The following is a 115,343-nucleotide window of genomic DNA, read 5'->3' as shown; positions in this document are numbered from 1 at the left end:
CTTCGCAGCGGCCGCCGGTGCCTGCTTCTCGGTGTCGATGCGCAGGCGCGCGCCACCGATGGTGTAACCCTCTTCGTACAGCAGGCCGCGGATCTGGCGGATCACCAGCACGTCGGCACGCTGGTAGTAGCGGCGGTTGCCGCGGCGCTTCACCGGCTTCAGCGTCGGGAATTCGGTTTCCCAATAACGCAGCACGTGCGGCTTGACGTCGCAGAGCTCCGCCACTTCACCGATGGTGAAGTAGCGCTTCGCCGGGATCGGCGGCAGCTCGCGATTACTTCCCGGGTCCAGCATAGGCGTCCACGCGCTCCTTCAGCTTCTGGCCCGGGCGGAACGTCACGACCGTCCGCGCAAGAATCGGGATTTCCTCACCGGTCTTCGGGTTGCGACCCGGCCGCTCGTTCTTGCGGCGTAGGTCGAAATTACCGAAACCGGACAGCTTCACCTGCTTGCCCTGCTCAAGCGACAGCCGAAGGACGTCGAAGAATGCGTCGACGAACTCCTTGGCCTCACGCTTGTTGAGGCCCACGTCCTCGAACAGTCGCTCCGCCATTTCGGCCTTGGTCAGTGCCACGTCGCCCCCTCAGGTCATCGCAGGCGGGCGCCACAGTCACGTTCCAGAGCCGCCAACGCGGCCTGGACCGCCTTATCGACGTCCGAGTCGGTGAGAGTGCGGGAAACATCCTGCAGAATCAATCCCATAGCGAGGCTTTTGACCCCCGTTTCGAGGCCCTTGCCGGCATAACGGTCGAAGACTTTCACCTCCCGCAGCAAGCCACCGAGCGACTGACGGAGGCTGGCCTCGAGGTCGGCCCAAGGCCGATCCTCGGACACCAGCACGGCCAGGTCGCGCCGGACGGAGGGGAATCGCGACAGCTCGCCGGCCTTCGGCACGGCGCGGGCTTCGAGGCGGCCCAGATCCAGCTCCGCCACGACCACTTCGCCATCGAGGTCGAGGGCCTTGGCCAGGGCCGGATGCAGGTGGCCGACGAACCCGAGAGCCACGCCATCCAGCGTCACCGCGGCGCTGCGACCGGGGTGCAGCCACGGCGTGCCCGCGGCCGGCGCGAAAGCCAGCGCGTCGGCGGCCGGCCCGGCGAGGGCCTCGAGGTCGCCCTTGAGGTCGTAGAAGTCGACCGGACGGGCCGCGCTGCTCCACTGCTCCGGCTTCGCGGCGCCGACGGCCGCGAACGCGATACGGCGGGTTTCGACCGGAGCAGCACCGGCGATGGCCGGGGCATGGAACACGCGACCGATCTCGAACAGGCGGACGCGGGCCTGCTGGCGGGTGAGGTTGCGGCGGATCGCCTCGACGAGCCCCGGCAGCAAGCCGGTGCGCATGGTGCCGAGGTCGGAGGCCAGCGGGTTCAGCAGCGCGATGGCACCGGCCTCGAGGCCCCAGCGCTGCAGCAGCGCCGCGTCGACGAAGGCGAAGTTGATCGCCTCATGGAAACCACGCGCGGCGAGCTGGCGGCGCAGGAAGGCCTCCGGCGCACGCGTCTCGGTGTGGTCGGCCAGCGGGATCTCGCCGGCCGGCAGCGCCGCGGGCACGGCGTCGTAGCCGTGGATGCGGGCCACTTCCTCGACCAGGTCTTCTTCGATGGCGATGTCGAAGCGGCGGGCCGGCGGCGTGATGCGCCAACCGTCGGCCGTCGCTTCGACGCCCATGCCCAGCGCCACGAAGATGCGCGCCACTTCGGCGTCATCAATGCGCTGGCCGAGCACGCGCGCGAGGCGATCGCGGCGCAGCGCGACAGGCACGCGCACCGGCAGGTCGGCTTCGCGGACGGCCTCGACCACGGGGCCGGCGCTGCCGCCCATGATGTCCATCACGAGCTTGGTCGCGTACTCCAGCGCCACGCGCGGCAGCGCCGGATCGACGCCACGCTCGAAGCGGTGCGAGGCATCCGTGTGCAGGCCGAGCTTGCGGGCACGACCGATGATCGCCGAAGGCGCGAAGTGCGCCGATTCGAGGAAGACGCGGGTCGTGGCGTCGGTCACGCGGGTGTCGAAACCGCCCATCACGCCCGCCAGCGCCACCGGCCGGTCGGCGTCGGTGATCACGAGGAAGCCGGCGTCGATCGCCGCCTCGCGCTCGTCGAGCAGTTTCACCGCCTCACCGGCGCGGCCATGACGCACGCCGATCGGGCCTTTCAGCGTGTCGGCATCGAAGGCGTGCATCGGCTGGCCGAGCTCGAGCATCACGAGGTTGGTGATGTCGACCAGCGGGCTGATCGGGCGCAGGCCGCAGCGCTTCAGCTTCTCGGTCAGCCACGACGGCGACGTCGCGTTCGGGTTCAGGCCTTCGATCACGCGGCCGCAATAGCGCGGGGCATCGGCACCGGCATGGAGTTCGACAGGCAGCGTGGCCGTCGCGGTCGCGGCGACCGGCGCGGCGTCGAACGGACGCACCTGCGCGCCGAGCGCAGCGGCCACGTCGAAGGCGATGCCACGGATCGAAAAGCAGTCGGCGCGGTTCGGCGTGAGCTTCAGCTCGATGCGCGCGTCCGGCAGGCCGAGGTAGGCGCTGAGCGCCGTGCCCACGGGTGCGTCGGCCGGCAGTTCGAGCAAGCCGGAGGCATCCGGATCGATGCCCAGTTCCTTGGCCGAACACAGCATGCCGAAGCTCTCGACGCCGCGGAGCTTCGCCGCCTTGATGTTGAGGCCACCCGGCAGCACCGCGCCGACGGTCGCCAGCGGCGCCTTCAGGCCCGCGCGTGCATTCGGCGCGCCACAGACGATCTGCACATGCTCGCCGTTGCCGATGGCGACCTTGCACACCTGCAGGCGGTCGGCCTCCGGATGGCGGACGGCCTCGACGATCTCCGCGACGATGACGCCCGGCAGCTCGCCGCCGATCGGCTCGACGCCTTCCACTTCCAGGCCGATGGCGGTGAGGGCCGCGCACAGCGCGTCGCGGTCGGCCTCGACGGCCACGTGCTCGCGCAGCCAGCTTTCGTTGAACTTCATGCGAACTGCCCCAGGAAGCGGACGTCGTTGTCGAAGAAGCTGCGCAGGTCGTTGACGCCGTAGCGCAGCATGGCGAAGCGCTCGACGCCGAGGCCAAACGCGAAGCCGGTGCATTTCTCGGGGTCGATGCCGCAGCTGCGCAGCACGTTCGGATGCACCATGCCGCAGCCCAGCACCTCCAGCCAACGCGTGCTGCCGTCCGGCTGCTGCCAGGCGATGTCGACCTCGGCCGAGGGCTCGGTGAACGGGAAGTAGCTCGGGCGGAAGCGCATCTCGAAGTCGCGCTCGAAGAACGCGCGAACCAGCGCCTTCAGCGTGCCCTTCAGCTCGGCGAAGCTGACGTTTTCGCCGACGACGAAACCCTCGATCTGGTGAAACATCGGGGTGTGCGTCTGGTCGCTGTCGCTGCGGTAGACCTTGCCGGCAGCGATCACGCGCAGCGGCGGCGTCTGGCCCTTCATCGCGCGCACCTGCACCGGCGAGGTGTGCGTGCGCAGCAGGCGGCCGTCGCCGAAGTAGAAGGTGTCGTGCATGGCGCGCGCCGGATGGTGCGGCGGGAAATTCAGCGCCTCGAAGTTGTGCCAGTCGTCCTCGATCTCGGGGCCATCGGCGAGGTCGTAACCGAGGCCGCGCAGGATGCCGGTGAGTCGCTCGATGGTCCGCGAAACAGGGTGCACCACGCCCATCTCGCCGTCGCGTCCCGGCAGCGTCACGTCGATGCGCTCCGATGCGAGGCGCGCATCAAGCGCGGCCTGCTCCAGCACGGCCTTGCGGGCGGCGAGCGCCTCGCCAATGGCGTCTCGCGCCTTGTTGATGCCTTCGCCGACGGCCTTGCGCTCGTCCGGCGGCAAGGCGCCCAAAGCCTTCAGCTGCGCGGTGATGCTGCCCGACTTGCCGAACAGCGCGACGCGAAGCGCCTCGAGCGCCTCCAGCGTCGTCGCGGCGGCGATGTCGGCCAACGCGGTGGTGGTGAGGGTTTGCACGTCGCTCATGCGAGGCGGACCTGTCGATTCATGTCGTGGGCCGGATCACGCTTCCGGGGCCCGGAAAAAACAAAAGGGAAGGACTTGCGCCCTTCCCTTTCGCGTTCGCTTGCCGCATCAGGCCACGCCGAGGCGTCGCCGATGCAGTGTCCGCTTTACGCCGCGAGAGCGCGCTTGGCCTGCTCGGCAACCGCGGTAAACGCGGCGGCGTCGTGGATGGCCAGGTCGGCCAGGGCCTTGCGGTCCAGCGTGACGTTGGCCTTCTTGAGGCCGTTCATCAGGCGGCTGTAGCTCAGGCCGTTCAGGCGGGCCGCCGCATTGATGCGGACGATCCACAGCGAACGGAAATCGCGCTTCTTGCGCTTACGGCCGATGTACGCGTACTGCTGGGCCTTGGTGACGGCCTGCTTGGCGACGCGGAACACCTTGCGGCGGGCGTTGTAGTAGCCCTTCGCAGCGGCAATGACTTTCTTGTGACGGCGGCGCGCCGTGACACCACGCTTGACTCGTGCCATGGGTCAGTCCTCCTCAGAGATACGGCAGCATGCGGTCCAGACGGCCAGCGTCCTCGGCACGAACATGGTTCGTCTGCCGCAGGTTGCGCTTCCGCTTGGTCGCTTTCTTGGTGAGGATGTGGCTACGGTTGGCGTGGCCGCACTTGTACTTACCGGAGGCCGTCTTGCGGAAACGCTTGGCGGCAGCCCGGTTGGTCTTGATCTTGGGCATAACGGGTCCTTTCGGAGTGCTTTTACTGGCCGGGCGACGGCGTGAACCGTGCTTTCCTTCCTGCCCGAACCGGCGGTAACCGGGCCTCGCTCATCACGGGGCTCCGGGGATCCTCTCCCGCAATGCGGGAACCATGAATTATGAAACAGAAACGCCCGCCATGGCAAGGCGGGCGCTCCGGGGTTCAGAAAGCGTCGGGGAACCCGGCAGGGGCCGGAACCCCTCGGCCGGAATCCGGCCTCAGACCTTCTTCTTCGGCGCCAGCATCATCACCATCTGGCGGCCCTCGAGGCGCGGACGCGACTCGACGATGATCTCATCGGCCAGGTCGGCTTCGATCTTGGCCGCCATCGCGATGCCGAGCTCCTGGTGGCTCATCTCGCGACCGCGGAAGCGGATGTTGATCTTGACCTTGTCGCCTTCCTCGAGGAAGCGGCGGATGTTGCGAAGCTTGACGTCGTAGTCGCCGACGTCCGTGGTCGGGCGGAACTTCAGCTCCTTGATCTCAACCTGCTTCTGCTTCTTCTTGGCCGCCGAGGCCTTCTTCTGCATCTCGAAGCGGAACTTGCCGAAATCCATGATCCGGCACACCGGCGGATCGACGTTCGGCTGGATCTCGACGAGATCGAGGCCGAGATCTTCCGCCATGCGCAGCGCTTCATCGCGCGACAGGACACCGACGTTCTCGCCTTCCGCGCCAATCACGCGCACGCGCGGGACGCGGATCTCGAGGTTCTTGCGATTGGGTTTTTCAGTACTGATGGGGCAGTCTCCAGGGGTGCTTCAACCCGACGCTCAGGCGGCGGGACCGTTCTCAGCTGCCAGCTTCGCGGCGAACTCCGCAACCGGCATCGACCCGAGGTCGACACCTTCGCGGGTACGCACCGCGACCATGCCGGTTTCCTTCTCGCGGTCGCCCACGACCAGGAGGTACGGCACCTTTTGCAGCGTGTGCTCGCGGATCTTATAGCCGATCTTTTCGTTCCGCAAATCGGATTCGACCCGGAAGCCTTGATTCATAAGGGTTTTCCGCACATAGGCCACGTAATCGGCCTGCGCATCGGTGATGTTCATCACGACGGCCTGGATCGGCGCCAGCCAGGCGGGGAAGGCGCCGGCGTGGTTTTCGATCAGGATGCCGATGAAACGCTCCATCGAGCCGACGATCGCCCGGTGCAGCATGACCGGGTGCCGGCGGGCGCTGTGCTCGTCGACGTACTCGGCGCCGAGGCGCTGCGGCATCATGAAGTCGACCTGCATGGTGCCGACCTGCCAGCCGCGGCCGATCGAATCGCGCATGTGGTACTCGATCTTCGGGCCATAGAAGGCGCCCTCGCCCGGCAACTCCTCCCACTCGACCCCGGCAGCACGCAGGGCGGCGCGGAGGGCGTTCTCAGCCTTGTCCCAGGTGGCGTCGTCGCCCAGGCGCGATTCCGGGCGCAGCGCGATCTTCATGGCGATCTCGCTGAAGCCGAAGTCGCTGTAGACCTTCATGGCCTGCTGGTGGAAGGCGGTGACCTCGGCCTCGATCTGGTCTTCGGTGCAGAAGATATGCCCGTCGTCCTGGGTGAAGCCGCGCACGCGCATGATCCCGTGCAGCGCGCCCGAGGGCTCGTTGCGGTGGCAGGCGCCGAACTCGCCGTAGCGGATCGGCAGATCGCGGTAGCTGTGCAGGCCCTGGTTGAAGACCTGCACGTGGCCCGGGCAGTTCATCGGCTTCAGCGCGTAGGTGCGCTTCTCCGACTCGGTGAAGAACATGTTGTTCTGGTAGTTGTCCCAGTGGCCGGACTTCTTCCACAGCGACACGTCGAGCACCTGCGGGCAGCGCACTTCCTGGTAGCCGGAATCGCGGTAGACGCGGCGCATGTACTGCTCGACGACCTGCCACAGGCGCCAGCCCTTGGGGTGCCAGAAGACCAGGCCGGGGCCCTCCTCCTGCACGTGGAAGAGGCTCTGCGCCTTGCCGATCTTGCGGTGGTCGCGCTTCTCGGCCTCCTCGAGCTGGGTCAGGTAGGCCTTCAGGTCCTTGTCGTTCAGCCAGGCCGTGCCGTAAATGCGGCTCAGCATCTGGTTGTTCGAATCACCGCGCCAGTAGGCGCCGGCGACCTTCATCAGCTTGAAGGCGCGCAGCTTGCCGGTGTTCGGCACGTGCGGGCCGCGGCAGAGATCGGTGAACTCGCCCTGCGAGTAGAGCGAGAGGTCCTCGGTGGCCGGGATCGACTCGATGATCTCCGCCTTGTAGTGCTCGCCGAGGCCCTTGAAGAAGGCCACGGCCTCGTCGCGCGACTTCAGCGAACGCGCGACGGGCAACTGCTCGGCGACGACCTTCGCCATCTCGGCTTCGATCTTCGGCAGGTCGTCCGGGGTGAAGGCACGCTCGTAGGCGAAGTCGTAGTAGAAGCCGTTATCGATGACCGGGCCGATCGTGACCTGCGCGCCGGGGTACAGGCGCTGCACGGCCTGGGCCAGCAGGTGGGCGGTGGAGTGGCGCAGCACGTCGAGGGCGTCGGCGTGCTTCTCGGTGACGATCTCCAGCGAGGCGTCGGCCTGCAGCGGGAAACTGGCATCAACCAGCTTGCCGTCGACCTTGCCGGCCAGCGTGGCCTTGGCGAGGCCTGCGCCGATGCTGGCGGCGACGTCGGCAACCGTGGTGCCGGGCTCGTACTGGCGCTGCGAACCGTCGGGAAGCGTGATGGCGATCATGGGCGGCGGGGCTCGGAATTCGGGGAATCGGAAAAGAAAAAAGGGCGCACAGGCGCCCTTTCAAGGATCCAGAGGGACTGCGCGGGATTCAGCGATGGATTCCGTTGCGCGTCATGGTGATCGTGTTCGTTCGAACTACGTCTCTCTGGTCGACATGTTGTGGTGGGCGGTACAGGGTTCGAACCTGTGACCCCTACCATGTCAAGGTAGTGCTCTACCGCTGAGCTAACCGCCCGAGCAGGAACCCGAGGGCTCCGCCGAGTCGCGCACTATACCGGGGGCGGCGCAGCCGGGCAAGCCCGTGGAGGCCCGGCCGGCGCGAGGGCTCAGGACCCGATAATCCGCGCCTTCAGCTTGTGGATCTGGTCGCGCACCTCGGCCGCCTGTTCGAACTCGAGGTCCTGCGCGTGCTTGAACATGCGCGACTCGAGCTCCGCGATGCGCTTGGCCGCGACGTCCGGATCGACGTAACCCATGGCCTCCTCGGCCACCGCCAGCGCCCCGGGTGCCGCTCCCCTGCCCTTGCCGCGCCCACGCGCCTTGGGCGCATCGGCCTCGGCCCGCGCGCCTTCCATGATGTCGCGGATCTCCTTGCGGATGGATTTCGGCTCGATGCCATTGACGCGGTTGAACTCGGCCTGCTTCTCGCGGCGGCGCGCGGTCTCGTCCATCGCCGCACGCATCGAGGGCGTGATCTTGTCGGCGTAGAGAATCGCCTTGCCGCGAAGGTTGCGGGCCGCGCGCCCGATGGTCTGGATCAGGCTGCGCTCCGCGCGGAGGAAGCCCTCCTTGTCGGCGTCGAGGATGGCCACCAGCGACACCTCGGGCATGTCGAGGCCCTCGCGCAGCAGGTTGATGCCGACCAGCACGTCGAAGGTGCCGAGGCGGAGGTCGCGGATGATCTCGACGCGTTCGACCGTCTCCACGTCGGAATGCAGGTAGCGCACCTTGATGCCGTGCTCGCCGAGGTAGTCGGTGAGGTTCTCGGCCATCTTCTTGGTGAGCGTGGTGATCAGCACGCGGTCGCCCCAGGACACGCGCTCGCGGATCTCCGACAGCACGTCGTCCACCTGCGTGGCGACGGGGCGCACCTCGACCTCGGGGTCGAGCAAGCCGGTGGGGCGGACGACCAGCTCGACGATCTCGCCTTCCGACTTCTCCATCTCGTACTTGCCCGGCGTGGCCGAAACGTAGATCGACCGCGGCGAACGGCGCTCCCACTCCTCGAAGCGCAGCGGCCGGTTGTCGAGCGCCGACGGCAGTCGAAAACCGAAGTTGACGAGCGTTTCCTTGCGCGCGCGATCGCCCTTGTACATGCCGCCGATCTGCGGAATCGTGACGTGCGACTCGTCGACGACGAGCAGCGCGTCGGGCGGCAGGTAGTCGAACAGGCAGGGCGGCGGCTCGTCCGGCATGTGGCCGGTCAGGTGACGGCTGTAGTTCTCGATGCCCTTGCAGAAGCCGATCTCGGCCAGCATCTCGAGGTCGAACTGCGTGCGCTGCTGCAGCCGCTGCGCCTCGACGAGCTTGTTCTGCGCGTAGAACCACTGCAGGCGGTCCTGCAGCTCTGGCTTGATGGTCTCGATGGCGTCCAGGATCGTCCGTCGCGTGGTGACGTAATGCGACTTCGGGTACAGCGTGAAGCGCGGCAAGTCACACTGCACGGCGCCGGTCAGGGGGTCGAACAGCGACAGGCGCTCGACCTCGCCATCGAACAGCTCGATGCGCAGGCATTCGTCCTCGACTTCGGCCGGATGCACGTCGATGGTCTCGCCGCGCACGCGGTAGTTGCCGCGCCGCAGCTCCATGTCGTTGCGCGTGTACTGCATCTCGGTGAGGCGGCGGATCAGCTCGCGCTGGTCGATGCGGTCGCCGCGCACGAGGTGCAGCACCATCCGGAAATACTCGTTCGGGTCGCCCAGGCCGTAGATGGCCGACACCGAAGCGACGATCAGCGCGTCGCGGCGCTCCAGCAGGGCCTTCGTCGCCGAGAGGCGCATCTGCTCGATGTGCTCGTTCACCGCGCTGTCCTTCTCGATGAAGGTGTCGGTGGACGGCACGTAGGCTTCCGGCTGGTAGTAGTCGTAGTAGCTGACGAAGTACTCGACCGCGTTTTCCGGGAAAAACGACTTGAATTCGCCGTAAAGCTGCGCGGCCAGCGTCTTGTTCGGCGCGAGCACGAGGGTCGGTTTCTGGATTCGTTCGACGACGTTCGCGATCGTGTAGGTCTTGCCCGACCCGGTGACGCCCAGCAGGGTCTGCGCCGCGATGCCCGCCTCGAAAGCCGCCGACAGGCGCTCGATGGCCTGCGGCTGGTCGCCGGCGGGGCGGTATTCGGAGTGCAGCTTGAAGCGCTGGGTCATCGGCGGGGGCGGATTGGGCAACACGCCAGTATAGGTGCCGCGTACGAGCAGACCGCGTGGAATTCCTACAGCACCCGAGTCCCGCGGATGACAGCCCGGAGGGCTCGCCCCGGGGAGGATGGCCTCGCCCTCTTCGCATTCCCCCCACGGACCACAAGGACGTCCCGATGCGCGCACAGCAAGGCCTCACTCTCCCCGAACTGCTCATCGGCGTCGCCCTGATCGGCGTGCTCGCCGGGCTGGCGATTCCCGCCTTCCAAGGCGTGATCGAACGGACCAAGGCGCGGACGGTCGCCGACCGCTTCCAGACCGAACTGGCCTTCGCCCGCAGCGAAGCGGTATTCCGCCGGAAGCAGGTCGTCATCTGCCGAACCCGAGACTTCGCGCGTTGCCTCGACTGGGGCGCTTGGTCGGCGGGCGCGATGACCTTCGAGGACCGGAACTACGACCGCGACCTTTCCCCCGGCGAAAAAGTGCTTCGCGTGCAGCAGGAAAAGGACTTCAACGGCCTGCACATGGTCGGCAGCGCGAACCGCCCGGTCATCGGCTTCCGCCCGGACGGGCGCTCCGCCGGCAGCAACACGACCCTGCGCATCTGCGCCAAATCGCTGGACGCCTTGCGGCTGCTGGTAATCAACACCGGCGGGCGGACGCGTACCGCACCCGCGGGGCGCGATACCCCCGCCTGCGGGACGGACTGAAAGACAGCTGGGGCTTGACGTCCCCGGCCCGGGAAACGAGAATACGCGCCCTGCCCGAATAGCTCAGCCGGTTAGAGCACTTGACTGTTAATCAGGGGGTCGTTGGTTCGAGTCCAACTTCGGGCGCCAAAACATGTAAACAAAAAGCCCGCGAAAGCGGGCTTTTTGTTTCTGCGTGGCATCAGTAGAGAAGGCGGAGCGGGATCACCAGCAGTCGGCTTGCGTACCAAGCGCCCCGAAGCGTTTCACTCCCGACTGATTCAACTCGAGCGTGCCGCATTTCTGCTTGTCTTGGCCCCCAGCGGTCTGGGGGACGGCCCGCAGATTGAATTCCGTGCGCGTAGTCGCCGGGTTGAATTCGATCTGGTAGTACGGCGTACCGTTCCTCGGCGATGTCGAGAATGGCAACGCGCAACCCTGGTAGCTGTTGTTCGAGGCGAAGCAACGCTCCATGAACTGCGAGAGCTCAAGCAGATCAGCCTGAGCTTGTCCCATCCTGCCTTTCCTCACCTGTGCCTGATACGACGGATAGGCCACGGCGGCGAGGATGGCGATGACCGTCACAACGATCATCAGTTCGATCAGGGTGAAGCCGGTTTCCTTGCGCACGCTCATGACGCCCTCGTTGCTGCGGTAAGGGGCGGAAAAACCGCCCCGAGTCTGTAGGTTGGTGGATAACGGCCGTCAGCGGACCTGTCGCCAGGACTGGCGACCGCAAACCTGCGGCTCGCCGCCGAAATCCTGGGTGCCGATCGGGTTGCTGATCGAGCACACCAGTGCCTCGTTGCCGCCCGCCGTCGCGGTGTCGACACAGGTGTCGTAGTCAGGGTTGAACGTGCCGTCCGCCGGATTCGGGCTGCCGCACGTCGCCGCAATGACCGCGGGATCGGCGATCGCCGGGCACTCCGGATCGATACCACGACGGCAGGGCCGCTGCGGCTGGACCACGGAGCTGCCCGTCACCGGGGCACCGCTGGCCTGAACGAGCAAGCCACCGCAACCCGTCGTCGGACAGACCGCATTGCCCCCCGGACGCTCCATGCGATTCAGCACGGGGCCACCGGAGAAGAGGTCGAGGCGATAGCCCCAGCTGCGAAGGCCGGGGGCGCACTGCGTGTCGCCGGACGGTTCGGAGGTCGGGATGGTGATCGTCTGCCCGATGACGCGCGGATCACCGATCATCCGCTCGCCGTTCGGCGTCGTGCTGCCCACGCGCAGGTCGAGGTACCAGCCATTCTGGGTCGCGTAGTCCACCCGGTTGTTCGTGAGTGTCCGCCCGAGGTTACTGCCGGTGCCGAACTGGGTGAGGATCTGCTGCTGCCGCAGCGAGTCGCGGGTGATGCCGCTGACGGTACCGCGGTCCCATACGCCGTAGAACGAATGCAACTGCTGGGTACCACCGGCCACCGCGTCCGTATCCGTAAGGTAGCGGCCGGTGCCGAAGCTGACCATCACGCCGCCCGACGGGCCGCGAGCCACGGTGACGCCGCCCGTGATGGGCTGCGGATCTCCATTGATATCGCGCGCACGGGCCAAGGGATTGCCGGCCAAGCCCACGCCCCAGCTGCTGTTCGACGTCGACGAAAGGTCGAACTTCCAAAGGTTGCCCTGGAAGTCGCCGCCGTAGACGGCATCCACGCGACCATTGCCGTTCACATCCGCCAAGGCGATTCGCGTGAGGCCATTGGTGAGGTTGCCACCGTCATCGGCGGTGATACGGCGGGTGACCACGCCCGTGGACAGATTCACGAGGTACAGCACCGGGTTGGCGTTGGTGCTGTTAAGCCCATTGCCAAACACCGCATACCAAGCACCATCCTCGCCATACATCACCTCGACGCGACCAAGGCCCAGACCAAGGTCGTTGTCGTCCGTCGGAAGCTCCCACATCACTTTGCCGGCATCGACAGATGTCGGGTCGGTGACGTTGATAGCGAAGACCGAGCGGCCACCACGACCCATGTTGCCGAGCAGCACCGTGCCCCAGTTGCCATTGATCACGGCATCCGTGACGTTGATCTGGCCGTCGACGAAGTAACGATGCTGGTAGTTGCGAGCCAGCAGCAGGCCCATCTGGCCGATGGCGCCATTGGGGATGTACGAGAAGAGCTCGGCACCGGTGTCGGCATTGAACGCATGCAACATGCCGGCATTCGCGCCGACGTAAACGGAGTTGGTGAACGAAGCCAGCTTGGTCTCCCGGTAGGCTCGATACGCGGACCCCTCGGCACCGGGCAGCGCGTCAAAAGCCGGGTAGAAACTGCGCTTGGTCTCGACTTCCGCCGACGAATTGACGATGTCACCCAGACGGCCCGACCGCGACCGGAAGCCCAGGGGGACCGTGTTCGTCTGCTCGCGCGACTGGTCGCCGCGCAGGTAGTTGAACGCATCCGTCATCGTCGAGCCGGCGGTGTAGTTCGCCGTGAACGAAGAGAGGCTGACGCCGATCGCTGTGGCACGCTCGGATTCGGTCGTTCCGAAGTTGGTCGCCAGGAAGGGCACCACGCTCCGCGTGGCCGTCGGCCCCGGGGTGCGCATGGCGAGGATGTTGCGCGAGCTTGCCGATGGCAGGAGCGGTTCTGCGCTCCACAGCTGGGTGCCGATCGAGCCGTCCGCATTGATGCGGAACGCCTGCAGGCTACCCACCCAATCGCGCGCATTGTTACGGACGGCGAAACCCGTCTGGTAGGTCGCCGAATCGGTACCGACACGGGCCCCCGCCACCGGCGGGGTGCCCACGGGCTGGGTCGAATCCAGCACCGCGTTGACGACGTCGTTCATGGCCTGCGAGATGGCCTGGGGCGACGTCGCGTTGATGTAGCGGCCACGTCCGATCAGCGTTGCCTGCCACAATTCATCGACGGCCTGGAGGCAGTCGTCGCAGCGACCCGGCCATGCTGGCGGATTCGCATACGGATCGGCAGTGGCCGCGGCATTGACGCCGTAGACCGTGCCGATGGCGCCAAGCGTCACGCCGTAGAAGTTCATGTGCGGATCGGTACGGCAATCCAGACGCGGATCCGGATTGGCCGTGGCGCAAGCCGGAGGAACACGCACAAGCCCAGCCGGAAGGTCCGAACGGATGTTCTGCATGTAGTGCCGCGCGACGATGTCGCCCTTCTTGTTGTCGAACGTATCGGCGAACGGGGGCCCCAGGCCGCCGTCGAGGTTGCCGATGCCGACGGTCGGGCCGCCGCCGTTCGAATAGCCGTCGGTGAACAGCATGCCCGCGTTCATCTGGCAGGCGAGCTGCACCGGCGCCCCCGCCCCGGTGCGGCGGAACTGGTTGCCCAAGTGGTCGACGGCGAAGCGGTTGGGCGTGCCGCTGTTGCCGTTGAAGGCCGTGACAAGCGTGTAGAACGCGTTCCGGTCCGCCTGCACGCCCATGTCGTACATGGTCACGGTGTTGCGGTTGTTGATCGTGAACGCGCCGACGCGCATGAAGTCGATATCGACAAAGGCCTTGGTGACGGCCGCGATGATCGACAGGTTGCGATTTCGGTAGTACGAGAAGTAGTTCGCGAAGTTCTGGATCGCCGCCTCGTACGCCTCAGCCGTCATGTTGCCGGGCCGGATCTCATAGCGGTAGAGCGTGGTGTTGGGCGGACCGCCGACCGGATTGACGATCTGGAGCGGAGTCGCGGTGTACCCGGGGAAGGTTGGCGACGTCAGGTAGAAGGTGGCCGGGTAGTAGCGCACGCCAGAGCGGCAGCTGACAGTTACCGTCGTGTTGGCATCGACGGTCCACCAGCCCGTGGTTCCGATCTGGGTGCCACCAAAGTTGCAGTTGTTGCCCGCGTTTCGGGAATACACCGTGCCCGCCGGAATGCGCATGCCCACTCGGAAGTCGAAGAGCCATTCCGTGTTGTTGTCGAGCTGACGATCCGCCGTCACATCGAAAGCGACGCCTCCGGCGTTCCGGGGGTCGACGAGGGCCGCCGTTCGGGTCGCGTTGGGCCAGAGCGAGCGGTCCGCCTTCGCCCAAGGCTCATAGACGTTGTAGGGGTTGAAGGCGGCGGGATTGAATTCGTGGGATCGTGCGAAGCCGAAATTCGGCAGCGGGGGGAAGGTCTGGCGAGGCGTGCCTCGACCGGTGAACGGGAACAGTTCAAGGAAGTCGCTTTGCCCGTTTCCGTTGCCGGTCTCCGTATTGCGGTAGGGCCGCGGCTGACCGTTCGGCGCCAGCTCCGTCGGGTGGTAGAAGGAATTCTGGGCGCCATTCCACGTCGCGCGACCGTCCTGCGTGGGAAACAGGGCCTCCCACTGCATCGAACCCGAATCGTCGATGGCCATGATGAAGGCCGGCTTGATGCGGTTGGTGATGTACAGCGGCTCCTGCGAGATCGAGAGAGCGGCCGCTTGGGCATTCGCGGGCGAGGAAAAACCGGCCGACAGCGTCAGCAGCGCCGTGGCGATCAGCGTGGGGGTACGGGCGGCGATGCTCATGGCGTCCTCGCTTGCGGGGGAACGACGTAAACGGTCTCGATCACGACGACCGATGTGGGGAAGGCGGTGGGATCACGATCCGCGGCCGCGGCGATCAGCTGGTAATCGAGTTCGCCAGGAGCCGGCACACCGCCCTCGGCGGTGGGATCGATGGGGCGTGCCCCGGGGCATGCGCCGCCGTAAATCTTGCGCACTTCGGCGGCCGGGACGGCTTCAGGCTCGATGGTATTCGCCCAGTTCGTGGCGTCGCCGAGGCAGTACGTCTCGGCACGCAGGACCCCGGTGTCGAAGGAGCGCTGCAGCTCGAACTCGCCCTGCCGCAACACACCTTCGGCCCGCTGGAAAGCCAAAGAGAAGTCATTGAAGTTGGTCGCCATGCGTTGCTGAAGCGAGGCGACCTGCATGGCCGCCACGCCGATCAGCGTGAGCAAGAGCAACATGATCATCGCGACGTACAGCGCGGCACCGCGCTGGATTGTCGCCCTGGCGAATGAGGGGATGGTCGGTCGGGTCATGTCTCAGTTACCGAAAAGTCGATTGCGCAGGGCGATCGTGGTTTCGTAGGGGCGCCGAAGGATGGCTTCATTCGGGCTGCTATTCACGGTCACGCCGATGACCTGCACGGCACCGTTCGTGCCCACGTCCCGATCGGGCGTGCCGGCACGCTCCGGGCTGCGCAACACGAGACCCAGTTCGACGCTCGCAACCTGGCGCCAGCGATTGGCGATGTCGTTGTAGGCGGTGACGCCGGCGACCACTTCGTCGGCACGCACATAGCCTTCGACAGAGCCATTGCCGTCGGTGTCGCGGCCATACATCAACTGCAGGGTGTCGACGCCCTCGACCAGCTCCTCGCTCGCGCCCCAAGCCCCATTGGCGAAGCGCGCGCGGAACAGCGAGGGCATGCCATCCGCACCACGCAGGCCCACGTAGTAGACGAACGCATCGGCACGGAACACCTGCGTGGTATTGGCGGTGAAGTCGGAAACCGGAGGCCCGTCGCCCCCCTGCGAGGTATTGAAGCCGGTCGCGAGGTTGCTACCCCCGACAGCGACGGAGAACACGCCGCCGGCCGCTGTCGACCTCGCCTGCAATATCGCCGCCCGGTCGCAGGACGCGAGCCCGTAGTAGCGCCCCGCCTCGATCAACGCGTTGCTCGCGGGTGCAATGGACACCGAACCCGGCTGCGAAATGGCCGGCTGGATGCCGACGGCCAAGGGCGCGCCGTCGCCAGTGAAAATTCGAAGCACCAGGATATCGGAGCCCGGACGCGGCGCCGGACTCAGGCCACTGCCACCGGTGAGCGACGGATCCAGCGCCGGGGTCCAGCCGCCGGTCGGCGCCGACACGTTCACGGCACCGCCGCGTCCTGTGCCAGCCGCCTCATAGCCCTGGATCGGCACATCGAACCGGAGCGGGAACGGTGCCACCGCGTAATTGCCGACATCGCGATTGGCATTGGACAGGAAGAAGCTGTCGATGAAGGCGTTGGGCTGGCGGGCGTTGCGCGCACGATCGTTCGAGCAGCCCATGTGGCCGGCCATGCGGATGTCGCGCTGCAGGAAATCGGTGGCGAAGCGGCTGCCTTCCTGTACACGGGCGAGGCCCGTCGTGGTCTGGTAGGCCAGCCGCGAGGCGCCGAAGACCTGGATCAGTCCGAGTAGCAGGAAAGCCGACAGCGCGACGGCAATCATCAACTCGACGAGGGTGACGCCCGACTGGGTGTGGCGGAGATTCATTCCTTCGTCCTCACAGGCCGCTGCGGGCGACGATGACATTGGTGGTGCCGGTGCAACCCACGGTGAAGAGCGGGGCGAATTCCGGCGTACCGCTCATGGCGCCGCCGCGCGGATCGCACCACTCGAGGCGGACTTCGATGGTTGCCGGCGTGGCGGCGCCGGGGCCAACAGGGACCACCGCACCGGTGACCGTCACGCGACCACGGGCGTCGGGGATGGCGCGGCGGACGGCGCAGACCCAGTCGCTCCGGTCGGGGGGCCCCCGCGGGGGGGGCGGGGCGGGGACACACGCCCACAAACCAACCCGGCCGGGCCCCAACCAAACGGTGTGGCGGCGCAGGCGGGGGTTGGGGGGGGGGCGGGGGGCGGCCCCGACCGCGGGGGTCGGGTGGGCGCCCCCGCGCGGGCCCGGCGCTGCGGCACCAACGGCACAGAAACCATCGCGGCCGTTACCGAAGAACAGGTTCTCGCGGATCAGGCCGTATTGGCTGGCCTGCCGGCGATTGGTGCGGACCATGTCCATCATCTCGTAGACGAGCATCGTGGCCTGGCTGCGCTCGTTGGTGGTCTGCGCGGCGCGCAGCGACGTGGACTGCAGCAGGGCCATGCCGAGCAGGCCGACGCTGAGGATGACCACGGCGATCATCACTTCGAGCAGCGTGAAACCGGATTGCGCGCCCGATGCACGGGACGAACGGGAATGGCGGGGCATCACGCGCAGTTCCCCTTCGAGATGCGGACCATGCCGCCGCCGAGGACTTCCAAAGTGCGGCGGAAGGGCTGGCTGGTGGTGCAACCCACCGGCTGCACGACAACGCTGGCGGCGCCGGAGGCGACGGTGCCGCGCGGTGAGAAGCGAATGGGGGTATTGCCCGGCGCCGTCTGCTTGTCAAGCGACTGCTGGCGGCGCAGGACCGGCTCGGCCGGATCCTCGCGCGTGCCGTTGGCGTTCTGGTCGGCCCAGACGATCCAGCCGTCGGCCCAGGTACCGCCACAGGACGAGCCGTCCGTGCTGGGGCACATCACGGCGCCGCGGTTGTTGCGCATCGCTTCCGAGCGCGCGTAGGCCACCGAGGCCATGAACTCGTTGCTGGTCGTCGCCACGCGGTTCGACTGCAGGGCGCTGCTGAAGCTCGGCAGGGCAATCGACCCGAGGATGGCGATGATCGCGACGGTGATCATCAATTCCAGCAGGGTGACGCCTTGCGAGGCCTGGAAGGGGATGCGGGACATGGACGCCTTCTCGTTTTTCACGGGGGCACCATAGCAACGCCCTCAGGCACTGTCCCTGCCGGCCCGACGACCGGTGATCCGGGGGGGACGAGCGTCGCGGCAGCGCAGCAAACCGGGACGGTGGGCACGGTCCGCCCCCCTGCCTTGCCGGCCTCCGGCGTTACCCCGGCGCCTTCACGCCAGGGTGCCAGCCCCGCCTCTCCGCCTCAGGCCACCACGCGATAACAGGGCTTGTACTCGCCCGACATCTTCATGCGGCGCTGCTCGACGAAGGCGCGCAGCAGGTCGTCGAGGCTGGCCATGATGGCCTTGTCGCCGTGGATCTCGAACGGGCCGTGCTGCTCGATGCGGCGCATGCCCGGCTCTTTCACATTGCCGGCGACGATGCCGGAGAAGGCGCGGCGCAAGTCGGCGGCGAGTTCATGCACAGGTCGACCGAAGTGCAGGTCGAGGGCGGACATCGCGGCGTGGTCGGGTTCGAAAGGCTGCTGGAATGCGAACGGGATCTTCAGCGTCCAGTTGAAGAAGAAGGCGTCGCGGTTGGCGATGCGGTGCTCGCGCACCTGCTTCATGCCGTCCTTCATCGCCTTGGCCACGGCCACCGGGTCTTCCACGATGATCTTGTAGCGCGTCGCCGCCTCGTCGCCGAGCGTGAGGCGGATGAAGCGGTCGATCTGCTCGAAGTACGCCGCCGAGGCCTTCGGGCCGGTGAACACCAGCGGGAACGGCACGCCGGCGTTGTCGGGGTGCAGCAGGATGCCGAGCAGGTAGAGGATCTCCTCGGCGGTGCCGACGCCGCCCGGGAACACGATGATGCCGTGCCCGAGGCGCACGAAGCCTTCGAGGCGCTTCTCGATGTCCGGCATGATCACCAGCTGGTTGACGATCGGGTTCGGCGATTCCGCCGCGATGATCCCCGGCTCGGTCATGCCGATGTAGCGCGGATTGCGCTGGCGCTGTTTGGCGTGGGCGATCGTCGCGCCCTTCATCGGGCCCTTCATCGCGCCCGGGCCGCAGCCGGTGCAGATGTCGAGGCCGCGCAGGCCCAACTCGTAGCCGACCTTCTTGGTGTACAGGTACTCCTCGCGGCCGATCGAGTGGCCGCCCCAGCAGACCACGAGGTTCGGGTCCTGGTGCGGGCGCATGGCGCGGGCGTTGCGCAGGATCTCGAACACGGCGCTGGTGAGGCCCTCGGAGGTCTCGAAGTCGAACTGCCCGCTCTGCACCTCGATGGCCGTGTAGGCGATGTCACGTACGACGGCGAACAGCAGGTCGGCGACGCCGCGGATCAGCTCGCCGTCCACGAAGGCCAGCGCCGGCGCGTTCTTCAGCTCGAGGCGGATGCCGCGGTCCATCTGCTGGACCTCGATCTGGAAGTCGGGGTAGCGCGCGGAAGCAGCGCGCGGATCGTCGGAATCGGAGCCGACCGTGAGCACGGCCAGCGCGCAGCGGCGCAGGGTCTCGCTGAGGCCGCTGCCCTGCGTGGCATCGGTCAGGCGCGCGATCTCGGCGCGCGACAGGATGTCGAGGCCGCCGCGCGGGCTGATGCGGGCGTTGACGGTGGGCAGGGGGGCGTAGGTGTCGCTCATCGGGTGGTCTGTCGAGTTCATTGGACCGCCGACTCTAGCAGCCCTCGGGGAACGGGGAGGCATACCGGAAACGGGGCTAGCGGAAGCTGCGGTGCTCGACCACCAGCGGCTTGCCGTCGAGCGTGGCGAGCAGGTCGTCCAAGGGCTCCACGTGCTCGACGATCAGATGCGTGACGCCCTCGTGCGCCTCCCAACGCCCGCGCGCCCCGAGCAGCTGCGATTCGACGATGGCGCGACGGTAGCGCTCGACCACGGCGCGCCAGCAGATCAGGTTGGTGAGGCCGTGCTCGTCTTCTAATGTCAGGAACCATGTGCCGTTCGCGGTCTGCGGCCGCTGGCGCAGGGTGACGAGGCCGGCGGTGCGCGTGCGGCGTGGCGCGACGAGGCGGTGCAGGGCGCGATGGTCGAGGTAGCCGCGGGCCCGCAGCTGCGAGCGCAACAGCGCCATGGGATGCGCGTTGAGCGTGAGCCCGGTGCTGGCGTAATCGGCGAGCGTGGTCTCGCTGGCCGTGGGCGGACGGATCACCAGCCGCCCCTCGTCGGTCGCAGGCAATTCGGCGAACAGCGGCAGCGTGCCCTCCTCCACGCCGGCCATGGCCCAGCGCGCCCGATGGCGGTGGCCGCTGAGCCCGCGCAGCGCATCGGCCTCGGCGAGTGCGGCGCGGGCGCGCTCGTCGAGTTCGGCACGCCGGCAGAGGTCCTCGATGTCGTGGAACGGCGCATGGGCACGGGCCACGACCACGCGCTCGGCGGCCTCGCGCGGCAGCGAACCCACCTCGCGGAGGCCAAGGCGGATCGCGGGTTGGGAGGCAGCCCCGGAACGCGCCGCCCGTGACATCGGAGACGATGCCCCCGCCTCCGGCGCCAGGCTGGATTCCACCCCGCTGTAGCGCACATCGACGGGATGCACCGCGATGCCGTGGCGCCGCGCGTCCTGCACGATCTGCGCGGTGGTGTAGAAGCCCAGCGGCTGCGCGTTCAGCAGCGCGCAGGCGAAGGCCGCGGGCTCGTGGCATTTCAGCCAGCAGCTCGCGTAGGTGAGCAGGGCGAAACTGGCGGCGTGCGATTCCGGGAAACCGTAGCTGCCGAAGCCCTTCACCTGCTCGAAGATCTGTTCGGCGAAATCCGGCGGGTAGCCGCGCTCGGCCATGCCCGCGAGCAGGCGCTGGCGATGGTGCTCGAGGCCGCCGCGGCGCTTCCATGCCGCCATCGAGCGGCGCAGCTCATCGGCCTCGCCGGCCGTGTAGCCGGCCGCCACCATCGCGATCTCCATCACCTGCTCCTGGAACAGCGGCACGCCAAGGGTCCGGCCGAGCACCGTTTCCAGCGCCTTCGACGGGTAGAGCACCGGGTCGATGCCCTGCCGACGCCGCAGGTAGGGGTGCACCATGCCGCCCTGGATGGGGCCGGGCCGGACGATGGCCACTTCGATGACGAGGTCGTAGAAGGTGCGTGGCTTCAGGCGCGGCAGCATGGTCATCTGCGCGCGCGATTCGATCTGGAACACGCCCAGCGTGTCGGCCCGCTGGATCATCCGGTACGTCTCGGCGTCTTCCGCCGGGATCGTCGCCAGCTCGAGGTGCCGCCGGCCGTTCGCACGCAGCAGGTCGAGGCAGCGGCGGATCGCGCTCAGCATGCCCAGCGCCAGCACGTCGACCTTCAACAGGCCGAGCGTCTCGAGGTCGTCCTTGTCCCACTGGATGATGGTGCGCTCGGGCATCGCGGCGTTCTCGACCGGCACCAGCTTCGACAGCGGCGCATCGCTGATGACGAAGCCGCCGACGTGCTGCGACAGGTGCCGCGGGTGGCCGAGCAGCTCGTGCGCCAGCAGCAGCACCTTGGCCAGCAGCCGGCCGTCCGGGTCGAGCCCGCGCTCGCGACAGCGCGCCTTCCACACGTCGAAATCCTCGGCGTGGCCGACCGCGGCGGAGAGCTCGGCGAGCTGGTCCTCGGGCAGGCCCATCACCCGGCCGACGTCGCGCAGCGCGCTCTTCGGCCCGTAGGTGATAACCGTCGCGGCCAGCGCCGCGCGCTCGCGGCCGTACTTGGCGTAGACGTACTGGATGACCTCCTCGCGGCGCTCGTGCTCGAAGTCGACGTCGATGTCGGGCGGCTCGTCGCGCTCCTTCGAGAGGAAACGGCCGAACAGCAGGTTGGCGCGCGCGGGATCGACGGCGGTGATGCCGAGCGCGTAGCAGACCGCCGAATTCGCCGCCGAGCCGCGCCCCTGGCAGAGGATGCCGCGCGAGCGCGCGAACACCACGAGGTCGTGCACGGTGAGGAAGAAGGCTTCGTACTTCAGCGCCTTGATCAGCGTGAGCTCGGCCTCGATCTGCGTGCGCACTTTCTCCGGCAGGCCGTCAGGCCAACGCAGCGCGGCACCGTCCCAAGTGAGCGTGGCCAGCCAGCTCGATGGCGTCTCGCCCTCGGGCACCAGTTCGCAGGGGTAGTCGTACTTCAGGTCGCGCAAGCGGAACCGGCAGCGCGCGGCGATGGCCGTGCTTTCCTCCAGCCACGCCCTCGGGAAGATCGCCGCCAGCGCCTGCCGGGTGCGCAGGTGGCGCTCGCCGTTGGCGAACAGGCGACGCCCGGTCTCGCGCAGCGTGGCGCGGTGGCGCAGCGCGCACAGCACGTCCTGCAGGCCGCGGCGGCGGCGCACGTGCATGTGCACGTCGCCACAGGCGACGACGGGGAGGCCACAGTGGGCGGCCAGCGTGGCGATCGCTTCGCGGCGCGCGTCGTCGTCGGCGCCGCGATGCAGCTGTGCGCCCAGCCAGAGGCGATCGGGGAACAGGCCGCGCAGCCACGCGGCGGTGTCGATGGAACGGCCAACGCCCAGCGCCTCCGCCGTCGGCAGCCACAGCGCGAACACGCCGTGATCGCCCTCCTCCCCGCCCTCGCCGAACGCGGCCTCGAGATCGGCGCGATGCAGCGCGTAGCTGCCCTTCGCCGCGCGCCGCCGTGCGGTGGTGATCAGCGCGGAAAGCCGCTCGTAACCGCGCGTGGATTCGACCAGCAGCACCAGCGTCGGCCCATCGACGAGCTGCACTTCGGTGCCGCAGACCAGCGGCAGGCCCGTGGCCTCGCTGGCCTCCAAGCCGCGCACGAGGCCGGCGAAACTGCATTCGTCGGTGATCGCCAACGCGCGATAGCCCAGCACCTTCGCGCGCTCGAACAGTTCCAGTGCCGTGGACGCGCCGCGCTGGAACGAGAACGCCGACAGGCAGTGCAGCTCGGCGTACTCCGGGAGCGCGGCCTTCGTCGCGCGCCCCTCAGGCGAACCAGCCATGCAGCCACCACGGCCCGCCCTCGCCGCCCACCGGCCGGAAGGCCCAGGCCTCCTGGCCGCTGCGGGTGCGAAGGCGGTAGTAATCACGACGCACGGGTTCGTCGTCCCACCACGCGGTTTCGATGCGCTCGGGGCCGGCAAGCACGTCCGCCACCGCCTCGCGCAGCACGATGGGCGGGTCGATGAGCCATAGCGGCCGCGGCCCCTCGGCCAGCGCCGGCAGGCGCGTGCGCGGCGTGTCGACCCAGCACCACGCGGCTTCCGGGCGATGCGTGTCGACCACGGCCAGGCCCTGCACGGCCGCATCGCCGAGCCGCGCGCGCAGGCGGCTGTCGAGCAGGCCGGCATCGCCACCGCGCGTTCGTGCCTCGAACAGATCGCGATGCTCGGGATGGAAACCGGGCAGTTCGTCCGCCTCCAAGCCGAGGCTGACTGCCGGCGCTGGCAGGCGCGCGCTGTCCAGCTTCAGGCGCGCGAGGTCGAACAGCCGCGCGGCATCGCGCTCCGGCGCGGCCAGGCGAACCTCGAGACGCGTCGGGGCGACGCCGTCCTCGTGGCCGAACACCAGCCGGAAGCCGGGCACGCCGCCGTCGCGCTGCACGAGGAACAGCGCGAACTCCTGCAGCAGCCGCCGCAACGGAAACACCAGCACCGTCGCGTCGGCGAGCGGATGGTCGAAATCGAGACGGGCGGCGTAGCGCGTGGGAGGCTCGTACAGGGGCAGCGGATCGGGCGCGCGGCCGATGAGGCGGTCGAGCCGGTCGAGCACCGTCGGACCGATGCGCTTCGCCAGCGCGGCACGCGGCAGGGCCAGCACGTCGCCGAGGCGCTTGAAGCCGCTGCGTTCGAGCAGGCGCAGCGCGTCATCGGGCAGGCCGGCCAAACCCAGCGGCAGGCGCGCCAGCAGACGTTGGAGCTGGGTGGCGTCGGCCACGGCGAGGCCATCGTGCGCCCGCGCCAGCCCGCGCGCGGCCAGCGGCGTGGGGGCGCAGGCGATCCGCACCTGCACGCCGCAGCCGGCGAGTTCGTCGCGCAGGCGCTGCTGCCAGCGCGGCCACGGCCCGAACAGGCCGAGCGAGCGTCCGGCTTCGAACAGCACGGTGTCGGGTTCGCGCAGGCTCACTTCGGCCGAGAAGCCGTAGGCGTAAGCGGCCAGCCACTCGCGCAGCGCGGCGTCGCGCACCGGTTGGTGGGCGGCCAGCGCGAGCCCCGGGCACAGCAGTTGCGCGCTGGCCACCGCTTGCCCGGCGTGCACGCCTTGCGCGCGGGCAGTGGCATTCGCGGCATGGACGCGCCGCTGCTGCGGCCCATCGGTCAGCGCCCAAGGCGACTCGTCATCAAAAGCCTGCAGCGCGCGGCGATGGCGTGCTTCGGCATCCAGCGCGAGTTGCGGCAGGTGCAAGGCGCACCACCACGGCGAGGCGGGACGGAAGGACGGCGGGCTCGTGGGCATGGGAGCGCCGGAACCTCAGTGCACGGCGCGCAGCGCGACGCGTGGTGACGGGCTCGACGCATCGACCATTGCGCGCGTCGGCACGTCCGATGTGGCGCCCCACGCCACCGCTGCGGCCGGCACGGCCCCGCCGCGGCACTTGTGCAGGTGCACGCGATCGCCGGGCATCAATTCCATCCGCAGGGCCGCCGGCGAGGGCTGTTGCAGGGCGCGCAGGGGCCGGAAGGCGAAACCCAGGGCATCGCCCTGCTCGGCCGCCACCGAGAGCCGGCGCAAGGCGCGATCATCCGCGCCCTGCGGCCAACACAGCACCGCGCCGCAGGCCCCGGAGCGCAAGCCCTGCTCGGCAGCCCACAGCGCATCGCGGCCCTCGGCCCGCACCACGCGCAGTCGCGCCAGATCGAGCCCGGCCGCGGCCAGTGCCGGCGCATACGGCAGGTAGGGCGGCGCCACCATCAGCAGGCTGCGGCCCTGCCGCGCCAGCCGCACCAGGGTGGGCAGCAGCAGGCGCAGTTCACCCACGCCATCCATCGGCAGCAGCAGCTCGAGCAGCGACGCGCCGGGCCAGCCACCGCCCGGCAGCGCGGCGTCGAGCGGGGCATGGCCGGTGGGCTCCCCCGGCCGCCCGGCCGCCTGCCCCGCGGCCGGCCAGAGGCGGCGCTCGTGGATCAAGGTATCGAGGGAAGCAAGGGCGGCAGGCATGGCAGGTCACCGATCCGGCAGAGGAAAGTACCACACAAAAATGTGGCTATCGTGAAGCCGGCGGGCCGGCGTCTGCCGATGGGAATCGATGCCTGTCTCAGGGTTCGCGACCGGCCCGTCACGGGTGCCGCCGGCTATACTCCGCGGGCTCTTGCTCGCGGCGGGAGAAGCGGTGGCACCGGGCCTCGATCCCCGGCGCCCACGCTGCCGAAGGCGCAACGCCCGTAATCGCTCAGGCCCCCGTACCGTCGCGCGCGAGCAACTCTGGAGAGACCGGTCGAACCCGGCGCCGAAGGTGCACGCGAAGCGCGATTCCGGCTTCGCAAACTCTCAGGCAAAAGGACAGAGGGGCACCACCGCGCCTTCCGCGCGGCCCCTCCATCACGTCCGGACATCGCCATGACCACGCCTTCGCTTCGCGCCCTCGAGCACCACGACGCTTTCCTGGAGCGCCATATCGGCCCGAACGCGGCCGAGATCGCCCACATGCTGAAGGTGGTCGGCCAGCCCTCGCTCGAGGCGATGACCGACGCCATCGTGCCGGCCTCGATCCGCTCGACGCAGCCGCTCGCCCTGCCCGCCCCGGTCACGGAAGTCGAAGCCCTCGCGAAGATCCGCGCGATCGCGAACAAGAACCAGGTGTTCCGCAGCTTCATTGGCCAGGGCTACTACGGCACCCACACGCCGAACGTCATCCTGCGCAACATCCTCGAGAACCCCGCCTGGTACACGGCCTACACGCCCTACCAGGCCGAGATCTCGCAGGGCCGCATGGAGGCGCTGATCAACTTCCAGACCATGGTGACCGACCTCACCGGCATGGAGATCAGCAATGCCTCGCTGCTCGACGAAGCCACCGCCGCCGCCGAGGCGATGACGCTGGCCAAGCGCTCGGCCAAGTCGAAGTCGAACCGCTTCTTCGTCTCGAAGCACGTGCACCCACAGACCCTCGCCCTGCTGCACACCCGCGCCGACGGCATCGGCATCGAGGTGGTCGTCGGTGACGAAGCCGACGCCGCCGGCGCCGACGTCTTCGGCGTGCTGCTGCAGTACCCGAACACGGTCGGCCAGATCCACGACTACGCCGCGCTGGCCGACGCCATCCACGCCAAGGGCGGCCTGGTCGCCGTCGCCACCGACCTGCTGGCGCTGACGCTGATCAAGGCCCCCGGCGAATGGGGCGCCGACATCGTGGTCGGCAACACCCAGCGCTTCGGCGTGCCCTTCGGCTTCGGCGGCCCGCACGCCGCCTTCCTCGCCTGCAAGGACGCCTTCAAGCGCTCGATGCCGGGCCGCCTGATCGGCGTCTCGGTCGATGCCCAAGGCAACGCGGCTTATCGCCTCACCCTGCAGACCCGCGAGCAGCACATCCGCCGCGAGAAGGCCACCTCGAACATCTGCACCGCGCAGGTGCTGCTGGCGGTGATGGCCTCGATGTACGCCGTCTACCACGGTCCGGAAGGCCTCACCCGCATCGCCACGCGCGTGCACCGCCTCGCCGCGATTCTTGCATCCGCGCTTCGCAGGACGGGCGTCACCGTCGGCACCGACTTCTTCGACACCCTGCACGTGGTCGGCGTCGATGCCGCCGCGCTGCACGCCAAGGCCAAGGCCGCGCGCATCAACCTGCGCGCGATCGACGCCACGAGCGTCGGCATCAGCCTCGACGAGATCACCACCCGCGAGGACATCGCTGCGCTCGCCGCGCTGTTCGGCGCGACCGTGGCCGACATCGACGCCGCCGACGCCAGCACCCCGGACGCCCTGCCCGCCGGCCTGCGCCGCACCTCGGCCTTCATGCAGCACCCGGTGTTCAACACGCACCACAGCGAGCACGAACTGCTGCGCTACCTGCGCACACTGGCGGACCGCGACCTCGCCATGGACCGCACGATGATCCCGCTGGGCTCGTGCACGATGAAGCTCAACGCCACGGCCGAGATGATCCCGGTCACCTGGCCGGAGTTCGCCAACATCCACCCGCTGTCCCCGGCCGAGCAGGCCGAGGGCTACCGCGAGCTCATCACCACGCTCGAAGCGATGATCGTGGAGTGCACCGGCTACGACGCCGTCAGCCTGCAGCCGAACTCCGGCGCGCAGGGCGAGTACGCCGGCCTGCTGGCCATCCGCGGCTACCACCGCGCCCGCGGCGAGGGCCACCGCCACATCTGCCTGATCCCCGAGTCGGCGCACGGCACCAACCCGGCTTCGGCGCAGATGGTGGGCATGGACGTGGTGGTCGTGGCCTGCGACAAGGACGGCAACGTCGACGTCGCCGACCTACGCGCCAAGGCCGAGAAGCATTCGGCGAACCTCGCCGCGCTGATGGTCACCTACCCGTCCACGCACGGCGTGTTCGAGGAGGCCATCGTCGAGATCTGCGAGATCATCCACGCCCACGGCGGTCAGGTGTACACCGACGGCGCCAACATGAACGCCATCGTCGGCGTGGCCAAGCCCGGCAAGTGGGGCTCGGACGTCTCGCACCTCAACCTGCACAAGACCTTCTGCATCCCGCACGGCGGCGGTGGCCCCGGTGTCGGCCCCTGCGCGGTGAAGGCGCACCTCGCGCCTTACCTGCCGGGCGCGCTGACGACCGACGGCTTCCGCACCGCCGGCGTCGGCGACGGCCCGATGGTCTCGGCTGCCAGCTTCGGTTCGGCCAGCATCCTGCCGATCAGCTGGATGTACATCGTGATGATGGGCGCCGAAGGCCTGCGCCGCGCCACCCAGGTCGCCCTGCTCAACGCCAACTACGTGGCCAAGCGCCTCGAGCCGCACTTCCCGACGCTGTACTCGGGCAGCAACGGCCTCGTCGCGCACGAGTGCATCCTCGACCTGCGCCCGATCAAGGACAGCACGGGCATCAGCGCCGAGGACGTCGCGAAGCGCCTGATCGACTTCGGCTTCCACGCGCCCACGCTGAGCTTCCCCGTCGCCGGCACGCTGATGGTCGAGCCGACCGAGTCGGAATCGCTGCACGAGCTCGACCGCTTCATCGACGCGATGATCCAGATCCGCGACGAGATCCGCGCCATCGAGGACGGCCACCTGGACCGCGAGGACAACCCGCTGAAGCATGCCCCGCACACGGCCATGGTCGTGACGGCCAGCGAGTGGACCCGCGGCTACCCGCGCGAACTGGCGGCCTTCCCGCTGCCGTCGCTGAAGCAGACGAAGTACTGGCCGCCGGTGGCCCGCGTCGACAACGTCTACGGCGACCGCAACATCATGTGCGCCTGCATCCCGGTGGAAGCCTTCAAGGACGCCGAGGAACCGGCGGCGGGTTGATCCATGCCCCTTGAGCGCATCAGCTCCGCCACGCCCTACGCCGCCCTCGCCCTCATGCAGGCGGCGACGGCGAACGCGCCCCGGCTGGAATCGCCTCGCGCGATGCCGGCCATGGCCTCCGTCTCGGTGGATGTGAATGCGCTGGCGAACCGCGTGAATGGTGGGGCCGCCAATGGCATGGCGGCCCTTCCGGCCGCACTGCAGGGGCGTGACGACCGCCTCGGCCAGCGCTTCGACGCCCGCGCCTGAGCCTTCGCACCGCCCCGTGGGGGCGGACGCCACGGTCCCGAATCCCCGTGCGCCTTCACGGTTTCCGGGCGCAGGAGGCGTAGGCTTCCGGACACTTCCCCGAGGGTCGCGCCAATGATCAACGGCATTTCCTCCAACGCCTCGCAGTCCGGCATGGCCGTCGCGCTGCAGCGCGTCGACGCCGCCGCGAGCAACACCGCGAACCGCCAGACCGAAGGCGCCCAGCGCCTGCGCGTCGAGCAGTCCGAGGCCCCGAACGGTGGCGTGCAGGCGCGCACCGTGCGCACCACCGAAGCCAACAACACCGACCAGGCGGCGATCAGCGACGCCATCGACGCCCGCGTGGGGCAGCGCGATTTCGAAGCGAATGCCGCGGCCTTCCGCGCACGCGAGGACGCCATCGGCAGCCTGTTCAACGAGCGCGCCTAAGCCGCATCGCCGCACAGCGGCATCGCTCAACGCCCCGCGTCGGGCTCCGAAGGCGGCGCCACCAGGGGCAGGCGCAGTTCGAATCGCGTGCCCTCGCCCGGCCGGCTCTCGACGCTGATGCTCCCAGCGAGCAGCTGGCCCACCAGGTTGTAGACGATGTTCAGGCCGAGGCCGGTGCCGCCGCGGCCCATCTTCGTCGTGAAGAACGGCTCGAACACCTTCCGCCGCACGGCCTCGTCCATGCCGCGCCCATCGTCGGCGAAGGACAGCACCACCTCGGTGCCCTCGGCCTTGCCGATCCGCACCGCCTCGATGCGCAGCGTGCCTTCGGCGTCCTCGTCGAAGGCGTGCATCGCCGCGTTGTTCACCATGTTGCCGACGATCTGGCTGATGGCGCCCGGATAGCTGTCCATCACGATGCCGTCGGGCACGTGCAGCGCCACGCGGAAGCGGGCATGGCGAAGGATCGGCCCTTCCATCTCCAGCGCCTCGCGGACGACGGTGCCGAGATCGAAGCGCCGGCGCTTGCTGCCCGATCGATCCACCGCGACCTGCTTGAAGCTCGACACCAGCTCATGCGCGCGGCCGATGCTCCGCACCACGAGCTGGCTGCCCTCGCCCAGCACGCGCAGGAAGCTGTCGAGATCACTGCGCTTCAAGCGCCCTTCCTCGGCAGCGCGGGCGACACCCTGCGCCTGCCCGTGCAGGGTCGAGCTGACGACCAGCGCGTTGCCGAGCGGCGTGTTCAGTTCGTGCGCCACGCCCGCCACCATCTGGCCGAGCGACGCCATCTTCTCCGCCTCGACGAGCTTGCCCTGCGTGCCACGCAATTCCTGCAGCGCCGCTTCGGCATCGTCACGGGCCTGCACCAGCTCGACGGTGCGCAAGTCCACGAGCGCCTGCAGCCGGAGTGCGCGCTTGGCCGCGAGGGCTTCGCGCCAACGGAGCAGGCCGGCGATCGCCAGCAGCAGGAGCAGCAGGCCCGCGAGCAGGAAGGCCGGCGTCTGCCAGAACCTCGCTTCGACCCTCAGCGGCAGCACCAGCGCGTGCGGGCTCCAGTCGCCGACGCGGTTGGTGGCCTCCACCACCAGCACGTAATCGCCTGGCCACAGGCCGCCAAACGTCGCCGTGGGCTGGCTCGCATCGGCCGCGATCCAGCCGCCGGATTGCCCTTCGAGCCGATAGCGGTAGCGCACGGCGGCCGGGTCGGAGTAATCGAGACCGCTGAAACCGATGGCCAGTCGCCGCGTTCCGGCGGGCACCCGCCAGCCCCACGGCTCGCGGGGCAGCGCGACACCATCGGCCTCGACGGTGCCCAGCACCACCTGAGGATTGAACGCCCAAGGGCGGAATCGCGAGGGATCGAGCAACACCAAACCCGTGCTGGTGCCGAACACGATCTGGCCATCGCCCATCGCCAGGCTGGCTCCCCAGACCTGGTTGGCGACGTCGAGGCCATCCGCCGGGCCGAGGGCCTGCCAACGCCGGGCGCGCGGATCGAAGCGCACGCGCCCCGTCCAGACGATGCCATCGCGATCCACCACGAGCTGGTCGCCCAGGCCCTGCGGCACGGCCGTCGCCTCGATCTGGCGCTCGAACTCGACACCGTCCGTCGAGGGCTGAAGGCGGTACAGCCCGTCGCGCGCCAGCATCCAGAGCGTGCCGTCGGGCCCTTGCTCGAGGCGCAGCACACCGGACTCGGCCCCTGCCCGCGCCGCGGGCATGGCCGCGGACGCCAGCGTCCGCGCTGGACGCAGGCCACCGCCCGACGCCGGCCGCCACCAAAGCCCCAGCGGCGTCCCGACCCAGAGCCGCGCGGCATCGTCCTCGAGCACGGCCCACACGAGTTCATCGAAGGGCTGACCATCCTCCCGAAGCACCGGAGGGGCGGCCTCGCCGTCGGCGCCGATGCGCCGCAGACCACGCTCCAAGCCCGCCCAGACACCACCCCCGACCGCCACGCCCAGGGTGCGGGCGCAACGCTCGGGCCAATCCTCGGCCACGGGTTCGAAGCGGCCGGCATCGTCGGCCGCGCGCCACACGCCGCCTTCCTGCATGGCGGTCCAGAACTGGCCATCCGGCGTCCACAGCAGGCTCCGCACCGTGCCATCGGCCAATGCCTCGCCGACGGAAATCGCGCGCCGAACGCGCAAGCTGCGGGTGTCCACTTCATCGATGCCAAGGTCGCCGACGGCCAGCCACAGGCGTCCGTCCGGCAGCGGCGCGGACGCGTTGATGGTGGGATGCCGCAGCCCCCCGGGGCCGGACGGCAGGTAGCGGAGGGCCTGCAGCCCGGAGGGCAGGCGCTGTAGGCCGCCGCCCCAGGTGGCGACCCACAGCTGGTCGGCGCGGTCCACGAGGATCGACTGGATGCGGTCGACCCCCAGGCTGCCGACGCGGCCCGGCGACTGTCGCAAGCGCTCGATCAGCGCGCCGCTGGCGGCGTCACGCACCTCGAGCCCGCCACCGAAGGTCGACAACCACATCCGCCCTTCGCCCCAGTCGACGAACCCGTCCACCCAGGGATGCCCCACGCCGCCAGGCGCCGGCGCCAAGGGCAAGTGGCGCACCGAGCCATCACGTTCGACAACGGAGGCGCCATGCGCCTGCGTCCCGACCCACAGCCGCCCGTCGCGCGCCTCGTGAATCGCGTAGACATATCGCCCTTCGAAGCCCGGCACAGGCTCGGACATGGTCTCACCCGCCCCGAGGCGCATCAGGCCGCCGCGGTGGCCCAGCCAGAGCGTGCCTTGGCGATCGACAAGCACCGTGCGCACCGATTCGCCGGGCATCAGGTGCACCCCGTCCACCCAACGTCCCTCGGCGTCGATTCGCCGAGCGCCGTCGCGCGCATCGGCGATCCATGCCCCGCGCTCACCGTCCGAGGTGATGGCGAGGGGCGTCAGCCCGCTGTCCCGATGGGTCGACGGGGTGTCGAGAGGGGGCAGGCGCACGAAGGCCCCGGTCGCCGGGTCGCGCCACCACACGCCGAAGCCCTGGAGGCCCACCCACAGACGGCCGTCGGCCGAGGCGTGCAGGCTCTGCACGTACGCCCTTGGCAAGGCCGGCGAGCGGTCGGACTCATGGAGTACCCGCTGTCCGTCGAAGCGCAGCAGGCCATTCGTCGACCCCACCCAGATCAGGCCGTCACTGTCCTCAGCCAGCGCGGTGATGACCCCGTTCGGCACGGCCCGCGCATCGGCGATGGTCTGGAAGACCGGCGGCGTGGGCGACAGGCCCGTGGCCGACGCGAGCGCGGCCTGGACGCACGACAGAACGACAAAGGCGGAAATCGCCACGACCCGGGACAGTCGCCGCCCGCCTTGGGCCGCGGCCGAAGCCGGTATCGCGCTGGCTCCCTGCCTCGCTTCCGCCATGCCGCCGTGCTCCCCGTCGAAGGTGCCCGCCGATCATGGCAGACACTGCGAGGGGGCACATGTGGCGGCGCGCCATGGCGCCGCCCTTGCGATCAGGCGAACGGATCCTGCAGCACGATGGTCGACTCGCGGCCCGGGCCGGTCGAAACGATCGACAGCGGGCAGCCCGCCAGTTCCTCGAGCGCGCGCAGGTAGGCGCGTGCCGCCGGGGGCAGCTTCTCCCACTCGGTGACGCCGGCGGTGCTTTCGCTCCAGCCCGGGAACTCGAGGTAGACCGGCGTGCACTCTTCCCAGCCCGCCGCGTCGAGCGGCGCGTACTCGGTGCGCTTGCCGCGGTATTCGTAGGCGATGCAGATCTTCAGCTTCTCCATCCCGTCGAGGATGTCGAGCTTGGTGATGCACAGGCCGGTGATGCCGTTGATGGCCACGGCGCGCTTCAGCGCAACGATGTCCATCCAGCCACAGCGGCGCGGGCGGCCGGTGGTGGCGCCGTATTCCTGGCCGCGGTCGCGGATACCCTGGCCGATCTCGTCATTGAGTTCGGTCGGGAACGGGCCGCCACCGACGCGCGTGGCGTAGGCCTTGGCGATGCCGAGCACGTAGTCGATGGCGTCCGCGCCGACGCCGGTGCCGGCCATCGCGCCACCCACCGTCGTATTCGACGAGGTGACGTACGGATAGGTGCCGTGGTCGATATCGAGCAGCGAACCCTGCGCGCCTTCGAACATCACGCGCTTCCCCTGCTTGCGCAGGTCGTGGAGGATGCCGGCCACGTCGGCCTTCATCGGATCGACGTACGCACCGAACGCCAGCGCCTCGTCGAGCGTCTTCTGGTAGTCCACCGCCTCGACGCCGAGGTACTTCGTCAGCACGAAGTTGTGGTAGTCCATCGTGGTGCGGAGCTTCTCGGCCAGCTCCTTCGGATAGGCGAGGTCGGCCACGCGGATGCCGCGGCGCGCCACCTTGTCCTCGTAGGCCGGGCCGATGCCGCGGCCGGTGGTGCCGATGGCCTTGCCGCCGGCCGCCTTCTCGCGGGCCTGATCCAGCGCGATGTGGTACGGCATGATCAGCGGCGTGGCCGGGCTGATCTTCAGCCGCGAACGCACCTCGACGCCGCTCTCCTCGAGCTGGGTGATCTCTTTCTGCAGCGCCGCCGGCGACAGCACCACGCCGTTGCCGATCAGGCACAGCGCGCCCTCGCGCAGGATGCCGGAGGGGATCAGGTGCAGCACCGTCTTCTTGCCGTTGATGACCAGCGTGTGGCCGGCGTTGTGGCCGCCCTGGAAGCGTACGACGGCGCCGATCTCCTCGGTGAGGAGGTCGACGATCTTGCCCTTGCCCTCGTCGCCCCACTGGGCGCCCAACACCACAACCGACTGACCCATGGCCGAAGCCCTCTCTTCAATGGAATGCGGGCCCTTTCGGGCGGGCCTTGGCCGGGCGGGAGCGGCGCCGCGGGGCGCCGGGCATTCCTTGGCCCCAGACAAGACAAAAGCCGGTGGCGCTTGAGGCGCCCCGGCTTTGCGAAATTATCCGCCCTTTTTCCGCCCCCCGCCACCCCGAAGGGCGGCGGGCGGCCACGGCTCAGCGCCGGGCCTGCTCGAAGTACTCGAAGAACTCCGAATCCGGATCCAGGACGAGCGTGGTCTTGCCGTCGGCGAGCGCGCCGCGGTAGGCCTCGAGGCTGCGGTGGAAGGCGTAGAACTCCGCGTCCTTGCCGTAGGCGCCGGCATAGATCTCCGCGGCCTTGGCATCGCCTTCGCCGCGGATCTTGGCGGCATCGCGCTCGGCGTTGGCGAGGATCACCTGGGCCTGCTGGTCGGCTTCGGCGCGGATCTTCTCGGCGCGCTCGTTGCCTTCCGCACGGGTGCGGGTGGCGACTTCCTCTCGGTCGGCGCGCATGCGGTTGAACACGCGATCCAGCACCGACTCGGTGCCCGACGCGCCGTCATCCGGCAGGTCGATGCGCTTGATGCGGACGTCGGCCACCTGGATGCCGAGCGTGGCGGCGCCCTTGTTGATCTCGTCGATCAGGCCCGCGGTGGAATCCCGACGGCCGGCTTCGGCGAGCTGGCGCAGCGTGCTGCGGTTGATCAGGCTGCGCAGGGCGCCCTCGACGATCGGCGACAGGCGGGTAATGGCCTGGCTCTCGATGCCGCCGCCGGCAGCGCGGTAGTACTGCGCCACGTTCTCGATGCGCCACGCCACGAAGTAATCGACCTGCACGTCCTGCTGCTCGGAGGTGAGGTAGCGCTTGTTGTCGGCGGTCATCGTCAGCAGGCGGCGATCGAAGGTGCGCACCGTCTCGATGAGCGGCACCTTGAAGCGCAGGCCGGGTTGGACGTCCTCGCGCACGACTTCGCCGAGGCGCAGCACGATGGCCGTGTCGGTCTGGTCGACGGTGAAAACGGATCCCATCAGCAGGAGGATGGCGAGCGCAGCGGCGATGAGGATATTGGGGAGCTGGCGCATGTCAGCGGCTTCCTTCGCGGAGTTCACGGTCCGTCGGTCGGGCCGGACGGGCGGATTCACTGGCTTCGACGGCGGCAGCCTGCACTTCCGGCCGCGACAGCAGCGGCGGTGTCGCCCCGTTGTCGCCCGCAGCCGCAGCGCCACCCTGCACGGTCGGCTGCAGCAGCAGCGTGTTGCCGCTAGCCCCCGCGATGATGCGCGGATTGGTCGACAGCACCTGCTGCACGGTCTCGAGGTAGAGGCGCTTGCGCGTCACTTCGGGGGCCTTGCGGTACTCGGCCAGCAGCAGTTCGAAACGCTGGGCCTCACCCTCGGCACGGGCGACGACCGCTTCGCGGTAGCCGTTGGCGGCAGCGAGCGTCCGCGAGGCCTGGCCGCGGGCGCGGGGCACGACCTGGCCCTCGTACGCCTGCGCCACGTTCTGGAAGCGCTGGGCGTCCTGTTCGGCGGCGATCACGTCGTCGAAGGCGGCCTTCACCGCGGCCGGCGGCGCCGCCACGGGCAGCACGAGCTGGTTGATCGTCAGGCCGGTGCGGTACTTGTCGAGCGAGTCCTGCACGACCTTCTGGACCCGGGCCGTCAGGTCGTCGCGTTTGTTCAGCGCGGTCTCGAGGTCGGCGTTGCCGATGGCCTCGCGCACCGCGCTTTCCGTGAACTGCTGCAGCAGGTCGCGCGGCGTGCGCGTGCCGAACAGGAAGTCTTCCGGGTTGGTGATCGTGTACTGGACGTTGTAGCCGATCTCGACGAGGTTCTCGTCGCGCGTCAGCGCCAGCATCTGCTCCTCGACCGCGCCGACGTCCTGCGCCTGGACCACGATCACGCGCTCGATCGGCCACGGCAGCTTGAAGTTCGCGCCCGGCTCCATCATCCGGCTGTACTCGCCGAAGCGCAGCACGACGCCGCGATCACGCTCGTCGATCAGCTTGAAGGAGTTGAAGACCAGCCAGACGAGCAGCAGGCCGCCGATCAGGTACAGCGGGTTGAAGCCGTCGGCACCGCCGCGGCCACTGCCGGCGCCACCGCCGCCAAACATGCCACGCAGCTTGTCGACGAACGCCTGCACCTCGCGGTTCGGGTCTTTCCCGCGCCAGGGGTCGTTGTTGCGGTTTCCGGGTTGGTTCCAGGCCATGGGGGCTCCGTGCGGACACCCGCAGGCCGCGGGCGTCGATCAGTTCACGATTCTAGGTAGGGGTGGCAGGGGCAACAAGCAAGAGCCCGTGAAGCGGATGGCCTCCCGGCGCCGCCGCAAGCCGCTCGGCCGTGCTGCGCGGCAGCCGGACCTCGAGCTGCCAGCCGGGCTCGTCGACCGTCTCGGCACGCACCGCCCCCATCGCGTGGAGCTGGGCCCGGAGCCGGCCGTCGGCGGCGCCGAGCACGAGGCGCCCCACCAGCAGGTCGGCGGCGAAATGGGTGCCCAGGGCCTCCAGCAGGGCGTCCAAGCCGGCACCGGCGCGTGCCGACACCCAGGCCTGCGTCGCCTCGCCGTCGCGGATGTCGATCCGCGGCTCCAGGCCCTCGATGCGGTCGATCTTGTTGAAGACCGTCCATTGCGGCACGTCGCCGGCGCCGATCTCCTCGAGCACTTCGTTCACCGCGGCGATGCGCGCGTCGCGCTCGGGATCGGCGGCGTCGACGAGGTGCAGCAGCAGGTCGGCCTCCCGCGCTTCGGCGAGGGTCGAGCGGAAGGCCGCCACGAGGTCGTGCGGCAGGTCGCGGACGAAGCCCACGGTGTCGGAGAGCAGCAACGGTCCGCAGGCGAGGCCGTCGATGCGGCGGACGGTCGGGTCCAGCGTCGCGAACAGCTGGTCCGCCGCGTACACGCCGCTACCCGTCAGCGCATTGAACAGCGTCGACTTGCCCGCATTGGTGTAGCCGACGATGGCGACCCGCGGAAGCTCGTTGCGCGCCCGCGCACGGCGCATCTGCGCGCGCTGCACATCGATGCGCGAGAGGCGCTTCTCGAGGGCATCGATGCGCGCGCGGATCAGTCGCCGGTCGGTCTCCAGGGCGGTTTCGCCGGGGCCGCGCAGGCCGATCGAACCGCCGCGCTGCGAGTCCATCGACTTGCCCTTGCCGGTGAGGCGGGTGGCCGAATGCTTCAACTGCGCGAGCTCGACCTGCAGCTTGCCGTCGGCGCTCGCGGCGCGCAGCGCGAAGATGTCGAGGATCAGGCCGACGCGATCGATGACGCGCCGCCCGAGGTCGTCGCTCAGGTTGCGTTCCTGCACCGGGCTCAGGGTGGCGTTCACCAGCACGACGTCGACGTCGGCGGCCTCGCAGTAGCCCTTGAGCTCCTCGACCTTGCCGCTGCCGAGGTAGTGGCTGGCGCTGGGGCGCTCGAGGCGGGCATCGATCACGGCGACCACCTCGGCACCGGCCGAGCGCGCCAGGTCGGCGAACTCCTCGGCGATGGCGGGGTCGCGTTTTCCGGGCGCCGCAGGCTGGACCAGCAGGGCGCGCTCTCGGCGGGGGCTGTTCATTGGTACGGGCGGCGAAGAACGCGCCGCGCGAAGGTCACTCGTTGCCTTCGTCGGGCAGCTCGTCGCCACCCTCGCCGCCATCGCCGGCTGAATTCACCTGGCCGCCGCCGGGCCCCACGCGCACGTTGCGCGATGGCACCACGGTCGAGATGGCGTGCTTGTAGACCATCTGGCTGACGGTGTTGCGCAGCAGGACGACGAACTGGTCGAAGCTCTCGATCGTGCCCTGCAGCTTGATGCCGTTGACGAGGTAGATCGACACCGGGATCCGTTCGCGACGAAGCGCGTTCAGAAACGGGTCTTGAAGGCTTTGGCCTTTCGACATGGGGAATCCGGCGTGGTTGTTCTTCTCGGGACAGGCATCGTAGCCCGCGGGCCGGTCACGTGCGAGTGAGCGCAGGCCGCGGCACCCGAGCGGCGCAGCCGCGATTCAGGCATCGGGGCCGAGGAAGGCCCGCATCGCCTGGTCCAGCGGCGCGCGCGCGGTCGAGGGGTCGAACCACAGCGCATCGTGTTCGCCGCGCAGCCACGTGAGCTGGCGCTTGGCGAGATGGCGCGTGGCGGCGATGCCCTGCTCGACGAAGGTCGCGGTGTCGGTGGCGCCGTCGAGGTGCTGCCAGGCCTGCCGGTAGCCGACGGCACGCATCGCCGGGAGGTCGGGATGGAGGCGCGGGTCGGCCTTCAGCGCACGCACCTCGTCGAGGAACCCGGCGGCCAGCATCGCGTGGAAGCGGCGCGCGATGCGCTCATGCAACACCGTGCGGTCGGTGGGCGCCAACACGAGCTTGAGCACGCGGAACGGAAACGGCGCACGCGGTCCCCGGCTGCGGGCCTGCCACTCGCTGATCGGCACCCCGCTCAGGCGGAACACCTCGAGGGCACGCAGCGTGCGTTGCGTGTCGCCCGGCTTGATGCGCGTGGCGGCGACCGGATCGACCCGCTGCAGTTCGGCATGCAAGGCCGGCAGGCCGCGCTCGAGGAGTTCGCCCTGCAGTGCCTCGCGCATTCCCGGATCCGATTCGGGCAGGTCGGAGAGCCCCTCCAGCAATGCCTTGAAATAGAGACCGGTGCCGCCGACCAGCAGCGGCAGTCGCCCCTGCGCGGTAAGCGACTGCATTTCGCGCAGGGCATCGCGCGCGAAGTCGGCGGCGGAATAGGGTTCGTGCGGCTCGCGGAGGTCGATCAGCCGATGCGGTGCACGTGCGAGCGTCGCGGCATCGGGCTTCGCGCTGCCGATGTCCAAGCGTCGGTAGACGAGGGCGGAATCGACGCTGATGACCTCGGTACCGAGGCGTTGGGCCCAGTCGGCGGCGAAATCGGTCTTGCCCGACGCGGTCGGACCCATCACCGCCACGGCCCGCGGACGGTGGTCGGCGCGTGGATCGACGGCTTGGGAAGAGCGGGAGTCGAAGGAAGCGGTCGGCATCGGCGCGCAGCATAGCCGCAGGACAGCCGGGTGCGTCCCGCGCCGTTGTGCGGGCCCGGTGCGGGGCGTAGATTCGAGGCCGATTCCCGCTGCGCCGCCCTACGGAGCCCCGTCCATGTCGCGCCTGAAGGCTTTCGGATTCCTGCTCGTCTTCCTGATCCCGGCCACCCTACCCTTCGCGGCGTGGTTGGCGTCGCAAGGACTGGCGCCCGGCGCGGCGGCCTGGTTCCCACTGGTGGCGCTGTTCGTGCTGCTGCCACTCGCCGACTACACGCTGGGCCACGACAGCCTGAACGTGCCGGTCGAGCAGGAACGTGCCTTCGCCCACTCGCGATGGTTCCGTGGCCTCACCGTGCTGGCGCTGCCGGTGCACCTCGGCGTCCTGGCGTGGAGCGGATGGTGGTTCGTCGGCGCCGACCTCTCCCCGCTGGCGATGGCCGGCTGGCTGCTGTCGCAGGGCGTGGTCGGCGGCGTGCTCGCGATCAACACCGCCCACGAACTGATCCACAAGGACAGCCGGTTCGAGCAGACCGTCGGCGGCCTGCTGCTGGCCTCGGTCGGCTACCACGGTTTCAAGGTCGAACACATCCGTGGCCACCACGTGCACGTGTCGACGCCGGAGGACGCGTCGAGCGCGCGCTACGGCCAGAGCCTGTGGCACTTCCTCCCGCGCGCACTCCTCAACAACACGCGCAATGCCTGGGCCTTGGAGGCCGTGCGCCTGCGCAAACTCGGCCTGCCGGCGCTGCACTGGCGCAACGAGCTGGTGGGCTGGACGGTGGCGTGGCTGGCGATGGCCGCGGCGATGACGGCGTGGCTCGGCCTGGTCGGCCTCGGCTTCTTCCTGCTGCAGGGCCTGTTCGCCGCGAGCTCGCTGGAAATCATCAATTACATCGAGCACTACGGCCTCGAGCGCCGGAAGCTGCCCGACGGCCGCTACGAGCGGACGACGCACCTGCACAGCTGGAACAGCGACTACCGCCTCTCGAACCTGATGCTGTTCCAGCTGCAGCGGCACAGCGACCACCACGCCTTCCCGAAGCGGCCTTACGCCATCCTGCGCCACCACGCCGACAGCCCGCAGTTGCCCGGCGGTTACGCATCGATGTTCGTGCTGGCGCTTGTGCCGCCGCTGTGGTTCCGCGTGATCCACCCGCGTGTCGAGGCCTTCCGAGCCCGCGTCGCGCCGGCTTGATCGCCCGCTGCCTCCCCCCGACAAAGGATTCCTGATGCTCCGCAACGCCGCCGCACAGGGCGCCATGCTCGCCGCCGCCTTGGTGATCGCTCCCCTCGCCCAAGCCGGCGTGCTCGCCACCGAGCTGCTGCCGATGCCGCTGGCGCCGGAGATGGAAAGCTCCACCCAGCTCCACCTTCCGGACGCTTTCGATCCGAAACAACCCACGTGGGTGTCGTACAAGCTGATCGCGGTGTCGCCCACGAAGGATCCGGAAGGCCAGGTCGTGGTCACCGGCATGTTCGAGCGCGAGCCGACCTCGCCGACCGCGGGCACCGTGCTGTTCGAACCGCGTGACCTGCGTGTCACCCAGTCCGCCGGGACCATCCAGCAGCAGTTCGAGCAGAACTTCGGCAAGCGCAGCGAATCGGGGCTCCGCGCGATCTGGGGCGACGCCATGTACGACGCCTACGTCGCGGTGAATGCCGGCACCGGCCGCATGCTCGACGGCACGGCGGTGCGCGAGCTGCCGCCGCTGTCGCAGGGCGATCCGATCCTGCTGGTCAGCGTCGAGAACGCGAAGGGCATCCAGCCGGCCGGACTGCTCATCACCGTCGGCCAAGGCGAGATCCCCGCGGCGCACCAACCGAACGTCGAATCCACTGGCGCCTTCAAGCTCGGCCTGGGGCTCGGGAAGATGCTGCCGATCCTGCTGCTGCTCGGCATCGGCTACGTCGTCTACCGCGTCATCCAGTCGCGGCGCGAAGGCTGAGCGACGCGCCGCTTACTCGTCGTCAGACCAGCGGATCGACGGCGCCGCCGGCTTGCCCCGCGGCGTCGGCACGGTGGCCACGGCCGCCCACACCTTCAGTGCGTCGACGGTCGCCGCCACTTCATGCACGCGCACCAGCATCGCGCCGTTCTGCACGGCGATCAGGTGCGCGGCCACCGAAGCGGCCAAGCGATCCCCGACCTCACGCCCGGTGATCTGGCCGAGGCTCGACTTCCGCGACAGCCCCGCCAGCACCGGCACGCCGATCTCGGTGAAGCGCCGGAGCTGCGCCAGCAGCGCGAGGTTGTGTTCGAGCGCCTTGCCGAAACCGAAACCGGGATCGATGACGATGCGCCGCTTGTCGATGCCCGACATCTCGCAGGCGAACACGCGTTCGGCCAGGAAGCGGTGCACGTCGCCGACCACGTCGTCGTAGGCCGGTGCCTGTTGCATCGTCCGCGGCTCGCCGGCCATGTGCATCAGCACGACGGCGGCTTTCGACGCCGCCACCGCCTCGATCGCGCCTTCCGCGCGAAGCGCCATCACGTCGTTCACCATGCCGGCGCCCGCGGCCAGCGCTGCACGCATCACGCCGGGCTTCGTGGTGTCGATGGAAATCGGTACGTCCGTCTTCGCCACCAGCGCCTCCACCACGGGCAGGACGCGGGCGAGCTCGGCGGCTTCGTCGACCGGCTCGGCCCCGGGCCGCGTCGATTCGCCGCCCACATCGAGCACGTCGGCACCCTCGTCCACCAGCCGAAGCCCGTGCGCGACGGCGGCCTCGACGGTCGCGTGGCGGCCCCCGTCGGAGAACGAGTCAGGGGTGACGTTGACGATGCCCATCACCCGGGGGCGATCCAGCCGCAGCACACGGCCGGCGCAATCGATGGTGGGGACGGTGTCGATGCCGAACATCATGGATTCCCCTCGGGTGGGATCAGCCGCGGGTGCGCTCGAGCAGCAGGGTCATGAAGATGCCCTGCAGGACGGCATCGCGCGCCTCACCGTCCAATGCCGCGTGCTCGTCGATGCGATAGCGGCCTTCCATCAGCGCGGGCACCTTCTGCACGCGCATCACCAAGGTGCCGTTGCGGTCCTTGAGCAGGTAGGCCGGGTGGAACCAATAGCCGGCGAACAGCCCGATGATCGGCAGGTCGGAGACGAGTCCATCCAGCACCTTCACCCACGGATTCTCCTCGCTGACGGTCAGCAGCAGGCCGTCGGCGGCCTGGATCTCGTAGTGGGCGCGCCACAGCGAGCGCATGCCGTGCCGACGCACGACGCCGATCGGCTTGCCCGAGGCGTCGGCGATGCGATAGGCCGCGTTGAAATCGAGCATGCGGTCGGCGCGGATCTCGAAGAGCCGGCGCGTCTGCGCCTCGTCGGCGAAGACGGTGACGCTCTCCTTCAACTTGAAGAGCTTCTGCTTGACGTAATGGGTGAGGGTGCCGCGCGCGTCGTTGACGCGGATCTGCGGCGAGAGCGCGATGCGCTTGAAGGCGATGTGCAAGGGAAATTGCATCGGACAAGCTCAAGGAACGGAGCGCCATGCTCGCCGCTGCGCCCGGCATCCACAAGCCCGTAGCTAATCGCCGATCTTCAGGATCAACCAGCTACCGAGGATGGCCATGGGCAGGCCCAGGAGCAGGCCTGCCCACACCAACAACGCCGGCTTGCCCAGCCAAAGGTTCAATCCCGAGACCGCGAGGGCGGCGAAGCCGCTGCCCACCAAGCCACCGCCCACCGCGCCGCGGAGGCGATTGCGCCGCGATACGCGCAGCACCGCCGCGGCGTCGACCAACGGCGGTGAGCGGTCGGAGGCGATCAAGCCTGCGGAGCCGCCGGGCCCAGCGGGGCCCCCGCCGAGGGGCCGTCGTTGTCCTTGACGGGCGCATTGCCGGCCTTGCCCCAATCCGCCGGCGGGCCCGGACGACGGCCCTCCATGATGGCGTCGATCTGCTGCGCGTCGATGGTCTCGTAGGTCAGCAGCGCCTCGGCCATGACATGGAGCTTGTCCATGTTGTCGGTGAGGATCTGCTTCGAGCGGGCATAGGCCCGGTCGAGGATGCCGCGCACGACCTCGTCGATCCGGCGGGCGGTCTCGTCCGAGACGTTCTTCGTCTGCGAGACGCTGCGACCCAGGAACACCTCGCCTTCGTCCTCGGCGTACGCGATCGGACCGAGCTCGTCCGAAAGGCCCCACTTGGTGACCATGTTGCGGGCCATCTTGGTGGCGCGCTCGATGTCGTTGGACGCGCCCGTGGTGACCTTGTCCGCGCCGAAGATCAGCTCTTCGGCCACGCGGCCGCCATACAGCGAGCACAGCATCGACTCGATGTGGACCTTGTTGTAGCTGTAGCGGTCGCCCTCGGGCAGGTACATCGTGACGCCCAGCGCGCGGCCGCGCGGGATGATCGTCACTTTGTAGACCGGGTCGTGGTCGGGCACGACGCGCCCGACGATGGCATGGCCGGCCTCGTGGAAGGCGGTGAGCTTCTTCTCATCCTCGCTCATCGCCATCGAACGGCGCTCGGCGCCCATCAGGATCTTGTCGCGAGCCTTGTCGAAGTGCTCCATGCGGACGAGCTTGCCGTTCTCGCGCGCGGCGAACAGCGCGGCCTCGTTGACGAGGTTGGCGAGGTCGGCGCCCGAGAAGCCCGGCGTGCCACGCGCGATGGTCATGGGCACGACGTCATCGGCCAGCGGCACCTTGCGCATGTGCACCTTCAGGATCTGCTCGCGGCCCTTGACGTCCGGCAGGCCGACGACCACCTGACGGTCGAAGCGGCCCGGACGCAGCAGGGCCGGGTCGAGCACGTCGGGGCGGTTGGTGGCCGCGATCACGATCACGCCTTCACCACCTTCGAAACCGTCCATCTCGACCAGCATCTGGTTGAGGGTCTGCTCGCGCTCGTCGTGGCCGCCGCCGAGGCCGGCACCGCGATGGCGGCCGACCGCATCGATTTCATCGATGAAGATGATGCAGGGCGCGTGCTTCTTGGCGGTGTCGAACATGTCGCGCACGCGGCTCGCACCGACGCCGACGAACATCTCGACGAAATCCGAACCGGAGATGCTGAAGAACGGCACCTTGGCCTCGCCGGCGATGGCGCGGGCCAGCAGGGTCTTGCCGGTACCCGGCGGGCCGACCATCAGCACGCCGCGCGGGATCTTGCCGCCGAGCTTCTGGAACTTGCCCGGGTCGCGCAGGAACTCAACGAGTTCGCCGACTTCTTCCTTCGCCTCGTCGCAGCCGGCGACGTCGGCGAAGGTGACCTTGATCTGATCCTCGCTCATCAGCTTGGCCTTCGAACGGCCGAAGCTCATCGCGCCCTTGCCGCCACCCTGCTGCATCTGGCGCATGAAGTAGACCCACACGCCGACGAGCAGCAGCACAGGCAGCAGGCTGACCAGCAGGGACAGGAAGAAGCTGTTCTGCGGCGGCGGCTCCTGGGTGAAGGTGATGCCCTTCGCCAGCAGTTCGTTGGTGAGGTCGCGGTCTTCCGGTTTGAAGGTGACGAAGGTCTCGCCGTTCTTCCGGGTGACGCGCGTGGTCACGCGGTCCGCCTCGATCTCGACCTTCTGGATGTTGCCGCCGCGGACCTCCTCGATGAACTCGCTGTACGCGATGTCGCGCCCCGCGCTCGGGCCACCGGAGAAGTTCTGGAACACCATCGCCAGCACGACGGCGACGACGAGCCAGAGGAGGAGGTTGCGGGCGAGATCGTTCATTTCATCGGTCCTTCGCGCTTGGCGGTCGCCAGCGCATACACCTCGGTCGACCGCTTGCGCGACGCCTCGGGCTTGCGGATCACCACGCGCTCGAAGCGAGTGCGCAGTTGCCGTACGTAATCGTCGAAGCCGACCCCCATGAACAGCTTGATGAGGAAGGCGCCGCCGCGTTTCAGGTGGCCGTCGCAGAAATCCAGCGCGAGCTCGGACAGATGCATCGCCCGCGCCTGGTCGGTGACGGCCACGCCACTCATGTTGGGGGCCATGTCGGAAAGCACAAGGTCGACCGGCGCACCCGCCAAGAGGGCTTCCAGCTGCGACAGTGTTTCCGGCTCCCTGAAATCACCGTGAAGGAAATCGACGCCGGCGATCGGCGGCATGTCGAGGATGTCCAGCGCGACCACGCGCCCGCGGTCGCCGAGCTGCTTGCGGGCCAGCTGCGACCAGCCGCCGGGGGCGGCACCGAGGTCGACGATGGTCATCCCCGACTTCAGCAGCTGGTCACGTTCGAGCAGCTCCTCCAGCTTGTAGGCCGCGCGCGAACGCAGTCCTTCGGCCTGCGCCTTCTTCACGAAGGGGTCACTGAAGTGTTCCTTGAGCCAGCGCTGGCTGGACTTGCTGCGGGTGGCCATGGTGCCGCCGTGGGGAAGGCCCCCCATGATACCCTGCGCGCCCTTCGGGCCGCCCCGGGCCGAAGGTCCTGCTGCCGCCGAAGGTTCCCGCCATGCCCATCGCCCTCACCGCCGCCCAGAAGCGCTACCTGCGCGGGCTGGCCCACGACCTGAAGCCGGTGATCCTGGTGGGCGGCAAAGGCGTGACCGACGGTCTGGTGGCCGAGACCGTGAGCGCCCTGCAGATCCATGAGTTGATCAAGGTGAAGGTGGCCGCGGAGGACCGCGAGGCCCGCGACCTCGCCATCGCCACCCTGGCGGACGCGGCAGATGCCGCGCTGATCGCGCGGATCGGCAACATCGCCGTGATGTTCAAGCCGCGCACCGACAAGCCGCTGATCGCCCTGCCGCGCTGAGCCATGCCGCTCGCCCAGGAGCAGCCCGATTTCCGCTTCGTGCCCCGCGGCGTCGACGCCGAGGGCCGGGTGACGATCAATGACACCCGCTTCGATGCCAGCTTCATCGTGTCCGGCGACCAGCTCGTCGAAGGCTGGCGGCCGCGAAACGTGGCCGACCTGCAGCCCAGCGACCTCGAGGCCCTGTTCGCCCTGCAGCCGACGGTGATCCTGCTCGGCACCGGTACGCGCCATGCGTTCCCCGCCCCTGCCGTCATGGCCGCGGCCCTGACGCGCGGCATCGGCTTCGAACCGATGGTGAATTCGGCGGCGGCGCGCACCTTCGCGGTGCTGGCCGGCGAAGGCCGCAAGGTCGTCGCGGCCTTCCTGATCGACCCCGGCGCCTGACGCGCCGCCCGCCGGCGCTCAGCGCCGAGGCAGCAGCGGGGTCGGATCGACCGGCTTGCCGTTCCGGCGGATCTCGAAATGCAGCATGTCGCGGCTGGTGCCCGTGCGGCCCAGTTCGGCGATCTGCTGCCCGGCGCTGATGTTCGCGCCCTCCGCGACGAGACGACGGCGGTTGTGGCCGTAAGCCGAGAGCCACTCGTCGTTGTGCTTGATGATGATGAGCTCGCCGTAGCCCACGAGCCCGGCGCCGGAATACACGACGGTCCCCGCGGCCGCAGCGCGCACCGGCTGCCCGGCGGTGCCGGCGATGGCGATGCCCTGCCGCGCCTTGTCGCCCTCGGCATAGCGGGAGATCACCTGACCCTGCGTCGGCCACTGCCACTGCCCGACGCGGAAGGCCGACGTGCCGGCGGGACCGGTCGGCGTCGAGGCCGGCACCACCACCGGGGCCGGTGCGGCAACCGCGGGCGAAGGCCGGGGCCCGGGATTGGAGGCCGGAACGGACGTCGACGTAGGCGTCGTGGAGGCCACCGGTGCTGTGGGTGTGCGCGTCGGCGGATTCACCGGCGTGGAGACGGGGGCCCTCACCGGACGGGGAGGCGGTGCCGACGTGGCCGCCGTCGTCGGAACGACCGGGCCCGAGGACCCCGCCGGTCCACGCGGCATCGGCGGCGGCCCCGAGGCGACCGCGGGTGCCGCCGGCGCGGAAGACGGGCTGGAAGCCGCAGGGCGCGTCGTCGTGCGCCGCGGTTCGCTCAGGCGGAGCACCTGGCCGGGCTTGATCACGAAGGGCTCGCCGATGCCGTTCCAACGCGCGACTTCACGCCAGTCGAGGCTGTTGCGGAATGCGATGCCGTACAAGGTGTCGCCGGTCTGCACCACATGGGAGGGGCCGCGCGGCGCGGTCGAGGCCGCTGCCCTGGCCGGCCTCGCATCGGTGTAGATGGGGCGCGGTGCGGCCTCTTCGCGCACCACGGTCGTGCTGGCACAGGCGGCCAGCAGCAGGGCTGCCGCCGACAGCGCGATGCCGCGCAGGGCGCCAACGGCCGGATTCCGATTCCGCATCACTGCACTCCCGACAACAAGGGCACGAAGACCACGCCGCCCAGATCGTCCTGTTCGATGGTGTCGCCTTCGCGACGCAGGCGCAGCAGGCGCTGCGCACTGGCGCCGCCGACCGGCGCGACGAGCGTGCCGCCCGGCGCGAGCTGTTCGAGCAATGGCGCCTCGAGGGCCGCACCACCGGCGGTGACAATGATGCCGTCGAACGGGCCATGCTCCGGCCAGCCGAGGCGGCCGTCGTCATGGCGCGACCGGATGTCGAGCGACAGCTGGCGGAAGCGGCGACGCGCATCGCGCAACAGCTCGTCGATGCGCTCGACGGTGAACACCTCGATGCCGAGCGCGGCGAGCACGGCGGCTTGGTAGCCGCTGCCGGTGCCAACTTCGAGCAGGCGCTTCGGCAGGCCGCGTTCGACCAAGGCCTCGGTCATGCGCGCGACCACCCACGGCTGCGAGATGGTCTGGCCGCGGCCGATCGGCAGCGCGGTGTCCTCGTAGGCGCGGCTGGCCAGCGCCTCGTCGATGAACTGGTGGCGCGGCACGCTGCCGATGGCGCGCAGCACGCGCTCGTCGGTGATGCCCTGCTCGCGCAGGCGCTGCAACAGGCGTTCCACCGCCCGTTGGCCGGTCATGCCGACGCCGGGGACGGCGCGCGGGGCGAGTTTCAACGGCGTGGTCATTCGCGCGCCAAGCCCTTGGCCAGTCCCCCCACCCAACCGGCGACGGTCTCCAGCGCCTGGTAGCGCGTCAGGTCGACATGGATGGGGGTGATCGAGACGAAGCCGCGCTTCAGCGCGTCGAAATCGGTGCCGGGGCCGGCGTCCTGCTCGGGGCCGGCGGGGCCGATCCACCAGACCGGGCGGCCGCGCGGGTCGGTCTGCGCCACGCAGGGCTCGGCGCGATGGCGGTGGCCGAGGCGCGTCACTTCGAAACCGGCGACGTCGGCCCAGGCACGATCCGGCACGTTGACGTTGAGGATGGTGTCGGCCGGCAGCGGGTCGGCCACGAGGCGCGCCACGAGCTCGACGGCGACGCGCGCCGCGGTGTCGAAGTGCAGGCCTTGGTGGTCGCGCGTCACCAGCGACATCGCGATGGCGGGCAGGCCGAGGAAGCGCCCCTCCATCGCCGCGGCGACCGTGCCCGAGTAGATGACGTCGTCGCCGAGGTTGGCGGCATTGTTGATGCCGGAGACGACGATGTCGGGCTGCTCGTCGAGCATGCCGGCGAGGGCGAGATGCACGCAGTCGGTCGGCGTGCCGGCCACGCTGTAGACGCCGTCGCGGATCCGCTTGGCGCGGATCGGCATGTCGAGCGTGAGCGAATTGCTGGCGCCGCTGCGGTCGCGGTCCGGGGCGACGACGGTGACCGCGTGACCGGCGGCCTTGAGCCCTTCGGCAAGGGCGTGGATGCCGGGTGCATCGACACCGTCATCGTTGCTGACCAGAACGCGCATGGAATCCCCACTGGAGCGAGCCGCCATGATAGCGAATGCCAGCGGCGTCGATGCCGCGCTCGCAGCGCTTCGGCTAGCCTATGCGGCGATGAAGATCCCCCGCGTCCTCCGCAAGGCCGTCACCCGCAAGCCCGCACCGGTCGCGGCCGCCTTGCCCGAACCCGACGACGCGGCCCTGTTCCGCGAGGCCATCGGCCCGGTGCGGGTCATCGAAACGGAAGCGCCGGCCGTCGAGGCGCCCAAGCCGCAGCCCAACACCCGCCGCCACGACGAGGACGAAGCCGAGGCCTTGCGCGAAACGATGCGCCAGCCGCTCGACGCCCTGGCCTATGCCATGGGCGAGGTGCTGGAGTTCCGCCGCGACGAGGTACCCCCGCAGACGCTCAAGCGCCTGAAGCGCGGCGAGTTCGCCGTGCAGGACGAACTCGACCTGCACCGGATGCGCGTCGACGAAGCCGAGGCGGCGCTGCGGGTGTTCCTTGGTGAAGCCCGGCGCGCGCAGTTTCCGTGCGTGCGGCTCGTGCATGGCAAAGGTCTGCGCTCGGAAGCCGGCCCTGTGCTGAAGGCGCTGGTTGATCGAGTGCTGCGCCATCGCGGCGACGTCCTCGCCTTCGCCTCCGCCCCGGCGGCCCAAGGCGGCACCGGCGCGACCCTCGTGCTTCTGCGCGGCCCCTGAGGCCGCCTCCGACTCAGTCGCCGTCGGGCAAGGCGTCGCCCGCACCTTCACCCGTCTCACCGCACAGGCCGGCCAGCACCGCGGTGGCGTAGCAGCCCGGCGGCAGGCGGAAGCGCAGTTCCAACGCATCGGCAGCCGGCCACGCCCAGGCCAGCCCCTCCGCGCGAACGCGCAGCGCGCGGCGCTCCTGCGACAAGCCGGCCTCTTCGAGGCCCTTGCACAGCGCCGCTTCGTCGGCGGCGACGGCGGATTCCAGCGCGTTCGCCGCACCAGTGGTCCGCAACGCACCACGACCCCACAGCGGGCCGGTGGGGTGCAGGTCGAACGCGGCCACGCGGGCCTCGAGTTCGGGGGTGATCGGCTCGGGGCCGAACACGCTCTTTCGGCCATCGAGCATGAACACTTCGCCGTCGATGGCGCGTTCCCAGCTGCCGTCGGCGACGCGCGTGTCGAGCACGCGATTGAACAACTCGGAGCGCGCGGCCGAGAGCAGCATCGAGCGGGTCTCGCGCCCCACCTTCGCGCCTGCGAACATCCGCCGGGCCTGCCCGACGTTGTCGCCGAAGCGGCCGAAGCGCTGCACGCCGAAGCGGTTCGGCACGCCGCGATCGGCAATCGACTGCAGGCGCATTTCGATGGCGGCGCGCAAGGCATCGTCAGGCACGTCGCCGCCCGGACCGCGCAACTCACGCAGCGTGATCGTGAATGCATTGCCGGCCAGGCCGCCGCGCGGCAGCTTGCGCGCATGCCAGTCGTGCGCGACCACGCGCAGGCCCTCGGCCTCGAGCGTGTCGAGCGGCGGCGAAACGCGCTTCGGCAGGTGCACGGTGAAGCGCTGGCGCGTCACCGCCTGCTTGTCCTTCAGGCCGGCGAAGCCGATCGCCACCGGCGCCACGTTCGCCCAGCGGCACAGGCGCTGGACGATGTCGGTGGTGGCATGGCCACGCTTCTCGATCCACAACTGCAGGTGTTCGCCCTGCCCGGTCGCCGGCTCGGTGGCGATCTCCTCGACGACGAAGTCCTCGGGGGTTGCCTTGATGCGGGCGGCGAAAAGCGGCGGGCCGAACGGCGAGGCGCTCACGCGCGCTCCAGCAGCACGACGGCCATGGCGGCAAGGCCTTCTTCGCGACCGGTGAAGCCGAGTTTCTCGGTGGTCGTGGCCTTCACCGAGACGACGTCAACGCCGACGCCGAGATCCGCCGCCAGCGTTTCGCGGATGGCCTGCGCATGCGGGCCGACCTTCGGACGCTCGCCGACGACGGTGGCATCGACGTTGCCGATGCGCCAACCGCGCTCGGCGGCCAAGCCCACGCAATGCACCAAGAAGCGCCGCGAATCCGCGCCCTTCCACTGCGCGTCCGAGGGCGGGAAATGCTTGCCGATGTCGCCGAGCGCCAGCGCGCCGAGGATGGCGTCGCAGAGCGCGTGGATCAGCACGTCGCCGTCGGAATGGGCCACGATGCCCTGCGTGTGCGGCACGAGGACGCCACCGAGAACGACGTGGTCGCCGGGGCCGAAGGCATGGACGTCATAGCCCTGCCCGATGCGGATGTTCGCCATGCTTGCTTCGCCTCAGGCGCGTCCGTCGCCCATGCGACGGAGGATGGATTCGGCCACGGCCAGGTCAGCGGGCGTGGTGACTTTCAGGTTGTCCTCGCTGCCTTCGACCAGCAGCGGCTTGAGGCCGAGGCGCTCGATGGCCATGGCCTCGTCGGTGGCGACGACGCCGGCGCGCTCGGCCGATTCCAGCGCACGCACGAGGCTGTCGCGGCGGAAGGCCTGCGGCGTCAGCGCCCGCCACATCGAACCACGCGGCACGGTGGATTCGACGCGACCGTCGTCGCCCGCCCGCTTCAGCGTGTCGCGCACCGGTGCGGCGAGCAGCGCACCGACCGGGTCGGTCTTGAGCGCAGCGAACAGACGCGACAGATCGAGGGCTTTCACGCAGGGACGGGCCGCGTCGTGCACCAGCACCCAGTCGTCGGCGGGCACCGAGGCCGGCAAGGCGCGCAGGCCGGCCAGCACGGAATCCGCACGCTCGCCGCCACCGAGACAGGTGAGCACCGGCTTGCCTTCCAGCTCACGCCAGCCGCGCCAATGCGGGTCGTTCGCCGACAGCGCGACCATCGCGCCGCTGATCGACGGATGCGCCAGCAGCGCGCGCAAGGTGTGTTCGATCAGCGGCCGGCCGAGCAGATCGAGGTACTGCTTCGGCATCTCGCCGCCGAAGCGCGCGCCACGCCCGGCGGCGGGCACCACCACCCAGGTCATCCGCCGGACTCGTCGGTGGCCGGCGCCGGCTTCTCGCCTTCCACCACGCGGTAGAAGGTCTCTCCGGGCTTGATCATGCCGAGCTCGGCGCGGGCACGGTCCTCGACCGCCGCCTCGCCGGATTTCAGCTCGGCGACATCGGCGGCGAGCGCCTGGTTGCGCTGCTCGAGGCGGGCGTTCTCCGCCTGCTGCGCGGCCACGCGGGCCTGCAATTCCGCCAGCTGCCCGCGTCCGCCCTCGCCGCGCTCGAGCTGCCAGAGCAGCGCGAAGGCGACGAGCGCGAGGACGACGTGCGGCAACCAGCGGCGGATCACGCGGCGGTCAGCGCTTCAGGCTGGTGAACGCGGCGCGGCCGGCGTAGCGCGCCGAGACGCCCAGGGCCTCCTCGATGCGCAACAGCTGGTTGTACTTCGCCACGCGGTCGGAGCGGCACAGCGAGCCGGTCTTGATCTGGGTCGCGGTCGTCGCGACGGCGATATCGGCAATCGTCGTGTCTTCCGTCTCGCCCGAGCGGTGCGAGATGACCTGCGCGTACTTCGCGGCCTCGGCCATGGCGATGGCTTCGAGGGTCTCGGTCAGCGTGCCGATCTGGTTCACCTTGATCAGGATGGCGTTGGCCACGCCCTGGTCGATGCCTTGCTTGAGGATCTTCGGGTTGGTCACGAACAGGTCGTCGCCCACCAACTGCACCTTGCTGCCCACGGCCTTCGTCAGCTGCGCCCAGCCGTCCCAGTCGTGCTCCGACATGCCGTCCTCGATCGTGATGATCGGGTACTGGCGCGACCAGCCGGCGAGGAAGTCGACGAACTGCTCGGTCGAGAGGCGCTTGCCCTCGCCCACGAGGTTGTACTTGCCGTTCTCGAAGAACTCCGAGCTGGCCACGTCGAGGCCGAGCAGCACGTCTTCGCCGGCACGGTAGCCGGCCTTGCCGATGGCCTCGAGGATGACTTCGATGGCTTCCTCGTTCGACTTGAGGTCCGGCGCGAAGCCGCCCTCGTCGCCGACCGCCGTGGACAGGCCGCGGCCCTTCAGCACCGACTTCAGCGCGTGGAAGATCTCGGTGCCGGCGCGCAGGGCCTCGGCGAAGCGGTCGAAGCCGACGGGCAGCACCATGAACTCCTGCATGTCGACGTTGTTGTCGGCATGCGCACCGCCATTGATGATGTTCATCATCGGCACCGGCAGCACCGGCGTGCGGTCACCGGCGAGGTGCTTCCACAGCGGCAGGCCGCGCGAGGCCGCCACCGCGTGCGCCGCGGCCATCGACACGCCGAGCAGCGCGTTCGCGCCGAGCGTGCCCTTGTTCTCGCTGCCGTCCAGCGCGATGAGCTTGCCGTCGAGGCCGGCCTGGTCGGCGGCATCGAAGCCCTTCAGGGCCGAGGCGATCGTCGTGTTGACGTTGCCGACGGCCTTGGTCACGCCCTTGCCGAGGTAGCGGCTCTTGTCGCCGTCACGCAGCTCCACCGCCTCCTTGGTGCCGGTCGAGGCGCCCGAGGGCACGGCCGCGCGGCCGGTGTGGCCACTGGCCAGCGTGACTTCGGCTTCGAGGGTCGGGTTGCCGCGGGAATCGAGGATCTCGCGGGCGTGGACGCGGGTGATGGCGGTCGTCATGGATGGCGTGTGTCGGGAGGAATGGGAAAGTGGGGATCAGAGCAGCGAGGCGTCGCGGGCGAGCGCCCGCTTGGCGACCTGGTCGATCTCGACCAGCGTCTCCAGCAGCGCCTTCATCTTGCCCAGCGGCCAGGCGTTCGGACCATCCGAGAGGGCTTTTTCCGGGTCCGGGTGCGTCTCGGCGAACAGGCCGGCCACGCCCACGGCCACGGCGGCACGCGACAGCACCGGCACGAACTCGCGCTGGCCACCGGAGCGGCCGTCGAGGCCGCCCGGCTGCTGCACCGAATGCGTGGCGTCGAACACCACCGGGCAGCCGGTGTCGCGCATCACCGCGAGGCTGCGCATGTCGGAGACGAGGTTGTTGTAGCCGAAGCTGGCGCCGCGCTCGCAGGCCATGATCTGGGTGTTGCCCGTGGCCAGCGCCTTGGCGGTGACGTGCTTCATCTCCCAGGGCGAAAGGAACTGGCCCTTCTTGATGTTCACCGGCTTGCCGGCGCGCGCGACCTTCTGGATGAAGTCGGTCTGGCGGCAGAGGAAGGCCGGCGTCTGGAGCACGTCGACGACCGAGGCGACCTCGTCCATCGGGGTGTACTCGTGCACGTCGGTGAGCACCGGCACGCCGACCTGGCGCTTCACTTCGGCGAGCACCTTCAGCCCTTCCTCCATTCCGGGGCCGCGGAAGCTGGTCGACGAGGTGCGGTTGGCCTTGTCGAAGCTCGACTTGAAGATGAAGGGCATGCCGAGCGCGGAGGTGATCTCCTTCAGCCGGCCGGCGACCTCGATCTGCAGTTCCATCGACTCGATGACGCAGGGACCGGCGATGAGGAACAGGGGCTGGTCGAGGCCGACCTTGAATCCGCAGAGGTCCATCAGGAGGCTTCCTTCAGCAGCTTGCCGCCGGCCTTGTGCTCGCGCGCGGCGCGGATGAAGCCGACGAACAGCGGGTGGCCGTCGCGCGGCGTGGAGGTGAACTCGGGGTGGGCCTGGCAGGCCAGGAACCACGGATGCTCAGACTGCGACAGCTCGACCATCTCGACCAGCAGGTCGTCCATCGACTTGGCGGCGATGACGAGACCGGCATCTTCAAGCTGCGTGCGATAGCGGTTGTTGAATTCGTAGCGGTGGCGATGCCGCTCGCCGACCACGTCCTTGCCGTACAGGCGGTGCGCCAACGTGCCGTGCTTGAGTCGCTGCTCCTGAAGGCCGAGGCGCATGGTGCCGCCGAGATCGGAGTTCTCGTCGCGCTTCTCCACCTCGCCGGTGGCCGTGCGCCACTCGGTGATGAGGCCGATCACCGGATGCTCGGCCTTGCGGTCGTTCTCGGTGGTGTTGGCGCCGGCGAGGCCGGCCTTGTGGCGGGCCACGTCGACCACGGCGGCCTGCATGCCGTAGCAGATGCCGAAATACGGGATGCGGTTCTCGCGGGCGTGCTTGGCGGTGGCCACCTTGCCCTCGAAGCCGCGGTCGCCGAAGCCACCGGGCACGAGGATGGCATCGACGCCAGCCAGGACGCCGGTGCCCTCGGATTCGACCTGCTCCGACTCGAGCCACTTCAGCGTCACCTTGGTGCGCTGGCGCAGGCCGCCGTGCTTGAGCGCCTCCGCCAACGACTTGTAGGCGTCCTGGTGGTCGACGTACTTGCCGACGATCGCCACGGTGACGGCGTCGACCGGGTGCTCCATCGCGTCGACGACGGCGTTCCACTCGCCGAGGTCCGCCGGCTTCACCTTCGATTCGAGGCGCAGGCGCTCGACGACGATCTGGTCGAGGCCCTGCTGGTGCAGCCAGCTCGGGATCTTGTAGATGTTGTCGAGATCGACTGCCGAGATGACGGCGTTCTCCGGCACGTTGGTGAACAGCGCGATCTTGCGGCGCTCGCCGTCCGGCAGTGGCTGCTCGGAGCGGCACAGCAGCACGTCGGGCTGGATGCCGATCGAGCGCAGTTCCTTCACGGAATGCTGGGTCGGCTTAGTCTTCAGCTCGCCCGCCGCAGCGATGTACGGCACGAGGGTGAGGTGCATGAAGATGGCCTTGTCCGGGCCACGCTCGGTGCGGATCTGGCGGATGGCCTCGAGGAAGGGCAGCGACTCAATGTCACCAACCGTGCCGCCAATCTCGACCAGACCAACGTCGAAGCCTTCGGTGGCGGCGTCGATGCAGCGCTTGATCTCGTCGGTGATGTGCGGAATGACCTGGACGGTCGCGCCGAGGTAGTCGCCGCGGCGTTCCTTGCGGATCACTTCCTCGTAGATGCGGCCGGTGGTGACCGAGTTCTTCCGCGTCAGGTGCGTGCGGATGAAGCGCTCGTAGTGGCCGAGGTCGAGGTCGGTCTCGGCACCGTCGTCGGTGACGTAGACCTCGCCGTGCTGGAACGGGCTCATGGTGCCCGGGTCCACGTTGATGTAGGGGTCCAGCTTCATCATCGTCACGCGCAAGCCGCGCGCTTCGAGGATGGCCGCGAGCGAAGCCGCCGCGATGCCCTTGCCAAGCGAGGACACCACGCCGCCGGTCACGAAGATCAGGGGAGTCATGGGAATAAACCGCGTGAAAGCGGCATTTTACCGGCTCAGCGCCAAGATCGCGAACGCGCCCGCTCAGCCGGCGTTCCGCTAGGCTATGCGGCCCGCCCTGCCGCCACCCGCGGCCGGGCCGAATCCGTGGAACCCCGCCCCGAATGAGCACACGCTACAACGCCGCCGACATCGAAGTCCTGTCCGGCCTCGACCCCGTCAAGCGCCGCCCCGGCATGTACACCGACACCACGCGCCCGAACCACCTGGCGCAGGAGGTCATCGACAACGCCGTGGACGAGGCTCTGGCCGGGCATGCGAAGACCGTCGAGGTGACGCTCTGGGCCGACGGCAGCTGCGAGGTGAACGACGACGGCCGCGGCATGCCGGTGGACATCCACCCGGAGGAGAAGATCCCCGGCGTCGAGCTGATCCTCACGCGCCTGCACGCGGGCGGCAAGTTCAGCGGCAAGAACTACGCCTTCTCCGGTGGCCTGCACGGCGTCGGCGTCTCGGTGGTGAACGCGCTGTCCACCAAGGTCATCGTGCAGATCCGCCGCGAGGGCAGCGAGTACCGGATGGAGTTCCGCGACGGCGACCGCTTCTCGCCGCTGGAGACCATCGGCACCGTCGCCAAGCGCAACACCGGCACGCGGGTGCGCTTCTGGGCCGATCCGAAGTACTTCGATACGCCGAAGTACAACCTCCGCCACCTCCGCCACCTGCTGCGGGCCAAGGCGGTGCTCTGCCCCGGCCTGAAGGTGACCCTGTACGACGAGGCCACGGCCGAGCGCAACGAGTGGTACTACGAGGACGGCCTGCGCGATTACCTGAAGGGCGAGTTGGCCGTCCGCGGCGGCGAGGCGGACTGGCTGCCGGCCGACCTGTTCGTGGGCAAGCTGTCCAAGGAAGGCGAGATCGCCGAATGGGCGCTGTGCTGGACGCCCGAAGGCGAGTGCCCGCAGGAAAGCTACGTCAACCTGATCCCCACCGCGCAGCACGGCACGCACGTCAACGGCCTGCGCTCGGGCATCACCGATTCGCTGCGCGAGTTCTGCGACTTCCGCAACCTGCTGCCGCGCGGCGTCAAGCTGGCCCCCGAAGACGTCTGGGACCGCGCCAGCTTCATCCTCAGCCTGAAGATGGGCGACCCGCAGTTCAGCGGTCAGACCAAGGAGCGCCTGAGCTCGCGGCAGGCCGCGGCCTTCGTCGAGGGCGCGGCGCACGACGCTTTCTCGCTGTGGCTGAACCAGCACGTCGAGCAGGGCGAGGCCATCGCGCAGATGGCCATCGCCCGCGCGCAGGCCCGCCTGAAGACCGAGAAGCAGGTCGTCCGCAAGAAGATCACGCAAGGACCCGCCCTGCCCGGCAAGCTGGCCGACTGCATCCTGCAGGACCTCGGCCGCACCGAACTCTTCCTCGTCGAGGGCGACTCGGCCGGCGGCAGCGCCAAGCAGGCCCGCGACAAGGATTTCCAGGCCATCCTGCCGCTGCGCGGCAAGATCCTGAACACCTGGGAGGTCGAATCCGGCTCGGTGCTGGGCTCGCAGGAAGTGCACGACCTCGCCGTCGCCATCGGCTGCGACCCGGGCCACGAAAACATCGACGGCCTGCGCTACGGCAAGGTCGTGATCCTCGCCGACGCCGACTCGGACGGCCTGCACATCGCCACCCTGCTCTCGGCGCTGTTCCTCAAGCATTTCCCCGCCCTTGTGCGCGCCGGCCACGTCTTCGTGGCGATGCCGCCGCTGTTCCGCGTCGACGTGGGCAAGCAGGTGTTCTACGCGCTGGACGAGGAGGAGAAGCGCCTGCTGCTGGAGAAGATCGAGCGCGAGAAGATCCGCGGCCAGGTCACGGTGACGCGCTTCAAGGGCCTCGGCGAGATGAACCCCTCGCAGCTGCGCGAATCGACCATCCACCCGGACACGCGCCGCCTCGTGCAGCTCACGGTCGAGGACGCTGGCGAAACCAGCGCCCTGATGGACATGCTGCTCAGCAAGAAGCGCGCGGGCGACCGCAAGAGCTGGCTGGAGACCAAGGGCGACCTCGCGTCGCTCGAGGTCTGAGCCCCGGAAACGACAACGCGCGCCGGTGGGCGCGCGTCAGGCCGAGGCTTCGGCCTTGGAGATCGCCAGCATCAGCACGGCGATGAAGCCGGCAACGACGAATCGGGCGAGGGTCATTCCGGGGGTCATGGCGGGCTCCGTGCACCGGGGGGCAGGCTGGGCCCCGGATTAACGATAGATTTACACGGCCAAGATGACGGTGTGCTGACGATTCCGTCGCGATTTATCGCGCATTTACCCGATGCGCCACCCGGATCAAGCCCGGAGCGCCGCCTCGATGAGCGCGCGCACCTGCCCCTGCAACGTCGCGGCCCGTTCCGGCTCGAAGCCCCCATCGGGTTCGACCATGTAGGCGCGCTGGGCGGTCTCGAGCTGCACCGCGTCGACGCCGTCGTCCGGACGACCGTAGTGGCGGGTGATGTAGCCGCCCTTGAAGCGCCCGTTGAGCACCCACGAAAAGCGCGACTGGGCTTCGAGGCTGGCGCGGAGCCCCGCTTCCGTGGCGGAACGGCAGCTGGCGCCCGCGGCCGTGCCGACGTTGAGCTCCGGCAATTCGCCCTCGAACAGGAAGGGCACGGTCGAAGCGATGGAATGGCCCTCCCACAGCAGCACGCGGTCGTGGAAGCCGCGCAATCGGGCCAGTTCGCCGGCCAGCGCCTCGTGGTAGGGGCGCCAGTACGCCTCGACGCGCCCCGCGATCTCGTCGGCATCCGGCCCCTGCCCGTCCAAGTAGACCGGCTCGCCGCTGAAGCGCACGGCGGGGCACAGGCCGGTGGTGTTCTGGCCGGGATACAGCGAGACATCGTCCGGTGGGCGGTTCAGGTCGACCACGTAGCGGGAGTGCGTGGGGACGATCAAGGACGCGTCGAGCGCCTCGGCGATCGGGCCGTAGAGCTTCGACATCCACCAATCGGTGTCCGGCGCGCGGCGGGCCTCGGGGGTCATCCGCGCGGCGAGTTCCGCCGGGATATGCGCGCCGTCGTGCGGCACGCTGATCAGCAGCGGCGCGCGGCCGCGTCGGAGCGAGAAGAGGTCCATGCGCGCAGTGTCGCTCAGCCGAAACGGGTGATGGCGTAAGGGGTCGGGTCGATCACGGGTGCCCGTCCAGTCACGAGGTCGGCGAGCAGGCGCCCCGTCACCGCCGACATGCCCATGCCCATCATCCCGTGCCCGACCGCCAGCCACAGGCCAGGCTGGCCGGGCACGGCGCCGAGGATCGGCAGGTCGTCCCAGGTCATCGGCCGCCACCCGAACCATTCCTCGCGCTTCGTCGGGCCGGTCGGCTCGCGCAGGACCGCGGCAGCGCCGCGTTCGAGGGCATCGAGACGCGCGCGGGTGAGGCGCGCGTCGTAGCCGGCGAACTCCATCGTGCTGCCCAGCCGGTAGCCGTCGTCCCAGGCGGTGACGCAGACCGAATGGTCCTTCAACACCAGTGGGCGGCGGGGCGCCACCGTCGGGCGTTCGTAGGTGATCGAATAGCCCTTGCCGGGGATGATCGGCAGACGCAGCTCGAGCGTGCCTGCCATGCGCGCCGCCCACGGGCCGCTGGCCAGCAAAAGCTCGCGGGCCTGCCATCGGCGACCGTCGCGCGCGGTGACCCGCCAGCCTTCGCCGTCGCGGACGAGCTCGACGATGTCGGCGCCCTCCTCGATGACGGCGCCGTCCTGCATGGCGATGCGAGCGAGTTCGGCGGTGTAGCGATCCGGACGCAGATGCCCGTCGTCGGGGAAAAACAGCGCTCCGGCCACGCCCTCGCGCAGCGCCGGCTCCTCGCGTTCGGTGCGCGCGCCGTCCCATTCGTCGACCGCGATGCCGTGCTCCCGCAGCAGGGCGTGGCTGCGACAGCCAGCCTCGAAGGCCTCGGCGTCACGCCAGACGTAGAGCAGGCCATCGCGGCGATGCCCACAATCGAGGCCGCGCGATGGGATGAGCGCATCGAGCAGAGCCTGCGACGCGCTTAGCAGCGCAGCCTTCGGCGCGATCGCGGCCCGGAAGGTGCGCTCGTCGCAGCGACCGGCGAAGCGCAGCAGCCACGCCCACAGCGCCGGGTCGAACCGCGGTCTGACGAGGAAGGGGGCGTCGGGCTTCAGCATCCACCCGAGGGCCTTGGCGACCATGCCCGGCGCGGCCAGCGGCAGCGCATGGCTCGGCGTCAACGTGCCGCAGTTGCCGTGGCTGGTCGCTGCGCCGATGCGGTCGCGTTCGAGCAAGAGCACGGAGCGGCCGGCGGCGGCCAGCGCCTGCGCGCAGGCGAGGCCGATGACGCCGCCACCCACCACCAGAACATCGCGACGTGCGGCCGCTTCTCCGATCGTCATGCCCCGGATCCAGCGACCTTAGTGCCCCGCCGCGCGCCAGCGCGGCGCACGCAGATGGGTACCGGCACGCCAGAGGCCTTCCAAGGGACCGAACTCGAACCGCGCCATCCACCAACGGCTGGCGAGCACCTGGGCCACGAAGACCAGAACCACGAAGCCCACCTGGCTGGCACGGCCCCACTCGCCGTACTGGCCGAGGCCATACCCGTAGAACACGAGGCTGCAGATCAGGGATTGCGTCAGGTAGTTGGTGAGTGCCATGCGCCCGGCCGGCGCCAAGACGGCCGTCATGCGCGCGCCGAAGCTGCTTCCGGCCAGGAGCGCGAACAGGCTGACGATCGCGAGCGACGCCGGCAGGTTGCCCAGCATCATCAGGCCCGTGGCCAGCATGGCCCGGGGGAAATCCTCGCCAGCGGGGAACTGCGTTCCCACCGCCAGGCTGGCGCCCACGCCGAGGACAGCCAGCGGCAGCGCCACGATCAGCAGGCGCGTGAAGAAGCCCCGATTCGCGACGACGTCGACCATGCGACCGGAACGCACGAGCCACGCGCCGATCAGGAACACGCCGAGGATGCTGGGGATCTGCATCGGCCACGCGCTGGGCACCATGTAGGCGAAGACCGTCTCGAGACGCTGCTGGGCCACGGCCACGAAACTGCCGTGGGCGTAGACCTCGACGGCGGCCTGCGCCTGGGCGGTCGCTTCGTCCATTTGCGCAGCGATCGGCGCCAGCTGGCTCGGCGGCAGGAGCTGCAACACGAGGCCGCTCAGCGCAGCGAGCGCACTCGCACCGAGGTAGAGCGCCGCACCCGACAGCCAGAGGGCGTGGCCACGCACGTGCAGGAAAGCCATCAGAACCAGCGCCGTGACGGCGTAGGACAGCAGGATGTCGCCATCCCACAGCAGAGCGATGTGCAGCAGGCCGAACAGCGCCAGCAGCGCGGTTCGACGCAGGTAGGTGCCGAGGAACGGCCGGCCGGCGTCGCGAGCCCGATCCGCCATGACGGCGAATCCCATGCCGAAAAGCAGCGAGAACAGGACCCAGAACTTGCCCTGCACGAAGGTGTAGACGAACCATGCGGCCGCGGCATCCAGACCCTGCAGGCCGGCGGGAACGCCCAGCACATAGTCCTGCAAGGGGCGCCCGAAGTACTCGATGTTCATCAGGAAGATGCCGAGCAGCGCGAAGCCGCGCAGGCGGTCCAGCACGTCGATCCGCGTGTCGACCGGGGGAATCGGCTCTCGCATGCCACTGGCTCGCCAAAAGAAGACGCCCCACAGCATACGGCCGCGGGGCGCCTGGGACACGAGCCTTTCGATCGGGGCGTCAGTGCTCGACGCCACCCTCGCCGTGGACGTGGCCGTGGTCCTTCTCTTCGGCCGTCGCTTCGCGGACGTCGATGACCTCGACGTTGAAGCTCAGGCTCTTGCCGGCCATCGGGTGGTTCAGGTCGACGTCGACCACCGACAGGCCGATCTTCTCGACGGTGACGGGGCGCGGGCCCATCTGCGTCGGGACCACGATCTGCATGCCAACGGCCAGCTTCTGGTTCTTGAAGTGCTTGCGCGGGATGCGCTGCACGAGGCCCGGGCGGCGCTCGCCGTAGGCCTGGTCCGGCGCCACAGTGACGTCGAAGGTCTCGCCGGCTTCGCGGCCGACGAGCGCGGCCTCGAGGCCCGGGATGATGGCGTTGTGGCCGATCAGCACGGCCAGCGGCTCGCTCTCGCGCGAGCTCTCGATGGCCTCGCCACCCGCCTCGGACACGGTGTAGTGCAGGCGGACGACGTGGTCTTTCTCGATCTTCATGGGGATTCCAAAACTCGGGGTGGGGCGCTGGAAGACAGCGCGCGGATTGGGGCAGACTCCGCGGCCATGAACGGCCGCAACGCCCTGCCCCGCCATTATCCCGCCGCCCGCGGCGCGGCGCCAAGCGCCGTGGCGCTGGCGCTTGCGCTCGGCCTGCTCTCAGGCTGCGCCAGCCTCGGCGACCGCGACGCGACGCCCGGCGACAGCACTTCCGAACCCCGCGCCCTGCACAGCGACCGCACGAGCGACGCGGTGCCGCTCGACCTTCGCGCCGACGACGTGCTGATGCAGGCGATGGGCCTCATCGGCACGCCCTACCGCTTCGGCGGCACCACGCCGCAGCGCGGCTTCGACTGCTCGGGTTTCACGTCCTACGTCTTCCGTGAATCGCTCGGGCTCGATCTGCCGCGAACCGCGAACGACCAGTTCGCGGCCGCCGGCAGGCCGGTCGACAAAGCCGCGCTCTCCGCCGGCGACCTGGTCTTTTTCCGCCAGGGCCGGGGCCGGATCGACCACGTCGGCATCTACGTCGGCGAGGGGCGCTTCATCCATTCGCCGAGCCGCGGTGGCCGCGTGCGCATCGACGCCCTGGCCGCGCCGCACTGGACGCGCAGCTTCCAGGGCGCGAAACGGATCCTCGACGCGGCGCCCTGAGCAGCCCCGCGAACTACTCCGGCCGACGCCAGAGCCAGATCGCGACGACGGCCATGCAGGCCGTGCCGGTCGCCGCCATCCACCACTTCGGCGCGGTGGCGAACATCAGCACGGCGCACAGCGACATCATCAGGACGGCTAAGCGTTTCGCCCTCCGGCTCACCGCGCCCCGGGCCTGCCAGTCGCGCACCATCGGGCCGAACAGGCGGTGGTCGAGCAGCCACTGGTGCAGGCGTCGTGAGCTTTTCGCGGCGGCCCACGCGGCGAGGAGGATGAACGGCGTGGTGGGCAGGCCGGGCAGGAAGATGCCGATCACGCCCAGCCCCAACGCCGTGTAGGCGAGGGCGATCCAGAGCCCTCGGCGCAGGTCGTTCCACATCGGCGCAGGATACTTGACCGAAGTCATGCGACGCCCGCCGCGTGCGGCGCATGGTGGCCTCATCACCCCTCGGAAGCCCCGGCCATGTCGAACGCAGCCTCCGCCCCCGCCCCGTCCCACCTCGTGGTGGCCAGCGATTTCAGCGCCTGCGCCGACAACGCGCTGCGGCGCGCCGATGCGCTCGCTGTCGCCCTCGGCGCGAGTCTCAGCGTGATCCACGTGGTCGAACCACTGCCCGTCGTCTCGGCCTGGGGCGATCCGGGCAGCGTGGCGTGGATCGGACTGGAAGCCCTGCAGGACGCCGGTCTCGCGCGTCTCCGCCAGCAGCGGGCCCGCTTGGCCACGCTGGCCCATCCCGACATCGCCCTGCATTGCCTCATCGGCCAACCGCGCCGCGACCTCGGCGCACTGGCCGCCGAACTGGGTGGCGACCTTCTGGTGCTGGGCGCACACGCACCGACCGGCTTGGGGCAGCGGCTGCTCGGCACCACCGCGCAGGCCGCGGTGCACGCCAGCCCGCTGCCGCTGCTGGTCTGCCGCCGGCCGGCCACCGCCCCTTGGCGGTTCGTCCTCGGCGCCTCCGATTTCAGCCCCAGCGCCGAGCGCGCCTTGCCATGGGCCGCCGTGCTGGCGCCGGCCGCGGAAAAGCACCTCTTGCACGTGCACCCCGCCCTGCCGGAGGCGACGCTGGCCCTCGTGCAGCCGGACCCTGCAGCGCTCGAGCGCTTCACCGCCGAGGCGGAGAAGGCCGCACTGGCCCGCTTCGAAGCGCTGTCGGCGCGCTACCCGGATTGGGTCGCCCACTTCCGCCGCGGCGATGTGGCGGAGACGGTGGAACGGGAGGCCGCAGAACGAAGCGCGGACCTCGTGGTGCTCGGCACCCGAGGCCACGGCCCGTGGCTGGGCGGCCTGCTGGGCAGTGTCGGCCAGCGCCTGTTGGCCAAGCTCGACGCCGACGTGCTGCTGGTGCCCCAACCGTCCTGAAGCCGATGGCTCCCGGCTGAACCGCCCGAGCGCCGGGCTGGCGCGGGCGGCGTGCTTGCCGTAGGGTGCGCGGCTTCCGGTGCCGGGTGATCCAAGGTCCCCACGCCGGCCGCGCGCCTCGGCTTGAAGCCGTCGCCCCGGCCCTTCCGCCCGCCCAAGGGCACCGTCAGCGGTTCGTCCGCACCCTCTCGCAGCGCGGTTCCAGGGAACGCTCCGGGTTTTTCGCTTTTGGAGTGTTCTCTCATGACGTTTGAATCCCTCGGGCTCACGCCCGCGCTCTGCCGTGCGCTCGACGGCCTCGGTTTCACCACGCCCACGCCGATCCAGGCCGAAGCCATCCCGGCGGCCCTCGAAGGCCGCGACCTGCTGGCTGGCGCGCAGACCGGCACCGGCAAGACCGCCGCGTTCGGCCTGCCCCTGCTGCAGAAGCTCGCCGCCGGTGAGCGCTCGCGGAACCCGCGCGCCCTGATCCTCGCCCCCACCCGCGAACTCGCCCAGCAGGTGCACGACAACCTGCGCGACTACGCCAAGCACCTGTCGCTGAAGATGGCCGTCGTCTACGGCGGCGTCTCGCTGGTGAACCAGGCCAACACCCTGCGCCGCGGCGTCGACATCATCGTGGCCTGCCCGGGCCGCCTGATCGACCACATGCAGCAGCGCAACGTCGACCTGCGCGAAGTGCAGGTGCTGGTGCTCGACGAAGCCGACCGCATGCTCGACATCGGCTTCCTGCCGGCCATCCGCCGCATCATCGCGATGGTGCCGAAGCAGCGCCAGACGATGCTGTTCTCGGCGACCTTCGACAAGGCCATCCGCGAGATCGCCAAGGAAGCCCTGCGCGAGCCGCAGGAAATCCAGGTGAATCCGCCGAACGCCGTTGCCACGATGGTCACCCACCGCGTGCATCCGGTGCGCGACACGCAGAAGCGCGAAGTGCTGCTGAAGCTGCTGTCGACGCACTACCAGGACCAGACCCTGGTCTTCGCCAAGACCAAGCACGGCTCGGACCGCCTGGCCAAGCAGATCACCGCCGCCGGCATCCGCGCCGAAGCCATCCACGGCAACAAGTCGCAGAACGCCCGCCTGCGTGCGCTGGCCGACTTCAAGAGCGGCGCCGTGCGCGTGCTCGTGGCGACCGACATCGCCGCCCGCGGCCTCGACATCCCGGCCCTGCCGCGCGTCATCAACTTCGAACTGCCGATGGTCCCCGAGGACTACGTGCACCGCATCGGCCGCACCGGCCGCGCCGGCTGCACGGGCGAGGCGGTCTCGCTCGTCTCCAAGGACGAAGCGAAGCTGCTGCGCCAGGTGCAGCGCATCCTGAAGGACCCGCTGGAAGTGCGCGGCCTCGACGGCTTCCCGCCGGACTGGAGCTTCCGCGACGGCAACGACATCACCGACGACAGCACGGCCGGCCAGCAGCGCGCGCGTCGCCCGGACGGTCCGCGTCCTCCGCGCCGTGATGGTCAGCGCCCGGGTGGCAATGCCGCTGCCCCGCGCCGCGACGGCCATGCCCACGGCCCGCGCCGTGACGGCGGCCGCCCGCAGGGCCACGCCGGCGGCCCGCGCCGCGACGGTGGCAACGGTGGCGGTGGCCAGCGTCAGGGCGGCCAGCGCCGCGACGGCACGCGTCCGGCCTGATCGGCCACGCCATCGCTGGACCAGGAACGGGCCTTCGGGCCCGTTTCCTTTTTGGCTCGGGCTGACGCAGGCTGGGGGCTCCTTGGGGAGGGAGAACCAACATGCTGCGAACGATCTTCGCGTTCCTTGCCGGCGCCGTCGCGATGAGCCTGACCGTGGCCGGCCTGCAGGCCGTCGGCCACGCCGTTTGGCCGCTGTCCGCGGGCATCGACCCGAACGACGCGGCGCAGATGCCGGGCTTCGTCGAAGCGATGCCGCTCGCGGCGAAAGTCTTCGTTCTCGTTCGCTATGCCATCGCGACCGCCGTGGCGGTGCTGGTCGCCACCCTGATCGCCCGGCCGCGCTGGAAGGGCCTCGGCATTGCCCTCGGCCTGCTGATGGTGGGGCTCTGCGCCATCAATCTCAGCCTGTTGCCGCACCCGCTGTGGATGGCCATCGCGACGCTGGTGATCCCGCTGCCGATCGCCCTGGGCGTGGCGCGCTGGCGCCGCCCGGCAGTCGCTTGAACCCCATGCGTCGCATCGTCATCGAACGGCCCGGCGGCTACGACGCGCTTCGCCTCGTCGAGTCTGCCGATCCGGTACCGAAGCCCGGCGAAGTGCGCTTGCGCGTCGAGGCCTGCGGGGTCAACTACGCCGACGGCATCATCCGGATGGGCCTGTACGAGAGCGCCAAGCGCCTGCACGGCTACCCGATCACGCCCGGCTTCGAAGTGGCCGGAGTGATCGATGCGGTCGGTGACGGCGTCGAGGGCTGGCAGCTCGGCGACCGCGCGATCGGCGTGACGCTGTTCGGCGGCTACACCAGCGCGATCTGCCTTCAAGCGGACCGCGTGTTCGCTACGCCGCTCTCGCTCTCGAGCGAGCAGGCCGCGGCGCTGCCGACGGTATTCCTGACCGCTTGGTTCATGGCGCACCAGCAGGTGTACCCGCGGGCCGGTGATCGGTGGCTGGTGCATTCCGCCGCCGGTGGCGTGGGCGGCGCATTGCTGCAGCTGGCGCGGCTCGCCGGTGTCGAAGCCACGGGCGTCGTCGGCGCCGCGCACAAGATCGACGCAGCGAAGGCGCTCGGCGCCACCCACGTCATCGACAAATCGGCGGGCGACTGGGTCGCGGCGGCGCAAGCGATCGCCCCGGAGGGGTTCCACGCCGTGTTCGACGCCAACGGCGTGTCGACCCTGCAGGCCAGCTTCGACGCGCTGGCGCCCATGGGCAAGCTGGTGATCTACGGCTTCGCCTCGATGCTGCCGAAGGACGGCCGCGTGAACTGGCTGAAGCTGGCTTGGGACTGGTGGCGCACGCCGCGCTTCAACCCGCTGGCGATGACCACCAGCAACCGCAGCGTGCTGGCGGCCAACCTCAGCTTCCTGTCCGCGGAAGCGCCGCGCCTGCGCGAGGGCATGCTCTGGCTGCTTGAGCGCTTCGCCGACGGCCGCCTGGTCCCGCCGCCGGTGGAACCCTTCCCGCTCGTTGACGCGGCACAGGCACACCGACGCATCGAGTCGGGGCAGAGTGTCGGGAAACTCGTGCTGCGTCCTTGACGCGGGCTACGGGGTTGCACGCGCCGCGGCCCGTGGTACGGGGGCTGTTAGCATTCGGCCCATGGATTCGAACTCGACGCTGCAGCCACCCGCAGGGAATGCGGTGGAACTCACCATCCTGATGCCCTGCTTGAACGAGGCCGAGACCTTGGCGACCTGCATCCGCAAGGCGAAGCGATTCCTCGCGGCGTCGGGGGTCGACGGGGAGGTGCTGATCGCCGATAACGGAAGCACCGACGGGTCGCAAGACATCGCACGGGCGGAAGGTGCGCAGGTGGTCGACGTGCCGCAAAACGGCTACGGCGCCGCCTTGTCCGGAGGCATCCATGCCGCGCGCGGCCGCTTCGTGATCATGGGGGATGCAGACGATTCCTATGACTTCCTGAACCTGCACCCGTTCGTCGCGGCGCTGCGCGGCGGCGCCGATCTCGTGATGGGGAACCGCTTTCGCGGCGGGATCGCGAAAGGAGCCATGCCCTTCCTCCATCGATTCCTTGGCAATCCGGTCCTCAGCCTGCTGGGGAGGCTGTTCTTCGGCGTGCCGGTGAGGGATTTCCACTGCGGCCTCCGCGGATTCTCCCGTGAGCGCATGCTCGCCCTCGACCTGACGACGCCCGGCATGGAGTTCGCAAGCGAGATGGTGGTGAAGTCGTCGCTTGCGCGTTATCGCATCGTCGAGGTTCCCACGAAGCTGAGCCCCGATGGGCGCTCGCGGCCGCCGCATCTGCGCACCTGGCGGGATGGCTGGCGACACCTGCGTTTTCTGCTGCTCCACAGCCCACGCTGGCTGTTCCTGCTGCCCGGCAGCCTCCTCGTCGCCACCGGGGTATCGGGGATGGCCGTGATCGCGACGACGCGGCCGACGCTGGGTGGCATCAGCCTCGATGTGCACACGCTCTCGTACGCGGGCGCGGCCGTCGTCCTCGGTGTGCAGATGGTGCTTTTCGCCGCGCTGGCGCGCCTCCTGGGGATCCGCAACGGATGGCTGCCCGAGACCGCGAGGGTCCGCGGCCTCCTGGACGCCTTGACCCTGGAACGTTGCCTCGTGGCGGCCTGCTTGTTGTTCGCGCTCGGTATTGCGATGTCACTGCGTGCCGTCGGCCTATGGGTATCGCAGGACTTCGGGGCATTGGACCCGTCGCAAGTGATGCGCTGGGTGATTCCTTCGGTCACCTTGATGGCCGTCGGCGGGGAGTTGGCCCTTTCCGGCTTCTTCCTCGAAGCGCTGCGCCTGCCCGTTGCGAGGAAATGACCGTTCGCCTCGCGGAGCCCACCCGCCGCAAGCTCGCCTTCCTCGTCGCCGGGGGCTGCGGCTTCCTGCTCTACAACCTCTTTTCGCAACTGCTGGTCCACTTCGCCGGCGCCCCGCCGGAAGTCGCCGCCTTCCTCGGCGTGCTCTCGGCGATGCCCATCGTTTTCCTGATGCAACGGAACTTCGCGTTCCGGCATCGGGGGGGGCTCTATCGATCCTTCGCGGCCTACTGCGGGCTGCAGTTGCTGAATGCCGCCTGCATTGCGCTGATGGTTCGCTTCGGGCGTGGCCTCGGGCTCGCAGACGAGGTCAACATCCTCGCTTCCGGCGCGACGATCGTTGTCCTGTCCTACTTGGTGATGTCGCGCCTCGTATTCCGGTCGGCGGATGACAAGGACGATGCGGCCCGCATCTCGACCAGACCGCGGTACCTGGCCCTCGGTCTCGCGGCCGCGTCGACCATCGCCTCCGTCGTCGCGATCGCCGGGCTCCCGGTCTCGATGCTCGCCGGCGCCGGGCATGACGACGCCTGGTTCTGGCAGCGTGCGGAATCGATCGTCGGTGGCGCCTGGCTCGGAGCCTACGACCCGTTGACCCTGATGAAGGGCGCGGGCTATCCGCTGTTCCTCGCACTCGCCCACACCTTCGGCCTCCCGCTGACCTGGGCCCAGGCCCTGCTCTACGCCTCGGCGACGCTGCTGCTGGGTTGGGCCGTCCACCGTCTGGGCGGGCGCCTCTGGCTCGCGCTCGCGCTGACGATCGCACTGCAGTGGCAGCCGGCGGCCTTCGCCTGGGGACGCGTGCTCCGGGACAACATCACGGCGGCGCAGGTCCTGCTGATACTCGCCTGCGTCATGCACGCCGCCGCGTCGCTGCGCGACGGCCGGCGCGGACTGGGGTGGATGGCCGCCGCAGGGCTGGTGGCCGGATGGTTCTGGTGCACGCGGGAGGACAGCGTCTGGCTCCTTCCCGGCCTCGCAATCCTGCTTTGCACGGGGCTCACCGGCGTGCGTCACGGGGGCGCGACCACTCGCCGTCTGGCCCTTGGTGCAGCTTGCATGGCCGCGGCCGCTGGCGTTCTACCGGGGGTCGTGATGGCGGCAAACCAGCTGCACTACGGCATGTCCGCCTTGACCGACATGCATCGCAGCGCGTTCGCCGCGGCACTGTCCGCGCTGCAGCGGGTGCGGGTGGGCGAGACCGTGCCTTACGTGCCGGTGCCGGCGAAAGTGCGCCAGGTCGTTTACCAGCAAAGCCCGGCGTTCGCGCGACTGGCGCCCGCCCTGGAAGACGCCGCCAAAGGCTGGACACGCCCAGGCTGCGCGGTGTTGCCCGTGACCTGCGGCGATTACGCCGGAGGCTGGTTCCTGTGGGCCTTGCGTGATGCAGCGGCGTCCGCCGGCACCTATGCCAGCGCGTCGTCCTCCGAGGCCTTCTTCGCGCAAGTGGCGACTGAGGTTTCGGCGGCCTGCGACGCCGGGCGTCTCCGCTGCGTCCCCGTGACCGTACCCCTGCTGCCTGGCCTCGACCAGTTCCAATGGCAGGACGCCGGCAAGAGTGGGGCCGGATTCGCGCGCCTGCTGCTCTGGCAGGACGCGAGGCCGCTGCCGGTGGCCAGCCATGCCGACCACCCCGGGATCACCAGGATGTGGCGCTTCGTCGGCGAACCGAGCATGGCCGGGCCGCCGCCCGTCACCGGCGTGCGGGTCAGCGGCTGGTTCCGTGGGCCGGAGGGCGATTGGCCCGAGGGACGATGCGAGGCTGGAAACGGCGCCCTGCCGTTTGAACGCCGTCCGAGCCCAGACGTGGCCGAGCATTTCAACGATCCTGGCGCTGCCATGAGCCGCTTCGAGGTGACCTTTCCCGGCGACGACGACTGCGCGATCGTGTTCGCCGCCGGCCAAGCCACCGTGCCCCTCGCCAGCATCGACCAAGTCGGCATGCCTTTCGGCCTCGGCGAATCGCAGCTTTTCATCGACGCCGCGCGAAGCGGATCCGAGGAAGCCGCCTCCAACCTGCCCGCTCCGTTGCGCGCACGACAGGCCGTGGACGCCCTTTACGCCATGGCCCTCCCACTACTGACAGCGACCGGGTTGTTTGCCTTCGCAGCCGCCAGCCTGACAGGCTGGCGGCGGAAGCGGCTCGATGCGCTGCACGTCGTCGCCATCACCACGTGGTGCATGCTCGCGTGCCGCATCGGGCTGCTCATGCTTGTTGACCTGTCGTCGTTCCCGGCGGCCAAGATCCACTACCTCCAACCCGCGTTTCCCTTGCTGATCGTGGCCGCGTTCGCCTCGTTCGGCGCTCTGCTCGGCCTCCGGGCTTCGGCCCCGCCCGTCCCAGCGGCCTAGGGGCGACATCACCGCAAGCGCACCCACACCTCCGCTCCCGAGAGGATCCGCCAATGGCCGACAACCCCATCTTCAGCCTCTTCCTTCCGATCGCGCTGGGCATCGTGATGATCGGCCTCGGCCTGCACCTGACGCTGGCCGATTTCAAACGCGTGGCCACGGCGCCGAAGGCGGTGGTCGTCGCGCTGGCGGTGCAGACGGTGCTGCTGCCGCCGGTGGCCTTCGGGTTGGCGATCGGCTTCGGGCTGCCGCCGGAACTCGGCCTCGGCCTCGTGCTGCTGGCGGCTTCGCCCGGCGGCGTGACGGCGAACCTGTTCTCCCATCTCGCGCGCGGCGACGTGGCGTTGAACATCACGCTCACCGCCATCAACAGCGTGCTCGCTCTCGTGACCCTGCCCGTCTGGGTAACGCTGGGGCTCGCCTGGCTGATGGCCAGCGAACAGGCCGTGCCGCCGCCGACGCGCAAGATCATCGAAGTCGGCGTACTAGTGATCCTGCCGGTGGTGATCGGCATGAGCCTTCGCGCGTGGCGTCCGGTGATTGCCGAGAAACTCGACAAACCCATCCGCCTGGCCTCGACGCTGATCCTCGTGGTGTTGATCGGCGCCGCGGTGTTCTTCGAATGGGAGACGCTGGCGAAGTACGCGGCCGTGGTCGGCCTGGCCGCCCTGCTGTTCAACCTCGTGAGCCTGCTCTCCGGCTACGCCGCGGGCCGGGCCGCGCGCCTCGGCGTGCCGCAGGCCACCGCCATCGCCTTCGAGATCGGCATCCACAACGGCACGCTGGCGATCTTCGTCGCCCTGCACGTGCTGTCGATGCCCGGCGCCGCGGTGGTGCCGGCGCTCTACTCGCTGCTGATGTACCTCACCGGCGGGCTGTTCGCGTGGTGGGTGCTGAAACGGGCGCTCAGATCGGCTTGATGAAGACCAGCACGAGGATGCCGAGCAGCAGCACAACGGGAATCTCGTTGAACAGCCGCAGCACAGTGGCTGATTTTGGTGTCCACCAACTCTTGGAGACGGCCAAAAGCATGATGCTGGACGCGATGAAGTGGGCCACTACTGCGAGGACCAGCAGGAACTTCAGGTGCATCCAACCGCGGCCGGCGGTGATGTGTGGCCAGAGCGAATCGTCGATGACGCGGCCGAACCACAGCAGGAAACCGAAGAAGAACACGAGAGCCATCATTACGAGGCCGAACAAGAACAACCGCCTGCCCATCAACACCAGCCGCGCGACGACGGCGGGCTCGGACGCCGCCTCCGCGATGTTCACGAGGATCCGCGGCAAGTAGAGGACGGTGGCCATCCACGCGATGACGAACAGCGTGTGCAGCAGCTTGGTCCACAGGTAGGTGTTGCCGGCGTAGAGCTCCATCGCGCGATGGGTTCCAAGGTGGGAAGGCCGTGAAGGATGCCACGCCGGCCTCGGCGCGGTGTCGCCATGACGTCGTCGTGACGCCACCGCCGATGCGGCCCTGCACCATGCCGCATCGCCCGCGGGGCGCTACCCTGCGCGCCATGGACACCGATACCACCCAGCTCGCCTGCCCGCACTGCCTGTCGATCAATCGCGTGCCCGATGCGCGCCTGGGCGACGACCCGAAGTGCGGTCGCTGCGGCCATGGCCTGTTCACCGGCATGCCACTGGCGCTGACGGCGAAGAACGCCGAGGCCCTGCTGCTGAAATCCGAGCAGCCGGTGATCATCGACGCGTGGGCGGCGTGGTGCGGCCCCTGCCGCAGCTTCGCGCCGGTGTTCGCGGCCGCCTGCCAGCGTCTGGAGCCGCAGTTCCGCTTCGTGAAGCTCGACACCGAGGCCGAGCCGCAGCTGGCCTCGCAATTCCGCATCCAGAGCCTGCCGACACTGATCGCGTGGCAGGGCAGCCGAGACGGGGGCCACGAGGTGGCCCGGACCAGCGGCGCGATGCCGCTGCCGGCCTTCATGCAGTGGATTGCGACCAGCTACGGACTCGCCTGACGGCCATGCCCGAGCAGCCCACGCCGTCCCACGGGCGTCGCGACCGAAAGGCCACGGCCATCGCCCTGCTCGCCGTGACGCTCAAGGGCGTGGCCTTGGCCACGCTGGCGTGGTGGATGCTGCGCTGACTCAGAGGCGCCACTCGAGGCCGACGTACACCGAACGACCGTCGCCCGGCAGGTAGTAGGCCCCGTCGCGCGGCAGACGTGCCGCCGTCGGGTTCGCCGGATTGAACGGCGCGCGGGTGTCGGCGACGACGCCGGTGGTGGCGACGTAGGCGCGGTCGCCGAGGTTGCGGCCGTCCACGAACCACGACAGGTTCTCGCCAAGATCGCCCGAGACCTTCAGGCTCCAGATCGCATAGCCCGGCGCGGTGAAGGTGTTGGCATGGTCGATGAAGTAGTCGTTCGGCACCCACTCGAGGTTCGGCGCGATGCGGATCGCGTCGGACGGCGCCCATGCGAGCTCAGCGCGCAGCCACTCGCGCGGCAGGCCGGCGAGCTCGTTGTCGCCGAACGCGGCGTCGCCATCGAAGCGGAAATCGTTGACCAGCGCGTTGAGGCCGGCCTGCCACTCCGGCGCGAACGCCCAACGGGCGGAGAACTCCAGGCCCTGATGGATCGTGCGATCGGCATTGCGCGTGCCCAGCGGATTGCCGTTGCCATCGGTGAGCGCCAGCAGCTCGTTCTCGACGTTCGCTCGGTACACAACCGCATCGAGGTCAAGGCCGTCGCGCGAGTAGCGCAGGCCCACTTCTCCGCTGTCGGCGCGCTGCAGGTCGACAAGCGTGACGTTCGGGCCACCGGCCAGCTCACCGAAGCTCGGCGGCTCGGCGCTACGGCTCAGGTTGGCGAACCACTGCACGCCCTCGGCGGCCTCGAAGCGCAGGCCGAGCTTGGGACTGAACGCGTCATAGCGGCGGTCGAAGCTGGCGTTGACCGGTACCGGCACGCGATCCTCGAAACGGCGCTGGGCCGACAGCCCCTGCGCCCCGACCACGGCCACCCAGCGCTGGCCCAGCCAGTGCTGGTTCTCGAAGAACACCGTGGTGCTGGTGGCGAACTGGTCGCTCTGGTCGGTGCGAGCGCCGCGATGGTCGGCCGGGTTCGCACGGCCGCGGTTCACCCAGCGATCGTCGCGGGTGTCGCCGCGCACGTGTCCAAACCCAGCCACGAACACGTTGCGGCGGCCGTTGATCTCGCCTTCCTCGCGCACGCGCACGTCGATGCCGCGGTCGAGGCTGTCCTGCTGCAGCACCTGGAAAATCGGGTGGTCGAGGAACTTGTCGCTGGCGAAGGCCGAGACCAGCAGCTCGCGACCGGCTTGCGGGCGATAGGCCACGCGCAGCGAAGCGCGGGTGAGCTCGAAGTCGCGGCGCTGGTCCAGCAGCACGCTGCCGACGGCGGCCTGCTGCGGATTGGCGAGGAACTGCGCGCGCGTCAGCGAGCCGGGCAGCGCCGAGCGGGTGTCGACGTGCGTGAGGTACACGCGGGCGTCCAGCGTGTCGCTGAAGCGGTAGCCCCAGTTCGCGCCAAAGCGGTGGTTTTCCTGGCGGGCGTTGGCGCGATAGCCATCCTGCGCGAAGCCACCCAGCGACACGACGGCATCATGCGCGCCCGAATGGCCGCCCCACTGCGCCTGCCAGCGCCCGTAGCCGAAGCTCCCGGCCTCGGCGCGCAAACGCGCGCCGTCGATGTCGTAGCCCGTCGGCGAGACGTGGTTGATGGCGCCGCCCAGCGAAGCCGCGCCGTACTCCAGCGCGTTCGGGCCGCGCCACACTTCGATGTAGCGCGCCGAGAGCGCGTCGATCGACTGCATGTCGAAACCGCCGTCGGCGAGGTTGATCGGAATGCCGTCCTGCAGCACCACGAGGCCGCGGCCGTGGAAGGTGCGCTGCACGCCGGAACCGCGGATCGCAATGCGCGATTCCTCCGAACCGAAACGCGGCTGCACGAACACGCCGGTAGCGAAGCCCAGCGCGTCCGAGAGCGTGCTGACGCGGCCTTGGCGGAGGGTTTCGGCATCGACCAGCGTGGTGGCGCCAGCGCGCTCAGCGAGGCGCTTCTTCGCGCCCTCCATCGACAGCGGCGCCAGCGGCGTGAGGTTCTGGCCTTCCACCTCGACCCGGTCGAGCACGGTCGGATCGTTCGGCGTCTCGGCGGCCACGGCGGGCAGCGCGACAAGGGCCGCGCTGAGCGCGAACGCGGAAGATGGCGACGGAGAAGGAGCATGGACAGGCCTTTCAAGGGGAAACGGAAGACGGGGTGACGCGGCGACGCCGTCGCAGCGCGATGCCGAAGCCGGCGAGCACGAGGCCCAGCGCCAGCACGGCGACCTGCAGCGCGTCGCGGCGCCCGGGCGAACCGAGCAGCCCGGCCAGCGGCTGCCACTTGTGGACGATGGAGAAGACCCAGGCTTCGGCGACCGCCGTGACGCTCATCGCATCGAGGCGCTGCGCGGTGTCCGGGTCGAAGGCGATGCGGCGGCCGTCGGCGGTGGTGGCGATCCACGCCGGGAGCCGGCGGTTGCGGAAGTCGTACTCGGGGCCGAAGCGCGTGACACGGCGCAGCGTTTCGCCTGCCACGCCATGGCGGGCCGACGCGGCAGAGGCCAACGCGCGCTCACCCTCCGCCACGTTGGTGCCGCTGGCCAGATCAACGACCCGCGCCTCCGGCACCGGCACGCCCCAGCCGGGCGCCAGCGGCTCGCGCAGCACGAGGACGGCGCGGCCATCGGGCAGCGTCGCCACGCTGGCTTGCGACCAGGCGCGGCCGCCTTCCGAAGGCACCAAGGCCGGCGTGACAAGCGTCGCGTCGATGCCGATCGGCGGCAGGACCAGCGCCGCGGGAAGCGACAGACCGCGATCGGGCGCGTCGCCGGCCTTCCAAAGCGTGTGGATCAGGCCGCTAGCGGCCATCCCAAGCAGGGGCAGGCCGGCCCACAGCGCGAGCCGACGGTGCCAGCGTCGCGCCGACGGCGCTTTGGGGGAGCCGGGACGGCGCCACCACAGCACGAGACCAGCGAGGCCCAACGCAAGAAGGACCGTCATCGCGGCGGCCACCATCGTGCGGCGCAGCGGATCGAGCGCGCCGAGGAAGGCCAGGGTGTGCACCTGCCGGAACCCGGCCTGCATCCAGCGGCGGCGCGCGTCGGAGAGCGACGCCAGCACGCCGGTCTCGGTGTGCACGTAGGCAATCAACCCGTCGTCGCCCTCGAAGCTCACGGCCCAGACCGGCAGCAGGCGGTTCACCCACGGGTAGTCGGCGCTGAAGCGGTCGACGTGCTCGATCGAGCGGATCGCGCGTTCCTCGCCGAGGTAGGTGGCAGCCAACCACCGCGCGTAGTCGCGGTCGCTGCCGGGCCACGGGCTGCCGTCCATGCGGTGGTAGCGGCGCTCGCCATCGGGCCCGGTTCGCTGCCAGAGCGTGCCGCCCGGTCCCGGCACCGTGCGCACCACGGCCGCGCCGTCGCTCTCGCGAAGCACCGCGGGAAGGCCGCCCACCAGGCCGTCGGGCGCGAGTGCCGTGCTCGGCAACGACCGCTGCACGGGCATGGGGGCCAACAAGCCCATCAAGGGATGGAGGAAGCCGGACAGCGTCCAGGCGACGAGGACGACGAGCGCCACCCAAGCCAAGGCGCGGTGCAGTCGAGAGGCGAACGGCAGGGTGGCGAAGCGGGCAGGCACGGCGGGCGAGGGCGTCTCGGAGAGGCCGCGCAGTCTCCGGGCCTGTGGCGGCTTCGGGAATGCGACACAAGGTCGCACCCCGGCCGCGTGCCGCGCGCGGATCGCGCGGGTACCCTTATCCGCCATGTCCGCGGATGCTCGCCACGAAAGCCTCGACGCCACGCTCTATGCCTTGCGCTGGTTCGCCGTGGCCGGCCAGTTCAGCGCCTTCGCCGTCGCGCAATGGGCGCTGCGCCTCGAGCTGCCGTGGCCACCCCTGCTGTTGGGCGCCTGCGCGCTCGGCGCGGCGAACGCCCTGATCGGCCTGTGGCGCCAACGCCAGCCGGCCAGCGAAGCGCGCCTGATGATCGGCCTGACCGTCGATCTGGCGGCCCTCACGTGGGCACTGTTTTTCTCGGGCGGGGTGATGAATCCGTTCATCCAGCTCTACCTCGTGCCGGTGGCGCTGACGGCGACGGCGCTGCCCCCCCCGCGAGTGCTCGCCATCACTGCTGCGGCGGTGCTCGGTTACGCGCTGTTGGCCCGTTTCGCACCGCCGCTGGCCCACCAGCACGGGGCCGTGCTGTTCGACCTGCATCTCACGGGCATGGCCGCGAACTTCGCCTTGGGCCTGCTGCTGTTCTGCGTGTTCGGCCTCGCGTTGGCCCGCCGGCTCAAGGCCCGCGACGAGGCTCTGCGCGACGCGCGTGAACGCCGCTTGCGTGACGAAGGCCTGCATGCCCTCGCGCTGCAGTCCGCTTCGGCGGCGCACGACATCAACACGCCGCTCAACACCGCCGCCCTGCTCGTCGACGAGTGGCGTGCCGATCCGGACCACGGACCGTCGCGCGAGGACCTTGCGCTCATGGCCCAGCAGCTCGCTTTCGCCCGCGATGCCGTGCGCCGGCTCGCGGCCACCACCCGCGAGATCCCCCCGCCGCAGACCGTGGCGGCCATGCTCGACACCCTGAGGGACCGCCTGCTGCTGCTGCGCCCTCAGGCCAGCCTCAGCGTCCACGTGCACCCGACCGTCGCCGCACGCACCGTGCAGCCCTCGCTGGCGCTGTGGGGCAGCCTCGGGCACCTTCTGGAGAACGCCGCGGATGCCGGCATCGCCGCCGGGGACGCGCAGCTCGCACTCCGCGCCGAGCCGGGGCCGGGCAGCGGGCTTCGGATCGTCGTCCACGATCGCGGTGCAGGCTTCGACAGCCGCGCCGAGCGCCCCGCCTTCGACCAGTCCTCCGGCGGCTTGGGCATCGGTCTCGCCATCGCGAACGCGACCATCGAGCACCTCGGCGGCGCCCTGCATGTGCATCCGGCGGAGGGTGGGGGCAGCCTGAGCCGGCTGGACCTGCCTTGGCGAGCGCTCGATCCCGCACTCGGTGTAAGCCGATGACCGCCCTCCCCGTCCTCCTGATCGACGACGACGCCGCGTTCGCCGGCGTCCTCGCACGCGCCCTGGAGCGCCGGGGCCAACCCTGCCAACTCGCCGCGGACGCCGCTTCGGCCCTGCAGCGCGCCCGCCAGCCGCTCTCCGGCATCGTGCTCGACCTGAAGCTGGGCGCCGACAACGGGCTCGCGCTGATCGAACCCCTGCGCCTGCTCCAGCCCGAAGCGCCGATCCTCCTGCTGACCGGCTACGCCTCGATCGCCACCGCCGTCGAGGCGATCAAGCGCGGCGCGACCGACTACCGGCCCAAGCCGGTCAGCGCCGACGACGTGATGCGCGCTCTGTTCGGGCCGGACGACGGCGACGCCACCGAGGACGAGTTGCCAACGCCCGCGGATGGCCCGCTGCACCCCAAGCGCCTCGAATGGGAACACCTGCAGCGCGTGCTGGCCGAACACGACGGCAATGTCTCGTCCGCGGCACGGGCACTCGGCCTGCATCGCCGCAGCCTGCAGCGCAAGCTCGCCAAGAAGCCGCTGCCGGAGCGCGCACCCGGCGATTGACCGGTCGCCGGGTCGGGTGTCGCAAGGCCCGCGACGCCCGACCCGGTAAACTCGCGGCCCCGATCCACCGGCTTGCCGCGTCCCGATGACCGATCCCGCCCGTCCCGCCTTCCACGGTTTCGAACAGATCCCGCTGCACGAGTACGCCGAGCGCGCCTACCTCGACTACTCGATGTACGTGGTGCTCGACCGCGCCCTGCCCTTCCTCGGCGACGGGCTGAAGCCGGTGCAGCGCCGGATCATCTACGCCATGAGCGAGCTGGGCCTCAACGCCGGGGCCAAGCCGAAGAAGTCGGCCCGCACCGTGGGCGACGTGATCGGCAAGTTCCATCCGCACGGCGATTCGGCCTGCTACGAGGCGCTGGTGCTGATGGCCCAGCCCTTCTCGTACCGCTACCCGCTGATCGAAGGCCAGGGCAACTTCGGCTCGCCGGACGATCCGAAGAGCTTCGCGGCGATGCGTTACACCGAATCGAAGCTGACGCCGATCGCCGAAGTGCTGCTCGGCGAGCTGGGCCAGGGCACGGTGGAGTGGTCGCCGAACTTCGACGGCACGCTCGATGAACCGACGTGGCTGCCGGCGCGCCTGCCGCACCTGCTGCTCAACGGCACCACGGGCATTGCGGTGGGCATGGCCACCGACGTGCCGCCGCACAACTTGAATGAAGTCGTCAGCGCCTGCGTGCGCCTGCTCGACGACCCGGACGCGACCACGCGCGATCTTTGCGAGCACATCCGCGGCCCGGACTACCCGACCGCCGCCGAGATCATCACGCCGGCCGCCGACCTGCTGTCGATGTACGAGACCGGCCACGGCAGCGTCCGCGCGCGCGCCACGTACATCAAGGAAGGCCAGAACATCGTCATCACGGCGCTGCCCTACCAGGTGTCGCCGTCGAAGATCATGGAGCAGATCGCCGCCCAGCTGCGTGCGAAGAAGCTGCCGTGGCTGGAGGACCTCCGCGACGAATCGGACCACCAGAACCCGGTGCGCCTCGTGCTCGTCCCGCGCAGCAACCGCGTCGACATCGACGCGCTGATGGGCCACCTGATGGCGACGACGGATCTCGAGAAGAACTTCCGCGTCAACCTCAACATCATCGGCCTCGATGGACGCCCGCAGGTGCGCGGCCTGCGCTCGATCATCGGCGAATGGCTGCAGTTCCGCACCGACACGCTGAAGCGCCGTCTGAAGCACCGCCTCGACAAGGTCGAGCGCCGCCTGCACCTGCTCGAAGGCCTGCTCATCGCCTTCCTGAACCTCGACGAGGTCATCCGCATCATCCGCACCGAGGACGAGCCGAAGGCGGTGCTTATCGCGCGTTTCGGCCTGACCGAGGACCAGGCGGAGTACATCCTCGAAACGAAGTTGAAGCAGCTGGCGCGCCTCGAGGAAATGAAGATCCGCGGTGAGCAGGACGAGCTCGCCAAGGAGCGCGAGAAGCTCGTCGGCACGCTGGAGAGCAACGCCAAGCTGAAGAAGCTGCTGAAGGACGAGCTGCTCGCCGACGCCAAGAAGTTCGGCGACGCCCGCCGCAGCCCACTGGTGGCGCGCAGCGCCGCGCAGGCCATCGACGAGACCGAGCTGGTGCCGAGCGAGCCGGTCACGGTGGTGCTCTCGCAGAAGGGCTGGATCCGCGCCGCCAAGGGCCACGACGTCGATCCCGCCTCCTTGAGCTATCGCGAGGGCGACGCCCTGCAGAGCTTCGCCCGCGGCCGCAGCAACCTGCAGGCCGCCTTCCTCGACTCCACCGGCCGGGCCTACTCGACGTCGGCGCATACGCTGCCCTCGGCGCGCGGCAACGGCGAGCCCATCACCGGCCGCTTCACCCTGCCGGCCGGCGCGCAGATGGTGGCCACGCTGGCCGCCGAGAACGAGCAGCGCTTCCTGCTGGCCTCCTCGTTCGGCTACGGCTTCACCACCCGCTTCGAGAACCTGGTCGGCCGCAACAAGGCCGGCAAGGCGCTGTTCAATCCGGACAGCGGCGCCGCCGTGCTGGCGCCGGTGCCGGTGAACGATCCGGCCACCGATTGGGTCGTGGCGGTCACGACCGCCGGGCATCTGCTGGCCTTCCCGTTGAAGGAACTGCCGGAACTCGACAAGGGCAAGGGCAACAAGCTGATCCAGATCCCGCCGGCCAAGCTCAAGAGCGGGGAGGAAGTGGTGACGGCCCTCGCCGTGGTGCGTCAGGGCGGCGAAGCCACGCTGTTCTGCGGCGCGCGCAAGCTCACCTTGGGCTGGCGCGACCTGCAGGCCTACGAGGGCGCCCGCGCGAGCCGCGGGCAGATGCTGCCGCGCGGGTTCCAGAAGGTCGATCGCATCGAGAGTGCCTGAGGCGCTGAGGCGGCGCGCCTCCTCCGCGCCGCCGCGGCCTCGGCTAGGCTGTCGCCCTCTTCCCGAGGACGACGCCGATGCTGAAGTGGATCCGCCGCGGCCTGCTGGCCCTGCTCACGCTGGCATTGCTGCTCGCGCTCTCCGCATGGCTGGTGCTGCGCGGCAGCGTCCCGACCTACGACGGTGAACTGAGCCTGCCCGGCCTCTCGGCGCCGGTGTCGGTCACGCGCGACGCCAATGGCGTGGTCGACATCGAAGCCGCGAACGAGCTCGACATGGCGCGCGCGCTGGGTTTCGTGCACGGGCAGGAGCGCTTCTTCGAGATGGACCTGACGCGGCGTGCCGCCGCCGGCGAGCTTTCCGCGCTGTTCGGCGCCCGTGCGCTGGAGGTCGACCGCACCAACCGACTGCACCGCCTGCGGGCCCGCAGCGAGGCCTCGCTCGCCGACATCGCCGGCCCGCGCGCCGCGGCCTTGAAGGCCTACACAGAGGGCGTGAACGCCGGGCTGAATTCCCTGGCGGTGCGCCCTTGGCCCTACCTGTTGCTGCAGCAGTCGCCGAAGCCATGGAGCGAGGTGGATTCCGCGCTCACCGGCTACGCGATGTTCTTCGACCTGCAAGATGAGGCGAACTCGCGCGAGCTCGCGCTGTGGCGCATCCGCGGCGTGCTGCCAGCGCCGCTTGCCGACCTGCTGCTGCGCGACGGCACGGCTTGGGACGCGCCGCTGTTCGGCAGCGCGCGTGGCGATGCCGTGCTGCCCGGACCCGAGGTGCTCGACCTGCGTACGCTGCCCCAGGCCCCAGACGAGGTCCCCACGGCCGCCGCCGAGCCGGCCGCGCCCGGCAGCAACAACTTCGCCGCAGGGGCGTCCGCGACCGCCGACGGTCGCGCCATCGTGGCCGGTGACATGCACCTGGGCCTGCGCGCGCCGTCGCTGTGGTACCGCGCCCGGCTGCGCTATGCCGACCCGGAGGCTCCCGACGGCCAGGTGGACGTCATCGGCGTCACCTTGCCCGGCGTGCCGGGCGTCATCGCGGGCAGTAGCCAGCGCGTGGCCTGGGCCTTCACCAACAGCTACGGCGACTGGCTGGATTTCTTCCGCGTCGATTTCACCGATGCGGCGAAGACGCGCTATCGCACGCCGGACGGCGAAGCCGACATCGTCATCCATCGCGAAACCATCGATGTCGCGAACGGCGCTGCGGAGACGATCGAGATCCGCGAAACGCGCTGGGGGCCGATCGCACACGACGAAGCGGACGGCAGTGCATTGGCCCTGCGCTGGACCGCGCAGATGCCGGGCAGCCTCAATTTCGGCCTGCTCGACCTCGTCCACGCGGCCGACCTGGACGCCGCGCTGCGGATGGCCCGGGAGGCCGGCGTGCCGGCGCAGAACATGCTGCTCGGCGACGCCAAGGGCCGCATCGCGTGGCGGCTGGTCGGGCGCATCCCGGCGCGCGTCGGCGGCTGCGACCCGAAGGCCCCGCTGCTGCCCCTGCAGGGCTGCGATTGGGCCGGCTGGCACCCGGCCGATGCGCCGCTGCAGCCGGAGCTGGTCGATCCTCCCTCCGGCCGCCTGTGGTCGGCCAATGCGCGAATCACCGATGGCGAACTGCTCGCGCTGATCGGTGATTCGGGCTATGCCTTGGGTGCGCGACAGAAGCAGATCGCGGACACCCTCATGGAAAGCGCGCCCCTCGACGAACCGGCCCTGCTCGCCCTGCAGCTGGACGATCGCGCGCTCTTCCTCGAGCGCTGGAACCGCCTGCTGCGCGACGCCGTGGGCCCGATGTCGGCCGCCGAGTGGGCCGACATCGCCGAGGCCGCCGAGGACTGGAATGGCCACGCCTCGATCGACTCCAGCGGCTACCGGCTCACCCGCGCCTTCCGTCTCGAAGTGCTGGCGCGCGTGCGCGATGGCCTGCTCGGGCCGGCCAAGGCCGCGCTCGGCGACCGGTTCGTGATGCCCGACCTGCCGCAGCTCGAAGGCGTGCTGTGGCCCTTGCTCGAGCAGCGCCCGGCGCACCTGCTGCCGCCGCGCTTCGAGAGCTGGGAGGCCCTGCTGGCCGACGCGGCCGGCGCCGCGGCCACCGAGGTGCGCGGCGGCCGGGAGGGCCCGCTCACCGCAAGGACCTGGGGCGAGGCCAATCTAAGCCGCGTCTGCCATCCGCTGACCAGCGGCGTCCCGGAATGGCTGCGCCCGCACTTGTGCATGCCGGCCGACCCCCTGCCCGGAGACGTGCAGATGCCGCGGATCCAGGCCCCGGCCTTTGGTGCCAGCCAGCGCATGGTGGTCTCGCCGGCGCATCGCGAGAACGCGATCTTCCAGTTGCCCGGGGGCCAGGCCGGCCATCCGCTCTCGCCCTACTGGGGCGCTGGCCATGGGGACTGGGCGCAGGGCCGCCCGTCGCCCTTCCTGCCCGGCCCTGCCACCGCGAGGCTCGAACTCACGCCGTGACGACCCTCGGCGGGGCGCAACCTTCAAACTGGGCAAACCGGTTCGAAACCGCTGGCGGGCGGACTCCGGTTTCCCCCACTATGGGATGAACCGGGGCATCGAGGGGGTCTCATGGCTGGTAATGACGGCGTGGTTCGCGGCACCCAGGTGAACAACCCGGGTCCGGACTGGAATCACCTGCGCGAAACGGTGCTGATGATGGAACTGGCGGTCGCGCAGGTGGAAGCCGCGATGACCGACAGCAACGCCTCCGTGGACGCGCTGACCGGCACCTTCACCACGATGGCGAACACCATCAAGCTCATCAACGAGCGCATTTCCGGCCTGGCCGACACCGAGGCCACCGGCCCGGTGAAGATGGAGCTGATGATGGCGACGATGAACGTCGCCGGCATGGTCAACCAGGCCATCGTGGCCTTCCAGTTCTACGACCGCCTTTCGCAGCGCCTTGCCCACGTCAACCACGGCCTCGCCTGGCTGGCCGAGCTCGTCAGCGACCAGGACGAAGCGTCGTCGACGGCCGCGTGGGCCGCCCTGCAAGGCAAGATCCGCTCGCGCTACTCGATGCCGGAAGAAGTGGAGATGTTCGAAGCCGTGCTGGTGCGCGGCCTGACCGTCGAACAGGCCATCAGCGAGTTCATGGAGAAGATGAACAACAAGGGCGACGACATCGAGCTGTTCTAGCGCTTCAGCTTCTTGAAGCCCTCGACGGCCGCCAGCACCAGCGCGCCGACCAGCACGCCGATCAGCGCTTCCAGAAGCACGGCGACGACGCCCGACGCCGCGCCCGTTATCGCCGCCCAGCCCTGCACGAGGTGATGCACCACCGGCACGTTGTGCACGAAGATGCTGCCGCCCACGAGGAACATCGCGGCGGTGCCGGCGATCGAAAGGAACTTCATCAGCAGCGGGGCCCCGACCAGCATCGCGCCGCCGACGGCCTTCGCCGCGGCGCTCGCCTTCGACTGCAGCCAGAGGCCCACGTCATCGATCTTGACGATGCCGGCCACGAGGCCGTAAACGCCGACGGTCATCAGCACCGAGATGCCGGCCAGCACGCCGAACTGCTTCACCAGCGGCTGCGTCGCCACGGTGCCGAGCGCGATGACGATGATCTCGGCGGACAGGATGAAGTCGGTGCGGATCGCGCCTTTGATCTTGTCCTTCTCGAACGCGACCATGTCGACGCTCTCGTCGGCCACGGCCGCACGCAGTGCCGCTTCTTCGGCGGCGCCTTCCGCCGGATGCAGCCAGCGGTGGGCGAGCTTCTCCACGCCCTCGAAGCACAGGAACGCGCCGCCGATGATCAACAGCGGCGGGATGGCCCAGGGCGCGAACGCCGCGATGGCCAGGGCCGCGGGCACCAGGATCACCTTGTTGATGGTCGAGCCCTTGGCCACCGCCCAGACGACCGGCAACTCGCGGTCGGCGTTCACGCCCGCCACCTGGTTCGCATTCAACGCGAGGTCGTCGCCGAGCACGCCGGCAGTCTTCTTCGCGGCGACCTTGGTCATCACCGAGACGTCGTCCAGCAGGGTGGCGATGTCATCGATCAGGGCGAACAGGCTGCTTCCGGCCATGGGGACGTCTCAGGGGCGTGGGGGCGAAGTAGAGGATTGTCACACGCAGCGGCATCGACGCGGATTTCTCCACGGCCCGTGGCACGATTCCACCCAGTCCCATGGAGTGGTTCGATGGCTTCGCACCTGATTCACCGCTGCGCATTTGTGGGCGCAGCAATGCTGGCCCTGCCTGTTCTCACCGCCTGCAGCCAAGCCGGCGCGCCCGAGGCGACCGCAGTGGCTCCGCCATCCGCTGCACCCACCGCCCCCGTGACGCCCGCCCCGCCCCCGCCAGCGGCGAAGGACATCGGGGTCCCCAAGGACTACGACTGCGCCGGCACCGCCATCGAGGTGATCTACCTCGAGCACAGGGCGATCCTCCAGTTCGACGGTGAATCCGTTCGCCTGGGCCCGGTGGCCGCCGCTTCGGGTGCACGCTTCCAGGGCTGGCGCGCCGACGGCGTGCTCATCGACTTCTGGGACAAGGGCGGCACCGCGACACTCAACGTGGCCGGCAACGATTACCCGGAGTGCTCGCTCATCGAAGCGCCCGCCGCGGCCGAAACGGAGGCCATGAGCCCCGCCGAAACCCCGACCGCCGCGCCTGCGCCGGAGGTGATCCGCACCTATTCCGCGCGCGGCAATGAGCCGTTCTGGCTGGTGCAGGCCGACGCGACCGAAGTGCGCTGGAGCACGGCCGACCACGTAGCCGCCGACGTGTTCACCGGCCTGACCCGGACGACGCGCGCGGACGGCTTCGCCCTCGCGGCGACGCGGGAGGGCGGCGCGCTCGCGCTGTCGGCCAATGCCAGCGTGTGCCGCGACAGCATGACGGGGATGCCGCACCCGGACACCGTCGTCGTCCAGGTGGACGGTCGCGAATTCAGGGGCTGCGGTGGCAACCCCATCGACGTGCTGACGCCGAACGCGTGGACGGTGACGAGCATCGGCGGTGCGGCGATGAGCGGCAGTCCGCCGACGCTGCAGTTCAGCGCCGACGGTGAAGCCTCGGGCTTCGCGGGCTGCAATCGCTGGACCTCGTCGGCAGTGCTCAGCGGCGAGGGCCTGAGGATCGGCATGGCCGCCGCCACCCGGATGGCCTGCCTCGACGACACGGCGTCGAAGCAGGAATCCGACTTCCTCGCCGCGCTGGGCCGCATCACGGGCTTCGACGTCGACGCCAACGGCGATCTGCTGCTGAAGGCCGGCAACGAGACGGTGATCGTGGCGAAGGCCACCGAATCGCCCGCGCCGCAGGACTGATCAGCCCGCGACGGCCTGCTCGTGCACGCCCGCGATGGCGCGGCCGCTCGGGTCGGCCGCCTTCGCGAAGGCCGCGTCCCAGGCGATCGCCGCCGGCGAAGAGCAGGCGATGGACTTGCCGCCCGGCACCGTGGCCGCCGCTGCGCCGCCGGGGAAGTGCGTTTCGAAGATGCGGCGGTAGAAGTAGGCCTCCTTGGTCTGCGGCGGGTTGATCGGGAAGCGGCGCTCGGCGCCAGCGAACTCGGCATCGCTGACCTGCGCTTGCGTGTGCGCCTTCAGGCCGTCGATCCAGCCATAGCCGACGCCGTCGCTGAACTGCTCCTTCTGCCGCCACAGGATGCTCTCGGGCAGGCAGCCCTCGAAGGCCGTGCGCAGCAGCCACTTCTCCACCGGGCGCCCGCCGGCCGCGCGTGCACGCACGCGCTTCTGTTCGGGGTCGATGGCCATCGCCGTGTCGAGGAAATCGAGGTCGAGGAAAGGCACGCGCGCCTCGATACCGAAGGCCGCCATGCTCTTGTTGGCGCGCAGGCAGTCGAACTGGTGCAGGGCGTCGAGCTTGCGCACCGTCTCGGCGTGGAACTCGCGCGCGTCCGGCGCCTTGTGGAAGTAGAGATACCCGCCGAACACCTCATCGCTGCCCTCGCCCGACAGCACCATCTTGATGCCCATCGAGCGGATGCGCCGCGCCAGCAGGAACATCGGCGTCGAGGCGCGGATGGTGGTGACGTCGTAGGTCTCGATGTGGCGGATGACCTCGGAGAGCGCATCCAAGCCCTCCTCGAAGGTGAAGTGGAACTCGTGGTGCGCGGTGCCCAGGGCCTCCGCCGCGACGCGCGCTGCGGCGAGGTCGGGTGAGCCTTCGAGGCCCACGGCGAAGCTGTGCAGGCGCGGCCACCAGGCCTCGCTCTTGCCGTCGTCCTCGACGCGCTGCTTGGCGAACTGCGCCGCGCACCAGGCCACCACCGAGGAGTCCAGGCCGCCCGACAGCAGCACGCCGTAGGGCACGTCGCACATCAGCTGGCGGCGCACGGCCTGCATCAGCGCATCCTTCAACGCGGCCGGCGCGATGGCCTGCCCGTCGACCTTGGCGAACTCGCGCCATTCCCGCGTGCGGTAGGCGCGGATCTGCCCTTCCACCGAGTCCAGAAGATGCCCCGGCGGGAAGATCGCCACGTCGTCGCAAATGCCGACCAAGGCCTTCATCTCCGAGGCCACCCACAGCCGCCCCTCGCGGTCGTGGCCGAAGTACAGCGGGATCACGCCCATCGGGTCGCGGGCGATGAGATAACGCTGCTGTGCGGCGTCCCACAGCGCGAACGCGAAGATGCCGTTGAGCCGATCGACGAAGTCCGGCCCGCTTTCCTTCCACAAGGCGTTGATGACCTCGCAGTCGCTCTGCGTGGTGAAGGTGTAGGGCACGGTGAGCGCGGCTTCCAGCTCGCGATGGTTGTAGATCTCGCCGTTCACCGCCAGCGCCAGCGCGCCGTCGGTCGAACGCAGCGGCTGCGCGCCGCCGTGGATGTCGACGATGGAGAGGCGCTCATGCGCCAGCACGGCGCCGGCATCGGCGTAGACACCGCTCCAATCCGGCCCACGATGACGGATGCGCGCCGCGGCCTGCACGGCCTGCCGGCGCAGGGGTTCGAGTTCGGTGCCGGGCTTGAGCCCGAAGATCGCGACGATGCCGCACATGGGTGTCTCCTTGGGGTTTCGAAAGCGCAAAAAGGAGAAGGCCCGCGCTGTTGCCAGGCGGGCCTTCGGGGTTCGGGGTTCGATGTGCTGAACGCGCCTAACGCCGCGGCCGCCTTTCGGCGTTGCGGTTATTGGCGTTATTGCGATTGAGGGCGCGGTTCAACATGGTGGAGACCCTACCCCGCCATCGTCAGTCTTGGCAAGCGCCCGTTGGCGCAGTCCCAGCCAGACCCCCAGCACCGCCCAGAACAGGGCCAAAGGAACGGCAACGCTCGCCAGCGCATGCAGGCCCCATCCGAGACGCCCGAGCAGGCCCTCGGACTGCGCACCGACAATGTCGCCCAGACGGTAGACGAAGGTGTCGATCACCGCCTTGGCCTTGTACTTCTCCTCGCGATCCACGACGGTGAACAAGGTCTCCCGGGCCGGACGCATCACCGCGCGCTGGACGGCCCGGAACGTGGCCTCGACAAGGACGAGGGCCAGCAGCGATCCCACGATGGCCAGGCCGATGAAGCCCAGCGCCGCCACGGCCGGCAGCAGCGCCAAGGTCAATGGCATGCCGATGCGCTTGATCAGGTGCCCGGCCAACACGAGTTGCAACAGCAGGGTCGCGAGCTGGGTATAAAAGTCGACGTTCGCGAACAGCGCCGTCCGCGCGTCCAAGCCGCTTTCCAACCCAGCCACCAGCTGCAGGCGGGTGAAGTACAGGAAGGTCACCATCACCGCGAGGACCAGGACGTACAGGGCGATGCCGGAAAGGTAGGTCGAACGCAGCAGCGCGCGGAGGCCGGCCCACGCGCTGCCGCCCATCGGCGCCTCGTCGCGGCTGGCGGAGAGCGCGACCGGGACGGCTTCGGTGGTGCGGATCACCTGGGCGGCCAGGACGACCGCGACGACGAGGAGGCCAGCAGCCACCAGCAGCAACGCCGGCGTGCCGATCGCGGCGACCCACGCGCCCGCCGCCCAGGATCCCGTGATGGCGCCGAGCGTCCCGCCCGCGGCGATCGGCGGGAACAGCCGCTGGCTCTGCTCCAGCGTGAAACGGTCGGCCATCAGGGCCCAGAACAACATCGTCACGAAGAAATTGAAGACGCTGAACCAGACGTAGAACGCCTGCCCACTGCGTACGCCGATCGCGTCCGGCGCCGCGACGAGGAGCAGGTGGAACCCGAGGAGGGACAGGGCGAAGAAGCCGTGGCAGGCAGCAATGAATCGCATGCGGCGCCACTTCGCAACGAGCCAGCCGAACAGCGGCTGCACCAGCAGGGTCACGGCCGCCGTGCCGAAGAAAAGCCACCGGATCTCATCCATCCCGCGCTGCATGCCAAGGGCGTCGCGCGCGGGCCGGAGCAGCATCAGGGCGGCCAGCACGGCGAAGAAATACATGCCGGAAAGCAGGACGGGCCGCCATTCGCCGGCACGCAAGTTGAGGAGGCGCTGCAGCAGGTCCATCGCCGACGTTCCGAGAGGCGGTGCCTGGACATTAGCCGACCCGGCCCCGCGGCCCACGTGCCGAAGGACACCCCACCGAGCGCGCGCTGGCGGACCCGGCGGGAGGCGGCGCGATTGTCAGGCCGCGTGCCCGGCCCAGACGCGCTCGATCACCTCGGCGAACAGCGCGGGCAGCGCTTCGAGCTCGTCGAGGCGAACGCCCTCGTCGATCTTGTGGATGCTGGCGTTGCCCGGCCCCAGCTCGACGCACTCCGCGCCGAGCGGCGCGATGAAGCGCGCGTCCGAGGTGCCACCCTTGGTGTTCTCGTCCGGGGTGATCCCGCAACGGGCCTGGATGGCCGCGCGCGCCGCGCGGCGCAGCACGCCCTCGTCACAGTGGAAGGGCTCGCCGGAGCGGCGCCAGCGGCAGGCCGCGTCGACGCCGTGCTTCGCGAGGATCGCCTCGAACTCGGCGACCAGCGCATCGCTGGTCCAGTTCGGGTTGAAGCGGAAGTTCGCCACGAACTGCAGCGCGCCGGGGATGACGTTGTCGGCGCCGGTGCCGGCCGTGATGTTGGACACCTGGAAGCTGGTCGGCGGGAAGCTCGCGAAGCCCTCGTCCCAGCGCTGCGCGCAGAGCTCGGCCAGCGCGGGCGCCAGCGCGTGGATCGGGTTCAGCGCCTTCTCCGGATACGCCACGTGGCCCTGCACGCCGCGCACCTCGACCGCGACGGACAGCGAGCCGCGACGGCCCACGCGCAACACATCGCCGAGGCGCTCGCTCGACGAGGGCTCGCCGGTGATGCAGTAATCGATGCGCTGGCCGGTGGCGCGGAAGTGCTCGGCCACTTTGCGCACGCCGTCGATCGATGGGCCTTCCTCATCGGAGGTCAGCAGCACGGCCAGCGTTCCGGGGTGGTCCGGGTTCGCCGCGACCAGCTGTTCCATCGCCACGACGAAGGCGGCGACGCTGCCCTTCATGTCGGCCGCGCCGCGCCCGTGCAGCACGCCCTCGCGCACGGTTGGCACGAAGGGATCAGAGGCCCAGGCCTCGCGCGGGCCGGGCGGCACCACGTCGGTGTGGCCGAGCAGCACGACGACCGGGCTGCCCTGCCCCCGCGTGGCCCAGAGGTTCTTCACCTCGCCGAAGTCGAGCGAATCGCAACGGAAGCCGAGGGGTGCGAGCCGCGCGGCGACCAAGGCCTGGCAGCCGGCGTCCTCGGGCGTCACCGATGGGCGTGCGATCAGGTCCTTCGCCAAAGCGACAACATCACTCATTCGATCACCGCTGGGGTCGCATCAAGAGCAGGCGAGTCTAGCGGTGCCGGCGTCGACGCCATGCAGGCATCGAGCGTCGCTTCCAGCCCGCGCACGAGGGCCGCGATCGTGGCCTCGTCGTAGAGCGCCGTCGCGTACTCCACGAGGCCGCGAACCCGCTCGCCGTCGTCCCAGAACCAGAAGCTCAGGTCGAGCTTGGCACCGCCGTTCGGCAGGGCCTCGCTCGTCACCTCGAGGCCATCGAAGCGCAGGGCCATCGGCGCCTCCTGGAAGGTGTACCAGACCTGCACCAGCGGGTTGCGCGAGGGGTCGCGCGGCACGCCGAGCGCCTGCAGGATGGCCGGGAACGGCGTGTCCTGGACGGCCTGCGTGCGCGTCACCTGGCGGCGCACTTGCGCCAGGAGTTCGTCGAAGCCCTGCCCGTCCGGCAGATGCAGGCCGAGCGGCAGCAGGTTCATGAACAGGCCGACGACGGGCTCCAATTCCTCCGCGTTGCGGTTCGCGAATGGGCAGCCGATGACGAGGCGATCCTGGCCGCTGGCCGCGCGCAGCAACCGCGCCAGCGCCGCCAGCATGACGACGAAGGGCGTCTGCTGCGTGGCCTGCGCGAAGGCACGCAGGCGCGCGCTGGTGACGGCCGACAGGGCCAGCCGATGCTCCGCGCCGGCGAAGTCCTGCCGGGCCGGTCGCGGACGATCCGTGGGCAGGCGCAGCACCGGCGAACAGGCCGCCAAGGTATCCATCCAGTGCGGGAGACGCTGCGCGATCGCCGTCGCATCGAGGGCGGTGGCCTGCCAGACGGCGAAGTCCGGCAACTGCAGCGCGGACGCGACGAGGGCCGGTGCCGGGCCTCGACGACGGAGGGCGTAGCGCTCCTCGAGCATGCGGCCGATATGCAGCACGGCGAGGTGGTCGACCAGCACGTGGTGCAGGCAGAACAGCAGCACGTGCTCCTCGGCGGCGAGCTTGACGGTGAGGAACAGGCACGGCGGACCGGCGGCGAGGTCGAAGACATGCCGCGCGACCAGTTCGCGCACCTCGGCCAGCGCCGCCGCGCGCTCGGCCTCCGGCATCGCCGAGAGATCCACCGATTCGTGCATGGGCATCGCGGCCGGGTCGACGACCTGTCGCACCTCGCCATCGGCCACTTCGAAATGCGTGCGTAGGGCCTCGTGGGCGGCGACCACATCGCGGATCCCACCGGCCAGCGCATCGGCATCGAGAACACCGCGCAGCGTGAAGGCGAAGGGGATGTTGTAGGCCGTGTTCTCCGGCGCGATGGCCTGCACGTAGAACAACTGGCGCTGGCTGTGGGTGGTCGGGAACCGGAAGCGCTCGTCCGCACCGGGAACACGCGCCACGGATTGCAGCCGCGGCAGCGGCGAGGCGCCGCCGGGCGACAAGGCCCCAGCCTGTTCGGCCAAGGCGCTCCAGTCGCGGATCCGCGGCGCCTCGAAGGCGGCATCGATCGGCAGCGACACGCCGTCCTCGCGCTTCAATCGCGACAGCGCGCGCGTCAGCAGCAGGCTGTGCCCGCCCAGGGCGAAGAAGTCATCCTCGATGCCGATGCCGGAGAGGTCGAGCAGACGTTCCCACAGCGCCACCATCCGCGACTGCATCGGAGTTACTGCGGGGATGAAGGGCGTGCCGCCGGGGCGACGAGCCACCGGCGTCGCGCTCGTCGTGCCGACGTCGGCCGAAGCGTCCGCGGCGTGCGCGGCGCGACGCGTGTCGGCCACCAGGGCGTCGACGGAGCGACGCGCCAGCGCGACCTGCGGCGGCAACGCGTGGGCCAGCACGGTGGCGATGGCGGCGAAGGCGTCCTCGCTGCCGAAGCCGTCGCGGAAGCCCACGTCCAGCAGGGCGCCGCCGGGCGTGCCGGCGCGCCGGGCCCGCGTCGTGGTGCCGAGCCGGCGCGCGGGCTTCAGAATGAAACCGCGCACGCGAACGGCGGGACGATCGGCCTCGTCGAGCACGTCGATGTCGAGCACGAGGCTGTCGTCCTCGGCGCGGGCACGCTGGCGGCTGGTCACGCGGGACGGCAGGGGCGCGAGCACCTCGATGCGGCCGTAGCGGAAGGGCAGCAGCCGCGCGGCATCGACCCCGGAAGGCGCCAGTGCCGCCTGCGCGGCGCCGAGCGCCATGTCGAGCAGGGCCGGATGCAGCGGATGCGGGCCACCGAGGCCGAGCGTGGCTTCGAGCTGCAACTCCGCCTCGCCCTCGCCCACCTCGAAACCGCGGAGGCAGTCCCACTGCGGCCCGAAGTGCAGTGCCGGATGCGCGTAAACCGGCGGGCGCGCCGTGCGCGCTGCCCGCAAGTCGAGCGGCAACGTCGGGCCCGAAGGCGCGCCGTCGGCCAACACGTCGAGCTGCAGCAGGACGTGCTCAGTGGCTTCGCCTTCGCCGGCGCCGCGGCTGGTCAGGCCCACGTCGAAGCGCTTCGCCAATGCCGGCGTCGTGGCTTGGCCGGTTGCATCGAGAGGGACGAAGCGCAAGGCGATCTGGCGCGATTCGCCGCCCGCGAACACCAGCGGCGCCGCGATGGTCAGGCCTTCGCAGGCGAAGGGCGTGAAGCGACCGCGCAGCGCCTGCAGTCCCCATGCGACGAGGTCGAGCAAACCGGTGCCGGGAAGCAGCGCGTCGCCGCTCGCGAGCCGATGCCCGTCGAGCACCCAGTCGCTTTCCGGGCCGACCACGCCGCCGAAGACGGCGGCAAGGCCCTCGTCGCGGCGATGGCGCAACAGCGGATGCGCCTGCGGCAGGCCGTCATCGAAGGGCGGCGGGGCGAGGCCACGCTCGGCGGCGAGGCGCGCGGCCATGCCGGCGTCGCGCCAGATGCTGAAAGCCAGTGCGGTGTGCCGCGTGGTGGCCGACCTCGCATCCGCATGGGCGGCGAAGGCGTCGAGGAAGGCGTTCGCGGCCGTGTAGTCGACCTGCCCGGAGGCGCCCATCTGCGCGCTGATCGACGAGAAGTACAGCACCTGCGAGGCGCCGAGGGACTCGGCCAGGGCGGCGACCTCGTGGGCGCCCAACAGTTTCGGCGCGAGCACCGCGTGGGCGGCCTCGGTCGACTTCATCGCGATCAAGGCGTCGTCGAGCACGCCCGCGGCATGCAGCGCGGTGTCGAGCCGCACCAGGCCGGCGGCCTGCGCGGCCCCCGCGAGCTCCCCGGGCTGCGCGACGTCGGCGACCAGCAAGCGCGCATCGAGCCCCAAGGTGCGAAGCGCGTCGATCCACGCGGCGCGCGACGAACCGGGTTCGATCGCCGTCCGACTCACCAGCCACAGGCACTCGACGCCACCCGCCAGTGCGAGACGCTCCGCGATGTCGCGACCAGCGCCACCGAACGCACCCGTCAGCAGCACGTGGCCGCGGAACGCCGCAGCGGCATCGGCCTTGGCCGGCGCGATACCCAGCGGCTGCGAATGCGGCACCCAGCGCTGGCGGCCGCGCAGGGCGACGGTCTCCGCGGGGCAATGGGCGCGCAACTCCGCCAGCACGGCGTCGATCGCGCGCCGAGGCACGGCCAGCGCGGCGGCGTCGAGATCGAACCAGCACGTGCGAAGCGCCGTGGCCTCCTGCGGCCAGGTGCGCACCGGGCCGGCGCGCAAGGCCTGGGCCGGGCGAAGGGAAGAGGCATCACCCACCGCCTGCGCATGCACGCCGACGCTGAGCCAGATCATCCCGGCACCGTCAGCCCAGGGCGCCAGCCCCTGCGCCATTCGCAGTGCATCGTCGAACAGCATGCGGGAGGACGCTTCGAGTCCGTCCAGCGGCGCATCGAGCGCCCAAAGGTCGAGCAGCACGGCCGGGGCCGGCGTGGCGGCCAGGGCCTGCCAATGCGCGCGTTCGCCCGGGTCCAGCGTGATGTGAGATTCCTCCTGCGTGAACGCGGCCGCGCGATGCACGCGACGCACCGCCACGCCTTCCACGGCCAGGGCATCGGCGAGGGCATCGCCGATCCCGGCGCCATCGCAGAGCACCAGCGCCGAGGCGGGAAGCGCACTTGGGATGTCACGCGGCAGCGGCACGGGCTGCCAGACCGGCGTCTGCAGCCAACTCTCGGGCGGCAGCGCGGCGGCGCCTTCGTTGCTCACGGCCGTCGTCTTCGGCGGGTCGATCCAATGCTTCACGGCAGCGAACGGGTACGTCGGCAAGGGCACGCGCCGTCCCGCCGTCGGCTGGTCCCAGCGCGCCCAGTCGACCGCCATGCCGCTGGCCCAGAGCCGGCCCGGCAGCGCGGCCCAGGCCGAGGGTTCGTCGGCGTCTTTCGGCAACAGGACGACCGAGCGCGCATCAGCCCGACGCATCGTCGCGAACGTCGACAGCGTGCGGCCCGGTCCCACTTCGACGAGCACGGCATGGCGCAGCCGGTCGATCGTGGCGAGCGCCCCGGCGAAGCGCACCGGCTCGCGCAAATGGCGCACCCAGTAGTCGGGACTGGCGGCGAGTTCCGCCGTCAGCCAATCGCCCGTACAGGTCGACACCACGCGCAGGCCGTCGACGCGCGCCGGGGCCGCGGCCACCACGGCGGCGCGGAAATCGTCGAGAACACGATCGAGCTGCCGCGAGTGGAAGGCCGCCGAGGTCTCGAGGCGACGCGCGCCGACACCCCGTTCGACCAGCGCGCGCTCGAAGTCCGCAATGGCAACGTCGGCACCGGCGACGACGGTCTGCCCCGGCGCGTTGATGGCCGCGACATCCAGCGTGGCGGGCAGCAGCGCGCGCAACTCGCCTTCGTCGAGGGCGACAGCCAGCATCGCACCCTTCGGCGCAGCGGCGCACAGCGCGCCGCGCGTCACCATCAGGCGCAGCGCCGCCGGCAGCGTGAACACGCCGGCCAGCGTCGCCGCCACGTACTCGCCCAGCGAGTGGCCGAGCATCGCAGCCGGTTTCAGGCCGCGAGCCATCAGGCCCTTCGCCAGCGCGTATTCGACCGCAAACAGCGCCGGCTGCGCGATCTCGGTGCCGCGGAGGCGCGCGTGCGCCTCGGGCGTGGGTTCGGCGTCGAGCAGCAGCGCCACGACCTCGTGGGCACCGAGGGCGCGGAGCGCGTCCACGCAGGCCTCGAGCGCCTCGCGCACCGCGGCGTCGGAACGCGCGATTCCGCGCGCCATGCCGACGCGCTGCGCGCCTTGCCCGGGGAACGCGAACACCGGTGCCGAAACCGCATCGTTCGCCGTGGCGAAATCACCGTCGCCCATCCGCGAAAGCGCGCCCAGCGCATCCACGGCCTCGGCGCGCGTGCGCACGGCGACGCTGCCGCGCACCGGCATGGCCACGCGGCCTTCGCGCAGCGTCCAAGCGACATCCGCCAGCGGCAACGGGCTCGTGGCCAGCGTCTCGGCGAGTGCTTCGGCGCGCGCACGCAGTGCGTCCGGCGTCTTCGCGGAAAGCGGCAGCACGATCGGCGCGGCCTGCGGAGTGTCGCCGGCATCGATCGGCGGCTCGCCCTCGCGCGGCGCCTGCTCCAGCACGGCGAAGGCATTCGTTCCGCCCACGCCCAGCGAGTTCACCGCCGCTCGGCGCGGCCCGGCCTTCGGCCACGCGCCATGGCTGGCAGCCACCGTGAACGGGGAACGCGCGAAGTCGATCTCCGGATTCGGCGATTCGAAGAACAAGGAGGCCGGCAACTCGCCGTGCCGCAGGGACAGCGCGGTCTTGATCAGGCCGGCAACGCCCGCCGCGGTGTCGAGGTGGCCGATGTTGGTCTTCACCGAACCGATGGCGCAGCCGCCCGGTGTCGCCCCGTCGAAGGCCTGCGACAGCGCGGCGATCTCGATCGGATCACCAAGCCGCGTGCCCGTGCCGTGCGCTTCGACGTAGCCGAGGCTGTCGGCGTCCACGCCGGCCACGGCCAGCGCCTGCGCCGCGGCTTCGGCCTGCCCGTCCACGCTGGGCGCGAGGTAACCGGCCTTGCCGGCGCCGTCGTTGTTGATGGCGGTGCCGCGGATCACCGCATGGATCGTGTCGCCGTCGCGCAGCGCGTCACCGAGCCGGCGCAACACGACGATGCCGGCACCGCTGCCGAACACCGTGCCACCGGAGCTCGCGTCGAAGGCGCGGCAGCGGCCATCGGGGGAGCGCACCTCTTCCTCGCGGTAGCGGTAGCCCTGCCCCTGCGGGATTTCGTGGGTGACGCCACCGGCCAAGGCCATGTCGCATTCGCCGGCGATCAGGCTCTGGCAGGCCAGATGCACCGCCACCAGCGAGGTCGAACAGGCCGTCTGCACATTGAGGCTGGGGCCGCGCAGGTCGAGCTGGTACGACACCCGCGTCGACAGGAAATCCTTGTCGTTCGACAGATGGCGGACAAGGAACTCACCGAGGTCTTCGACCAGCGCGCGATGCCCGATCACGTTGCGGATCAGGTACCAGCCCATGCCGGCGCCGGCGAACACGCCGGTCTGCCGATCGAGGTCGTCCGGACGGTGCCCGGCATGCTCCAACGCCGCCCAGGCGCACTGCAGGAAGCGCCGGTGTTGCGGGTCCATCACCGCCGCCTCGCGCGGCGAGAGGCCGAAGAAGGCCGCGTCGAACCGATCGTGGGCCGGGAGACGCACGCCAGCGCGCACGTACTCGGGCAGGGCGAGGTCCGCCTCACGCGCTCCGGCCTCACGCATCGCGGCATCGTCGAAATCCTCGACGGCGCAGCGCCCCTCGGCCAGTGCACGCCAGAAGGCGTCCGGGGAATCGGCCAGCGGCAGGTCGCAGGCCATGCCGACGATAGCGATGTGGCTGCGGGGATCGAGGGGCGCGCGCGGATCCATGCGAGGGGGTGATTCCGTGAAAGGGATGCAAAAGCGTGATTAGAATCCCATATTCACCCGGTACCCGCCGCACCGCCGCCCCTCCGGCTCATGGACGACCCCGCCTTGCCCCCCTTCCGTTGCGTCCTCCTTGGCGAGCAAGCCCTCCTGGTCGAGTGCGGCGAGCGCCTGCTCGCGGCCGGCCACACCATCGCCGCCGTGGTCACCGACACCCTGCGGCTTCGTGAATGGGCCGAAGCGCGCGGGCTCCGCGTGGAGCGCAGCCCCGAAGCGCTGCTGGCCTCCCCGCCGGCGGACCTTGACTGGGTGTTCGCCATCACCTGGCTGAAGCCGCTGGCCGACGAGGTGCTCGCCCTGGGCCGCCGCGGCGCGCTGAATTTCCACGACGGCCCGCTGCCGCAGTACGCCGGCCTGAACACGCCGATGTGGGCCCTGCTGAATGGCGAAACCCGCCACGGCATCCGCTGGCACCGGATGACCACCGAGATCGACGCCGGCCGCGTGCTGGTGGCCCGCGATTTCGCCATCGATGCCGACGAGACCGCCTTCAGCCTCAATGCCAAGTGTTTCGAGGCCGGGCTGGCCGGTTTCGATGCGTTGTTGGAACGTCTGGCCTCGGGCGACGACGCCGGTGAAGCGCAGCCGGAAGGCGAGCGTCGCGTGCACCTCGGTGCCGATCGGCCCCTGCGCCCAGCCCTCCTCGATCCATCCCGACCCGCGGCGGAACTCGCGCGCATCGTCCGCGCGCTCGACAACGGCGCCTATTGGCAGGCGCTTCTGAAACCTCGGCTGCGGCTCGCCGAGGTCGACGTGCTGGTGGCTGCGGCCGAGCCCGTCGAGATGGCACCGACCGAAACCACGCTGCCGCCGGCAACCCTGATCGGCGTCGACGCCGAAGGCCTGCGCCTGCGCTGCGGCGACGGCGTACTGCACCTCGGCGGACTGGCACGGCTCGACGGCACGCGGCTTTCCGCCGACGAGGCGCTCGCCCTCGCCGGTGGCGCCGGGGTTCGCCTCCCCGCATGGGCATTGCCCGCCGACGACGAAGCCAAGGCGCTTCGCCGCGCCGTCCGTCACGAGGCCCAGGCGCGCACCGCGCTGCAGCGGGCCCAGCCCATGGCGGTGCCATCGACGACCGTGGTGCCGGCAGAGGGCTTCACCGACCCGCAGTCACTCGCCCACGCCCTACTCGCTGTCGCCCGCGGCGCCGACGGCCGGCACCTTGCCGTCGGTCTTCGCTTCGCCAACGCGTCCGAGCCCTCGCGGTGGGTCGACCCGGTGCTGCCGCTGGTGGTGGAACTGCCGGACGGCACGGCCAACGACGATGGCGCGGCCCTCGACGTTCTCGCCTCGCGGCTCGTCGCCGCCATTGACGCGGCGCGCCGCGCGGGCCACCTGCCCAGCGATCTCCGCGCCCGTGATCCGCGCCTCGCGGGCACCGCCGCACCGGCGGACTGGCCCGCGCAGCTGCAGCTCGACGAGCACGCGGGCGCCTGGCCCGCACAGGGCAGCGCAAGCCTCGCGATCCAGCGGCCCGTCACCGCCGCACGTGTCCTGCAGTTCGGCCTGTTCTTCTGGAACGTCGCCGAGGAGCACGACCTCGGCCGCAGCGACAAGTACCGCCTGCTGCTGGAAAGCGCGCGCTTCGCCGACACCCACGGCTTCAACGCGGTGTGGACGCCGGAGCGACACTTCCAGGCCTTCGGCGGCCTCTTCCCCAACCCGGCCGTCACCAGCGCCGCGCTGGCGACCATCACGTCGAAGGTCGCGCTACGCGCCGGCAGCTGCGTGGTACCGCTGCACCACCCGATTCGCATCGCCGAGGAATGGGCCGTCGTCGACAACCTGTCGAACGGCCGTGTCGGCATCTCGATCGCTGCCGGCTGGGCCACGCCCGACTTCGCGCTGCGCCCCGAGAACCACGCCGAAGCCAAGCGCGTGATGTTCGAAGCCGCCGAGCAGGCGCGCCGCCTGTGGCGCGGCGAAACGCTGGAATTCCCCGGCCCGCAGGGCCCGGTGAAGGTGCGCACCCTGCCCCGGCCGCTGCAGCCGGAACTGCCGATCTGGATGACGACGGCGGGCAATCCCGAGACCTTCGCCGAGGCCGGACGGATGGGCGCGCACCTGCTCACCCACCTGCTCGGGCAGTCCGTCGAGGAACTCGCCGCGAAGATCGCCGCCTACCGCAAGGCCTGGCGCGAGGCCGGCCATGCCGGCGAAGGCATCGTCTCGCTGATGCTGCACACGCTGGTCGGCGACAACCGCGAGGCCGTGGAGGCCGTCGTGCGCGGCCCGATGAAGGCCTACCTGAAGACCGCGATGGCCCTGGTCAAGGCCGCGGCCTGGCAGTTCCCCACCTTCAAGCGCATGTCGGCGGAACAGGGACAGAACCTCGACGCGTTCTTCCAGTCGGCCTCGCCGGAAGACATGGATGAACTGCTGGAGTTCGCCTTCCAGCGCTACTTCCGCGACAGCGGGCTATTCGGCAGCGAATCCGACGCGATCGCGATGGCACGGCGCGTGGCCGGCATCGACGTGGACGAGATCGCCTGCCTGATCGACTTCGGCCTCGATGCCGACACGGTGCTCACCCACCTGCCGGCGCTCGATCGCGTGCGCGCGGCATTCGCGACGTCGGGGGCGGAAAACGCGAACGCCGCCATCGTCGGGCGATCCGCATCGGCACCCCGGCCGGCCACGCCAAACGCGGCACGGCCCGAGCCTTCGACGCCCGCGCCGACGCCCGCCCCGCAGCGCCTCGCCACGGCGCCGTCGATCGACACGAGTGCGATCGAAACCACGCTCCGTGCGCATTGGATCGCGCTGCTCGGCATCGACGACTTCGGCCGCGACGACAACTTCTTCGACCTCGGGGGCCACTCGCTGCTGGTGGTGCAGCTGCTGCGCCAGCTGCGCGAGGGCTTCAGCGAATCGATCCGCGTCACCGACCTGTTCCGCCACGTCACGCTCGCGGCACAGACGCGCTTCGTCGCCTCGATGGTGGCCCCGGCTGCGCCTCCCGAGGCAGCGGCAGCGAAGCCTGCGGACGCCGTCGACACGCCGGCCACGGCCGGCGGCGAAGCCCCCATCGCCCTCGACCGCGGACGCGCTCGCGCCGAGGCGAGGCGCGCATTGGCCGCCCTGCGCGGGGAATGACACGTCGCGGGCCCCGCCCGCGGGCGTCGCTTACTTGCGCAGCCCGAAGCGCGCCTTGTAGGCGTTGTCGGTGAAACCCACCGAAACCACGCCATCCGCCGTCACCAGCACCGGCCGCTTGACCAGCGTCGGATGCTCCTTGAGCAGCAGGAACCACTCCGGATCGCTCCCCGGCGCCTTGCGCGCGTCGGGCAGCTGGCGCCACGTGGTGCTGGCCTTGTTGATCAGCTTGTCCCAACCGCCGAGCTGCATGGCCCAGGCCTTCAGCGTCTCGGGCGGCTGCCGGTCGGTGCGCAAGTCGACGAAGGCGTACGGCACGTCGAAGCGCTCGAGCCAGTTCCGCGCCTTCTTGCAGCTGTCGCAGGCCGTGAGCCCGAAGACGACGTTCGCGGGGGCGGCGCTCATTCCGCGTGGCCGCTGCGCAGCAGCTCGTTGATCGAGGTCTTGCTGCGCGTCTTGGCGTCGACCTGCTTCACGATCACCGCGGCGTAGAGCGAGTACTTGCCGTCCGCCGAGGGCAGCTGGCCGGAGACCACGACGCTGCCGGCCGGCACGCGCCCGTAGCTGATCTCGCCGGTCATCCGGTTGTAGATGCGCGTGCTCTGGCCGATGAACACGCCCATGCCGATCACGCTGCCGCGTTCGACGACGACACCCTCCACCACTTCCGAACGCGCGCCGATGAAGCAGTCGTCCTCGATGATCGTCGGGCTGGCCTGCAGCGGCTCCAGCACGCCGCCGATGCCGGCGCCGCCGGAGAGATGGCAGCGCGCACCGACCTGGGCGCAGCTGCCCACCGTTGCCCAGGTGTCGACCATCGTGCCCGCGCCGACGTGGGCGCCGATATTGACGAAGCTCGGCATCAGCACCACGTCCTTGCCGATGTGCGCGCCACGGCGCACCACCGCACCCGGCACCACGCGCGCGCCGAGCTCGCGGAAATCGGCCGCGTCGAAGCCCTCGAAGCGCAGCGGCACCTTGTCCCAGAACGGCGCCGGCTCGGCTTCGACCAAGCGCATGTCGTTGCAGCGGAAGTACAGCAGGACCGCCTTCTTCAGCCACTCGTTGACGCGCCACGTGCCGTCGCTGTTCGGCTCCGCCACGCGTGCCTTGCCCGATTCCAGCGCCGCGACGACGGTCTCGACCATCTCGCGCAGCGAGCCTTCGATCTCGGCCTCCGACAGCGAGGCGCGGCGTTCGAAGGCCGATTCGATGATCGGCTGAAGGTCAGCGAGGACGGGGGTCTTGCGACGGGGCATGCGGACGGTCTCCTTCGAGGCAGGCGGTGAGCGCAGTGGTCAGGCGCTCGATCTGGGCGGTGTCGGCGAGCGCGTGGTCGTGCTCGTCGGAAATCAGGAACAAGTCCTCGGCGCGTTCGCCGAAGGTGGCGATGCGGGCGTCATGCACCCGCAGGCGCTGCTCGCGCAGCACGCGGGCGATGTCGGCCAGCAGGCCGGGGCGATCGGTGCCGATGAGCACGAGTTGCGTGCGGGCGCCGTCGCCCATGTCGCGAACCTCGACGCGCGGCGAAACGCGGAAATGCTTCAGCGCGGCCGGCATGGCGCGACGCGGCGGATGCAGCACCGCCGCCGTCCGCGAAAGCATCTCCCCCAGCACGCGGCTGGCGTGGGCGGCACGCGCGTCCGGGGCTTCGCCGGTGTCATGGATCGGCAGCAGCTGGAAGGTGTCGAGGCTCATGCCCGAGGTCGACGTGACGATGCGCGCCACCGCCACCGAGAAGCCGAGGCGATCAAGCGTCGCGGTCAGCGTGGCGAACAGGCCGTCGCGGTCGGGCGAGTAGACGAACACCTCGAAGGCTTCGCCTTGCGGCCGAACGATGATCAGCGGCTTGCCCGGGTCGCCGTGGCGCAGGATCGCGCGGGCCTGCGTCGCCAGCTGCTCGGGTCGGTAGCGCAGGAAGCTCTCGTCGGGGAACTCGCCAAACACGCGCGCCAGTTCGGCATCGTCGATGTCGGACAGCAGCGCGCGCACCTCGGCACGGGCCTCGGCGATGCTGGCCTCGGCATCCACGCGATGCTCCAGACCGCGGCGGAAGGCCAGCCGCGTGGCGTCGTAGAGGTCGCCGAGCAGGCGCTCCTTCCACGTGTTCCACAACTTCGGGCTGGTGCCGGCGATGTCGGCGCAGGTCAACAGATACAGGAAATCCAGCCGCGTGCGGTCGCCCACCGCGCGGGCAAAGCGCTCCACCACGGCGGCGTCGCTGATGTCCTGGCGCTGCGCGGTCGTCGACATCAGCAGGTGCTGCTCGACCAGCCAGGCCAGCAGTTCGATGTCGTGGTCCTTCAGGCGATGCGCGGCGCCGAATTCGCGCACGTCGACGGCCCCCAGCACCGAGTGGTCGCCGCCGCGGCCTTTGGCGATGTCGTGGAAGAGCCCGGCCACCAGCAGCAGCCACGGCGCCTTCAGGCGGTCGTGGACGCTCTTCGCCTTCGGGAAGCGCGGATCGCTCCCCTGCACGAAGCTGGCCATGATGCGAAGCACTTCCAGCGTGTGCTGGTCGACCGTGTACACGTGGAACAGGTCGTACTGCATGCGCCCCGAAACGCGCGCGAAGGCCGGCAGGTAGCGGCCCAGCACGCCGAGGTGCGCCATGCGCGCCAGCGTGTCGACCGGCTGCGGCCCCTGCAGCAACGAGAGGAACATCGCGCGCGTGTCGGCATCCTGCTGCTCGCCGGGCGCGATGCGCGGCAATGCCTCGGCCATGGCCCGCGCGGTCTCCGAATGCAGGCCTTTCGCCTCGGGGCAGGCCGCCCAGGTCGCGAACACGGCGAAGGCTTCGATCGCGGATCGCACCGGCCCCGGTGCTTCACGCTGGAGGTAGCCGTTCACCAGCACGAAGCCCGGCGCCACCGGCACGCGCTCGACGCGACCGGCCAACTGCTCCTCGAAGCGCTGCAGCAGGCGCTCGCTGATGCGCTGCACGGTCTTCGCCGCGCGGAACATCGACTGCATCATCTGCTCGACGGCGAGGTTGTCGCTGGCCTCGTCCTTGTAGCCGAGCCGCGCGGCCAGCACCTTCTGGTGGTCGAAGCGCAGCCGCTCCTCGCGACGGTTCGCGACGAGGTGCAGGCCGAAACGCAGGCGGGCGATCACCGCCCAGTCGCGCTTCAAGGTGCGTTCCTCGTCGGGGCCCAGCAGGCCGAGCGGCACCAGCGCCTCCAGCCCGGGTACGCGGTAGATGCGCCGCGCCAGCCAGGTGAGCGTGTGCAGATCGCGCAGTCCGCCGGGCCCTTCCTTGAGGTTGGGTTCGAGGTTGTTCGTGGTGTCGTTGTAGCGGGCGTGCCGGCCGTTCCACTCCGCGCGCTTGGCGTCGAAGTAGTCCGCCGCCAGCCACAGGCCCTCGCTGCGCAGCGCGTCCTCGAGCGCGTCGAGCGCCGCCGGCGAACCGGCGAGCAAGCGTGCTTCGGTGAGCGCGGTGAGCGTGGTCACGTCCTCGCGGCAGGCCTGCACGCAATCGGCGAGCGAGCGAACCGCCGTGCCGGGCTTCAGCCCGAGGTCCCAGAGCGCGGCGAAAAACGCCCCCAGGGCCGCCTCATGCGCGTGCTGCGCTTCGACTTCGCCTAGCACCAGCAGGTCGACGTCGGAAAAGGGGTATTGCTCGCCGCGACCGTAGCCGCCGGTGGCCAGAAGGTCGAGCCGCGCGTCGGCCGGCAAACACGCGGACCAAGCGGCGCGCACGGCAGCATCGACGGCAGCGGCCTGCGCGCCCAGCAGGCGCTCGATGCCTTCACCGGCGTCGAAGCGGGCGACGATCGCCGCGCGCGCTTCCAGAAAGGCGGCCTTCGCCGCGTCCTGCCAGCCTCGCGCACCGTCCGGCGTCGCGAGCGACGCCGCCACCGGCACGGGCGAGGCCGGCGTGCTCACAGGTCGTTGTCGTCGCCGGGCAGGCGGGTGAGGATCTCCACGCCATCGCGGGTGACCGCCACGGTGTGCTCCCACTGCGCCGACAGCGACTTGTCCTTCGTCACCACGGTCCAGCCGTCCGGCAGCAGCTTGGTGTGCCGCGCGCCGGCGTTGATCATCGGCTCGATGGTGAAGGTCATGCCTTCCTGCAGGCGGACGCCCTCGCCGGGGCGGCCGTAATGCAGCACCTGCGGGTCCTCGTGGTAGATCTGGCCGATGCCGTGGCCGCAGTACTCGCGCACTACCGAGAAGCGCTCGGCTTCCGCATAGCTCTGGATGGCGTGGCCGATGTCGCCCAGCGTGGCGCCCGGCTTCACCATGCGGATGCCGCGGAACATGGCCTCGCGGGTCACGTCGATCAGGCGCTTCGCCAGCACCGATGGGCTGCCCACCACGTACATCCGCGAGGTGTCGCCGTGCCAGCCGTTCTTGATGACCGTGACATCGATGTTCAGGATGTCGCCGTCCTTCAGCACCTTGGCTTCCGACGGGATGCCATGGCAGATGACGTTGTTGACCGAGGTACAGACCGTCTTCGGGAAGCCCTTGTAGCCCACGTTGGCCGGGATGGCCTTCTGGACGTTGACGATGTGTTCGTTGCAGATGCGGTCGAGTTCAGCGGTGGTCACGCCCGCTTTCACGTACGGCGCGACGACCTGCAGCACTTCGGCGGCCAGCCGGCCGGCCTCGCGCATCTTCTCGATCTGCTCGGGGGTCTTGAAGGTCACTTTCATGCCCGGGATTGTGCCGACTTGTCCACAACCCTGCCAGCGGGCTAGAATCCCGCGCTTCGCAAGGCCGGAACCCCGGCCCGGCGGGCGCCGACCTCCGGCGGCCGTGGCCTCAAGGCCATCGCGACAGAGGAATCCACACCCGCGTGAACCATCCCGTGCCGGGGTGCCCCTGCCTCTCGAGGCGCCGGGGTTCGGCCACGGACGCGCGGGGAGGCCCAACCCCGGAGTGACCAAGCCGCGATGCCCGCGAACGGGCCCGGCCGCGCTCCATTCAGAAGGAAAGAGCAATGCCCCAGGTCACCATGCGCCAGATGCTGGAAGCCGGCGTCCATTTCGGCCACCAGACCCGCTACTGGAACCCCAAGATGGGCCCGTACATCTTCGGCGCCCGCGGCAAGATCCACATCATCAACCTCGAGAAGACGCTCCCGCTCTTCAACGACGCGATGAACTTCATCTCGGGCATCGCCCAGAAGCGCGGCACCATCCTGTTCGTCGGCACGAAGCGCTCGGCGCGCGAGTCGCTGAAGGAAGAAGCCATCCGCTGTGGCATGCCGTACATGAGCCAGCGCTGGCTCGGCGGCACCCTGACCAACTTCCGCACCCTGAAGGGCTCGATCTCGCGCCTGAAGGAACTGGAAGCGGCCGAGACCGACGGCACCTTCGAGCGCCTGGTCAAGCATGAAGTCCTCTCGCGTCGTCGCGAGCGCGACAAGCTGGAAGCCTCGCTGGGCGGCATCAAGGGCATGAACCGCCTGCCGGACGCCCTGTTCGTCATCGACATCGGCCACGAAGAGATCGCCGTCCAGGAAGCCAAGAAGCTCGGCATCCCGGTGGTCGCCGTGGTCGACTCGAACTACGACCCGAACCTCGTCGACTACGCCATCCCGGGCAACGACGACGCCATCCGCGCCGTGCAGCTGTACACCCGCGCCGTGGCCGACGCCGTGCTGGAAGGCAAGGCCGCCGCCCCGATCCAGGCCAATGCCGGTGACGACGAGTTCGTCGAGCTCGACGCCGAGGGCAACCCGATCGCGAAGGAAGCCGACAACCGCCGTCCGCGCAACGACAAGCCGCGCAACGACCGTCGTCCGCCGGCCAAGAAGGGCGCCCCGCGCCGTGGCAACGGCACCGGCCGCGCCACCGCCGAGACCGACGGCGAGTAAACCCCGCGCCGGCGACGCCCCGCCGTCGCCGTAACGCAACGCGGCCCGCGCATCCTGCGGGCCGCTTCCATTCCAGACACAACGAGGTTCCCCATGGAAATCACCGCTTCGCTCGTCAAGGACCTGCGTGAGCGCTCCGGCGCCGGCATGATGGAGTGCAAGAAGGCGCTCACCGAGCACGCCGGCGACATCGAAGCCGCGATGGAAGCCCTGCGCAAGTCGGGCCTCGCCAAGGCCGACAAGAAGGCCGGCCGCGTGGCCGCCGAAGGCCGCATCGCGATGGCCGCCGCCGGCCAGAAGGCCGTGCTGGTCGAGATCAACTCCGAGACCGACTTCGTCGCCAAGGACGCCAACTTCGTCGCCTACACGGACGGCGTCGCCAAGGCCGCGCTGGAGTCCGGCGTCGCCGATGTGGAAGCCCTGAAGGCCGTCAAGCTCGGCGACGTCACCGTCGAAGAAGCCCGCGCCCTGCTGATCGCCAAGATCGGCGAGAACGTCCAGGTGCGCCGCATGGTGCGCGTGGACGGCGGCAACACGGTCGGCGCCTACATCCACGGCGGCAAGATCGGCGTGCTGGTCGAGATCAAGGGTGGCAACGACGAGCTGGCCCGCGGCATCGCCATGCACGTCGCGGCGATGAACCCGCCGTACATGACCGCCGCGCAGGTCCCGGCCGACTTCCTCGCCAAGGAAAAGGACATCGAACTGGCGAAGATGTCCGACAAGGACAAGAACAAGCCGGCCGACATCCTCGAGAAGATCATCAGCGGCAAGATCGCGAAGATCGTCAACGACAACACCCTGACGGGCCAGCCGTACGTCATGGACACCAACATGACCGTCGAAGCCGCCCTCAAGGCCGGCGGCGCCGAGATGGTGTCGATGACCCGCCTCGCCGTCGGCGAAGGCATCGAGAAGGTCGTCGAGGACTACGCCGCGGAAGTGGCGAAGGCCATGCAGGTCTGATCGACCGCGACATCGTCGATGCAAGGGAGAGCCCGCGAAAGCGGGCTCTTCTCGTTCAGGGGCCGGCACCGCGCATCGATGCGCCCGACGACCATCGGGACATCGACCTCAAAGCACCTGCGGCTGCCTGGCGATCTCCTCGAAGGGTTGCACCACCACCCATCCCTCGCCCTGGAACTTCATCTGCACGCTCTCGCCGGAGCCGCGGCCCAACACCGTCCCGAGCTGGATGTCGGTGGCGAACTCCGGCTCGAGGCTGCCCGACCACGCCACGGTCGCGTTCGGGTCGGTGTAGAGGGCCTGCCCCCGCTTCACGGCCAGGGTCATCGGGTCGAAGTGGCTGGCGATGGCGACCACGCCAGTGCCCGAGAGACGGATGTTGAACAGCCCTCCGGCCAGCATCCCGGCGACGCGGCGCATCATCGTGATCTCGTTCTGGATGCCGTCCTCGAAGGCCAGCACGTCGTTGCCGTTGACGACGATGGATTCGCCGGCGAGGCGTAGCAGGGTGATCTTCTTGCCGCGGTCGGCGAGGTAGACCCGGCCGTTACCCTCGATCGCCATCAGCGAGGTGCCCTCGCCGCTGATGAGCTTCTTGAACAGCGTGCCCATGCCCTGCGACAGCAAGCCCTGCCGCTTGAACTTCACGCCCCCGCGGTAGGCCACCATCGATCCGGCCTTGGCCCAGACCCGCCCTGTGACCTTGGCTTCCAGCATGTAGGGGCTTTCCAGCTCGAACACTTCGCCCTGCCCGCGGTCGCGCTCGGCGGTGGCGGCAAGGAAATCAGCGGCGTTGATGATCGGCATGGCGGGGCTCCCGGGGGTGGACGAATCGTTGCCGGAAAGCCTGCGGCAGCCGACCGCGGATGTCATCCGCGCGTGACGGCAACCCGTCCAGCCGCTAGAATTCCGCCGTTTGCCCAACGGAGATCACGAATGAGCGTGCCTGCACTGAAGTACAAGCGCGTCCTGCTGAAGCTCTCCGGCGAAGCCCTCATGGGCCGCGGCGATTACGGCATCGACCCGGAAGTCCTGACCTGGCTGGCCAAGGAGGTCATCGAGGCGCAGAAGGCCGGGGCCCAGATCGGCCTCGTGATCGGCGGCGGCAACATCTTCCGCGGTGCCGGCCTGCAGTCGAAGGGCATGGACCGCGTCACCGGCGACCACATGGGCATGCTCGCCACGGTGATGAACGCGCTGGCCATGCAGGATGCCCTCGAGCGCCTCGGCGCCTACGCCCGCACGATGAGCGCGCTGAAGATCAACGAGGTGGCCGAGGACTACATCCGCCGCCGCGCCATCCGCCACCTCGAGAAGGGCCGCATCGCCATCTTCGCGGCCGGCACCGGCAACCCCTTCTTCACCACCGATTCGGCCGCCGCCCTGCGTGCCATCGAAGTCGGTGCGGAGCTGCTGCTCAAAGCCACCAAGGTCGACGGCATCTACGAGGCCGACCCGAAGAAGGTGCCGGAAGCCAAGCGCTACGACAGCCTCACCTACGACGAGGTCATCGCCCGCAACCTGCAGGTGATGGACACCGCCGCCTTCGCCCTGTGCCGTGACCAGAACCTGCCGATCCGCATCTACGACATGATGCAGCCGGGGGCCCTGATGCGGATCCTGCGCGGCGAGCCGCTCGGCACCCTCGTCCACGCCGGCTGAGCCCGGCCCCGCCACACCCCGGAAGCCCCGACGGCGCGGCGATCTATACTTCCCGGCCGGGCCACCGTGCCGCACCACCCCCAGAGATCCGCCCCATGATCAACGACATCAAGAAGGACGCCCAGACCCGCATGCAGAAGTGCGTGGAGGTGCTGAAGACCGACCTCACGAAGCTGCGCACGGGCCGCGCCACCACGGCGATCGTCGATCACCTGCAGGTCAACTACTACGGCTCGAACGTGCCGCTGTCGCAGGTCGCCTCGGTGGCCGTCGCCGACGCGCGCTCGCTCACCATCACGCCGTGGGAGAAGCCGATGGTCGGCGCCGTCGAGAAGGCGATCCTCGCCTCCGACCTCGGCCTGACGCCGAACACCGCCGGCACCGTCATCCGCATCAACCTGCCGCCGCTCACCGAGGAGCGCCGCCGCGACCTCTCCAAGCACGTGGCCGGCGAAGGCGAGAACACCAAGGTCGCCATCCGCAACGTGCGCCGCGATGCCATGACGCACGTGAAGGAGCTGCTCAAGGAGAAGAAGATCTCCGAGGACGAGCAGCGCAAGGCCGAGGAAGACATCCAGAAGCTGACCGACGCATCGATCAAGGGCGTCGATGAAGTCGTCAAGGCGAAAGAGCAGGAACTGCTGGCCCTCTGAGCGCCAGCCGCATGTCGCACCCTGCCGCGCTGCCCCGCCACCTCGCCGTCATCATGGACGGCAATGGGCGTTGGGCGAAGCAGCGCCAGCGCCCGCGCACGCTCGGCCATCGCGCCGGCGCGCGCGCGGTGCGTACGATCGTCGAGTACTGCCTGAAGCGCGGTATTCCGACGCTGACGCTGTTCGCGTTTTCCAGCGAGAACTGGAACCGCCCCGAGGACGAGGTCGGCGCGCTGATGCGCCTGTTCCTTCGCGTGCTGGAATCGGAAGTCGAGGAGCTGACGCGGCAGCAGGTGCACCTGCGCTTCATCGGCGACCGTTCGCGCTTCCCCGAAGCCATCCGCGCCCGCATGGCCGCCGCGGAAACCATCCGCCTGCCGTCGCCGAAGCTCACGCTCACCCTCGCCGCCGGCTACGGTGGCCGCGCCGACCTGGCGCAGGCGGCGCGCCGACTCGCCGAGCGGGTGCAGGCCGGCACCCTGCGCCCCGAGCAGATCGACGAAGCCACCTTCGGTGAAGCGATGAGCCTCGCCGACCTGCCGCCGCCCGACCTGTTCATCCGCACCGGCGGCGAGCATCGCATCAGCAACTTCCTGCTGTGGCAGCTCGCCTACACCGAGCTGTGGTTCACCGATGTGCTCTGGCCCGACCTCGACGACGCGCTGCTCGATGCCGCGCTCGCCGATTTCGCCGGACGTGAACGCCGCTTCGGCCTGATCTCCGAACAACTGCCCACCCCGGCCCTGGAGGCCCGATGAGCCGCACCCGAATCCTCACCGGGCTCGTGCTCGCGCCGACCGCCGTCGCCGGCCTGCTGTGGCTGCCCACGGAATGGCTGGCCCTGGTGGCGGCCGTGCTGCTGCTGGCCGGGCTGTGGGAGTGGACGCGCCTCACCGGCCTGTCCGACCCGATGCCGCGGCTCGGCTACATCACCGCCAACGCCCTGATGATCGCCGCGTTGGCCTGGGCGGCCGGCCCCAACCTGTTCGCACTCAAGGCCGCGGCCCTGCTCGGCGTGGCGTGGTGGGTGCTGGCCCTGGCCTGGCTCTGGCGCTTCGAGTTCGGGCAGGCCGATCGCGGCCGTTTCCGCATCCTCAAGCTGTTGGCCGGCAGCCTGGCCGCCGTGCCGGCCTGGGCGGCCCTCGTCTGGCTGCACCAGCTGCCCGGGCACGGCCCGCGCTGGGCGCTGTTCGCGGTGATGCTGGTCTGGGCAGCCGACACCGGCGCGTACTTCGTCGGCGTGCGGATGGGCAAGCACAAGATGGCCCCGCGCATCAGCCCGAACAAGAGCTGGGAAGGCTTCTGGGGCGGTCTCGCCGGCGCGTCACTGGTCGCCGTGTTCGCGGTGAAGCCGCTTGGCCTGGGCTGGGACGACCTGCCGGTGCTGGTGTTCCTCACGATCGTCGCCGCGATGATGTCGGTGGCCGGCGACCTTTTCGAAAGCCTGTTGAAGCGGCATTCCGGGCACAAGGATTCCGGCCACCTGATCCCGGGACACGGCGGCATGCTCGACCGCCTCGACAGCCTGCTCGCCGCACTGCCGGTGTTCATGGTGGGCAAGCTGTGGCTGGGCCTCTGAAACGGATCGCGCTGTTCGGGGCGACCGGCTCGATCGGCGCCTCGGCCCTCGACGTCATCGCCCGGCATCCCGGCCGCTATGCCGTCGATGCGCTCAGCGCCCACTCGCAGGTCGAAGCGCTGGTCGCCCTCTGCGTCCGTTTCCGCCCGCGCGTCGCCGCGATCACCGATGACACCCGCTACGCCGCGCTTCGCGAGGGTTTGGCGGCCGCAGGCCTCGACACCGTCGCAGTGGCCGGCGCAGCCGCCCTCGACGAGATCGCCGCGGACGACCGCAACGACACGGTGATCGCCGCCATCGTCGGCGCCGCCGGCGTGGCCTCGACCCTCGCCGCCGCGCGCGCCGGCAAGCGCCTGCTGTTGGCGAACAAGGAATCGGTGGTGCTGGCGGGCGAACTGCTGATGGCCGAAGTCACGGCCGGTGGCGCCACGCTGGTGCCCATCGACAGCGAGCACAACGCGATCTTCCAGTGCCTGCCCTCGCAGGGCGGCCACGGCGGCGTGCGCCGGATCGTGCTGACGGCCTCTGGTGGGCCGTTCCGCGGGTGGTCGCGCGAGCAGCTCGTCGACATCACGCCCGAACAGGCCTGCGCGCACCCGAACTGGTCGATGGGCCGCAAGATCTCGGTCGATTCGGCCACGCTGATGAACAAGGGCCTCGAAGTCATCGAGGCGCACCACCTGTTCGACCTTCCGGCGGAACGCATCGACGTGGTCGTCCACCCGCAGTCGACCATCCACTCGCTGGTCGATTACGTCGACGGTTCGATGCTGGCCCAGCTCGGCCAGCCCGACATGCGCACGACGCTGGCGGTCGGCCTCGCCTGGCCCGAACGTATCGAGGCCGGCGTCGCGCCGCTCGATCTGATCGCCATCGCCCGGCTGGATTTCCAGGCCCCGGACCTCGCCGCCTTCCCCTGCCTCGGCCTCGCCTTCGAGGCCCTGCGGGCCGGCGGCAGTGCGCCGGCGGTGCTGAATGCGGCGAATGAAGTGGCGGTTTCAGCCTTTCTTCAGCGCCGGCTCGCTTTCCTTGGCATCCCTGCGCTGATCGAACGCACCATGCATCGCCTGCCTGCCCTGCCCAGCGCGACCCTCGACGACCGCCTCGCGGCCGATGCCGAGGCGCGCCGCGTCGCCACCGGGCTGCTGGCGTGAGCGAAATCCTCTCCTCCGCGTTCTGGCTGGTGGTCGCGCTCGGCGTGCTGATCACCTTCCACGAGTTCGGCCACTACTGGGTGGCTCGCCGCTGCGGGGTCAAGGTGCTGCGCTTCTCGGTGGGCTTCGGCCGCGCGCTGTGGTCGCGCACCGACCGCGATGGCATCGAGTGGCGCATCGGCCTGATCCCGCTGGGCGGCTACGTCAGCATGCTGGACGAGCGCGAGGGCGAGGTCGCGGCCGCGGACCGCCCCCGCGCCTTCACGTCGAAGCCCGTCGGCCAGCGCATCGCCATCGTCGCCGCGGGCCCGCTGGCGAACCTTGTGCTCGCGGTCGGCCTGCTCTACGTGATGTTCGTCGTCGGCAAGCCCGATTACGTGCCGATGCTGGCTGAACCGCAGGCGCTGGCGGCGGCCTCCGGCTTCGAGGCTGGCGACCGTCTGCTCGTCGTCGACGGCCGCGACACCCCGACCTGGACCGACGCGCAGAACGCCCTGCTCGGCCCGATGGTCGACCGCCGCAGCATCGCCATCGAGGTCTCCGATGCCGATGGGAACGTCGTGCGGCGCGAGCTCCGCCTGGCCGCGCTCGACCCGGCGCTGGAGGAAACGGAAGCCTTCCGGGCGCTGGGCTTCGTGCCGCACCGGCCGGTCCCTCCGGCCGTCGTGGGGGCTGTCGCGCCGGGCAGTCCGGCCGCCGGCGCCCTCGAGGTGGGCGACCGCATCCTCGCCATCGACGGCGCCCCCGTGGCCGATTTCAACGCCATGCAGGCGGCATTGGCGGCGCACCCGGTGGATGGCCCGGCACCGACCCTGCGGCTGCGGATCGAACGCGACGGCGAGACCCTTGAGCGCACCCTGGTGCCCCAGCGCGTGACCCCGGACGGCGGGACGCCGGTCTGGCGGCTCGGCGTGGCGGCCCCCGACCCGCGCGATGCCCTGCTCCGGCACGGCCCGCTGGAGGCCCTGCCCGAGGCCGTGAAGGCCACCGGCCAGCTGGCCACCGACACCGTCGGCATGCTCTGGCGGATGGTCACCGGGGCCGCCTCGCTGCAGAACCTTTCAGGCCCGATCACCATCGCCCAGGTCGCGAACACCACGGCAGCGCGCGGCGTGGCCTGGTTCCTCTACTTTCTGGCGATGCTCTCGGTGAGCATCGCCATCCTGAACCTGCTGCCCATTCCTGTCTTGGACGGGGGGCACCTGCTGGTTTACCTTATCGAGCTGGTTCAAGGGCGGCCGCTGGGCGACCGCGTGCTCGTGGCCGGGCAGTACTTCGGCCTCGTCCTGCTCGCATCGCTGATGGGCCTCGCTCTCTTCAACGACGTGCTGAGGCTCGTTCCCTGACCGTCACCCCGCGGGCCCACCGGGCCTGCCGCTTTTGGACGTTTCCATGACGCATCGCCCCACCCGCCGCCTGCTCGCCCTCGCCCTCGCCGCTGCCCTGTCGGGCACCGCCATGGCCCAGTCCATCGGCGCCTTCGAGGTGCAGGACATCCGCGTCGACGGCCTGCAGCGCATCTCGAACGGCACGGTCTTCTCCTACCTGCCGGTCGAACGCGGCGAGACCCTCGACCAGGGCCGCGCCGGCGAAGCGATCCGCGCGCTGTTCCGGACCGGGTTCTTCAGCGACGTGTCGCTGGCCCGCGAAGGGAACATCCTGGTCATCAAGGTGGTCGAGCGCCCGGCCATCAACAAGATCACCCTCTCCGGCAACAAGGACATCAAGTCCGAGGAGCTGCTGAAGGGCCTGCGCGGCATCGGCCTCTCCGAGGGCGAGACCTACAACCCGCTCAACGTCGACCGGGTGACCCAGGAGCTGATCCGCCAGTACAACAACCGCGGCAAGTACTCGGTGACGATCACCCCGACCGTCACCAACCTGCCGTTGAACCGCGTCGACGTGACCATCACCGTCGACGAGGGCAAGGCCGCACGCATCCGCGACATCAACATCGTCGGCAACACCGTCTACGGCGACGACGAACTGCGCCAGAGCTGGGAATCGAACACCAGCAACTGGCTGTCCTGGTACAAGCGCGACGACCAGTACTCACGCGAGAAGCTCTCCGGCGACCTCGAGAAGCTCACCAATTACTACCTCGACCGCGGCTACGTCGACTTCAACGTCGAATCGACCCAGGTCGCGATCAGCCCCGACCGCAAGGACATGACCATCGGCGCCAGCGTGACCGAGGGCGAGGTGTTCAGCATCTCGTCGGTGCAGGTCAGCGGCGACACCATCCTGCCGGTGGAGGAAGTCGAGCGCATGCTGTTCGTGCGCGAAGGCCAGACCTTCTCGCGCCAGCTGCTCGAGCTCACCTCCGACGGCATCACCGCCGTGCTCGGCAACATCGGCTACGCCTTCGCCGAAGTGAATCCGGTGCCGACGATCGACCGCGAGAAGAACGAGGTCGCGATCAATTTCGTCGTCAACCCGGGCCCGCGCGTGCAGGTCCGCCGCATCACCTTCAAGGGCAACGACACCACCGCCGACGAGGTGATGCGCCGCGAACTGCGCCAGTTCGAGGGCACGTGGTACTCGCAGGCCGCGATCGACCGCTCGAAGATCCGCCTGCAGCGCCTGGGCTATTTCGACGAGGTCGAAATCGAAACCCCGGCCGTCACCGGCGAAGCCGACAAGGTCGACGTGGTGGTGACCGTGAAGGAACGCCAGTTCGGCCAGTTCCAGTTCGGCCTCGGCTACAGCCAGCTCTACGGCGCGAGCGTGCAGCTGTCGCTCTCGCAGAACAACTTCCTCGGCTCCGGCAACAAGGTGTCGGTGTCGGTGCAGAACAACAGCTACAGCAAGGGCGTGAGCTTCTCGTTCATGGACCCTTACTTCACCGACAGCGGCGTCTCGCTGGGCTACAACCTGTCGTACAGCGAGAACGATTTCAGCGATTTCAACATCGCCAGCTACCAGACCGACAACGCTGCCTTCGAAGCGGTGTTCGGCCTTCCGCTCTCGGAGACGGACAGCATCTCGGCCTCGATCGGCATCGACAAGGTCGACCTGACCTCGGTCGACGGCTCGACGCCGCCGGAGCTGATCGACTACCTCGTGGCCACGCTCGGCGACCGCGCGCGCTTCGCGTTCGCCCCCGGCGACACCACGAATGCCTTCCCTTGCCTGCCGCGGGACCCCATCAACGGTGTCCCGCAGCCTTGCGTGATTACACAGGTCGCCTTCAACCGCCTCTGGACGGTGAACGCGTGGCGCATGCAGGCCGGCTGGGCCCGCGATACGCGCAATGATTTCTACGCGCCGACCGCGGGCATGTTCAACCGCATCAGCGCCGAGGTGGCGCTGCCGGGCTCGGACCTCGAGTACTACAAGCTCTCGTACGACTTCTCGAAGTTCTGGCCGATCAACCGCGCACTCGTGGTCGAGACGCGCACCTCGATCGGCTACGGCGACAGCTACGGCAAGACCGGCAACGCCGGCCTGCCGTTCTTCGAGAACTTCTACGCCGGCGGCCCCGGTTCGCTGCGCGGCTTCGAGCAGAACACGCTTGGCCCGGTCTCCTCGCTCGATTTCGGCAGCAACTCCAACTTCCGCCAGTCGCTCGGCGGTGCGTTCAAGGCCATCGGCTCGGTGGAATCCTACTTCCCGTCGCTGTTCGACTCGCGCGGCATCCGCATCTCGGCCTTCCTCGATTTCGGCAAC

The 115,343-nt window shown here is 69.7% G+C and carries 94 protein-coding genes, 2 tRNA genes, 1 pseudogene and 1 riboswitch (2 of these 98 running past the window's edge); of the genes and pseudogenes, 37 read left to right on the top strand and 60 right to left on the bottom strand.

Annotated features, from left to right (window positions below; all coding sequences use genetic code 11):
* The 10 genes from O9280_RS03685 to uvrB all read right to left on the bottom strand — a co-directional run.
* Positions 1-294 carry the 5' portion of a MerR family transcriptional regulator gene (locus tag O9280_RS03685; RefSeq protein WP_298338880.1) on the bottom strand. It extends 102 nt beyond the left edge of the window, so the window shows 294 of its 396 coding nt (coding positions 1-294); it begins with the start codon at positions 292-294; its stop codon lies off the left edge, out of view.
* On the bottom strand, positions 275-574 hold the full coding sequence (locus O9280_RS03680; RefSeq protein ID WP_297866961.1) for an integration host factor subunit alpha: 300 nt from the start codon (positions 572-574) through the stop codon (positions 275-277). The genes O9280_RS03685 and O9280_RS03680 overlap by 20 nt, the downstream gene beginning before the upstream one ends.
* Positions 575-588: 14 nt before the next feature.
* A complete protein-coding gene (gene pheT / locus O9280_RS03675; RefSeq protein ID WP_298338878.1) occupies positions 589-2,970 on the bottom strand; it encodes a phenylalanine--tRNA ligase subunit beta in 2,382 nt (793 codons plus the stop codon).
* On the bottom strand, positions 2,967-3,962 hold the full coding sequence (gene pheS, locus O9280_RS03670; protein WP_298338875.1) for a phenylalanine--tRNA ligase subunit alpha: 996 nt from the start codon (positions 3,960-3,962) through the stop codon (positions 2,967-2,969). The genes pheT and pheS overlap by 4 nt, the downstream gene beginning before the upstream one ends.
* 146 nt (positions 3,963-4,108) lie before the next feature.
* Positions 4,109-4,468, bottom strand: coding sequence for a 50S ribosomal protein L20 (gene rplT, locus O9280_RS03665; protein ID WP_297866958.1), 360 nt, complete (start codon positions 4,466-4,468; stop codon positions 4,109-4,111).
* 13 nt (positions 4,469-4,481) lie between these two features.
* Positions 4,482-4,679 carry a 50S ribosomal protein L35 gene (rpmI, locus tag O9280_RS03660; protein WP_002811096.1) on the bottom strand — a complete coding sequence of 66 codons (198 nt, stop codon included), beginning with the start codon at positions 4,677-4,679 and terminating at the stop codon, positions 4,482-4,484.
* A gap of 240 nt (positions 4,680-4,919) precedes the next feature.
* Positions 4,920-5,441 carry a translation initiation factor IF-3 gene (infC, locus tag O9280_RS03655; protein ID WP_298338932.1) on the bottom strand — a complete coding sequence of 174 codons (522 nt, stop codon included), beginning with the start codon at positions 5,439-5,441 and terminating at the stop codon, positions 4,920-4,922.
* A gap of 33 nt (positions 5,442-5,474) precedes the next feature.
* Positions 5,475-7,382, bottom strand: coding sequence for a threonine--tRNA ligase (thrS, locus tag O9280_RS03650; RefSeq protein ID WP_298338860.1), 1,908 nt, complete (start codon positions 7,380-7,382; stop codon positions 5,475-5,477).
* 160 nt (positions 7,383-7,542) lie between these two features.
* Positions 7,543-7,617 (bottom strand) — tRNA-Val (locus O9280_RS03645).
* Between the two features lie 91 nt (positions 7,618-7,708).
* Entirely contained in the window at positions 7,709-9,745 is a 2,037-nt protein-coding gene (gene uvrB, locus O9280_RS03640) for an excinuclease ABC subunit UvrB (RefSeq protein WP_298338929.1), read from the bottom strand.
* A 167-nt stretch (positions 9,746-9,912) separates the two neighbouring features.
* Between uvrB and O9280_RS03635 the strand changes: the two genes are divergently transcribed.
* Complete coding sequence (locus O9280_RS03635) at positions 9,913-10,446, top strand: GspH/FimT family pseudopilin (protein ID WP_298338857.1); 534 nt, start codon at positions 9,913-9,915, stop codon at positions 10,444-10,446.
* A 52-nt stretch (positions 10,447-10,498) separates the two neighbouring features.
* Positions 10,499-10,575: transfer RNA gene (locus O9280_RS03630), tRNA-Asn, on the top strand.
* 75 nt (positions 10,576-10,650) lie between these two features.
* On the opposite strand, the gene O9280_RS03625 is transcribed toward O9280_RS03630, so the two are convergent.
* The 10 genes from O9280_RS03625 to imuA all read right to left on the bottom strand — a co-directional run bounded on the left by O9280_RS03625 (position 10,651) and on the right by imuA (position 24,897).
* Positions 10,651-11,061 carry a type IV pilin protein gene (locus O9280_RS03625; protein ID WP_298338855.1) on the bottom strand — a complete coding sequence of 137 codons (411 nt, stop codon included), beginning with the start codon at positions 11,059-11,061 and terminating at the stop codon, positions 10,651-10,653.
* Between the two features lie 69 nt (positions 11,062-11,130).
* The gene (locus O9280_RS03620; RefSeq protein ID WP_298338852.1) at positions 11,131-14,892 is read right to left on the bottom strand and encodes a PilC/PilY family type IV pilus protein; all 3,762 of its coding nucleotides are present in this window, start codon (positions 14,890-14,892) and stop codon (positions 11,131-11,133) included.
* The gene (locus tag O9280_RS03615; protein WP_298338849.1) at positions 14,889-15,407 is read right to left on the bottom strand and encodes a PilX N-terminal domain-containing pilus assembly protein; all 519 of its coding nucleotides are present in this window, start codon (positions 15,405-15,407) and stop codon (positions 14,889-14,891) included. The genes O9280_RS03620 and O9280_RS03615 overlap by 4 nt, the downstream gene beginning before the upstream one ends.
* Positions 15,408-15,410: 3 nt before the next feature.
* Positions 15,411-16,631, bottom strand: a complete 1,221-nt coding sequence (locus tag O9280_RS03610; protein WP_298338845.1) for a PilW family protein — start codon at positions 16,629-16,631, stop codon at positions 15,411-15,413.
* Positions 16,632-16,641: 10 nt separating this feature from the next.
* Positions 16,642-17,343: a type IV pilus modification protein PilV gene (pilV, locus tag O9280_RS03605; protein ID WP_298338842.1), complete on the bottom strand. Its 702-nt coding sequence runs from the start codon at positions 17,341-17,343 to the stop codon at positions 16,642-16,644.
* Positions 17,343-17,864 (bottom strand): GspH/FimT family pseudopilin, encoded by a 522-nt coding sequence (locus O9280_RS03600; RefSeq protein WP_298338839.1) that lies wholly within the window; start codon positions 17,862-17,864, stop codon positions 17,343-17,345. The genes pilV and O9280_RS03600 overlap by 1 nt, the downstream gene beginning before the upstream one ends.
* 206 nt (positions 17,865-18,070) lie before the next feature.
* Positions 18,071-19,453, bottom strand: a complete 1,383-nt coding sequence (gene ppnN / locus O9280_RS03595; RefSeq protein ID WP_298338836.1) for a nucleotide 5'-monophosphate nucleosidase PpnN — start codon at positions 19,451-19,453, stop codon at positions 18,071-18,073.
* 76 nt (positions 19,454-19,529) lie between these two features.
* Positions 19,530-22,742, bottom strand: a complete 3,213-nt coding sequence (locus O9280_RS03590) for an error-prone DNA polymerase (RefSeq protein ID WP_298338833.1) — start codon at positions 22,740-22,742, stop codon at positions 19,530-19,532.
* Positions 22,726-24,195 carry a DNA polymerase Y family protein gene (locus tag O9280_RS03585; protein WP_298338830.1) on the bottom strand — a complete coding sequence of 490 codons (1,470 nt, stop codon included), beginning with the start codon at positions 24,193-24,195 and terminating at the stop codon, positions 22,726-22,728. The genes O9280_RS03590 and O9280_RS03585 overlap by 17 nt, the downstream gene beginning before the upstream one ends.
* Before the next feature lie 15 nt (positions 24,196-24,210).
* Positions 24,211-24,897, bottom strand: coding sequence for a translesion DNA synthesis-associated protein ImuA (gene imuA, locus O9280_RS03580; protein ID WP_298338827.1), 687 nt, complete (start codon positions 24,895-24,897; stop codon positions 24,211-24,213).
* Between the two features lie 254 nt (positions 24,898-25,151).
* Positions 25,152-25,253: riboswitch (glycine riboswitch) on the top strand.
* A 43-nt stretch (positions 25,254-25,296) separates the two neighbouring features.
* Here imuA and gcvP point away from each other — a divergent pair.
* The 3 genes from gcvP to O9280_RS03565 all read left to right on the top strand — a co-directional run bounded on the left by gcvP (position 25,297) and on the right by O9280_RS03565 (position 28,866).
* A complete protein-coding gene (gene gcvP / locus O9280_RS03575) occupies positions 25,297-28,188 on the top strand; it encodes an aminomethyl-transferring glycine dehydrogenase (protein ID WP_298338824.1) in 2,892 nt (963 codons plus the stop codon).
* Positions 28,189-28,191: 3 nt separating this feature from the next.
* A complete protein-coding gene (locus O9280_RS03570) occupies positions 28,192-28,437 on the top strand; it encodes a hypothetical protein (RefSeq protein WP_298338821.1) in 246 nt (81 codons plus the stop codon).
* 114 nt (positions 28,438-28,551) lie between these two features.
* Entirely contained in the window at positions 28,552-28,866 is a 315-nt protein-coding gene (locus O9280_RS03565) for a hypothetical protein (protein ID WP_297876175.1), read from the top strand.
* A gap of 26 nt (positions 28,867-28,892) precedes the next feature.
* Here O9280_RS03565 and O9280_RS03560 read toward each other — a convergent pair whose 3' ends face one another.
* The 7 genes from O9280_RS03560 to miaA all read right to left on the bottom strand — a co-directional run bounded on the left by O9280_RS03560 (position 28,893) and on the right by miaA (position 38,621).
* The gene (locus O9280_RS03560) at positions 28,893-32,165 is read right to left on the bottom strand and encodes a sensor histidine kinase (protein WP_298338817.1); all 3,273 of its coding nucleotides are present in this window, start codon (positions 32,163-32,165) and stop codon (positions 28,893-28,895) included.
* Between the two features lie 170 nt (positions 32,166-32,335).
* Complete coding sequence (locus O9280_RS03555) at positions 32,336-33,628, bottom strand: adenylosuccinate synthase (protein ID WP_298338814.1); 1,293 nt, start codon at positions 33,626-33,628, stop codon at positions 32,336-32,338.
* Between the two features lie 199 nt (positions 33,629-33,827).
* Positions 33,828-34,715: a protease modulator HflC gene (gene hflC / locus O9280_RS03550; protein ID WP_298338812.1), complete on the bottom strand. Its 888-nt coding sequence runs from the start codon at positions 34,713-34,715 to the stop codon at positions 33,828-33,830.
* A gap of 1 nt (position 34,716) precedes the next feature.
* Positions 34,717-35,844 carry an FtsH protease activity modulator HflK gene (gene hflK / locus O9280_RS03545; protein ID WP_298338809.1) on the bottom strand — a complete coding sequence of 376 codons (1,128 nt, stop codon included), beginning with the start codon at positions 35,842-35,844 and terminating at the stop codon, positions 34,717-34,719.
* A 52-nt stretch (positions 35,845-35,896) separates the two neighbouring features.
* Positions 35,897-37,195 carry a GTPase HflX gene (gene hflX / locus O9280_RS03540; RefSeq protein WP_298338806.1) on the bottom strand — a complete coding sequence of 433 codons (1,299 nt, stop codon included), beginning with the start codon at positions 37,193-37,195 and terminating at the stop codon, positions 35,897-35,899.
* 34 nt (positions 37,196-37,229) lie between these two features.
* On the bottom strand, positions 37,230-37,520 hold the full coding sequence (gene hfq, locus O9280_RS03535; protein WP_298338803.1) for an RNA chaperone Hfq: 291 nt from the start codon (positions 37,518-37,520) through the stop codon (positions 37,230-37,232).
* A 105-nt stretch (positions 37,521-37,625) separates the two neighbouring features.
* Positions 37,626-38,621, bottom strand: coding sequence for a tRNA (adenosine(37)-N6)-dimethylallyltransferase MiaA (miaA, locus tag O9280_RS03530; protein ID WP_298338800.1), 996 nt, complete (start codon positions 38,619-38,621; stop codon positions 37,626-37,628).
* A 115-nt stretch (positions 38,622-38,736) separates the two neighbouring features.
* Between miaA and O9280_RS03525 the strand changes: the two genes are divergently transcribed.
* Together O9280_RS03525 and O9280_RS03520 are read left to right on the top strand one after the other, a co-directional pair.
* Positions 38,737-39,816 (top strand): alkane 1-monooxygenase, encoded by a 1,080-nt coding sequence (locus O9280_RS03525; RefSeq protein ID WP_298338797.1) that lies wholly within the window; start codon positions 38,737-38,739, stop codon positions 39,814-39,816.
* Between the two features lie 34 nt (positions 39,817-39,850).
* Positions 39,851-40,567, top strand: a complete 717-nt coding sequence (locus tag O9280_RS03520) for a hypothetical protein (protein ID WP_298338794.1) — start codon at positions 39,851-39,853, stop codon at positions 40,565-40,567.
* A 12-nt stretch (positions 40,568-40,579) separates the two neighbouring features.
* Here the strand turns inward: O9280_RS03520 and folP are convergent, their stop codons facing one another.
* The 5 genes and pseudogenes from folP to rlmE all read right to left on the bottom strand — a co-directional run bounded on the left by folP (position 40,580) and on the right by rlmE (position 44,931).
* Positions 40,580-41,482: a dihydropteroate synthase gene (gene folP / locus O9280_RS03515; RefSeq protein WP_298338791.1), complete on the bottom strand. Its 903-nt coding sequence runs from the start codon at positions 41,480-41,482 to the stop codon at positions 40,580-40,582.
* A gap of 22 nt (positions 41,483-41,504) precedes the next feature.
* The gene (locus tag O9280_RS03510) at positions 41,505-42,089 is read right to left on the bottom strand and encodes a hypothetical protein (protein ID WP_298338788.1); all 585 of its coding nucleotides are present in this window, start codon (positions 42,087-42,089) and stop codon (positions 41,505-41,507) included.
* Between the two features lie 63 nt (positions 42,090-42,152).
* A complete protein-coding gene (locus O9280_RS03505) occupies positions 42,153-42,395 on the bottom strand; it encodes a hypothetical protein (protein WP_298338786.1) in 243 nt (80 codons plus the stop codon).
* 38 nt (positions 42,396-42,433) lie between these two features.
* Positions 42,434-44,299, bottom strand: a pseudogene (gene ftsH, locus O9280_RS03500) (ATP-dependent zinc metalloprotease FtsH); the annotation flags it as partial.
* A complete protein-coding gene (gene rlmE / locus O9280_RS03495; protein WP_298338783.1) occupies positions 44,296-44,931 on the bottom strand; it encodes a 23S rRNA (uridine(2552)-2'-O)-methyltransferase RlmE in 636 nt (211 codons plus the stop codon). The pseudogene ftsH and the gene rlmE, both read right to left, overlap by 4 nt.
* Before the next feature lie 92 nt (positions 44,932-45,023).
* Between rlmE and yhbY the strand changes: the two genes are divergently transcribed.
* Positions 45,024-45,326 (top strand): ribosome assembly RNA-binding protein YhbY, encoded by a 303-nt coding sequence (yhbY, locus tag O9280_RS03490; protein WP_298338780.1) that lies wholly within the window; start codon positions 45,024-45,026, stop codon positions 45,324-45,326.
* A gap of 3 nt (positions 45,327-45,329) precedes the next feature.
* Entirely contained in the window at positions 45,330-45,713 is a 384-nt protein-coding gene (locus tag O9280_RS03485; protein WP_298338777.1) for an Mth938-like domain-containing protein, read from the top strand.
* Positions 45,714-45,731: 18 nt separating this feature from the next.
* Here the strand turns inward: O9280_RS03485 and O9280_RS03480 are convergent, their stop codons facing one another.
* From O9280_RS03480 to surE, 3 genes are read right to left on the bottom strand one after another with little or no spacing between them, the layout of a single operon-like run.
* Positions 45,732-46,778 carry a peptidoglycan DD-metalloendopeptidase family protein gene (locus O9280_RS03480; RefSeq protein WP_298338775.1) on the bottom strand — a complete coding sequence of 349 codons (1,047 nt, stop codon included), beginning with the start codon at positions 46,776-46,778 and terminating at the stop codon, positions 45,732-45,734.
* Entirely contained in the window at positions 46,778-47,455 is a 678-nt protein-coding gene (locus O9280_RS03475) for a protein-L-isoaspartate(D-aspartate) O-methyltransferase (RefSeq protein ID WP_298338772.1), read from the bottom strand. Before O9280_RS03475 ends, O9280_RS03480 begins: the two co-directional genes overlap by 1 nt.
* Positions 47,452-48,228, bottom strand: a complete 777-nt coding sequence (surE, locus tag O9280_RS03470) for a 5'/3'-nucleotidase SurE (RefSeq protein ID WP_298338769.1) — start codon at positions 48,226-48,228, stop codon at positions 47,452-47,454. The genes O9280_RS03475 and surE overlap by 4 nt, the downstream gene beginning before the upstream one ends.
* 88 nt (positions 48,229-48,316) lie before the next feature.
* Between surE and O9280_RS03465 the strand changes: the two genes are divergently transcribed.
* On the top strand, positions 48,317-48,904 hold the full coding sequence (locus O9280_RS03465) for a Smr/MutS family protein (RefSeq protein ID WP_298338926.1): 588 nt from the start codon (positions 48,317-48,319) through the stop codon (positions 48,902-48,904).
* Positions 48,905-48,917: 13 nt separating this feature from the next.
* On the opposite strand, the gene truD is transcribed toward O9280_RS03465, so the two are convergent.
* Genes truD through O9280_RS03430 form a run of 7 tightly spaced genes read right to left on the bottom strand, consistent with a single transcriptional unit; the run spans position 48,918 to position 55,320 of the window.
* The gene (gene truD / locus O9280_RS03460; RefSeq protein ID WP_298338767.1) at positions 48,918-49,985 is read right to left on the bottom strand and encodes a tRNA pseudouridine(13) synthase TruD; all 1,068 of its coding nucleotides are present in this window, start codon (positions 49,983-49,985) and stop codon (positions 48,918-48,920) included.
* Positions 49,982-50,464 carry a 2-C-methyl-D-erythritol 2,4-cyclodiphosphate synthase gene (ispF, locus tag O9280_RS03455; RefSeq protein WP_298338764.1) on the bottom strand — a complete coding sequence of 161 codons (483 nt, stop codon included), beginning with the start codon at positions 50,462-50,464 and terminating at the stop codon, positions 49,982-49,984. Before ispF ends, truD begins: the two co-directional genes overlap by 4 nt.
* Positions 50,465-50,476: 12 nt before the next feature.
* Positions 50,477-51,175 (bottom strand): 2-C-methyl-D-erythritol 4-phosphate cytidylyltransferase, encoded by a 699-nt coding sequence (ispD, locus tag O9280_RS03450; RefSeq protein ID WP_298338761.1) that lies wholly within the window; start codon positions 51,173-51,175, stop codon positions 50,477-50,479.
* A complete protein-coding gene (locus O9280_RS03445; RefSeq protein WP_297866972.1) occupies positions 51,172-51,486 on the bottom strand; it encodes a septum formation initiator family protein in 315 nt (104 codons plus the stop codon). The genes ispD and O9280_RS03445 overlap by 4 nt, the downstream gene beginning before the upstream one ends.
* A gap of 10 nt (positions 51,487-51,496) precedes the next feature.
* The gene (gene eno / locus O9280_RS03440; RefSeq protein WP_298338758.1) at positions 51,497-52,786 is read right to left on the bottom strand and encodes a phosphopyruvate hydratase; all 1,290 of its coding nucleotides are present in this window, start codon (positions 52,784-52,786) and stop codon (positions 51,497-51,499) included.
* Positions 52,787-52,822: 36 nt separating this feature from the next.
* On the bottom strand, positions 52,823-53,659 hold the full coding sequence (gene kdsA / locus O9280_RS03435) for a 3-deoxy-8-phosphooctulonate synthase (RefSeq protein ID WP_298338755.1): 837 nt from the start codon (positions 53,657-53,659) through the stop codon (positions 52,823-52,825).
* Positions 53,659-55,320 carry a CTP synthase gene (locus tag O9280_RS03430; RefSeq protein WP_298338752.1) on the bottom strand — a complete coding sequence of 554 codons (1,662 nt, stop codon included), beginning with the start codon at positions 55,318-55,320 and terminating at the stop codon, positions 53,659-53,661. Before O9280_RS03430 ends, kdsA begins: the two co-directional genes overlap by 1 nt.
* 143 nt (positions 55,321-55,463) lie before the next feature.
* Between O9280_RS03430 and parE the strand changes: the two genes are divergently transcribed.
* Positions 55,464-57,365, top strand: coding sequence for a DNA topoisomerase IV subunit B (gene parE, locus O9280_RS03425; protein WP_298338749.1), 1,902 nt, complete (start codon positions 55,464-55,466; stop codon positions 57,363-57,365).
* 255 nt (positions 57,366-57,620) lie between these two features.
* Here parE and hutG read toward each other — a convergent pair whose 3' ends face one another.
* The 4 genes from hutG to O9280_RS03405 form a co-directional block, all read right to left on the bottom strand.
* The gene (gene hutG / locus O9280_RS03420; protein ID WP_298338746.1) at positions 57,621-58,403 is read right to left on the bottom strand and encodes an N-formylglutamate deformylase; all 783 of its coding nucleotides are present in this window, start codon (positions 58,401-58,403) and stop codon (positions 57,621-57,623) included.
* A 14-nt stretch (positions 58,404-58,417) separates the two neighbouring features.
* The gene (locus tag O9280_RS03415; protein WP_298338742.1) at positions 58,418-59,683 is read right to left on the bottom strand and encodes an FAD-dependent oxidoreductase; all 1,266 of its coding nucleotides are present in this window, start codon (positions 59,681-59,683) and stop codon (positions 58,418-58,420) included.
* A gap of 18 nt (positions 59,684-59,701) precedes the next feature.
* Entirely contained in the window at positions 59,702-60,931 is a 1,230-nt protein-coding gene (locus tag O9280_RS03410; RefSeq protein WP_298338739.1) for a DUF418 domain-containing protein, read from the bottom strand.
* Positions 60,932-61,010: 79 nt separating this feature from the next.
* On the bottom strand, positions 61,011-61,490 hold the full coding sequence (locus O9280_RS03405; protein ID WP_298338736.1) for a peptidylprolyl isomerase: 480 nt from the start codon (positions 61,488-61,490) through the stop codon (positions 61,011-61,013).
* A gap of 66 nt (positions 61,491-61,556) precedes the next feature.
* Between O9280_RS03405 and O9280_RS03400 the strand changes: the two genes are divergently transcribed.
* A complete protein-coding gene (locus O9280_RS03400; RefSeq protein WP_298338733.1) occupies positions 61,557-62,144 on the top strand; it encodes a C40 family peptidase in 588 nt (195 codons plus the stop codon).
* A 13-nt stretch (positions 62,145-62,157) separates the two neighbouring features.
* Here O9280_RS03400 and O9280_RS03395 read toward each other — a convergent pair whose 3' ends face one another.
* Positions 62,158-62,550, bottom strand: a complete 393-nt coding sequence (locus O9280_RS03395) for a YbaN family protein (RefSeq protein ID WP_298338730.1) — start codon at positions 62,548-62,550, stop codon at positions 62,158-62,160.
* Positions 62,551-62,607: 57 nt separating this feature from the next.
* On the opposite strand from O9280_RS03395, the gene O9280_RS03390 reads away from it, so the two are divergent.
* From O9280_RS03390 to O9280_RS03360, 7 genes are all read left to right on the top strand, one after another.
* Entirely contained in the window at positions 62,608-63,507 is a 900-nt protein-coding gene (locus tag O9280_RS03390; RefSeq protein WP_298338727.1) for a universal stress protein, read from the top strand.
* A gap of 243 nt (positions 63,508-63,750) precedes the next feature.
* Positions 63,751-65,148 (top strand): DEAD/DEAH box helicase, encoded by a 1,398-nt coding sequence (locus tag O9280_RS03385; RefSeq protein WP_298338724.1) that lies wholly within the window; start codon positions 63,751-63,753, stop codon positions 65,146-65,148.
* Positions 65,149-65,249: 101 nt separating this feature from the next.
* Positions 65,250-65,654: a hypothetical protein gene (locus O9280_RS03380; protein ID WP_298338722.1), complete on the top strand. Its 405-nt coding sequence runs from the start codon at positions 65,250-65,252 to the stop codon at positions 65,652-65,654.
* A gap of 5 nt (positions 65,655-65,659) precedes the next feature.
* Positions 65,660-66,688, top strand: coding sequence for a medium chain dehydrogenase/reductase family protein (locus O9280_RS03375; RefSeq protein WP_298338720.1), 1,029 nt, complete (start codon positions 65,660-65,662; stop codon positions 66,686-66,688).
* A 61-nt stretch (positions 66,689-66,749) separates the two neighbouring features.
* The gene (locus O9280_RS03370; protein ID WP_298338718.1) at positions 66,750-67,940 is read left to right on the top strand and encodes a glycosyltransferase family 2 protein; all 1,191 of its coding nucleotides are present in this window, start codon (positions 66,750-66,752) and stop codon (positions 67,938-67,940) included.
* Entirely contained in the window at positions 67,937-70,291 is a 2,355-nt protein-coding gene (locus O9280_RS03365; protein ID WP_298338716.1) for a GtrA family protein, read from the top strand. The genes O9280_RS03370 and O9280_RS03365 overlap by 4 nt, the downstream gene beginning before the upstream one ends.
* Before the next feature lie 53 nt (positions 70,292-70,344).
* Positions 70,345-71,211 (top strand): bile acid:sodium symporter family protein, encoded by an 867-nt coding sequence (locus O9280_RS03360; RefSeq protein WP_298338714.1) that lies wholly within the window; start codon positions 70,345-70,347, stop codon positions 71,209-71,211.
* On the opposite strand, the gene O9280_RS03355 is transcribed toward O9280_RS03360, so the two are convergent.
* Positions 71,198-71,668 carry a CopD family protein gene (locus tag O9280_RS03355; RefSeq protein WP_298338713.1) on the bottom strand — a complete coding sequence of 157 codons (471 nt, stop codon included), beginning with the start codon at positions 71,666-71,668 and terminating at the stop codon, positions 71,198-71,200. The genes O9280_RS03360 and O9280_RS03355 overlap by 14 nt on opposite strands.
* 143 nt (positions 71,669-71,811) lie before the next feature.
* Between O9280_RS03355 and trxC the strand changes: the two genes are divergently transcribed.
* Together trxC and O9280_RS03345 are read left to right on the top strand one after the other, a co-directional pair.
* A complete protein-coding gene (gene trxC, locus O9280_RS03350) occupies positions 71,812-72,270 on the top strand; it encodes a thioredoxin TrxC (RefSeq protein WP_298338711.1) in 459 nt (152 codons plus the stop codon).
* A gap of 5 nt (positions 72,271-72,275) precedes the next feature.
* Positions 72,276-72,398, top strand: a complete 123-nt coding sequence (locus O9280_RS03345; protein WP_298338709.1) for a hypothetical protein — start codon at positions 72,276-72,278, stop codon at positions 72,396-72,398.
* A gap of 1 nt (position 72,399) precedes the next feature.
* Here the strand turns inward: O9280_RS03345 and O9280_RS03340 are convergent, their stop codons facing one another.
* Entirely contained in the window at positions 72,400-74,436 is a 2,037-nt protein-coding gene (locus O9280_RS03340) for a TonB-dependent receptor (RefSeq protein ID WP_298338707.1), read from the bottom strand.
* Positions 74,437-74,512: 76 nt separating this feature from the next.
* Positions 74,513-75,955, bottom strand: coding sequence for a PepSY domain-containing protein (locus tag O9280_RS03335; protein ID WP_298338704.1), 1,443 nt, complete (start codon positions 75,953-75,955; stop codon positions 74,513-74,515).
* Between the two features lie 124 nt (positions 75,956-76,079).
* On the opposite strand from O9280_RS03335, the gene O9280_RS03330 reads away from it, so the two are divergent.
* The 5 genes from O9280_RS03330 to O9280_RS03310 all read left to right on the top strand — a co-directional run bounded on the left by O9280_RS03330 (position 76,080) and on the right by O9280_RS03310 (position 83,365).
* Entirely contained in the window at positions 76,080-77,330 is a 1,251-nt protein-coding gene (locus O9280_RS03330; protein ID WP_298338701.1) for an ATP-binding protein, read from the top strand.
* On the top strand, positions 77,327-77,887 hold the full coding sequence (locus O9280_RS03325; RefSeq protein WP_298338698.1) for a response regulator: 561 nt from the start codon (positions 77,327-77,329) through the stop codon (positions 77,885-77,887). The genes O9280_RS03330 and O9280_RS03325 overlap by 4 nt, the downstream gene beginning before the upstream one ends.
* Positions 77,888-77,972: 85 nt before the next feature.
* On the top strand, positions 77,973-80,222 hold the full coding sequence (parC, locus tag O9280_RS03320) for a DNA topoisomerase IV subunit A (RefSeq protein ID WP_298338695.1): 2,250 nt from the start codon (positions 77,973-77,975) through the stop codon (positions 80,220-80,222).
* A 77-nt stretch (positions 80,223-80,299) separates the two neighbouring features.
* Positions 80,300-82,681, top strand: coding sequence for a penicillin acylase family protein (locus O9280_RS03315; protein WP_298338692.1), 2,382 nt, complete (start codon positions 80,300-80,302; stop codon positions 82,679-82,681).
* Positions 82,682-82,792: 111 nt separating this feature from the next.
* Positions 82,793-83,365 (top strand): hypothetical protein, encoded by a 573-nt coding sequence (locus O9280_RS03310; RefSeq protein WP_298338689.1) that lies wholly within the window; start codon positions 82,793-82,795, stop codon positions 83,363-83,365.
* Here the strand turns inward: O9280_RS03310 and O9280_RS03305 are convergent.
* Positions 83,362-84,261, bottom strand: coding sequence for a DUF808 domain-containing protein (locus O9280_RS03305; protein WP_298338686.1), 900 nt, complete (start codon positions 84,259-84,261; stop codon positions 83,362-83,364). The genes O9280_RS03310 and O9280_RS03305 overlap by 4 nt on opposite strands.
* Positions 84,262-84,513: 252 nt before the next feature.
* On the opposite strand from O9280_RS03305, the gene O9280_RS03300 reads away from it, so the two are divergent.
* A complete protein-coding gene (locus tag O9280_RS03300) occupies positions 84,514-85,506 on the top strand; it encodes an META domain-containing protein (RefSeq protein ID WP_298338683.1) in 993 nt (330 codons plus the stop codon).
* On the opposite strand, the gene asnB is transcribed toward O9280_RS03300, so the two are convergent.
* The 4 genes from asnB to O9280_RS03280 form a co-directional block, all read right to left on the bottom strand.
* Positions 85,507-87,198 carry an asparagine synthase B gene (asnB, locus tag O9280_RS03295; RefSeq protein WP_298338680.1) on the bottom strand — a complete coding sequence of 564 codons (1,692 nt, stop codon included), beginning with the start codon at positions 87,196-87,198 and terminating at the stop codon, positions 85,507-85,509.
* Positions 87,199-87,357: 159 nt separating this feature from the next.
* The gene (locus O9280_RS03290) at positions 87,358-88,653 is read right to left on the bottom strand and encodes an MFS transporter (RefSeq protein ID WP_298338677.1); all 1,296 of its coding nucleotides are present in this window, start codon (positions 88,651-88,653) and stop codon (positions 87,358-87,360) included.
* Between the two features lie 117 nt (positions 88,654-88,770).
* Positions 88,771-89,910: a succinyl-diaminopimelate desuccinylase gene (dapE, locus tag O9280_RS03285; protein WP_298338674.1), complete on the bottom strand. Its 1,140-nt coding sequence runs from the start codon at positions 89,908-89,910 to the stop codon at positions 88,771-88,773.
* Positions 89,907-96,680 carry a type I polyketide synthase gene (locus tag O9280_RS03280; RefSeq protein ID WP_298338671.1) on the bottom strand — a complete coding sequence of 2,258 codons (6,774 nt, stop codon included), beginning with the start codon at positions 96,678-96,680 and terminating at the stop codon, positions 89,907-89,909. The genes dapE and O9280_RS03280 overlap by 4 nt, the downstream gene beginning before the upstream one ends.
* A gap of 105 nt (positions 96,681-96,785) precedes the next feature.
* Between O9280_RS03280 and O9280_RS03275 the strand changes: the two genes are divergently transcribed.
* A complete protein-coding gene (locus O9280_RS03275) occupies positions 96,786-99,836 on the top strand; it encodes a MupA/Atu3671 family FMN-dependent luciferase-like monooxygenase (protein WP_298338669.1) in 3,051 nt (1,016 codons plus the stop codon).
* 30 nt (positions 99,837-99,866) lie between these two features.
* On the opposite strand, the gene O9280_RS03270 is transcribed toward O9280_RS03275, so the two are convergent.
* From O9280_RS03270 to map, 4 genes are read right to left on the bottom strand one after another with little or no spacing between them, the layout of a single operon-like run.
* Positions 99,867-100,241 (bottom strand): Spx/MgsR family RNA polymerase-binding regulatory protein, encoded by a 375-nt coding sequence (locus O9280_RS03270; RefSeq protein WP_298338666.1) that lies wholly within the window; start codon positions 100,239-100,241, stop codon positions 99,867-99,869.
* Positions 100,238-101,131 (bottom strand): 2,3,4,5-tetrahydropyridine-2,6-dicarboxylate N-succinyltransferase, encoded by an 894-nt coding sequence (dapD, locus tag O9280_RS03265; protein WP_298338923.1) that lies wholly within the window; start codon positions 101,129-101,131, stop codon positions 100,238-100,240. The genes O9280_RS03270 and dapD overlap by 4 nt, the downstream gene beginning before the upstream one ends.
* On the bottom strand, positions 101,064-103,721 hold the full coding sequence (gene glnD / locus O9280_RS03260; protein ID WP_298338663.1) for a [protein-PII] uridylyltransferase: 2,658 nt from the start codon (positions 103,719-103,721) through the stop codon (positions 101,064-101,066). The genes dapD and glnD overlap by 68 nt, the downstream gene beginning before the upstream one ends.
* Complete coding sequence (gene map / locus O9280_RS03255) at positions 103,718-104,494, bottom strand: type I methionyl aminopeptidase (protein WP_298338662.1); 777 nt, start codon at positions 104,492-104,494, stop codon at positions 103,718-103,720. The genes glnD and map overlap by 4 nt, the downstream gene beginning before the upstream one ends.
* Before the next feature lie 287 nt (positions 104,495-104,781).
* Here map and rpsB point away from each other — a divergent pair, with 287 nt between their 5' ends.
* The gene (rpsB, locus tag O9280_RS03250; protein WP_298338659.1) at positions 104,782-105,660 is read left to right on the top strand and encodes a 30S ribosomal protein S2; all 879 of its coding nucleotides are present in this window, start codon (positions 104,782-104,784) and stop codon (positions 105,658-105,660) included.
* Between the two features lie 93 nt (positions 105,661-105,753).
* On the top strand, positions 105,754-106,626 hold the full coding sequence (gene tsf / locus O9280_RS03245; RefSeq protein ID WP_298338656.1) for a translation elongation factor Ts: 873 nt from the start codon (positions 105,754-105,756) through the stop codon (positions 106,624-106,626).
* 108 nt (positions 106,627-106,734) lie between these two features.
* Here the strand turns inward: tsf and O9280_RS03240 are convergent, their stop codons facing one another.
* The gene (locus tag O9280_RS03240) at positions 106,735-107,433 is read right to left on the bottom strand and encodes an AIM24 family protein (protein WP_298338653.1); all 699 of its coding nucleotides are present in this window, start codon (positions 107,431-107,433) and stop codon (positions 106,735-106,737) included.
* Positions 107,434-107,568: 135 nt separating this feature from the next.
* On the opposite strand from O9280_RS03240, the gene pyrH reads away from it, so the two are divergent.
* The 7 genes from pyrH to bamA form a co-directional block, all read left to right on the top strand.
* The gene (gene pyrH, locus O9280_RS03235) at positions 107,569-108,288 is read left to right on the top strand and encodes a UMP kinase (RefSeq protein WP_297866971.1); all 720 of its coding nucleotides are present in this window, start codon (positions 107,569-107,571) and stop codon (positions 108,286-108,288) included.
* 95 nt (positions 108,289-108,383) lie between these two features.
* Positions 108,384-108,941, top strand: a complete 558-nt coding sequence (gene frr, locus O9280_RS03230) for a ribosome recycling factor (RefSeq protein ID WP_298338651.1) — start codon at positions 108,384-108,386, stop codon at positions 108,939-108,941.
* A gap of 11 nt (positions 108,942-108,952) precedes the next feature.
* A complete protein-coding gene (uppS, locus tag O9280_RS03225; RefSeq protein WP_298338647.1) occupies positions 108,953-109,699 on the top strand; it encodes a polyprenyl diphosphate synthase in 747 nt (248 codons plus the stop codon).
* The gene (locus O9280_RS03220; protein WP_298338645.1) at positions 109,696-110,520 is read left to right on the top strand and encodes a phosphatidate cytidylyltransferase; all 825 of its coding nucleotides are present in this window, start codon (positions 109,696-109,698) and stop codon (positions 110,518-110,520) included. The genes uppS and O9280_RS03220 overlap by 4 nt, the downstream gene beginning before the upstream one ends.
* An 11-nt stretch (positions 110,521-110,531) precedes the next feature.
* Complete coding sequence (locus O9280_RS03215; RefSeq protein ID WP_298338920.1) at positions 110,532-111,674, top strand: 1-deoxy-D-xylulose-5-phosphate reductoisomerase; 1,143 nt, start codon at positions 110,532-110,534, stop codon at positions 111,672-111,674.
* Complete coding sequence (gene rseP, locus O9280_RS03210) at positions 111,671-113,020, top strand: RIP metalloprotease RseP (RefSeq protein WP_298338642.1); 1,350 nt, start codon at positions 111,671-111,673, stop codon at positions 113,018-113,020. Before O9280_RS03215 ends, rseP begins: the two co-directional genes overlap by 4 nt.
* Before the next feature lie 46 nt (positions 113,021-113,066).
* On the top strand, positions 113,067-115,343 hold the 5' portion of the coding sequence (bamA, locus tag O9280_RS03205; RefSeq protein ID WP_343228722.1) for an outer membrane protein assembly factor BamA. The gene runs 174 nt beyond the window's last position; the window shows 2,277 of its 2,451 coding nt (coding positions 1-2,277); it begins with the start codon at positions 113,067-113,069; its stop codon lies beyond the right edge, outside the window.

Origin of the sequence: Silanimonas sp. (genome assembly GCF_027531545.1) — a bacterium.
In the GTDB taxonomy this organism is placed as follows: domain Bacteria; phylum Pseudomonadota; class Gammaproteobacteria; order Xanthomonadales; family Xanthomonadaceae; genus Silanimonas.
This window is presented reverse-complemented; position numbering and strand designations above follow the sequence as displayed.

What these genes read in the sequence shown, in the direction of transcription:
- O9280_RS03290 (WP_298338677.1), bottom strand. Translation starts at nt 88,653, where the DNA reads ATGGACCTGCTGCAGCGCCTCCTCAACTTGCGTGCCGGCGAATGGCGG.
- O9280_RS03270 (WP_298338666.1), bottom strand. Translation starts at nt 100,241, where the DNA reads ATGAGCGCCGCCCCCGCGAACGTCGTCTTCGGGCTCACGGCCTGCGAC.
- O9280_RS03405 (WP_298338736.1), bottom strand. Translation starts at nt 61,490, where the DNA reads ATGAAGATCGAGAAAGACCACGTCGTCCGCCTGCACTACACCGTGTCC.
- surE (WP_298338769.1), bottom strand. Translation starts at nt 48,228, where the DNA reads ATGCGCGTTCTGGTCAGCAACGATGACGGTGTCGATGCACCCGGCATC.
- O9280_RS03625 (WP_298338855.1), bottom strand. Translation starts at nt 11,061, where the DNA reads ATGAGCGTGCGCAAGGAAACCGGCTTCACCCTGATCGAACTGATGATC.
- O9280_RS03565 (WP_297876175.1), top strand. Translation starts at nt 28,552, where the DNA reads ATGATCAACGGCATTTCCTCCAACGCCTCGCAGTCCGGCATGGCCGTC.
- O9280_RS03385 (WP_298338724.1), top strand. Translation starts at nt 63,751, where the DNA reads ATGACGTTTGAATCCCTCGGGCTCACGCCCGCGCTCTGCCGTGCGCTC.
- dapE (WP_298338674.1), bottom strand. Translation starts at nt 89,910, where the DNA reads ATGAGTGATGTTGTCGCTTTGGCGAAGGACCTGATCGCACGCCCATCG.
- rpsB (WP_298338659.1), top strand. Translation starts at nt 104,782, where the DNA reads ATGCCCCAGGTCACCATGCGCCAGATGCTGGAAGCCGGCGTCCATTTC.
- O9280_RS03400 (WP_298338733.1), top strand. Translation starts at nt 61,557, where the DNA reads ATGAACGGCCGCAACGCCCTGCCCCGCCATTATCCCGCCGCCCGCGGC.
- O9280_RS03310 (WP_298338689.1), top strand. Translation starts at nt 82,793, where the DNA reads ATGGCTGGTAATGACGGCGTGGTTCGCGGCACCCAGGTGAACAACCCG.
- pheS (WP_298338875.1), bottom strand. Translation starts at nt 3,962, where the DNA reads ATGAGCGACGTGCAAACCCTCACCACCACCGCGTTGGCCGACATCGCC.
- hflK (WP_298338809.1), bottom strand. Translation starts at nt 35,844, where the DNA reads ATGGCCTGGAACCAACCCGGAAACCGCAACAACGACCCCTGGCGCGGG.
- O9280_RS03555 (WP_298338814.1), bottom strand. Translation starts at nt 33,628, where the DNA reads ATGGGTCAGTCGGTTGTGGTGTTGGGCGCCCAGTGGGGCGACGAGGGC.
- O9280_RS03315 (WP_298338692.1), top strand. Translation starts at nt 80,300, where the DNA reads ATGCTGAAGTGGATCCGCCGCGGCCTGCTGGCCCTGCTCACGCTGGCA.
- O9280_RS03520 (WP_298338794.1), top strand. Translation starts at nt 39,851, where the DNA reads ATGCTCCGCAACGCCGCCGCACAGGGCGCCATGCTCGCCGCCGCCTTG.
- O9280_RS03240 (WP_298338653.1), bottom strand. Translation starts at nt 107,433, where the DNA reads ATGCCGATCATCAACGCCGCTGATTTCCTTGCCGCCACCGCCGAGCGC.
- O9280_RS03330 (WP_298338701.1), top strand. Translation starts at nt 76,080, where the DNA reads ATGTCCGCGGATGCTCGCCACGAAAGCCTCGACGCCACGCTCTATGCC.
- yhbY (WP_298338780.1), top strand. Translation starts at nt 45,024, where the DNA reads ATGCCCATCGCCCTCACCGCCGCCCAGAAGCGCTACCTGCGCGGGCTG.
- O9280_RS03365 (WP_298338716.1), top strand. Translation starts at nt 67,937, where the DNA reads ATGACCGTTCGCCTCGCGGAGCCCACCCGCCGCAAGCTCGCCTTCCTC.
- imuA (WP_298338827.1), bottom strand. Translation starts at nt 24,897, where the DNA reads ATGCCTGCCGCCCTTGCTTCCCTCGATACCTTGATCCACGAGCGCCGC.
- O9280_RS03615 (WP_298338849.1), bottom strand. Translation starts at nt 15,407, where the DNA reads ATGACCCGACCGACCATCCCCTCATTCGCCAGGGCGACAATCCAGCGC.
- O9280_RS03600 (WP_298338839.1), bottom strand. Translation starts at nt 17,864, where the DNA reads ATGTCCCGCATCCCCTTCCAGGCCTCGCAAGGCGTCACCCTGCTGGAA.
- gcvP (WP_298338824.1), top strand. Translation starts at nt 25,297, where the DNA reads ATGACCACGCCTTCGCTTCGCGCCCTCGAGCACCACGACGCTTTCCTG.
- uvrB (WP_298338929.1), bottom strand. Translation starts at nt 9,745, where the DNA reads ATGACCCAGCGCTTCAAGCTGCACTCCGAATACCGCCCCGCCGGCGAC.
- O9280_RS03525 (WP_298338797.1), top strand. Translation starts at nt 38,737, where the DNA reads ATGTCGCGCCTGAAGGCTTTCGGATTCCTGCTCGTCTTCCTGATCCCG.
- tsf (WP_298338656.1), top strand. Translation starts at nt 105,754, where the DNA reads ATGGAAATCACCGCTTCGCTCGTCAAGGACCTGCGTGAGCGCTCCGGC.
- O9280_RS03475 (WP_298338772.1), bottom strand. Translation starts at nt 47,455, where the DNA reads ATGACCACGCCGTTGAAACTCGCCCCGCGCGCCGTCCCCGGCGTCGGC.
- hutG (WP_298338746.1), bottom strand. Translation starts at nt 58,403, where the DNA reads ATGGACCTCTTCTCGCTCCGACGCGGCCGCGCGCCGCTGCTGATCAGC.
- pheT (WP_298338878.1), bottom strand. Translation starts at nt 2,970, where the DNA reads ATGAAGTTCAACGAAAGCTGGCTGCGCGAGCACGTGGCCGTCGAGGCC.
- miaA (WP_298338800.1), bottom strand. Translation starts at nt 38,621, where the DNA reads ATGCCGACCGCTTCCTTCGACTCCCGCTCTTCCCAAGCCGTCGATCCA.
- ispD (WP_298338761.1), bottom strand. Translation starts at nt 51,175, where the DNA reads ATGACCTGGGTGGTGGTGCCCGCCGCCGGGCGTGGCGCGCGCTTCGGC.
- O9280_RS03485 (WP_298338777.1), top strand. Translation starts at nt 45,330, where the DNA reads ATGCCGCTCGCCCAGGAGCAGCCCGATTTCCGCTTCGTGCCCCGCGGC.
- eno (WP_298338758.1), bottom strand. Translation starts at nt 52,786, where the DNA reads ATGACGACCGCCATCACCCGCGTCCACGCCCGCGAGATCCTCGATTCC.
- rpmI (WP_002811096.1), bottom strand. Translation starts at nt 4,679, where the DNA reads ATGCCCAAGATCAAGACCAACCGGGCTGCCGCCAAGCGTTTCCGCAAG.
- O9280_RS03415 (WP_298338742.1), bottom strand. Translation starts at nt 59,683, where the DNA reads ATGACGATCGGAGAAGCGGCCGCACGTCGCGATGTTCTGGTGGTGGGT.
- kdsA (WP_298338755.1), bottom strand. Translation starts at nt 53,659, where the DNA reads ATGGACCTCTGCGGATTCAAGGTCGGCCTCGACCAGCCCCTGTTCCTC.
- O9280_RS03325 (WP_298338698.1), top strand. Translation starts at nt 77,327, where the DNA reads ATGACCGCCCTCCCCGTCCTCCTGATCGACGACGACGCCGCGTTCGCC.
- O9280_RS03305 (WP_298338686.1), bottom strand. Translation starts at nt 84,261, where the DNA reads ATGGCCGGAAGCAGCCTGTTCGCCCTGATCGATGACATCGCCACCCTG.
- rplT (WP_297866958.1), bottom strand. Translation starts at nt 4,468, where the DNA reads ATGGCACGAGTCAAGCGTGGTGTCACGGCGCGCCGCCGTCACAAGAAA.
- O9280_RS03510 (WP_298338788.1), bottom strand. Translation starts at nt 42,089, where the DNA reads ATGCAATTTCCCTTGCACATCGCCTTCAAGCGCATCGCGCTCTCGCCG.
- frr (WP_298338651.1), top strand. Translation starts at nt 108,384, where the DNA reads ATGATCAACGACATCAAGAAGGACGCCCAGACCCGCATGCAGAAGTGC.
- uppS (WP_298338647.1), top strand. Translation starts at nt 108,953, where the DNA reads ATGTCGCACCCTGCCGCGCTGCCCCGCCACCTCGCCGTCATCATGGAC.
- O9280_RS03480 (WP_298338775.1), bottom strand. Translation starts at nt 46,778, where the DNA reads ATGCGGAATCGGAATCCGGCCGTTGGCGCCCTGCGCGGCATCGCGCTG.
- folP (WP_298338791.1), bottom strand. Translation starts at nt 41,482, where the DNA reads ATGTTCGGCATCGACACCGTCCCCACCATCGATTGCGCCGGCCGTGTG.
- asnB (WP_298338680.1), bottom strand. Translation starts at nt 87,198, where the DNA reads ATGTGCGGCATCGTCGCGATCTTCGGGCTCAAGCCCGGCACCGAACTC.
- parC (WP_298338695.1), top strand. Translation starts at nt 77,973, where the DNA reads ATGACCGATCCCGCCCGTCCCGCCTTCCACGGTTTCGAACAGATCCCG.
- O9280_RS03380 (WP_298338722.1), top strand. Translation starts at nt 65,250, where the DNA reads ATGCTGCGAACGATCTTCGCGTTCCTTGCCGGCGCCGTCGCGATGAGC.
- thrS (WP_298338860.1), bottom strand. Translation starts at nt 7,382, where the DNA reads ATGATCGCCATCACGCTTCCCGACGGTTCGCAGCGCCAGTACGAGCCC.
- O9280_RS03345 (WP_298338709.1), top strand. Translation starts at nt 72,276, where the DNA reads ATGCCCGAGCAGCCCACGCCGTCCCACGGGCGTCGCGACCGAAAGGCC.
- O9280_RS03570 (WP_298338821.1), top strand. Translation starts at nt 28,192, where the DNA reads ATGCCCCTTGAGCGCATCAGCTCCGCCACGCCCTACGCCGCCCTCGCC.
- ppnN (WP_298338836.1), bottom strand. Translation starts at nt 19,453, where the DNA reads ATGAGCGACACCTACGCCCCCCTGCCCACCGTCAACGCCCGCATCAGC.
- O9280_RS03355 (WP_298338713.1), bottom strand. Translation starts at nt 71,668, where the DNA reads ATGGAGCTCTACGCCGGCAACACCTACCTGTGGACCAAGCTGCTGCAC.
- O9280_RS03585 (WP_298338830.1), bottom strand. Translation starts at nt 24,195, where the DNA reads ATGCCCACGAGCCCGCCGTCCTTCCGTCCCGCCTCGCCGTGGTGGTGC.
- pilV (WP_298338842.1), bottom strand. Translation starts at nt 17,343, where the DNA reads ATGCCCCGCCATTCCCGTTCGTCCCGTGCATCGGGCGCGCAATCCGGT.
- O9280_RS03610 (WP_298338845.1), bottom strand. Translation starts at nt 16,631, where the DNA reads ATGAATCTCCGCCACACCCAGTCGGGCGTCACCCTCGTCGAGTTGATG.
- map (WP_298338662.1), bottom strand. Translation starts at nt 104,494, where the DNA reads ATGAAAGTGACCTTCAAGACCCCCGAGCAGATCGAGAAGATGCGCGAG.
- O9280_RS03390 (WP_298338727.1), top strand. Translation starts at nt 62,608, where the DNA reads ATGTCGAACGCAGCCTCCGCCCCCGCCCCGTCCCACCTCGTGGTGGCC.
- O9280_RS03635 (WP_298338857.1), top strand. Translation starts at nt 9,913, where the DNA reads ATGCGCGCACAGCAAGGCCTCACTCTCCCCGAACTGCTCATCGGCGTC.
- O9280_RS03360 (WP_298338714.1), top strand. Translation starts at nt 70,345, where the DNA reads ATGGCCGACAACCCCATCTTCAGCCTCTTCCTTCCGATCGCGCTGGGC.
- O9280_RS03465 (WP_298338926.1), top strand. Translation starts at nt 48,317, where the DNA reads ATGAAGATCCCCCGCGTCCTCCGCAAGGCCGTCACCCGCAAGCCCGCA.
- hfq (WP_298338803.1), bottom strand. Translation starts at nt 37,520, where the DNA reads ATGTCGAAAGGCCAAAGCCTTCAAGACCCGTTTCTGAACGCGCTTCGT.
- O9280_RS03430 (WP_298338752.1), bottom strand. Translation starts at nt 55,320, where the DNA reads ATGACTCCCCTGATCTTCGTGACCGGCGGCGTGGTGTCCTCGCTTGGC.
- hflC (WP_298338812.1), bottom strand. Translation starts at nt 34,715, where the DNA reads ATGCGCCAGCTCCCCAATATCCTCATCGCCGCTGCGCTCGCCATCCTC.
- O9280_RS03220 (WP_298338645.1), top strand. Translation starts at nt 109,696, where the DNA reads ATGAGCCGCACCCGAATCCTCACCGGGCTCGTGCTCGCGCCGACCGCC.
- O9280_RS03590 (WP_298338833.1), bottom strand. Translation starts at nt 22,742, where the DNA reads ATGGCTGGTTCGCCTGAGGGGCGCGCGACGAAGGCCGCGCTCCCGGAG.
- O9280_RS03370 (WP_298338718.1), top strand. Translation starts at nt 66,750, where the DNA reads ATGGATTCGAACTCGACGCTGCAGCCACCCGCAGGGAATGCGGTGGAA.
- parE (WP_298338749.1), top strand. Translation starts at nt 55,464, where the DNA reads ATGAGCACACGCTACAACGCCGCCGACATCGAAGTCCTGTCCGGCCTC.
- O9280_RS03375 (WP_298338720.1), top strand. Translation starts at nt 65,660, where the DNA reads ATGCGTCGCATCGTCATCGAACGGCCCGGCGGCTACGACGCGCTTCGC.
- O9280_RS03620 (WP_298338852.1), bottom strand. Translation starts at nt 14,892, where the DNA reads ATGAGCATCGCCGCCCGTACCCCCACGCTGATCGCCACGGCGCTGCTG.
- rlmE (WP_298338783.1), bottom strand. Translation starts at nt 44,931, where the DNA reads ATGGCCACCCGCAGCAAGTCCAGCCAGCGCTGGCTCAAGGAACACTTC.
- trxC (WP_298338711.1), top strand. Translation starts at nt 71,812, where the DNA reads ATGGACACCGATACCACCCAGCTCGCCTGCCCGCACTGCCTGTCGATC.
- hflX (WP_298338806.1), bottom strand. Translation starts at nt 37,195, where the DNA reads ATGAACAGCCCCCGCCGAGAGCGCGCCCTGCTGGTCCAGCCTGCGGCG.
- O9280_RS03280 (WP_298338671.1), bottom strand. Translation starts at nt 96,680, where the DNA reads ATGGATCCGCGCGCGCCCCTCGATCCCCGCAGCCACATCGCTATCGTC.
- O9280_RS03410 (WP_298338739.1), bottom strand. Translation starts at nt 60,931, where the DNA reads ATGCGAGAGCCGATTCCCCCGGTCGACACGCGGATCGACGTGCTGGAC.
- ispF (WP_298338764.1), bottom strand. Translation starts at nt 50,464, where the DNA reads ATGGCGAACATCCGCATCGGGCAGGGCTATGACGTCCATGCCTTCGGC.
- O9280_RS03395 (WP_298338730.1), bottom strand. Translation starts at nt 62,550, where the DNA reads ATGACTTCGGTCAAGTATCCTGCGCCGATGTGGAACGACCTGCGCCGA.